Origin of the sequence: Catalinimonas alkaloidigena (genome assembly GCF_900100765.1) — a bacterium.
GTDB lineage: Bacteria > Bacteroidota > Bacteroidia > Cytophagales > Flexibacteraceae > Mooreia > Mooreia alkaloidigena.
The window spans coordinates 115,344-230,686 of the sequence record NZ_FNFO01000011.1 but is presented as its reverse complement, the minus strand read 5'-3'; the positions used below and the strand labels follow the sequence as shown (position 1 = coordinate 230,686).

General features: G+C 57.0%; 85 protein-coding genes and 1 tRNA gene (2 of these 86 cut by a window edge). 42 read left to right on the top strand and 44 right to left on the bottom strand.

What is annotated here, in order from left to right:
• A protein-coding gene (locus tag BLR44_RS23535) for a DNA topoisomerase IV subunit B (protein WP_089686792.1) crosses the window boundary here: on the bottom strand, positions 1 to 1,224 show its 5' portion. 666 nt of this gene lie to the left of the window's left edge; only the first 1,224 of its 1,890 coding nucleotides appear in the window; its start codon is at positions 1,222 to 1,224; the stop codon falls past the left edge of the window.
• 313 nt (positions 1,225 to 1,537) lie between these two features.
• Here BLR44_RS23535 and BLR44_RS23530 point away from each other — a divergent pair, with 313 nt between their 5' ends.
• Both BLR44_RS23530 and BLR44_RS23525 read left to right on the top strand, forming a co-directional pair.
• Positions 1,538 to 1,954: a hypothetical protein gene (locus tag BLR44_RS23530; protein WP_143017433.1), complete on the top strand. Its 417-nt coding sequence runs from the start codon at positions 1,538 to 1,540 to the stop codon at positions 1,952 to 1,954.
• A gap of 14 nt (positions 1,955 to 1,968) precedes the next feature.
• Positions 1,969 to 2,265 (top strand): hypothetical protein, encoded by a 297-nt coding sequence (locus BLR44_RS23525; RefSeq protein WP_143017432.1) that lies wholly within the window; start codon positions 1,969 to 1,971, stop codon positions 2,263 to 2,265.
• Here the strand turns inward: BLR44_RS23525 and BLR44_RS23520 are convergent.
• The 8 genes from BLR44_RS23520 to BLR44_RS23485 form a co-directional block, all read right to left on the bottom strand.
• Positions 2,246 to 2,746, bottom strand: coding sequence for a hypothetical protein (locus BLR44_RS23520; RefSeq protein ID WP_143017431.1), 501 nt, complete (start codon positions 2,744 to 2,746; stop codon positions 2,246 to 2,248). The genes BLR44_RS23525 and BLR44_RS23520 overlap by 20 nt on opposite strands.
• Positions 2,747 to 2,873: 127 nt before the next feature.
• The gene (locus tag BLR44_RS23515) at positions 2,874 to 3,914 is read right to left on the bottom strand and encodes an ABC transporter ATP-binding protein (protein WP_176956182.1); all 1,041 of its coding nucleotides are present in this window, start codon (positions 3,912 to 3,914) and stop codon (positions 2,874 to 2,876) included.
• A 60-nt stretch (positions 3,915 to 3,974) separates the two neighbouring features.
• Entirely contained in the window at positions 3,975 to 4,703 is a 729-nt protein-coding gene (locus BLR44_RS23510) for a DUF72 domain-containing protein (protein WP_089686780.1), read from the bottom strand.
• 74 nt (positions 4,704 to 4,777) lie between these two features.
• On the bottom strand, positions 4,778 to 5,644 hold the full coding sequence (locus BLR44_RS23505; protein ID WP_089686778.1) for a sigma-70 family RNA polymerase sigma factor: 867 nt from the start codon (positions 5,642 to 5,644) through the stop codon (positions 4,778 to 4,780).
• Positions 5,645 to 6,042: 398 nt separating this feature from the next.
• Positions 6,043 to 7,620, bottom strand: a complete 1,578-nt coding sequence (locus tag BLR44_RS23500) for a PorP/SprF family type IX secretion system membrane protein (protein WP_089686776.1) — start codon at positions 7,618 to 7,620, stop codon at positions 6,043 to 6,045.
• A complete protein-coding gene (locus BLR44_RS23495; protein WP_089686774.1) occupies positions 7,620 to 10,103 on the bottom strand; it encodes an FG-GAP-like repeat-containing protein in 2,484 nt (827 codons plus the stop codon). The genes BLR44_RS23500 and BLR44_RS23495 overlap by 1 nt, the downstream gene beginning before the upstream one ends.
• A gap of 9 nt (positions 10,104 to 10,112) precedes the next feature.
• Positions 10,113 to 10,949 carry an energy transducer TonB gene (locus tag BLR44_RS23490; protein WP_089686772.1) on the bottom strand — a complete coding sequence of 279 codons (837 nt, stop codon included), beginning with the start codon at positions 10,947 to 10,949 and terminating at the stop codon, positions 10,113 to 10,115.
• Positions 10,946 to 11,512, bottom strand: coding sequence for an RNA polymerase sigma factor (locus tag BLR44_RS23485; RefSeq protein WP_245706153.1), 567 nt, complete (start codon positions 11,510 to 11,512; stop codon positions 10,946 to 10,948). Before BLR44_RS23485 ends, BLR44_RS23490 begins: the two co-directional genes overlap by 4 nt.
• 236 nt (positions 11,513 to 11,748) lie before the next feature.
• Here BLR44_RS23485 and mdh point away from each other — a divergent pair, with 236 nt between their 5' ends.
• From mdh to BLR44_RS23465, 4 genes are all read left to right on the top strand, one after another.
• Entirely contained in the window at positions 11,749 to 12,687 is a 939-nt protein-coding gene (gene mdh / locus BLR44_RS23480; RefSeq protein ID WP_089686770.1) for a malate dehydrogenase, read from the top strand.
• 247 nt (positions 12,688 to 12,934) lie between these two features.
• The gene (locus tag BLR44_RS23475; RefSeq protein WP_089686768.1) at positions 12,935 to 13,462 is read left to right on the top strand and encodes a DUF2911 domain-containing protein; all 528 of its coding nucleotides are present in this window, start codon (positions 12,935 to 12,937) and stop codon (positions 13,460 to 13,462) included.
• A 164-nt stretch (positions 13,463 to 13,626) separates the two neighbouring features.
• Positions 13,627 to 14,061 (top strand): ATP-binding protein, encoded by a 435-nt coding sequence (locus BLR44_RS23470; RefSeq protein WP_089686766.1) that lies wholly within the window; start codon positions 13,627 to 13,629, stop codon positions 14,059 to 14,061.
• Positions 14,062 to 14,228: 167 nt separating this feature from the next.
• Positions 14,229 to 17,009, top strand: coding sequence for a PAS domain S-box protein (locus tag BLR44_RS23465; RefSeq protein WP_089686764.1), 2,781 nt, complete (start codon positions 14,229 to 14,231; stop codon positions 17,007 to 17,009).
• A gap of 251 nt (positions 17,010 to 17,260) precedes the next feature.
• Here the strand turns inward: BLR44_RS23465 and BLR44_RS23460 are convergent, their stop codons facing one another.
• Both BLR44_RS23460 and BLR44_RS23455 read right to left on the bottom strand, forming a co-directional pair.
• Positions 17,261 to 17,539 (bottom strand): hypothetical protein, encoded by a 279-nt coding sequence (locus BLR44_RS23460; RefSeq protein WP_089686762.1) that lies wholly within the window; start codon positions 17,537 to 17,539, stop codon positions 17,261 to 17,263.
• A 555-nt stretch (positions 17,540 to 18,094) separates the two neighbouring features.
• Positions 18,095 to 18,168 (bottom strand) — tRNA-Arg (locus tag BLR44_RS23455).
• Between the two features lie 179 nt (positions 18,169 to 18,347).
• Between BLR44_RS23455 and BLR44_RS23450 the strand changes: the two genes are divergently transcribed.
• Complete coding sequence (locus BLR44_RS23450; protein WP_089686760.1) at positions 18,348 to 19,634, top strand: citrate synthase; 1,287 nt, start codon at positions 18,348 to 18,350, stop codon at positions 19,632 to 19,634.
• 103 nt (positions 19,635 to 19,737) lie between these two features.
• Here the strand turns inward: BLR44_RS23450 and BLR44_RS23445 are convergent, their stop codons facing one another.
• The 4 genes from BLR44_RS23445 to BLR44_RS23430 all read right to left on the bottom strand — a co-directional run bounded on the left by BLR44_RS23445 (position 19,738) and on the right by BLR44_RS23430 (position 23,628).
• Positions 19,738 to 21,054: a NupC/NupG family nucleoside CNT transporter gene (locus tag BLR44_RS23445; protein ID WP_089686758.1), complete on the bottom strand. Its 1,317-nt coding sequence runs from the start codon at positions 21,052 to 21,054 to the stop codon at positions 19,738 to 19,740.
• Between the two features lie 11 nt (positions 21,055 to 21,065).
• Entirely contained in the window at positions 21,066 to 21,659 is a 594-nt protein-coding gene (locus tag BLR44_RS23440) for a bifunctional nuclease domain-containing protein (RefSeq protein WP_089686756.1), read from the bottom strand.
• 175 nt (positions 21,660 to 21,834) lie between these two features.
• On the bottom strand, positions 21,835 to 22,800 hold the full coding sequence (locus BLR44_RS23435; protein ID WP_089686753.1) for an electron transfer flavoprotein subunit alpha/FixB family protein: 966 nt from the start codon (positions 22,798 to 22,800) through the stop codon (positions 21,835 to 21,837).
• 90 nt (positions 22,801 to 22,890) lie between these two features.
• A complete protein-coding gene (locus BLR44_RS23430; RefSeq protein WP_089686751.1) occupies positions 22,891 to 23,628 on the bottom strand; it encodes an electron transfer flavoprotein subunit beta/FixA family protein in 738 nt (245 codons plus the stop codon).
• A 75-nt stretch (positions 23,629 to 23,703) separates the two neighbouring features.
• On the opposite strand from BLR44_RS23430, the gene BLR44_RS23425 reads away from it, so the two are divergent.
• Positions 23,704 to 24,033, top strand: a complete 330-nt coding sequence (locus tag BLR44_RS23425) for a hypothetical protein (RefSeq protein ID WP_089686749.1) — start codon at positions 23,704 to 23,706, stop codon at positions 24,031 to 24,033.
• Between the two features lie 111 nt (positions 24,034 to 24,144).
• Here the strand turns inward: BLR44_RS23425 and BLR44_RS23420 are convergent, their stop codons facing one another.
• Both BLR44_RS23420 and BLR44_RS23415 read right to left on the bottom strand, forming a co-directional pair.
• Positions 24,145 to 25,194, bottom strand: a complete 1,050-nt coding sequence (locus BLR44_RS23420; protein WP_089686747.1) for an oxidoreductase — start codon at positions 25,192 to 25,194, stop codon at positions 24,145 to 24,147.
• Between the two features lie 58 nt (positions 25,195 to 25,252).
• Complete coding sequence (locus BLR44_RS23415; RefSeq protein ID WP_089686745.1) at positions 25,253 to 25,858, bottom strand: aspartyl protease family protein; 606 nt, start codon at positions 25,856 to 25,858, stop codon at positions 25,253 to 25,255.
• A gap of 311 nt (positions 25,859 to 26,169) precedes the next feature.
• Here BLR44_RS23415 and BLR44_RS23410 point away from each other — a divergent pair, with 311 nt between their 5' ends.
• Entirely contained in the window at positions 26,170 to 29,772 is a 3,603-nt protein-coding gene (locus tag BLR44_RS23410; RefSeq protein ID WP_089686743.1) for a VCBS repeat-containing protein, read from the top strand.
• A gap of 199 nt (positions 29,773 to 29,971) precedes the next feature.
• Here the strand turns inward: BLR44_RS23410 and BLR44_RS23405 are convergent, their stop codons facing one another.
• The 5 genes from BLR44_RS23405 to ggt all read right to left on the bottom strand — a co-directional run bounded on the left by BLR44_RS23405 (position 29,972) and on the right by ggt (position 38,595).
• On the bottom strand, positions 29,972 to 31,495 hold the full coding sequence (locus BLR44_RS23405; RefSeq protein WP_089686740.1) for a RagB/SusD family nutrient uptake outer membrane protein: 1,524 nt from the start codon (positions 31,493 to 31,495) through the stop codon (positions 29,972 to 29,974).
• 18 nt (positions 31,496 to 31,513) lie between these two features.
• Complete coding sequence (locus tag BLR44_RS23400; protein ID WP_245706152.1) at positions 31,514 to 34,960, bottom strand: SusC/RagA family TonB-linked outer membrane protein; 3,447 nt, start codon at positions 34,958 to 34,960, stop codon at positions 31,514 to 31,516.
• Between the two features lie 28 nt (positions 34,961 to 34,988).
• Positions 34,989 to 35,945: a FecR family protein gene (locus BLR44_RS23395; protein ID WP_089686738.1), complete on the bottom strand. Its 957-nt coding sequence runs from the start codon at positions 35,943 to 35,945 to the stop codon at positions 34,989 to 34,991.
• Between the two features lie 136 nt (positions 35,946 to 36,081).
• Positions 36,082 to 36,687 (bottom strand): RNA polymerase sigma factor, encoded by a 606-nt coding sequence (locus BLR44_RS23390; protein WP_089686736.1) that lies wholly within the window; start codon positions 36,685 to 36,687, stop codon positions 36,082 to 36,084.
• Positions 36,688 to 36,870: 183 nt separating this feature from the next.
• Positions 36,871 to 38,595, bottom strand: coding sequence for a gamma-glutamyltransferase (ggt, locus tag BLR44_RS23385; protein WP_089686735.1), 1,725 nt, complete (start codon positions 38,593 to 38,595; stop codon positions 36,871 to 36,873).
• Positions 38,596 to 38,752: 157 nt separating this feature from the next.
• Here ggt and BLR44_RS23380 point away from each other — a divergent pair, with 157 nt between their 5' ends.
• Entirely contained in the window at positions 38,753 to 39,571 is an 819-nt protein-coding gene (locus BLR44_RS23380; RefSeq protein WP_176956181.1) for a GNAT family N-acetyltransferase, read from the top strand.
• On the opposite strand, the gene BLR44_RS23375 is transcribed toward BLR44_RS23380, so the two are convergent.
• The 3 genes from BLR44_RS23375 to BLR44_RS23365 form a co-directional block, all read right to left on the bottom strand.
• Positions 39,525 to 40,130, bottom strand: a complete 606-nt coding sequence (locus tag BLR44_RS23375) for a class I SAM-dependent methyltransferase (RefSeq protein ID WP_176956180.1) — start codon at positions 40,128 to 40,130, stop codon at positions 39,525 to 39,527. The two genes, BLR44_RS23380 and BLR44_RS23375, sit on opposite strands and share 47 nt — an antisense overlap.
• 80 nt (positions 40,131 to 40,210) lie before the next feature.
• Positions 40,211 to 40,963 (bottom strand): ankyrin repeat domain-containing protein, encoded by a 753-nt coding sequence (locus tag BLR44_RS23370; protein WP_089686729.1) that lies wholly within the window; start codon positions 40,961 to 40,963, stop codon positions 40,211 to 40,213.
• Positions 40,964 to 41,053: 90 nt separating this feature from the next.
• Positions 41,054 to 42,622 (bottom strand): hydroxymethylglutaryl-CoA reductase, encoded by a 1,569-nt coding sequence (locus tag BLR44_RS23365; RefSeq protein ID WP_089686727.1) that lies wholly within the window; start codon positions 42,620 to 42,622, stop codon positions 41,054 to 41,056.
• Positions 42,623 to 42,690: 68 nt separating this feature from the next.
• Between BLR44_RS23365 and BLR44_RS23360 the strand changes: the two genes are divergently transcribed.
• Both BLR44_RS23360 and BLR44_RS23355 read left to right on the top strand, forming a co-directional pair.
• Positions 42,691 to 43,440, top strand: a complete 750-nt coding sequence (locus tag BLR44_RS23360; protein ID WP_089686725.1) for a TIGR04283 family arsenosugar biosynthesis glycosyltransferase — start codon at positions 42,691 to 42,693, stop codon at positions 43,438 to 43,440.
• A gap of 67 nt (positions 43,441 to 43,507) precedes the next feature.
• Positions 43,508 to 44,071, top strand: a complete 564-nt coding sequence (locus BLR44_RS23355; RefSeq protein WP_089686723.1) for a histidine phosphatase family protein — start codon at positions 43,508 to 43,510, stop codon at positions 44,069 to 44,071.
• A 55-nt stretch (positions 44,072 to 44,126) separates the two neighbouring features.
• Here BLR44_RS23355 and BLR44_RS23350 read toward each other — a convergent pair whose 3' ends face one another.
• Positions 44,127 to 46,076 carry an amidophosphoribosyltransferase gene (locus BLR44_RS23350; RefSeq protein ID WP_089686721.1) on the bottom strand — a complete coding sequence of 650 codons (1,950 nt, stop codon included), beginning with the start codon at positions 46,074 to 46,076 and terminating at the stop codon, positions 44,127 to 44,129.
• Between the two features lie 483 nt (positions 46,077 to 46,559).
• Here BLR44_RS23350 and BLR44_RS23345 point away from each other — a divergent pair, with 483 nt between their 5' ends.
• From BLR44_RS23345 to BLR44_RS23315, 7 genes are all read left to right on the top strand, one after another.
• The gene (locus tag BLR44_RS23345; protein ID WP_089686719.1) at positions 46,560 to 49,469 is read left to right on the top strand and encodes a TonB-dependent receptor; all 2,910 of its coding nucleotides are present in this window, start codon (positions 46,560 to 46,562) and stop codon (positions 49,467 to 49,469) included.
• Between the two features lie 70 nt (positions 49,470 to 49,539).
• Entirely contained in the window at positions 49,540 to 49,893 is a 354-nt protein-coding gene (locus BLR44_RS23340) for a hypothetical protein (protein ID WP_089686717.1), read from the top strand.
• A gap of 233 nt (positions 49,894 to 50,126) precedes the next feature.
• A complete protein-coding gene (locus tag BLR44_RS23335; RefSeq protein ID WP_176956179.1) occupies positions 50,127 to 50,735 on the top strand; it encodes an RNA polymerase sigma factor in 609 nt (202 codons plus the stop codon).
• A 111-nt stretch (positions 50,736 to 50,846) separates the two neighbouring features.
• A complete protein-coding gene (locus BLR44_RS23330; RefSeq protein WP_089686713.1) occupies positions 50,847 to 51,875 on the top strand; it encodes a FecR family protein in 1,029 nt (342 codons plus the stop codon).
• 26 nt (positions 51,876 to 51,901) lie between these two features.
• Entirely contained in the window at positions 51,902 to 55,216 is a 3,315-nt protein-coding gene (locus tag BLR44_RS23325) for a SusC/RagA family TonB-linked outer membrane protein (RefSeq protein ID WP_089686710.1), read from the top strand.
• Positions 55,217 to 55,244: 28 nt separating this feature from the next.
• Positions 55,245 to 56,711 carry a RagB/SusD family nutrient uptake outer membrane protein gene (locus tag BLR44_RS23320; protein WP_089686707.1) on the top strand — a complete coding sequence of 489 codons (1,467 nt, stop codon included), beginning with the start codon at positions 55,245 to 55,247 and terminating at the stop codon, positions 56,709 to 56,711.
• A 163-nt stretch (positions 56,712 to 56,874) separates the two neighbouring features.
• The gene (locus BLR44_RS23315) at positions 56,875 to 58,908 is read left to right on the top strand and encodes an FAD-dependent oxidoreductase (RefSeq protein ID WP_089686705.1); all 2,034 of its coding nucleotides are present in this window, start codon (positions 56,875 to 56,877) and stop codon (positions 58,906 to 58,908) included.
• A gap of 79 nt (positions 58,909 to 58,987) precedes the next feature.
• Here BLR44_RS23315 and BLR44_RS23310 read toward each other — a convergent pair whose 3' ends face one another.
• From BLR44_RS23310 to BLR44_RS23300, 3 genes are all read right to left on the bottom strand, one after another.
• Positions 58,988 to 60,481, bottom strand: a complete 1,494-nt coding sequence (locus BLR44_RS23310) for a TolC family protein (RefSeq protein ID WP_089686703.1) — start codon at positions 60,479 to 60,481, stop codon at positions 58,988 to 58,990.
• A gap of 56 nt (positions 60,482 to 60,537) precedes the next feature.
• Positions 60,538 to 63,747: an efflux RND transporter permease subunit gene (locus BLR44_RS23305; protein ID WP_089686701.1), complete on the bottom strand. Its 3,210-nt coding sequence runs from the start codon at positions 63,745 to 63,747 to the stop codon at positions 60,538 to 60,540.
• A gap of 95 nt (positions 63,748 to 63,842) precedes the next feature.
• Positions 63,843 to 64,985 carry an efflux RND transporter periplasmic adaptor subunit gene (locus BLR44_RS23300; RefSeq protein ID WP_089686699.1) on the bottom strand — a complete coding sequence of 381 codons (1,143 nt, stop codon included), beginning with the start codon at positions 64,983 to 64,985 and terminating at the stop codon, positions 63,843 to 63,845.
• Positions 64,986 to 65,274: 289 nt separating this feature from the next.
• Here BLR44_RS23300 and BLR44_RS23295 point away from each other — a divergent pair, with 289 nt between their 5' ends.
• The 4 genes from BLR44_RS23295 to BLR44_RS23280 all read left to right on the top strand — a co-directional run bounded on the left by BLR44_RS23295 (position 65,275) and on the right by BLR44_RS23280 (position 69,936).
• Positions 65,275 to 66,654 carry a deoxyribodipyrimidine photo-lyase gene (locus BLR44_RS23295; protein WP_089686698.1) on the top strand — a complete coding sequence of 460 codons (1,380 nt, stop codon included), beginning with the start codon at positions 65,275 to 65,277 and terminating at the stop codon, positions 66,652 to 66,654.
• Positions 66,655 to 66,755: 101 nt separating this feature from the next.
• Positions 66,756 to 67,649, top strand: coding sequence for an NAD(P)-dependent oxidoreductase (locus BLR44_RS23290; RefSeq protein WP_089686696.1), 894 nt, complete (start codon positions 66,756 to 66,758; stop codon positions 67,647 to 67,649).
• 89 nt (positions 67,650 to 67,738) lie between these two features.
• Positions 67,739 to 68,836 (top strand): glycoside hydrolase family 3 protein, encoded by a 1,098-nt coding sequence (locus BLR44_RS23285; protein ID WP_089686694.1) that lies wholly within the window; start codon positions 67,739 to 67,741, stop codon positions 68,834 to 68,836.
• Between the two features lie 95 nt (positions 68,837 to 68,931).
• Positions 68,932 to 69,936 carry a Gfo/Idh/MocA family protein gene (locus tag BLR44_RS23280; protein ID WP_089686692.1) on the top strand — a complete coding sequence of 335 codons (1,005 nt, stop codon included), beginning with the start codon at positions 68,932 to 68,934 and terminating at the stop codon, positions 69,934 to 69,936.
• Here the strand turns inward: BLR44_RS23280 and BLR44_RS23275 are convergent.
• The gene (locus BLR44_RS23275) at positions 69,912 to 70,787 is read right to left on the bottom strand and encodes a helix-turn-helix domain-containing protein (protein ID WP_089686689.1); all 876 of its coding nucleotides are present in this window, start codon (positions 70,785 to 70,787) and stop codon (positions 69,912 to 69,914) included. The genes BLR44_RS23280 and BLR44_RS23275 overlap by 25 nt on opposite strands.
• A 613-nt stretch (positions 70,788 to 71,400) precedes the next feature.
• On the opposite strand from BLR44_RS23275, the gene BLR44_RS23270 reads away from it, so the two are divergent.
• From BLR44_RS23270 to dapA, 4 genes are all read left to right on the top strand, one after another.
• On the top strand, positions 71,401 to 72,198 hold the full coding sequence (locus BLR44_RS23270) for a DUF4197 domain-containing protein (RefSeq protein WP_089686951.1): 798 nt from the start codon (positions 71,401 to 71,403) through the stop codon (positions 72,196 to 72,198).
• Between the two features lie 179 nt (positions 72,199 to 72,377).
• The gene (gene ligA, locus BLR44_RS23265; protein WP_089686687.1) at positions 72,378 to 74,411 is read left to right on the top strand and encodes an NAD-dependent DNA ligase LigA; all 2,034 of its coding nucleotides are present in this window, start codon (positions 72,378 to 72,380) and stop codon (positions 74,409 to 74,411) included.
• A 67-nt stretch (positions 74,412 to 74,478) separates the two neighbouring features.
• The gene (locus tag BLR44_RS23260) at positions 74,479 to 75,015 is read left to right on the top strand and encodes a DUF6913 domain-containing protein (RefSeq protein WP_089686685.1); all 537 of its coding nucleotides are present in this window, start codon (positions 74,479 to 74,481) and stop codon (positions 75,013 to 75,015) included.
• A complete protein-coding gene (gene dapA, locus BLR44_RS23255) occupies positions 75,005 to 75,889 on the top strand; it encodes a 4-hydroxy-tetrahydrodipicolinate synthase (RefSeq protein WP_089686683.1) in 885 nt (294 codons plus the stop codon). Before BLR44_RS23260 ends, dapA begins: the two co-directional genes overlap by 11 nt.
• 178 nt (positions 75,890 to 76,067) lie before the next feature.
• On the opposite strand, the gene BLR44_RS23250 is transcribed toward dapA, so the two are convergent.
• Positions 76,068 to 76,247, bottom strand: a complete 180-nt coding sequence (locus BLR44_RS23250) for a histone H1 (RefSeq protein ID WP_089686681.1) — start codon at positions 76,245 to 76,247, stop codon at positions 76,068 to 76,070.
• Between the two features lie 128 nt (positions 76,248 to 76,375).
• Entirely contained in the window at positions 76,376 to 77,620 is a 1,245-nt protein-coding gene (locus tag BLR44_RS23245; RefSeq protein WP_089686679.1) for an aminotransferase class I/II-fold pyridoxal phosphate-dependent enzyme, read from the bottom strand.
• A 387-nt stretch (positions 77,621 to 78,007) separates the two neighbouring features.
• Here BLR44_RS23245 and BLR44_RS23240 point away from each other — a divergent pair, with 387 nt between their 5' ends.
• The 4 genes from BLR44_RS23240 to BLR44_RS23225 all read left to right on the top strand — a co-directional run bounded on the left by BLR44_RS23240 (position 78,008) and on the right by BLR44_RS23225 (position 82,410).
• Positions 78,008 to 79,438 (top strand): acetyl-CoA carboxylase biotin carboxylase subunit, encoded by a 1,431-nt coding sequence (locus BLR44_RS23240; protein WP_245706155.1) that lies wholly within the window; start codon positions 78,008 to 78,010, stop codon positions 79,436 to 79,438.
• Between the two features lie 90 nt (positions 79,439 to 79,528).
• Complete coding sequence (locus BLR44_RS23235) at positions 79,529 to 80,860, top strand: DUF1015 domain-containing protein (protein ID WP_089686675.1); 1,332 nt, start codon at positions 79,529 to 79,531, stop codon at positions 80,858 to 80,860.
• Entirely contained in the window at positions 80,796 to 81,365 is a 570-nt protein-coding gene (locus tag BLR44_RS23230) for a Maf family protein (RefSeq protein ID WP_089686673.1), read from the top strand. Before BLR44_RS23235 ends, BLR44_RS23230 begins: the two co-directional genes overlap by 65 nt.
• Positions 81,366 to 81,576: 211 nt before the next feature.
• Positions 81,577 to 82,410, top strand: coding sequence for a M48 family metallopeptidase (locus BLR44_RS23225; RefSeq protein ID WP_089686672.1), 834 nt, complete (start codon positions 81,577 to 81,579; stop codon positions 82,408 to 82,410).
• A gap of 77 nt (positions 82,411 to 82,487) precedes the next feature.
• On the opposite strand, the gene dnaB is transcribed toward BLR44_RS23225, so the two are convergent.
• Positions 82,488 to 84,059 (bottom strand): replicative DNA helicase, encoded by a 1,572-nt coding sequence (gene dnaB, locus BLR44_RS23220; protein ID WP_089686671.1) that lies wholly within the window; start codon positions 84,057 to 84,059, stop codon positions 82,488 to 82,490.
• A 123-nt stretch (positions 84,060 to 84,182) separates the two neighbouring features.
• On the opposite strand from dnaB, the gene BLR44_RS23215 reads away from it, so the two are divergent.
• The 4 genes from BLR44_RS23215 to BLR44_RS23200 all read left to right on the top strand — a co-directional run bounded on the left by BLR44_RS23215 (position 84,183) and on the right by BLR44_RS23200 (position 87,514).
• Complete coding sequence (locus BLR44_RS23215; RefSeq protein WP_089686669.1) at positions 84,183 to 85,568, top strand: UDP-N-acetylmuramate--L-alanine ligase; 1,386 nt, start codon at positions 84,183 to 84,185, stop codon at positions 85,566 to 85,568.
• A 43-nt stretch (positions 85,569 to 85,611) separates the two neighbouring features.
• Positions 85,612 to 86,454 (top strand): 3'-5' exonuclease, encoded by an 843-nt coding sequence (locus BLR44_RS23210; protein WP_089686667.1) that lies wholly within the window; start codon positions 85,612 to 85,614, stop codon positions 86,452 to 86,454.
• A 44-nt stretch (positions 86,455 to 86,498) separates the two neighbouring features.
• Positions 86,499 to 86,834: a hypothetical protein gene (locus BLR44_RS23205; protein ID WP_089686665.1), complete on the top strand. Its 336-nt coding sequence runs from the start codon at positions 86,499 to 86,501 to the stop codon at positions 86,832 to 86,834.
• A gap of 68 nt (positions 86,835 to 86,902) precedes the next feature.
• Complete coding sequence (locus BLR44_RS23200; RefSeq protein WP_089686663.1) at positions 86,903 to 87,514, top strand: PH domain-containing protein; 612 nt, start codon at positions 86,903 to 86,905, stop codon at positions 87,512 to 87,514.
• A 67-nt stretch (positions 87,515 to 87,581) separates the two neighbouring features.
• Here the strand turns inward: BLR44_RS23200 and BLR44_RS23195 are convergent, their stop codons facing one another.
• Positions 87,582 to 88,349, bottom strand: a complete 768-nt coding sequence (locus BLR44_RS23195; protein ID WP_089686661.1) for a type III pantothenate kinase — start codon at positions 88,347 to 88,349, stop codon at positions 87,582 to 87,584.
• A 113-nt stretch (positions 88,350 to 88,462) separates the two neighbouring features.
• Positions 88,463 to 90,244 (bottom strand): arginine--tRNA ligase, encoded by a 1,782-nt coding sequence (argS, locus tag BLR44_RS23190; RefSeq protein WP_089686659.1) that lies wholly within the window; start codon positions 90,242 to 90,244, stop codon positions 88,463 to 88,465.
• Positions 90,245 to 90,450: 206 nt separating this feature from the next.
• Here argS and BLR44_RS23185 point away from each other — a divergent pair, with 206 nt between their 5' ends.
• A complete protein-coding gene (locus BLR44_RS23185) occupies positions 90,451 to 90,741 on the top strand; it encodes a hypothetical protein (RefSeq protein ID WP_089686657.1) in 291 nt (96 codons plus the stop codon).
• A 53-nt stretch (positions 90,742 to 90,794) separates the two neighbouring features.
• On the opposite strand, the gene BLR44_RS23180 is transcribed toward BLR44_RS23185, so the two are convergent.
• The 4 genes from BLR44_RS23180 to BLR44_RS23165 all read right to left on the bottom strand — a co-directional run bounded on the left by BLR44_RS23180 (position 90,795) and on the right by BLR44_RS23165 (position 94,623).
• Positions 90,795 to 91,481 carry a hypothetical protein gene (locus tag BLR44_RS23180; RefSeq protein WP_089686655.1) on the bottom strand — a complete coding sequence of 229 codons (687 nt, stop codon included), beginning with the start codon at positions 91,479 to 91,481 and terminating at the stop codon, positions 90,795 to 90,797.
• Positions 91,482 to 91,511: 30 nt separating this feature from the next.
• Positions 91,512 to 92,438, bottom strand: a complete 927-nt coding sequence (gene ctlX, locus BLR44_RS23175) for a citrulline utilization hydrolase CtlX (protein ID WP_245706151.1) — start codon at positions 92,436 to 92,438, stop codon at positions 91,512 to 91,514.
• Positions 92,439 to 92,622: 184 nt separating this feature from the next.
• The gene (locus BLR44_RS23170) at positions 92,623 to 93,126 is read right to left on the bottom strand and encodes a hypothetical protein (protein WP_089686651.1); all 504 of its coding nucleotides are present in this window, start codon (positions 93,124 to 93,126) and stop codon (positions 92,623 to 92,625) included.
• 18 nt (positions 93,127 to 93,144) lie between these two features.
• Positions 93,145 to 94,623, bottom strand: coding sequence for an arginine deiminase family protein (locus BLR44_RS23165; protein ID WP_089686649.1), 1,479 nt, complete (start codon positions 94,621 to 94,623; stop codon positions 93,145 to 93,147).
• Positions 94,624 to 94,922: 299 nt separating this feature from the next.
• Between BLR44_RS23165 and BLR44_RS23160 the strand changes: the two genes are divergently transcribed.
• A complete protein-coding gene (locus tag BLR44_RS23160; protein WP_089686647.1) occupies positions 94,923 to 96,314 on the top strand; it encodes a type III PLP-dependent enzyme domain-containing protein in 1,392 nt (463 codons plus the stop codon).
• A gap of 95 nt (positions 96,315 to 96,409) precedes the next feature.
• Here the strand turns inward: BLR44_RS23160 and BLR44_RS23155 are convergent, their stop codons facing one another.
• The 3 genes from BLR44_RS23155 to BLR44_RS23145 all read right to left on the bottom strand — a co-directional run bounded on the left by BLR44_RS23155 (position 96,410) and on the right by BLR44_RS23145 (position 102,609).
• Positions 96,410 to 100,471, bottom strand: coding sequence for a T9SS type A sorting domain-containing protein (locus BLR44_RS23155; protein ID WP_143017429.1), 4,062 nt, complete (start codon positions 100,469 to 100,471; stop codon positions 96,410 to 96,412).
• A 161-nt stretch (positions 100,472 to 100,632) separates the two neighbouring features.
• A complete protein-coding gene (locus BLR44_RS23150) occupies positions 100,633 to 101,538 on the bottom strand; it encodes an NAD(P)/FAD-dependent oxidoreductase (protein WP_089686644.1) in 906 nt (301 codons plus the stop codon).
• A gap of 213 nt (positions 101,539 to 101,751) precedes the next feature.
• Positions 101,752 to 102,609 (bottom strand): SDR family oxidoreductase, encoded by an 858-nt coding sequence (locus tag BLR44_RS23145; protein ID WP_089686642.1) that lies wholly within the window; start codon positions 102,607 to 102,609, stop codon positions 101,752 to 101,754.
• Positions 102,610 to 102,753: 144 nt separating this feature from the next.
• Here BLR44_RS23145 and BLR44_RS23140 point away from each other — a divergent pair, with 144 nt between their 5' ends.
• The gene (locus BLR44_RS23140; protein ID WP_089686641.1) at positions 102,754 to 104,433 is read left to right on the top strand and encodes a VRR-NUC domain-containing protein; all 1,680 of its coding nucleotides are present in this window, start codon (positions 102,754 to 102,756) and stop codon (positions 104,431 to 104,433) included.
• Between the two features lie 25 nt (positions 104,434 to 104,458).
• Here the strand turns inward: BLR44_RS23140 and BLR44_RS23135 are convergent, their stop codons facing one another.
• Entirely contained in the window at positions 104,459 to 106,171 is a 1,713-nt protein-coding gene (locus BLR44_RS23135; RefSeq protein ID WP_089686638.1) for a c-type cytochrome, read from the bottom strand.
• 150 nt (positions 106,172 to 106,321) lie between these two features.
• Here BLR44_RS23135 and BLR44_RS23130 point away from each other — a divergent pair, with 150 nt between their 5' ends.
• Genes BLR44_RS23130 through BLR44_RS23120 form a run of 3 tightly spaced genes read left to right on the top strand, consistent with a single transcriptional unit; the run spans position 106,322 to position 108,248 of the window.
• Positions 106,322 to 106,849: an LVIVD repeat-containing protein gene (locus BLR44_RS23130; RefSeq protein ID WP_089686636.1), complete on the top strand. Its 528-nt coding sequence runs from the start codon at positions 106,322 to 106,324 to the stop codon at positions 106,847 to 106,849.
• 8 nt (positions 106,850 to 106,857) lie between these two features.
• Positions 106,858 to 107,595 (top strand): LVIVD repeat-containing protein, encoded by a 738-nt coding sequence (locus BLR44_RS23125; protein ID WP_089686634.1) that lies wholly within the window; start codon positions 106,858 to 106,860, stop codon positions 107,593 to 107,595.
• Positions 107,592 to 108,248 carry a hypothetical protein gene (locus BLR44_RS23120; protein ID WP_089686630.1) on the top strand — a complete coding sequence of 219 codons (657 nt, stop codon included), beginning with the start codon at positions 107,592 to 107,594 and terminating at the stop codon, positions 108,246 to 108,248. Before BLR44_RS23125 ends, BLR44_RS23120 begins: the two co-directional genes overlap by 4 nt.
• 119 nt (positions 108,249 to 108,367) lie before the next feature.
• Here BLR44_RS23120 and BLR44_RS23115 read toward each other — a convergent pair whose 3' ends face one another.
• Positions 108,368 to 114,100: a T9SS type A sorting domain-containing protein gene (locus tag BLR44_RS23115; RefSeq protein ID WP_176956178.1), complete on the bottom strand. Its 5,733-nt coding sequence runs from the start codon at positions 114,098 to 114,100 to the stop codon at positions 108,368 to 108,370.
• 506 nt (positions 114,101 to 114,606) lie between these two features.
• Between BLR44_RS23115 and BLR44_RS23110 the strand changes: the two genes are divergently transcribed.
• Positions 114,607 to 115,343, top strand: partial view of an acetoacetate--CoA ligase gene (locus BLR44_RS23110; protein ID WP_089686627.1) — the beginning only. The gene runs 1,231 nt beyond the window's last position; only the first 737 of its 1,968 coding nucleotides appear in the window; it begins with the start codon at positions 114,607 to 114,609; the stop codon falls past the right edge of the window.

The window sequence follows — 115,343 nt, the reverse complement described above, 5'->3', positions numbered from 1 at the left end:
ATCGTTCTTTTCGTCGGTGTAGTGAACGCGACAGTCGCGCAACTTCCGGTTGTGCAGGTTGGCCTTCTTAGCGCGCTCGTTTGCTAGTTTTTTGATCCCGGCAATCTCTTTGCGCTCCCGCTCCGACTGCTTGATGCGTGCTTCGAGGGCATCGGCCGTTTCCTTGTTTTTGTGCAAGAAATCGTCCAGCTCCTTCTTTAGAAAATCGCCCACGAAGCGGTTCATCGTAGGGCCCTTCGGTCCTACACTCTGCGAACCCAGCTTGGTTTTGGTCTGCGACTCAAACACAGGTTCCTGCACGCGCACCGCAATGGCCGCTACAATGGCCGAGCGAATGTCGGCCGCATCGTACGATTTGCTTTTGGTCGTATTGAAGAAGTCGCGCACCGTTTCTACCACCGCCGACCGGAAAGCCTGCAGATGCGTTCCGCCCTGCGTGGTATATTGTCCGTTGACAAACGAGTAGTATTCTTCGCCGTACTGGTTGCCGTGCGTCAAAGCCAGCTCAATATCATTCCCTTTGAGGTGAATGATCGGGTACCGAATTTCTTCCTCGTCTACTTTCCGTTTCAGGAGGTCGAGAAGTCCATCTTTTGAGTAGTACTTTTTACCATTAAAATGGATACTCAAACCGGCATTCAAAAACACATAATTCCAGATTTGCTCTTCCAGAAATCCAGGAATAAAATGATAGTTTTTGAAGATGGTCGGATCGGGCCGAAATTGAATCAACGTACCGTTCGGTTCGTTTGAGTCAACGGGCTTAGGGTCGTCTTTGAGAACCCCTTGCTCAAACTCGGCCCACTTTGTTTTTCCGTCGCGTACCGACTGCACTTTGAAGTACGTAGACAGGGCATTGACCGCTTTGGTCCCGACGCCGTTCAGCCCTACCGACTTCTGAAAAGCTCCGCTGTCGTACTTCCCACCGGTGTTGATTTTCGAAACGCAGTCTACCACTTTTCCGAGCGGAATGCCCCGCCCGTAATCGCGTACCTCAACGCTGTGTTCCGACACTTTTATGTCGATCACACGCCCGTGGCCCATCATGTGTTCATCGATGGAGTTGTCGAGAATCTCTTTGACCAAGACGTAGATCCCATCGTCGTAGGCCGTTCCGTCTCCGAGTTTCCCGATGTACATGCCCGGACGCAAGCGGATGTGCTCACGCCAGTCGAGCGACCGAATGCTATCTTCTGTATATTGAACCTGTGTGTTCTCTTCCATAAATTTTTACTAAAAAGGAGCCAAGTTTGAGTGTGAATAAACGCGGCAGCAAGGCCCTGCCCGCATAGTCGGCAGCTTTGCGAAGCTAAGCATTTTGCGCCAATTCCGCCACGATTCCGGGCGCATTCTTTAAGTGCTCACACCGCCTATTTCCGGCTTCAGGCGGCGCTTTTTTAGGTACATATTTTTGTGCTGTGTGGTTCCCCAAAGTACGCATGGAACTACCCTTGTTCGGATTAGGTTCGACCAAGTTACTTCCTTCCGCAAGCAAGTCTTTTTCCTGAATCTGACGCCTCACGCTTATCTTTATGCCATGAAAGCGACGTCTCTCTTCTCTGTTTGTTTCCTGGTACTTTGTGGTTTGCTGTGCCGCTGCACCTCCCCCGCCGGAGAAGACTGGCAGCGGCTGGAACAGGAGGGCTGGAAATCGGACCGGCTGGGTTGTGCCGGGAATCGCCAGAAACTCGAACCCCTTTTCGAGGACCTCCGTACAGAATTAATAGGAATGGCTGAAAGGGAAGTTCGCCAGCGCCTGGGCCCTCCTGATCGACAAGAGCTTGAAGCTCGCAGTCAGAAGTTCTACATCTATTACCTGACTTCGGGTAGCCAATGCGCTGGCCAAACCGGACGAGAAGGCAAGCTGGCCAGAATCCGCTTCAGTGCCTTGAATCAGGTAAGCGAGGTCAGCTACGACCACCTTGCTCCTTCTGCCGATCAGCCGCAGAAGTGAACTTTTTAGAAATCATGAAAACCCGAGAGTACAATCCCAGCCCGCTGGAAGTTACATTTATCAACATCATTCACGACCTACAAGACGAGATTCAGGAGCGCCTGCAAGGCGTTACCGTGGTAGAAGCGACCAAGAAGGATCACCTCGACAACCCGCAATTGGTGTTTACCCTGATGGATCAGGACGGGGATGAGCACGAACTGGTCATGGAGTTCATCCAACGCCCCGATGTGTCGTTAGGCAGCCTTAATGGCAGCCCGGCTCAGCAAGGGGTACCGATGAATTTATCGTTTAATCTGCATCCGCGTTAGCCAAGCTCTGGCGCTTCATGTTCAGGCGCACGGGCAACGCAACCATTACGAGTAGCAAGAGGGCCACTCCTATCCCCAAAAGCCAACCATACGACGTATGTTCTCCGGCAATGTGGTTGTTGCTCTCGATGATGAGTAGGCCTGCCATCACAAAAAAGTTGTAGACCGACGTCAACGCATAAAACCACGCCACAATTACGTTGTCGAGGGCGCGGCGATGCTCGAAACTGCTGCGCCAGTAAGCCCCCTGAGGCACCCAGTACCAGTTTTTGGGAAGCTGGGGCATCACGTACGTAAACGACAGAATCAGAGAATTTCCGATGGCAAACAGGGCAAGTGCTAAGTAAAAATAGGTGTTTCGCCCTACGATCAGATCATTGCTGAGCAGCACTTGATCGGTGATATCTTTATAGGTTCCGAACAGTACGATGATGAATCCCAATACTGAAATAAACCATGCAATTTTTACAACGGCCTTCATGGGCACAAAAATAGGGAATCAGTAGCCTGTGAACTTCACAATTGCTCTGATTCCCTCCTATTAAATATGGACCAGCGCATAAATATACCAAAATCCTTAGGTTGTTTTACATTTTGACCCGATTTATTTAAAAAAAGTCGTCTTTTCGTCTGATTTTTTGACTTATATGCACCTCCGTTAGGCGATGAACAGCCTTCGACTTCAGCGATACCAGAACGTCTTGCCCACTACGCCAAGTGTCGGCCGACACCAAAAGCGTAATTAGCTCTTCCCCCACTACGACCTCAATTTCCTGCTGTCCTCCCAGAAACCTAACTTGTCTGATTTGCGCATTGGCGCGCGGTGCATCGGCCGTGGTGAGTTCAAGCTGTTCGGGTCGCACGCAATACACGCCCGTCGGCTCCGCGTCAATGGAAAAGTGCTGCGTCAACGCCTTTCCTTCGATCAAATTGGCCAAACCAAAGAAGCGTGCCACGTAGGCGGTGCGGGGTTGCGTGTAGATTTCTTGTGGCGCTCCCGTCTGAATGACCTGACCTGCCTGCAAGATTGAAATGCGATCGGCCAGCGACAGCGCGTCTGCAGGATCATGTGTTACGACCAACGTAGTGATCTGCTCCTGATGCAGCATCTCAAACAGTTGGTGACGGAGCTCCCGGTGCAACAGCCGGTCCAGGTTGCTGAAGGGTTCGTCGAGCAACAGAAGTGTGGGCTCGTCGGCCAGTGCGCGCACCAACGCCAGCCGCTGTTGTTCGCCACCGGATAACTCGCGCGGATAGCGGTCGCGTTTCGCCCAGAGGTGAACAAATTGCAGAAGTTCAGTAATGCGCTCTTGCTGATAAGCTTGGGTATAGACCCGCATGCGTGCTTTGAGGTTATCGTAAACCGTCAGGTTGGGGTCGAGTTGATAATCTTGCGCCACCAGACGAATGTCCGCATGCCCCGGCACCAGCTGTTGCGATGGCGCCTTGATCCGTTCTTCTCCCAGCCAGATTTCTCCAGCGTCCGGATCTTCCAATCCGGCAATCAGACGCAGAAGGGTTGTTTTGCCGGAACCACTGGATCCAGTCAGGGCATGAATTTCGCCCGGTTCTAACTGCAATGAAACCTGCTGTACCGCGGCCGAGGTTTGTTCGGGGTAATGACGTGATAAGGACTGAACGCGTAGCAAAGGAAAAACTGGATTTATAGGGTTTACTGGATCATCATTCACTGCCTCGTGTACAGCACTCTACAGCCACAAAAACTCTTTCAGGCGCTGGGCGTTACGAACAGCGTTGCCACCGCCGTCATTGTTGAAATAAGCATAGACATCGCGGCCCTGTCTCTGCCACTCGCGTATCCGTTCGGCCCACCAGTATAAGTCCTGATCGCTGTACGATCCGCCATACAGATGCTGCGTGTCAGGACCGTGCAGCCGCACGTAGACAAACGAAGCCGTCGCACGCAGGATACACGGCAAATGGGCGCCACTCATAATGCAGTAAGCCGCGCCATGCCGCTCCAAGAGGGCAAACACCTCCTCCCGGTGCCAACTAGGGTGACGGAACTCTACCGTTACCCGCCACTCGTCCGGTACACACTGCAGAAACCACGCAAGCCGCTCGTAGTCGTACGCCAGCGTGGGCGGCAACTGCACCAACAGCACCGCATAGCGCAGCCCCAGTGCCCATAGATCGCGCCGCATGCGTGCTACCCACCCTTCAGGCGAATACAGCCGCCGTACATGGGTCAGCAAGCCGGGCGCTTTTACGCTCAGCCGAAAGTTCTCCGGCAGCCGCCGTCGCCAATGATAAAAGCTCGCGCGCCGAGGCCAGTGGTAGTAACTGCTGTTGAGTTCAGCCGTAGCAAACGCCCGCAGGTAGTAATCCAGTCGCTCGCGGGCCGGCAGCCCGTGCGGATACAGCACGCCGTGCCAGTGGTCGTAACTCCAGCCCGAAGTGCCTACGTAAATGGCCATTGGAAAGAGAAATCAGGGCAAAGAAAAACCCGAACCTTGTTGCAAGGTTCGGGTTCTTAAGAAGCGGTAATGCTTTATACCATGTACGGTTGCAACAGTTGCAGACCCGCATCGGAACGCAACTTGCGAAGCGCTTTTTCTTTGATCTGCCGTACACGCTCACGCGTCAGGCCCAGATCTTCGGCGATGTCCTGCAACGACTGGGTGTATTCGTACCCGATGCCGAAGAAACGGCGCAACACTTCACCTTCGCGCTCAGACAACGACGACATCAGGCGCTCCAGATCCACGCGCAGTGATGTATCGTTTTCCAGTTCCGTGTCGGCAGGAGTCGCTTCTGGGTTCTGAATTACGTCCAGCAGAGAGCCATCTTCTCCTTCTGCAAACGGAGCGTCAAGCGACGTCTGACGAATCGACGCGGTGTGCGCGTTCTGAATGTCTTCTACACGAACGCCCAGGAAGTCAGCCAGCTCTTCGGTAGTGGGCTCACGCTCGAACCCTTGTTCCATTTTGGAAACGGCCTGGCTGATTTTGGAAAGTTCACCGACTTTGTTGGCCGGAATCCGGACCAGACGAGAATGGTCGTTCAGCGCCTGCATGATCGACTGACGAATCCACCATACCGCGTACGAAATAAATTTAAACCCTTTTGTTTCATCGAATTTCTGGGCCGCTTTGATAAGCCCCAGATTCCCCTCATTGATCAGATCGTTCAGCGGAATTTTGCTGTGGTGATACTGCTTGGCCACAGAAACCACGAAGCGCAAGTTTGCTTTTACCAGCTTTTCCAGGGCTTGTTGATCGCCCCTGCGGATACGCTGCGCCAGCTCCACCTCCTCGTCAGGTGTCAGCAGTTCCACTTTGGAGATTTCCGTGAAGTACTTCTCCAAGGTAGCACTGTCGCGGTTGGTGATCTGATGCGTGATCTTCAGCTCTCTCATATTAGGATAATCGGGTTTCGGAAAGATTGACTGACATGGCTATTCAGCCCAGCCTTCCCGGTTGGATATTTAAATTAAAGACGTAAAATCTGGATAGTTAAAAACAGATGGCTGCACAGTTATCTATAACAGAAAGTCGAGGTGGTGAGTTCAATTTTGTTCGCATCCGTGCGAAAAAACAGTGATGTAAGTTGTTTAACTTCCACAAATACAATGATATAACGCAAAAAGTTTACGAAACCCTAAAAAATGCACAAGAAACATTTGAGGGCCTCTCAAATTGGGGCTGAAGATAAGAAAAGGATTAACTGAAGGAAAGATTTTTCTGAAAAAATTGAGTAAATACGTATAAATGACACAATAGCCATGTTTTCTTGCCTGATTGTCAAGGCAATACGTTACTCCACGAAACGGAACTCCACCCGCCGATTTCGGGAACGCAGCGCAGAATCTGTGTTCGGAAACTTCGGCGATCGCTCTCCTTCGCCCTCTACGGTCATTCGCTCGGCCGCCACTCCCCGCCGCACGAGGTACTGCTTCACGGACGCGGCGCGGGCTTCTGAAATCTGCTGATTGACCTCCGACGCGCCCAAATTGTCGGTATGACCTACCAGCGTGAGGCGTAACGACGGGTTGTCGTGCATCAATTGGGCCACTGCCTCTAGCGCTGGAGCTTGTTCATCGACCACCTCGGTCTGGTTAAAACCAAAAAGTACGCTCTCGGGCAAATGTCCCGCCTGCAGGAACCCGTGCCGGCGGTGGACATCGGCAGCGACCGCAACCGTATCGCCACGTTCTGACGGAGCGCCGGCCGCCAAAGCGGTACTATCGTTCGGCGCCACACTACGCGGTGGCGTTGAGGTCGGCTCCTGACCGGACGGTTGGGGTTGGGGGGCTCGACGGGCGGTGGTCCGGTTAGCAGACGATTTTGTACGTTTCTTTGCGGAGCGCTTTCTTCGCCGTTTCTTGTTTTTGGGCTCAACGGGTTTGCGGAATGCCAGCAGAAATTCGGCAGCGCCGCGCGAAGGGTTCGGCTGCATGCGTCCGGCCCCAAGCGGCACATCGTATGCGAAGCCAAAAACCAGTTGCGGTTGTACCCACTGGATTGAAAGGATCATGGATTGGCCGGTGGTGTAACGCGCGGCCATGTCCAGCGTCGTAGCGGGCGTGCGTCGGTTGCCGGGTTGCAGCTCATACTGTACCATCGATCCCGCACTCAGCCAGCTTCCGCCCCCCCGGTGGGTCACCAGCACTTCCGGGCGAACGGCCCACTGCTGCTGTCGGTAGATTTCCCAACCGGCCGTCATCACGACCGACATCGGCAGGGGGCTGGATTGCCCGGTAAACGATTCGTTGGGACGGTTCAGGTGGTACACTGCCAGTCCGGCATACGCCTGCTGCCGGTCGTCTTCGTCAAGTCGGTACCAGTAGGCTCCGGTGTGGATGGAGAAAAAATCGGCACTAAAATTTCCCAGGAACTCGCCCGTTGGTGCACCTGGGCTGAAACCACGTTCGGGCAGAAACTGACTGCCGGTGGTGAGGCCATCGGTCGAAAGTCGCTTGGCGCTGTAGTCGACTTGCAAGCCCAAACTCAGCCACTGCATCGGCCCCAGCTGGATCGGGTGTGCTACGTTGAGGTTGAGTTGTTGGAAGCTGTAGAACTCCGTGGTACGGTCGTCGAGCAGCGAGAGGCCGAACCCTGCGACCTGTTGTTTGGTGGCGCGGTTGAACAAGGGATAGCTACCCGACAGCAACGTGGTACGAAAGGCCATTCCACCCGCGTACTGCTGACGGCGAAAGTCGGTGATGGCCGTAGCATACGACGACGTGCCCACCAGGGCGGGATTTACCTGTAAAGGGGTATACTGATAATGAGAAAACTGGGGAGGCTGTGCCTCCCCAGGGCTGGTTGTTCCGAAAAGGAGCACCAGGCTCCCCGCCAGAAAATAAATCGTCTTCCGCAGTGTAGTCCACATCAGCGCGCCAGTCTGATTACGCCGGTACGTTCGCCGTTGAACGTTAGCTCCGACCCATCGCGAAACTGTCCGGAGATGCGCCACAGGTATACGCCGCCAGGCTGTGGTGTGCCGTTTACATCGCCCGCCCAGCCTTCGGAGGGATTGGTCGTTTCAAAAACTTTTACACCGGAACGGTCAAAAATCTGCAACGTAAATGCGTCGATGCCGTCGCCGTATACTTTGAACACTTCATTTCGGCCATCGCCATTCGGGCTAAAGTAATTGGGGATGAACAAACGGGTGGCGGTTACCTGTGGCTCAACGATTACGGTGATGCTGTCGACGAGCGCACACCCGTCGAGTGAGGTCGCCTTGACCACGTAGGTCGTCGTCACATCGGGCGTTGCCACCGGACTATCGCTATTTGGATCGCTCAATCCTTCCGCCGGGCTCCATTGGTACGTACGCGCCTGGGCGGTGCGCAACACGACAGAACCACCTTCCGGCATCCGCACCTCTTCTTCTGACAACAGCTCAATCGTTTCGAACAGGGAAATGGTGACGGTATCGCTCCACACCGTACAGCCTCCTGCCGTGTGCAGTTCAGCCCACACCTGATCGCGTTGCGAAGCGGTATAGTAAAGAGGCGTGTCGGTACCCAGATCGCCCTGCGCCGCCGACCTCCAGCGCACCTGCCCCAAGGCAGTATCTGCGGAAAACGAAAGTACTTCGCCTGGGCAAACCGTCGTGTCTGCCCCAAGGGTTAATTGCATGCTATCGGGGAAAGCCAGTTGTACGGTTAACGAGTAATTTTCCTGGCAGGCGGCATCTGGCGGCCCCACATAATAGAGCGTATCCGATTGCGTCGCGGTATACGTCGTCGTAGCCGATTCCGACAGAAATCCCAGAGCCGTCGAATACCAGGCTCCTCCGGTAGAAGTGGTTAAGGTCAAAGCCGTGCCCTCACAGAGCATAGTATCGGCCCGTGCAATGTCGGTACACACGCGGAACAGCCCCGTGCAAAATCCGCTTCCCCCTTGTCCCTCAGCACACCAGCATTCGCTACCGCGGAAAGCATTATCGACCGCCTGTACTCCCCAGTAATACACCCCGTCGGGCAGGTCGTAGAGGGTAAATGTCGTGCCCTGCCCCTGGCTACCGTGGGCTACGAGTTTGCGCAACCCGCCTTTATGGGCCGTAGCGGACGCAATGTCCATGCCTTCTTCGTATGTGCCGACGTAAACTTCGTAGGTCAGGGCCTCTTGGGCCGTTGTGTCATCAGTGGGGGCTTGCCAGGAAAGTAGTGTGCGGTTCGCAATGGTGACGGAACGCGGGTCGGTCGGCACGTGGGGGCCACGGTTCGGGGAGGCCAGGCTCTGCCAGAAATGTACCGTTGCGGTATCGTTTTGCGAACCGGTTTGTATCAGGTCCAGGTTCCCGTCGTTGGTCAGGTCGGCCACGCCCACAAGCGAAGTGGCCTGCGCCAGGGTATCGTAGTTCACAGCCTGTAGGCCTTCGGTCCGCTGGGCATAGAGACGCCACCCCGGGGTACCGGCCGCCTTCGTACCGGCCAACAACACATCGGTGGACCCATCGTGGTCCAGGTCGGCCAGCAGAGCCGTTTGTCCCACCATAGCCTCCAGTTCGAGGGCCGCCCGCTGGTAGCCGTCCCCCTGATGAAGGTAGAGGAGCGTCTGCGCTTGCCCGGTAGGGTCAGTTCCCGTCAGCAGCAGATCCATGTGACCATCGCTGTTGTAATCGCCGGCGGCCGTCGCTCCCCCCACGCTACTTGCCGGAAGCTGGGTTCCGGCCTGAAAGCGAAAGCTCCCCTGATTGGTATACACCTGCGCCACCGCCGTGCCGTCCGAGGCGCGACCGGTGATCAGCACATCGGTATCGCCATCGTTGTCCGCATCAAACGGCAGCATCGTCTGCTGAAGCCAGGCAGGCAAGCCGGAATTCTGCCGCTCCCAACCATCGGTAGTGTGTCGATAGGCATGCAGGGCCAGCACACCGTCGGCATCCGTGCCGTAGACCAAAAGATCTTTTCGACCGTCGCTATCCCAGTCTGCCCACAGGGTCTGGATCGCGGCCAGACTGTCGATCCAATCCGAAGGCTCAAACGTAGAGTTGCCCCGATTCAGGTAAAGCTGGCTGGCCGGTTCACCCGAGGGTGCTTTTTTCCCGGAAACCAATACGTCGACTTCGTTGTCCTGGTCGGCATCGACCAGCGTTACGGTGACAATCGACTGAAATCCCAGATCGAGCGTGGTATAGGCCGGAGCGCTGGTGTGCACGTTGCTGCCCAGGTACAGCAGACCCTTGCCCGCTGCGTCGCCGTACCAAATGGTTTCCAGTTGGGTATTGCTGTTCAGGTCGGCGAAGACCACGCCCCGGGGCTGCCACCCTTCGGCAGGGGCCGGACGCTCGTGCACCTCGAATTCCTGCGCCAGTACCGCGCTGCTGAGCAGCGCCAGTCCCCATGTTGTATACAGTTTCATAGCGGTCGTTCAGTCGAGTTGAAAGTTAAACGGAATTGTATGACGCGTCAGCATAGGCTTGCCGTTCAGCCGGGCCGGTTGCCAGGCGGGCATCAGCTTCACCAGCCGCACGGCTTCCTGGTCCAGTTCAGGGCTAATGCCTTTCAGGACATGGATCTGCTCGGCTTTGCCCGCGGCATTGATCTTAAATTCGACCAGTACCGACCCGGCGATACCGTCGCGACGCGCGCTTTCCGGATACTGCAACTGTGCCTCGAAAAACTGATACAGCGCGGGATATCCGCCGGTAGGAGCTGCTTCTACAAAAGTGCCTTCGGTGGCGTCCGGTTCGGACGCCGCGGGGAGTGCAGCGGAGGGTTGCGGTTGCGACGACGAAGTTTCGGACGGTACAGCCTGCGATTGCAGCTCCGACTCGGAGCGCGGTGCTTTTACTTGCGGTGTAGGTCGGTTTTCGCGCGGTGGCGGGGCGGTACGGGCAGTTGGTGCTTCCGTCCCCGGAAGCGAGTCGGGCGTGGCGGCAAGGGATGCCTCGGGCATTTCGGACGGCAGTTCCGGTTCATTTGCAGGGGACGTGACCGGCGGCTTTTCTTCGGTTGCGGTCGCGATGCGCGTGGACGCAACGGGCGACGGTGCCTCAGCCTCCAGAATCCACCACAGCCCCCCCGCCAGCAACGCCACCCCGCCCAGGCTGAGCAGACCGCGTATCCAACGCTGTCGCACCAACAGAAGACGTCGCCGACGCAGCAACTCGTCAAAATTGCGAAACGGCTCTATCTCCGCATCGGGCAGGGCCGCGTCGGGCCGGGCATCTTCTTCGAGCATGACTTTATAGCGTTGTGTTTTCATGACAGGCCAAGCATGTACTTCTTCATTTTTTCCAGCAGACGGTAGGTCCGCACTTTGGCGTTGTTTTCGGTGATGCGCAACGTGTAGCCGATGTCGCGAAACGACATCTGTTCGTAAAACCGGAGCTCGATCAACTGCACCTCCTGTTCCGAAAGCTTTTCCAACGTCAGGGCCAGCCGCTCCACCAACCGCTCTTTCTCCTCCCCTTCTTCGTGCAGTTCGCTGACCAGTTCTTCGCCAATCATGACCTGCCGTACCACCCCGACGCGGTTTTGCTTCCGGAAAAACTGAAGCACTTCGTTGGTCGCAATGCGGTACAGCCACGCCGAAAAAGGCACCGCACGGACTTCGTAACGCGGCAGGTGCATCAGGGCCTGTAGAAACACCTGCGACGTCAGGTCGGCGGTCAGTTCCTTGTCGTCAACACGGCGGTATACAAATCGGAAAATGGTCGAATAATACTTTTCGTACAGCGGACGAAACTGGGCCGGATCGCGCCGGGCCGCTTCAATCTGAAGGGCTTCTTCCATCATTTCGTCCGCAGAAATCGAAGCGTGGCTCAACGGGTGGTCGGGTTTCGGTGATTTGCCTGCATAATGCCGCAACGCGAAAAAGATACAGCTTAGCGGATATTTTTTTCAGAATAAAGAGTTTACCGCTCCGTCCGGAAGGTTTCGCCGACCTGGCGGGGTGTCATTTTGAAAGTCCGCTCCTGCGATGCTTTCCTAATCACCCCGCCGTGCCTACATTTGTCACCTACTAAATTTTAACCATTCATCACCCTAAATCACCATAGAATATGAAGGTAACCGTAGTGGGCGCTGGCAACGTAGGAGCCACCTGCGCCGACGTGCTGGCCTACCGCGAAATCGCGAACGAAGTAGTTCTGCTCGATATTAAAGAAGGCTTTGCGGAAGGTAAGGCACTCGACATCTGGCAGAAAGCTCCCATCAACCTGTACGACACCCGCACCGTCGGCGTCACCAACGACTACAGCCGCACGGCCGATTCTGACGTGGTGGTGATCACTTCCGGGCTGCCCCGCAAACCTGGCATGAGCCGCGACGACCTGATTTCGACCAACGCCGGGATTGTAAAGTCGGTGACTGAGAGCGTCGTCAAATACTCGCCCAATGCCATCATTATTGTGGTGTCTAACCCACTGGACGTGATGACCTACCAGGCGCACCTGACGTCGGGCTTCCCTAAAACGAAAGTGATAGGCATGGCGGGCATTCTGGATACCGCTCGCTACCGGGCGTTCCTGGCCGAAGCGCTGAACTGCTCTCCGAAAGACATTCAGGCGGTGCTGATGGGCGGCCACGGTGATACGATGGTGCCCCTGCCCCGCTACACTACCGTAGGCGGCATTCCGGTCACCGAACTGATCGACAGCGATAAGCTCGACGCCATTGTAGAGCGCACCAAATCGGGCGGCGGCGAACTGGTGAAACTGATGGGCACATCGGCCTGGTACGCACCGGGATCGGCGGCCGCTCAGATGGTAGAAGCCATCGTGAAAGATCAGCGCCGGGTGTTCCCCGTTTGCATTAAACTGGATGGCGAATACGGCATCTCCGATTGTTACCTGGGCGTGCCGGTCATCCTGGGCAAAAACGGCATCGAAAAAGTGATCGAACTGCAACTCAACGACGAAGAGAAAGCGCTTCTGGAAGTTTCACGCCAGAAAGTTCGTGAAGTGATGGACGTACTTGATAACATGCCTGCGAAGGCCTAGTTTTGCCGTACTGCTACAACTGCTTACTCAAAAAAAAGCCTCTTCTGCGATACGAAGGGGCTTTTTCTTTTGCCGATGCGCTACCTTTTGGTCGCCAGTACCAGTCCAGCCTTGCACTTGTGCGTTGGTCAGTAGTCCTGTGTCTTATAAGACAAATATAATTTTAGCGGCTAAGGATGTGATTCTTAACCTGTTTGCCCAGAAACCATTACATTTCCCCAAAAAATAACCTAATACACTTTTCGTCATGAAAAAGGTAGTTTCTTCGTTCTCCCTGCTGCTGTGCCTTACGTTTCTGACTACCTCCTGCTGGGGGCAAGATCGCCCCAGTCCGGCGAAAACTGCTTCCGGCAAAGTGGGCGATGCCACGATCACGATCGACTATAGTTCGCCTGCCGTGAAGGGCCGGACCGTTTGGGGAGACCTGGTGCCCTACAATGACGTGTGGCGTACCGGTGCCAACGAGGCGACCGTCATCAAATTTGACAAAGACGTAACGGTGGAAGGGAAAAAACTGAGTGCCGGCGAATATGCCCTGTTTACCATTCCGACCGCAGACCGGTGGACCGTTATTTTCAACGACGAAGCCAAACAGTGGGGCGCGTTTAACTATAATGCCGAAAAAGACGTATTGCGAGTAGAGGTATCCCCCAAGAAGGCCCGAGACTTCGCCGAACAAATGGAGTTTGTGATTGAAAGCGATGGTAATCAGGCCGGGACGATTTACCTGACCTGGGAGAATATGATGATTCCTATAAAAATTAAGGTTGGGTGATATTTTGTGTAGATTTCCGGATAACACCACATGGTCGCGGCCGGAGGGTGTTGCCCTGGGCTACTTCGCGAATTATAATTGTGAATCCTCCTGGACTTCACACCGGAAATTGTACATCCTTTTCTGAAAAACCGCGTAGGAGAAAAGATGAGGAGTAACTCTATATGATGAAAGCGTCTGTACGCATACCTTGTCAAACCAAAAACCTGAAAGAGGTGCGGGAAGCCACCCGTCGTTTCATGCAAGATCTTCCGATTAGTGCATACGAAGCCAATTTGATTTTGGTGGCGATCGATGAAATATGCGCGAATGCGATCATCCACGCCAACCACTCCGATCCGGACCGCTGGCTGGTCGTTCGGCTGGCCTATAAAAATCCATTTTTTCAGGTAGAGGTCGAGTACCAGGGCGCCGGGTTCGATTACAAGAATCATCAGTCGCGGCCGGTAGACGAAATCAAAGACTCGGGACGCAAAGGAGGCTTGGGCCTGCAGTTGGTCGAGAACATCATGGACAAGGTAGAGTTTAAATTTACACGAGGAAAAAATGTTTGTTTGATGAATAAAAATTTACTAAAACCCATCAATAACAACGCTTAATTCGCCTTAGTTAAAAATAAACCTGGCAAATCAGCTTTGAAAAGCCTTGTGAACTTTTATTCCTTTCCTATCTTTAGTACATCATTTCCAACGATTGTCTTTCTTCAGTTCATCACTCAACCAGTTCCCCGAATTTACCTCGAGGGTAACCGTAGAGAAGTTTATCTATGACCCATCGAGCGGCTCACTTATCACAAGTTGAATTACAGGAGCGCCTGGAGCAGTTGGAGCGTGCAAACGCCACGCTACGGCAGGAAGCTGCGTTGTCGCAACATCTGTTTGACTCGACGGTTATTGGGTTGGCACTGCTTGACGAAGAAGGGCGCATTGCCCGGGCCAATCGTACGTTTCAGGCCCTGACCGGATGCGGAGAAGGCGTTTTTTCTCCTGGCGATACCACCTGGACGTCCCTCCTGCCTCAGCTTTACCATTCGCACGACCGCGCTATGGTCGAGGCACTGGCACAACAAGGCGCCGCGCCGGCGTATGAAGTGGAGTTGTGCGCCACGTCTTCCACCCCGGCACGTTGGGTGCAGGTAGAATCGAGTCTGCTGCCTGAGGGGCCTTACGCCCGCCTCGTGTATCTCTACGACATCACCGAGCGCAAACGACGCGAACAGCACGTAGAAGCGCTTAAACAGCGCCTCGCACCGCTCTTCAGCACCGAACTGGTGGGCATCATCCGATGGGACGCTACAGGCGCTATTCTGGAGGCCAATGGTGCCTTCCTGACCATTACGGGATATAGTCAGGATGACCTGCGGCACGGCCTGAATCTGCTGGACATCACGCCACCGGCCCATCAGGACCTTTGTCGGCAGAAGATGGCCGAAGTGTGGCAAAAAGGTCAGATTACCCCGTTCGAAAAAGAGTACATTCGGAAAGACGGGAATCGGGTATCCGTACTGATCGGAGCCTCTTCTCTTGATACCCAAACCCAGGAAGCACTGGCGTTTGTGTTGGACATCACCGACCGGCTTCGCAAGGAGCAAGCCGCCCGCGAGAACGAAACCAAGTTCCGTGTCTTGTTCGACTCGGACATGCTCTGCAGTTTCTTCTGGGAAAAATCGGGACGTGTGGTCGAGGCCAACAACGCCTTTTTGCGCACGCTGGGTTTCGATCAGGAAGACTTGCAACGCGGTCGTATCAGTTGGTCGGCCATGACCCCGCCAGAGTACGAAGCGCTGGATCAGAACGCCCTGCGTCAACTGGATGCCACCGGCGTGTGCCAGCCCTTCGAGAAAGAATACATTCGGAAAGACGGCAGCCGCGTACCGGTGTTGATTGGAGCCGCCATGCTGCCGGACCAGTCCGAAAAAGGGCTGGCGTTTATGCTCGACATTTCCGATCGGGTTAGGCAAGAGCGGCAGGCCCGCGAAAACGATTCTAAATTCCGCGCGCTGTACGAGTCCGACATCATCGGCATCGTGTTCTGGAATATGGAGGGAACGATTGTGGATGCCAACTCGGCCTTCCTCAGTATGCTCGGCTACACCCACGAAGAGCTGGTGGGGCATTACAACCGCCGGCAGATTACCCCGCCGAGCTACCACCCCGCCGACGAAAAAGCGGCACAACTGATTCGCACACAGGGATTCTTCTCTCCTTACGAGAAACAACATTACCGCAAAGACGGCTCGTGCGTTCACGTGCTGGTGGGGGGCACGCGCCTCTCTGGTTACCAGGATCGTTGGGTTTCGTACCTCATCAACATCAATTCCCAGCGGACTGCGCAGGAAGAATTACGCCTCAGCGAGGAACGCTTCAATCTGGTGGCCAAGGCGACCAACGACGTGATCTGGGACTGGAACCTGTCGAACGATCTGGTTTGGTGGAACGACGGTATTCAGACGCGCTTCGGGTACCGTCCCGACGATCTGGAACCGGATTCGTCCTCGTGGCTCAACCGGATTCACCCGGACGATCGCAGCCTTATCGCCACCAGCATTCACCAGATCATCGACAGCCGCGAATCGACCTGGTACGACGAGTACCGCTTCCGGCGGGCCGACGGCTCATACGCCTATGTGTACGACCGGGGGTATGTTTTGCGAAGCCCCGACGGCGAAGCGATTCGTATGGTGAGCGCCATGCTCGATGTTACGGAACTGAAACTAGCGCAAGACGAACTCAGCACGCGCGCGGCCGAACTGGAGCGTGTCAACCGCGAACTGCGCCTCAGCGAGGAAGCAAAAGAAGAAGTGCTGCTGAGCATTCAGGCCGATAACCTTCGCAAAACGAAAGAGCTGGAAGAAGCCCGGAACATCCAGAAGGCCATGCTGCCGCAACAGCCGCCGCAGCTCGATGACCTGGAGATCGGTTTCTTTATGAAGACCAGTGCCGAAGTCGGGGGCGATTATTACGACTACCGCCAGTACGGTGATCATACGCTGTTTGCCATTGGCGACGCTACGGGCCACGGGATGCGGGCCGGAATTGTGGTTGCTACGGTGAAAAGTTATTTCCAGACGCTGGCAGGTCGCCTCGATCCGGTTTTGCTGCTGCAATCCGTCTCGTCGGGCATTCGCAACCTGCGCATCCGGGGCATGTACATGGGGCTTTCGCTGATGGAATGGTCGAAAGGCAAACTGATGGTCGCTTCGTCAGGCATGCCGCCCATTCTGGTCTACCGGGCGGAGACGCAATCGGTCGAAGTGATCACCCTTCGGGGACTGTTTCTAGGTTCTGATCTGCCCAATCAGTATCAGAAAGCCAACTTGCAGTTGCTTCCCGGCGACGTGGTACTCGCCATCTCTGACGGCCTGATCGAGTTGTTCAATCCCGACGGCGACATTTTGGGTCAGAAACAGGTCAATGAAGAGTTCCGCAAGGTAGGGCACTTATCTGCCGACGAGATCATCGCTCACCTCAAGGTCGTGGCAAGGGCGTGGTTGCAGGGGCGTGAGAACGACGACGACATGACCATGATCGTATTGAAAGCAAAGTAGCACACCGCCTTCACCCACGCAGTCACGATACTCTAGTAACGGTTAGTAAGGATTTACGTCGTCAGAAGAAATGTAGTCTTTGGGCAGACACTGGCACCGCTTTCCGCCGCACTCTACACAGACAGCATTGAGATAGCACAGGGCGATAAATACGTAAGAGGCCAGCACATAAAGTGCAATAGGAACCCAAAGCGGAAGCGTGAAATGGCTCAGCGTACCGAGGGTCAACACCAACACTAACACAAGCGTCTTCATAACTGACACTGACAGGTGGAACAATACTCATGTCCCTCCACATTCTCGGATCGGCAGGTTGAGCAGATGACGACCTGGGCTTTCTGTGGTGGAGGGGGAAGCAGATCATCAATACGTAAATTTAGCAAAGCGTTGTGGATGTCGCAATCCTGTTGAAGCTGCCTGAGGCCTTCTAAACGGCGTTCTTCCTTCTTTCCCGAAGCGCGTCCTGCCAGATACACCATGGCCAGTAAAGCCGCATCCGCCAGCACGAAAGTGATCATAAACTTCTTCATAGACTCAAGTTCTTCCTTTCGTTTATAACCACCAAATAGTACTATTCTTGCAGGGTGTACTTTTTGCGTCCGTTCTTTTATAGGAATCGACGCTCCGCCCCTCATCCAGCAGAACCAACACTAGATTTAGGTGAATACATGAACATGTGACCCTCGTCGGCACTGCGGCCAGAGGCACTCAAAACTGGGGCTTACTTCTCAAAAACAGCCTATTTTACCAGACTCATCTTAGTTTCTGTACACCACATCCGGCACAATTGGCCTGCGTTAGAAGCACGCGTGTGCGTGTCTTCTACATTTTGTACCTTTTTGAAACAATTTAAGCTGCTGGCGCAAGCCTAAATTTTTTTGGTAAAAAATTGATTTTCAATTGGTAACCTCGTCTCGCGAATTTTTACCGTCGGCCGAGCACCCCCGGTTTTGTTCCAAAAATTACATCGCTCCCCTTCCCTCCTGCGCGAAGTCAAAAACGGTGAAGGCCTGGCAGAGGCGGCAAGCCGCCCCAAAACGAAAAAGCACTTGCGCATATAATTGCACAAGTGCCTGATTATGAGGTGATCCCGCCGAGGTTCGAACTCGGAACCTACTGCTTAGAAGGCAGTTGCTCTATCCAGTTGAGCTACAGGACCTACTTTTTGAGGTGCAAAATTACCTTTTGTGGTATTGGAAAACAAATTCATGCCAAAGGAGTAGTAAGTTTAGGTCCTTAAAAAACCGCGCATTTACCGCCTGCATACGCCATGCTTGGCTCTTTTTGCCTAGTTTTGTTGGGAATTCACGCATATCCTTAACCGAAAATTTAACGTTCATGTCCGAACCTGCCAAAGTGATTTTAGATGGCCAGACGTACGAGTTGCCTGTGGTTGAAGGCACCGAAAACGAAAAGGCCATCGACATTAGCAGCTTGCGTTCGCAAAGTGGCTACATTACCCTTGATTACGGTTATAAAAATACAGGCGCCACCACGAGTGCCATTACTTTTCTAGACGGCGAAGAAGGCATTCTTCATTACCGCGGTTACCCGATCGAACAACTCGCCGAACAGTCTAGCTTCCTCGAAGTTGCTTACCTGTTGATCTACGGTGACCTTCCTACGAAAGATCAGCTCGCGCACTTTGAGCACGAGATCAAAATCCATACGCTTGTCAACGAAGACGTTCGCAAAATTTTTGACGGTTTCCCCGTCAACGCGCACCCCATGGGGGTCATCTCTTCGCTGGTATGTGCCTTGACGGCGTTCTACCCGGAGTCGACCAATCCTGACCGCAATCAGGAAATGATCGAACTGACCATCATCCGTCTGCTGGCCAAAATGCCGACGCTGGCCGCGTGGGCTTATAAAAACAGCCAGGGCCATCCGGTAAACTATCCCAAAAACAGCCTCGACTACTGTTCGAACTTCCTGTACATGATGTTCGCGCTGCCGGTTGAGGAATATGAGGTTGATCCTGTGATCGTCGACGCCATGAACAAGCTGCTGATCCTGCACGCCGACCACGAGCAGAACTGCTCTACTTCGACCGTACGGATCGTAGGCTCCTCGCAGGCCAGCCTTTATTCGGCCGTTTCGGCGGGCATCAACGCCCTGTGGGGACCTCTGCACGGCGGTGCCAACCAGGCGGTGATCGAAATGCTGGAAGCGATCAAAAACGACGGTGGAGACGCTACCAAGTACCTGAACAAAGCCAAAGACAAGAACGACCCGTTCCGCCTGATGGGCTTCGGACACCGCGTCTACAAAAACTTCGATCCGCGGGCGCGCATTATCAAAAAGTCGGCCGACCAGGTGCTCGGCAAACTGGGCATCAAAGACCCGGTTCTCGACATCGCAAAGCAACTGGAAGAAGCTGCGCTGAGCGATCCTTACTTCGTAGAACGGAAGTTGTATCCGAACGTCGACTTCTATTCCGGCATCATTTACCGCGCACTGGGCATTCCGACCGAGATGTTCACGGTGATGTTTGCGTTGGGTCGCCTGCCCGGCTGGATCGCGCAGTGGAAAGAGATGATCTCCAACAAAGAGCCGATCGGACGCCCGCGCCAGGTCTACGTAGGTTCCACCAAGCGTGACTACGTGCCGCTCGACAAGCGTTAATCCGTACCGTCCGTTTCTTCAAAATAAAAAAAGCGTTGCTTGAGAACAAGCAGCGCTTTTTTTATTATTTACCTAAGTGGAAGTCTTGGATTAACTCAAACGCCTACCCCAAAAGCATGCCCGCAACCGTCGCGGTCATCATACAGGCCAGCGTGGCGGCTGCCAAAGCCCATAAGCCGAGCTTAGAGAGCGTTCCTTGCTGGTTAGGAGCCATGCCGCCAATGCCGCCGATTTGAATGGCAATGGAACTGAAATTCGAAAAGCCACAGAGGGCAAACGTAGCGATCACAACCGAACGGGGGGCCAGTTGTCCAGCCGCTTTCAAGTCAGCCAGACTAGCGTACGCAATGAATTCGTTGATGGCGGTTTTCTGTCCCAGCAGGCTTCCTACGGTAAGCGTGTCTTTCCAGTCGACGCCCATGATGAACGCCAGTGGCCGGAACAGCAGCCCCAGCAAATATTCCAGCGAGAATTCCTGAAAAACGCCGCCGGTTGTGCGCGCTACCCAGGCATTCAGCCCCAGCCAGTTGCCCAGCATGTCGGACAGCATGTAGTTCAGCATGGCGATGATCGCGATGAAGGCCAGCAGCATCCCGCCGATGTTCAACGCCAGTTTCAACCCTTCGGCCGCGCCGTTCGACAAAGCATCGATCAGGTTGACGCCCAGCGTGTCCTTGTTGACTTTCAGTTCGTGGTCGATGCTCTCCGGGTGTTCTTCCGGCACAAAGATCTTGGCCATCACGATGCCCGCCGGCGCGTTCATAATGGAGGCGCTCAACAAGTAGGCCGCAAAGCGCGTCTGTTCTTCAATCGAGTTACCACCCAAAAAAGAGACGTAGGCAGCCAACACCCCGCCCGCAATAGTCGCCATGCCCCCGGTCATCAGGCACATCAGTTCCGAGCGCGTCATCCGCGGGACGAAAGGCCGTACCAGCAGTGGCGCTTCGGTCTGTCCCAAAAAGATATTTCCGGCCGCCGACAGGCTCTCTGCTCCCGAAAGGCGCATGGTTTTGGCCATGACCCACGCAATGCCGAACACGATTTTCTGAAGAATGCCCAGATAATACAGCCCCGCCGAAACGGTCGAAAAGAAAATGACGGTAGGCAGGACCTGAAAGGCAAAGATGACGCCCATGCTGTGGCCCGCCGACTCCGGATCGTTGTAACTGTTCACCGCCAGCCCCGAAAACAGAAAACGGGCTCCGTCGGCCGCAAAGCTAAGCAGCACCACGAACCCGCGACTCAGCACGTTAAAGGCGTCGGTAATCCACGATACCTGCGTAATCAGCACGCCGAAGACGATCTGCAACACCACCCCAATGCCTACCAGGCGCCAGTCGATCGAGCGACGGTGGCGCGACAGCAGCGTAGCAATCCCTAAAAGCAGTACAATTCCTAAGAGACCTCGAACAATATGCATACCGGCCCAGACTAGTTACGCCGGTTCAACTCGTCGCGGATTTTGGCGGCCCGCTCGTAATCTTCTTTTCCCAGGGCCTCGTCGAGCATGGTTTTCAACTGTTCGGACGAGGTATTTTTCAACCGTTCTTCTTCCGAACGCGACTTGTTGGCTTTACGAACGGTCGACTCCCGCTCTTTCTCTTCGTCGGAGTAGTCGCTCAGCACAATGCCGGCTTCCGACAGGATGTTTTCGTAGGTATAGATCGGTACACCAAAACGTAGTCCTATGGCGATGGCATCAGAAGGGCGCGCGTCGATCTCACGGGTTTTCACCCCGTCGGAGCAAACGATCTTAGCATAAAAAACGCCTTCGCGCAGGTCTGAAACCACAATTTCTTCAACCATGAACCCAAAGCTTTTTGCAAACGAACTGAACAGATCGTGCGTCATGGGCCGGTTTGGCGTGATCTTCTCAATTTCAATCGCAATGGCCTGGGCTTCAAACATGCCGATGATGATCGGCAGTCTCCGGTTACCTGCTTCTTCTCCCAATACCAACGCAAACGAACCTGACTGAGACTGGCTGGAAGACAACCCCAGGATCTCCAATTTTAGTTTATCCACAAGACTAAGTATTTCGGTGTAAGGTGCACGAAATTAAGAGATAATCTCAACAACGGCGTAATAAATCCCGCCCTAAAGTGTCCGTAGAACTTACGGGACTAATTTCGTCTGATGATATAATACGAATTTAATAAAAAGGGGATTGCGCTCTGCACAATCCCTCATTTTCAGATGGTTAGTCTAAGGCTTTAACGGCTTCGGTAATCTTGGGAACCACCTCGAACGCGTCGCCGACAATGCCGTAATCGGCAGCTTTGAAGAAGGGCGCTTCGGGGTCTTTGTTGATCACCACAATCACCTTTGAGGAGTTCACCCCGGCCAGGTGCTGAATGGCCCCCGAAATGCCGATGGCGATGTACAGGTTCGGGCTGATCTTGATGCCCGTCTGCCCGACGTGCTCGTGGTGCGGCCGCCAGTCAGCATCGGAAACAGGCTTGGAACAAGCCGTTGCGGCCCCGAGGGCTTTCGCCAGGTCTTCCACAAGGTTCCAGTTTTCCGGCCCTTTCAGGCCGCGCCCGCCGGACACCACACGCTCGGCTTCGGGCAACAGCACGTCGCCGGTAGCTTTCTCCACGCCTTTCACCCGCACGGCAAAATCTGCATCGCTCAGCGAGGGCGAGAACGCTTCGACCGCAGCCGAACCGCCGGTCTCTTCAATGGCGAAGGTGTTTTTCTTCAGGGAAAGGACTTTCTTCTCGGTAGTGATTTCTGAATTGGCAAAGGCCTTGCCCGTAAAGATGCTGCGCTTCACTACAAAACCGCCACTGGTTTCCGGCAGCGAAATTACGTTGGCGGCCATGCCGGCCTGCAAACGCGCCGCCACCCGCGAGGCCACCCCGTCGCTCAACGACGACTTCGAGAAGATCACCACCTGGCTCCCCTCCTGTTCGGCGGCCTGCGCAATGGCGCTGGCATACGCCTGAATGACGGGTTCGTTCAGTTTTTCGTCGGCAGCGTGCAGCACTTTAGCGGCACCGTAGTTTCCCAGCTTTTCCAGCTCTCCGCCGTTGACCGCTCCTAACGCCAGGGCGGTGGCCGAAGTGCCTAGCTGCTGTGCAACTTTGGCACCATAGTTTACTGCTTCGAAGGCCGATTTTTTCAGCGCACCTTCGTCGGTTTCTACAAATATTAAAACAGACATAGAGTTCAGTTATTCGGTGGATAGGTTAGTAAATCACGCGTCTAAAAAGCGCAGGTCGCAGGTCTTTTCTGTTGCGCGCTGCGCCCCGCACTAAATGACTTTCGCTTCTTCGCGGAGAAGGCGAACCAACTCGGCCGGGTTGTCGGCCGATACCATTTTGCAGTTGCCTTTGGCAGGCGGCATTTCGTAATTTTTGGTCGTAACGGCCGCGTCTACGCCGGTAGGTTCCACCACCTGAAGCGGCTTGGTCCGGGCCGTCATGATGCCCCGCATGTTCGGAATTTTCCATTCGGCGATGGGTTCCTGACAGCCGCACACCAGCGGCAGGCTTGCTTCCAGCATCTCTTTTCCACCTTCGATCTCGCGCGAAAGCTTGGCCGTGGTGCCGTCGAGTTCCAGCGTCATTACCGGCGAAATGGAAGGAATTCCCAGCAGTTCGCCGACCAGTCCGTGTACCTGTGCACCGTTGTAATCGATCGACTCACGGCCCATCAGAATGAGGTCGAAGTTTTCTTTCTTACACACGTCCGCGATTTGTGCCGCCACAAACGACGCATCTTTCGGGAAAGCATTGACACGGATGGCTTTGTCGGCCCCGATGGCCAGCGCCTTGCGGATGGTGGGTTCGGTCTCGGCTTCGCCTACGTTCAGGACCGTAACGGTAGCACCGTTCGACTCCTTCAGTTCGACGGCACGCGCCAGCGCGTAATCATCGTACGGCCCGATGATGAACTGCACCCCGGCTTTGTTGAGCTGGGTATCGCCGTCGGTAAACTGGATCTTGGTCGTCGTATCCGGCACGTGCGTGATGCAAACCAATATGTTCATGTAGATTAGGTTTAATTTGGTGATTGATGTAAAGGAGGCGAAATTAGGCCATTCTGACCGAAAAGAAAATCCATCATGAACCATAGCCGTATTGCGCAGCTCCGGCAGATGCAACAGGAAGATCCGGAAGATCCGTTTCTGCTCTATGCCCTGGCGCTCGAATACCAGCACGAAGAACCGCAACACGCCATCCGCCTGTTCCAGAACTTGATGACACAACATCCTGACTACGTGGGCACTTATTACCAGGTTGGCAAGACCTACGAACAGTTGGCACAACCACAGGACGCCATTGCTGCTTATGAAGCCGGGATCGTCATTAGCCAGCGGGTGGGCAATCACCATGCTCTGCGCGAACTGCGGGCCGCACTGCAACTGCTGCGCGACGAGGAAGAAGAGTGGTAACTTCGCATTTAGTTAACATAGCTTAATTGTTTATATAGCAAAAGCCAGAAAACAAAACCCGTACCTTATGCAGATACGGGTCGTACTTTCTAAGCAAGATGCCTGTTGCAGTCAAGGGGCCACTTGCCGGCCTTCTTCCGCGCTGCGAATGGCCGCTTCGATGACTTTTTGGGTCAGTAGGGCCTCCTCGGGTTTCACCGGCACCGGCGCGTCTTCGGTGAGGGCCGCGTAGACACCGTGGTAAAACTGGTTGTAATCGCCCGGCACGGTTTCGATGCGCCCGATGGTGTGCAGGTCTCCCCACTGCGTATTGAGTTTTCCCCAGAGGTTTTCCGGCTCGGTGCCCCAGCCCGCTTCGTTAGGCCAACGGCCGGCTTTCAGAGCGGCTTCCTGCGGATCGAGCCCCCATTTCAGGAACGAGCCGTTGACACCGTGCAAAATGAAGCGCGGTCCCAGTTCGCGCACCAGCATGTTCGACTGGATCAGCACCCGGGGGCGGTCGTAGTGCAGCGTCAGGTGGAAATTGTCGATGATGCGGCTGCCTTCCCGCTCAACACGCAAATCGCCCGTTACGGCCTTCGGTGCGCCGAACAGTTGCAGGGCTTGGTCGATCAGGTGCGCACCGAGGTCGTACAACACCCCGGTTGCGCCCTGCGTGTCTTCCTTCCACGTGTTGCCGGGCCGGATGTAGTTAACGTACCGATCGTAGTGCGACTCAAAATGAACCAGATCACCGAGCATTCCCTGCGCCAGGACCTTCTTCACCGTCTGAAAATCCGAATCCCAACGGCGGTTTTGGTAAACAATCAGGTGTCGATTTTGCCGCTTTGCCAGCGCAATCAGTTCTTCGGCCTGGGTAGTGTTTTCCACGAACGGTTTCTCCACCACCACGTGTTTGCCCGCTTCCAGTGCTTTTTTCGTGTCGGCATAGTGCAGGTGATTGGGCGTTGTGACGACCACCAGTTCGATGGAATCGTCGGCCAGCAGTTCGTCGAGGCTCCGGACCACGTTGACGTAGGGATACCGTTCTTTCGATTTTTCGGCATGACGCTCAACGACCGTTTTGAGCTGAAACCCCGGCAGGGTATGAAGAAAAGGCGCGTGAAAAACCTGGCCTGACATGCCGTAGGCTACCAGACCGACCGTGATGGTTTGTTGCATAGGAGAGAAAAATGAAGTGTGCCCCGAAAATGGGGCATCGCCTCGACTCCTCCAAAATTTATTGTAGAATGGACGGTGCCAGAGGCGTCGGCAACTGCTGCGGATCGAACGCAACCGTCGAAGCCGCCGGAACGTCGACCTGGTAATAAACGAGTTTCTGCGTATAGTCGATCACAAACCCGTAACGCCGCATGACGTCACTGCCAATGATGCCCAGAATCCGCACGTGCGCCCGCTGGTAAATCGATTCGATCACCGTGTTCAGGTCGATGGCGTAGAACTTCGTTTTGATGGGTTGCGGTCCCAGTTTCAGTTCCACGTCGGCCGCCCGGGCCAGCCCGTCGCTCACCACTTCGCTCATGGTGGCGATGCTGTACTTCCGGCTGAAGCTGACCACCCGGAAATCGAGGTTTCGGGCATTGCCGTCGTGCAGCACCGTAAAATCCGAGCCGGTATCCAGCAGAAAATAGCCGGTATAGCCGTTGATTTGCGCCTTGATCAACGGTTTGTGAAAGAATTTGGCCAGTTCCAGCACGGCCGTTTCCGGAGCTTGCGGTTTCCGTTTGTGCCGCGACGACTGTCCAAATGCCGCGGTTACACCGCACACCAATACCAGCACATACCATAGCCGGACCAGGTTGAGGGAAAAACGTAAGAGATTCATAGCGTAAGAGGTTTTTTGAAAGAGCACGTTTGTGTAGCTACTGCCACCAGCGCCGTGCCAATTCGCGTATTTCAGGATGAGCGGATCATAGGCTAGAGCAGAGGCAGAGGGCCGGGCGGCAACTGTTCGTGGACGCGCACCCGGGGTACATTTTCGAACAGTTTCCGTTTCGCTTATGCCCCTTTTATACGCCACACACCACCGGTTTTCCCATGCTCGGTTTCCTTCGTTCTCACCCGAAAAACCCGTACATTTAGGCGACCGGCTTCCCCGCTTCCGGCGCTCCACGTTCTCATCACACCACGCTGAAAATGAGGCTTTTCACCTACGCTTTTTCGTTTGCTGTCCTGCTTTGTCTGCTACCGGGTTGCTCCCCGACACCTCCATCCGATGCGCTCTTCAAACGCCTCTCCGCCGACCGGACGGGCATTGCGTTCGCCAATACCGTTACAGAAGACGATTCGTTGAACATTTTCAATTTTCCGTACCTCTACAACGGCGGGGGCGTGGCCGTCGCTGACTTTAACGGCGATAGTTTGCCCGACCTCTATTTTTCTGGAAATCAGGTAGAAAGTGCGCTTTACCTGAATCGGGGCGATCTGCGCTTCGAGGCCGTACCCCAGGCTACGCCGCGGGTGCCGCATCAGTGGACTACGGGCGTGGCGGCGGTTGACATCAACCAGGACGGCTGGATGGACCTGTACCTCTGCGTGGCCGATGCCCACAACCGTCCCGACCGCAGCCGCAACCAGCTCTGGGTGCATCAGGGGTTGGATGCCGACGGCCGCCCCACGTTCCGGGAAATGGCCGACGCTTATGGCATTGCCGACGAGGGCTTTTCTGTGCAGGGCGCGTTTTTCGATTACGACCGCGACGGCGACCTCGACCTGTATGTACTCACCAACCGGATGGAAGCAGGCTCGCAGAACGTGCCGCGCATGCGTCCCAACGACGGCAGTCACCCCAGCACCGACCGGCTCTACCGCAACGAAGGAACCGGTCCGCAGGGCCATCCGGTCTTTACGAACGTCTCCCGCGAGGCAGGCATTACGCAGGAAGGCTACGGGCTGGGCATTGCGGTCGGCGACATCAACCAGGACGGCTGGCCCGACCTGTACGTCGCCAACGATTTTCTGTCGAACGACTTGCTGTGGATCAACAACGGTCGCGTCGCCGAAGGGCAGCCCCAGTTCACCAACCGGGCCGCCACCGAGTTGAAACACCAGAGCATGAACGGCATGGGCACCGACCTGGCCGACCTCAACAACGACGGTTGGTCCGACATTGTGGTGGTCGATATGCTACCGGAAGACAACCTCCGCCAGAAAACCATGTTGCCTTCGCAGAACTATGACCGGTTTCAGCTTCAGTTGCGCTACGGATACGAACCCCAGTACGTCCGCAACACTCTGCAATTGAACCGCGGGCCGCAACCCGACGGGCAACTGGCGTTCAGCGAGATCGGGCAGTTCTCGGGCATTCAGCACACGGACTGGAGCTGGGCTCCCCTCCTGGCGGATTTCGACAACGACGGCTACCAGGATCTGTACATCACGAACGGCTACCGTCGCGACGTGACCGACCTGGATTTTATCGTCTACGAAAATGCGCAACGCCAATTCGGGACCGGCAACCTCAAAGCCGACGCCCGGCAGGACGTAGCCGACCGGATGGCCATGCTGCCGGTGGTCAAAACGTCCAATTATTTCTACCGGAATCAGGGCGACCTGACGTTTGCGGACGTCACGAAAGATTGGGGCACCCACGTCCCCTCCTTCTCGAACGGGGCCGCCTACGCCGACCTGGACCGCGACGGCGACCTCGATTTGGTGGTCAACAACCTGGACGAAGAGGCCTTTGTGTTTGAAAACACCGCTCGTACCGGACCGGACCGTCATTTTCTACGCCTCGCGTGCGAAGGCCCGTCCGGCAACCGGCAGGGGCTCGGCCTCAAAGCCACCCTCTATCAGCCTGCAACCACACAGTTTCGGGAGTTGTCTGTGAACCGCGGGTTTCAGTCGACCGTGGAACCGGTTCTGCATTTTGGCCTGGGCAACGACCCACGGGTAGACAGCGTGCGGATTACCTGGCCCGACGGACGCGTGCAGGTGCTGCGCAACGTACCGGCCGACCAGACCCTCTGGGTTCGTCATCGCGAAGCTCAGGCTTCCTCTCCGGCCTCACTATCCGACTCACAACCTCCTCTTTTCCAACAAGTTGCGGCAGTGACACACCGGCATCAAGAGAGCACGTTCAACGAATTCAAGGTGCAGCCGCTCCTGCCGCATTCCAATGCCCAGACCGGCCCGGCGCTGGCCGTGGGCGACCTGAATGGCGATGGGCGGGACGATGCGTTTGTGGGAGGGGCCAAAGACCAGCCCGCCCGCTTGTTTGTGCAACAGCCGGACGGAAGTTTTACGGCCCTCGCGTTTACGGCCGACCAACGCGCGGAAGACCAGGGTGCCCTCTTTTTCGATGCCGACGGCGACGGCGATCAGGATCTGTACGTGGTCAGCGGCGGGGTCGAATTTTATGCCGGGAATGCTTATTACCAGGATCGGTTGTACCGCAACGACGGGCGGGGTCGCCTGCAACGCGATACGCTGGCGCTCCCCCCCCTGCACAACAACGGCTCCTGCGTGGTGGCGGCCGACTGGGACCGCGATGGCGACCTGGACTTGTTTGTGGGAGGACGCACCATTCCCGGACAGTACCCGCTCCCCGACCAGAGCCATTTGCTGGAAAACGACGGCCGTGGACACTTTACCGACGTCACGGCGACCCAGGCACCGGAACTGGCGCACGTCGGCGTGGTCAACGACGCCCGCTGGACCGACACCGACCAGGACGGCTGGCCCGACTTGCTCCTGGCGGGAGAATGGATGCCCCTGACCTTGTTTCAGAACCAACAGGGGCAGTTCCGCAACGTGACCGCCGTGGTTGGCTTGCAAGGCACTTCCGGCTGGTGGAACAGCCTGGCCGCGGGCGACTTCGACCAGGACGGCGACCTGGATTACGTGGCGGGCAACCTCGGCCGCAACAACCCTTACCAGATCTCGGCCGACTATCCGCTGCGCGTGTATGCAAAAGACTTCGATGGCAACGGCAGCCTCGACCCGGTGCTGACCTGTTACCTGCCCGGGCCCGACGGAACCCGGCACGAGTACCCGGTCCACTCCCGCGACGCGATAGTCGACCAGATGGTCCGGATGAAGGGCCGTTTCCACCGTTACCGCGATTACGCACAAGCCGAATTCAGCCAGGTCTTTTCGGACGAAGAACGCCAGGACGCCTATGTAGGCACCTGCGAAATGGTCACGTCGATGTTTCTAGAAAACCGGGGTGTCGACTCGTCGGGCACAGTGCAGTTTCGCCTAACGCCCCTTCCGGACGCGGCGCAGCTGGCCCCGATCTACGGGATGCTCGCGGGCGATTTTAACGACGACGGGGCGCTCGATCTACTGGCCGTGGGCAACTCCTACGCCACGGAAACCATCTACGGCTGGTACGACGCTGGCATCGGGACGCTGCTGGCCGGGAGTACGGAGGGCGGCTTCACGGTCGTCCCGAACCGGGAGAGCGGCTTTTGGGTCGATACCGACGCCAAGGCAATGGCCGAACTCCGCAACCCCGATGGGCAGCGGATGATCTGGGTCACGAGCAATCAGGACAGCCTGCGGACATTCGCGCTGCACACGCCCCACCCCCTGCCGCTGGCCCTGCAACCCCTCGACGCTTACGCCGAAGTACGTCTGGCCGATGGCCGTCTTACGCGCGTGGAGTTTACGTACGGCAACACGTACCTGTCACAATCGTCCCGCACGTGGGAATGGCCTCGGGGCGCTCAGTCCGTTACGCTGGTCGATTCCCGCGGAAACCGTCGTACCTGGAAGCCTCAGTTCACTACTCAGTAACGCGGATGCGGCTATTTACGGCTGTATCATCCACCTGGTGATAAGCCTTCTGTACACAATCGGTGCCTTTTCACAAATGGCGGGTGGCTGCACATCCACCTTCTGGTACCCGGATCAATTCCGTTCTGCCTCCAAAAGAAAAGGCCTCTCTTTACAGAGAAGCCCTTTCGAACAACCTATTCTACTTGTAAGCTCTTGCTCAGTACCCGGGATTCTGGTCAGAGGGCTCCAGGGCGCTGTTGTTATCGATTTCTACGAACGGAATCGGTAGTAATTCATGTTTGTTTGCCTGGTAATTAGAACTGGGCCGAATGTCGATGATCTCCGCCTTCCGCCACCGCCGGATGTCACGGTTGCGAATCTGCTCACCCGCCAACTCCACACGACGTTCGTGGATCAGGGCCGTCATGGCTTCCTGCGGCGTAGAACAGGGATACTCGGCCGTTGGGTAGTGAGGCATCATCACGTCGGCGCGGTCGCGAACCTGGTTCATGTAGCCCAGTGCACCGGTCACATTTCCCTGTTGGATCATGCATTCGGCCATCATCAGCAACACATCCGCGTAACGAATGACCCGGAAGTTGATGCCCGACTGCAACTCTTCGTTGGCCCGCTTGTAAATCATCTGGTACTTTTTCCAGCTCGGCTTTTCGGTATTGCCCTGCACATCCGACGTTGTCAGCGTATCACTCTCGTTGTTGAACAAGTCACCAATGCGGTAGAACGAATAGACCGAGCGCGGATCGTTGGCTTCGAATTCAGCCACCAGCCCATCGGACGGAATTACGTTACGCCAGGCGTTGGGGCCGTACTCTTGCCCCCGAAACGTGATTTCTGCCACACCGCGTCCGTCGCCGTTCCAGGCGTCGTTCGTGCCAAAGGCTTCGGAAAACTGTACCTCGAAAATGGACTCCACGTTGTTTTCGTTCTCTTCCTGAAAGTTATCCAGGAAACGTGCCGTGAGGCCCAGTTGATCGGGATGGCTGTTGGCAAAGTCAATCACTTTCTGCAATTGCGCCTGCGCTGCGGCGTAGTCCTGGGTCTGGAAGAGTATGACGCGGGCCATAAGCGCCTGCGCCGCCTGTTTCACGGCCCGCCCTTTGTCGCTCTCGGCGTAGCCTCCCTTGTCGGGCAGGTGCTGCTCTGCAAAGGCCAGATCGGCCATAATCACCTCGTAAATCGCCGTCTCGCTGCTGGCCCGCGGTGTGCCTTCCGGTGTGGTGGCAATTTCGGTTAACAGCGGCACCGCCCCCCACAGGCTGACCAGGTCGAAGTAGGCCCAGGCCCGCAGGAATCGTGCTTCGCCCACAATCCGGTTTTTCAGATCGTCGGTGATGTTTTCCGATGCGTTGGGCACGTTGGCAATCACCAGGTTGGCCCGATGCACAATGCGGTAGAGGCCCTGCCAGACGTCGTTCACCAGTTTGTTAGAACCGTCGAAGACGTAGTTCAGTACCTGACCACGCGGCGCTTCAAGCTGCGCCCCGCCCCCCTGGCAGTCGTCCGACAGCAAATCGTGCAGGAAGAAGTACTCGCGGTTGTACAGGTTGTTGGCCTGCAAACCGGCGTAAACGGCATTGACCGCTTCGAGCGATTGGGCCGCATTGCGGTAAAAGGTCTCCAGGCTGTAATCGTTGGGGTTGACTTTATCCAGCAGGTCTTCGTTACAGGATGAAGTCACCCAGCATGCCGCGCCCAGAAAAACAAGAATTTTATATTTCATGTGTGGTGAGTTGTAGGGTTAGAAGCCAATTTGAATCCCTCCGAAGAAGGTGCGCGCCTGCGGAAACTGCCCGTAGTCTACACCGTAGTTCAGGTCTGTATTCCCCGAATCCTGATTGAATTTCCCGACTTCCGGATCGTATCCTGTGTATTTGGTGAAGGTGAGCAGGTTACTCGACGAAAGGTAGACGCGCAGGCTGGAGATGAACCCGTTGCCCAGCGACTGCAACGTAGCCGCCGGAATGGTGTACCCGATCGACAGGTTTTTGACCCGGAAGTAAGAGCCGTCTTCGATAAAGCGGGTGGATACCCGCGAGTTCCGGTTGGGATCTGTCGCGATGGCCCGAGGAATGTCCGTATCGGTGTTGGTGGGCGTCCAGCGATCCAGTACGGCCGTCCCGGCGTTGAACAGACGCGTCATCCCTTCCAGGTCGTAGCGGTTCGTGTTCAGGATTTCGTTGCCCGAAACGCCCTGCAGAAACAGCGTCAGGTCGAAACCTCTCCAGTTGAGCGTGGCGTTGAGTCCGTACGTAAAATCAGGCAGGTAGTGGCCAATGTTGGTCCGGTCTTCGGCATTGATCACCCCATCGCTGTTCAGGTCTTTGAAGCGAATGTCGCCGGGAGCCGTCACCGAATTCTGATACGGTGTGCTGGCGTCGCCGTCCAGGGCATTGTCGGCATTGATCTCTTCCTGCGACTGGTACAGGCGATCGACCACCCAGCCGTAGAAGTACTGAATGGGCTGTCCCTCTTCGGTGTAGGTCACGGCATCGTTCTCGAACCCAGGTCCGAAAATCGATTTCCCGATCCCCAGCGTCGTGAGTTCGTTGTTGATGAACGAGATGTTTCCGTTTACCGACCACGTCAGCCCACCGGTGGTGTTGTTATACCCAGCCGTGAGTTCTACCCCCCGGTTGCGCACGGAACCTACGTTGGCAATGGGCGCCACGTCGTAGCCCTGCGAAGGCGGAATGGGCACTTCCAGCAGCATGTTGTCGTTCACGTTCTGGAACCACTCGGCCGTCAGCGTGATGCGGTTGTCCAGCAAACCCAGGTCTAATCCGATGTTGGTCATTTTAGTGGTTTCCCACTGGATATCTTTGTTTGCCAGTGCCCGAACAGCCGATCCAGATTGCCCAACTCCATTGAAATTAACGAAGAAGTTCGGATCAAGCGTTGCCTGAAATCTGTAATCAGGAATGTTTTGGTTTCCAACCTCCCCGTAGCTTCCCCGCAATTTCAGGTCGCTCAGGAAGGGCACCCCATCCATGAATGCTTCTTCGGAGATGCGGTACCCGGCTGATACCGCAGGGAAGTAGCCGACTCGGTATTCAGGACTAAACCGGGAAGTAGCATCGCGCCGAATGGAGGCACTGAACAGGTACTTACCGGCGTAGTCGTAGTTGACACGACCTACGTACGACTGCAACACGGATTCGTACAGGCCTGTAGTGGCATTAGGATTAGTGGCACTATTAATTACCTGAAGATCATTGGAAGTAGAGTTGATCCCGCGGGCCTGCATATTTTGCGTCTTATACGTTTGCTGCTCGATTACTGCCAGGGCATCGATGGTATGCTGTCCGAACGACCGATTGTAGGTGAACTGGTTCGAAATCAAGGGCGAGAAGAAGATGTTGCGATCCTCCTGCAGAGTAGCCTGTGTGCTGACGCTGAAGTCGCCGGCGTTGAACGAAGGCGCGTACTGGTTACTGCTGAAGAGATTAAAGTCAAGCCCCAGCAAAAACTTGTACTTGAAGCCGTTGAAAATGTTGACTTCTACGAACGCCGTCCCGAGCATTTTGTAATTCATAGCGTTGTTTTTACGCAACATGGCGTTCAGCACGGGGTTTTCAGGATCGGAGCCGTCGATGCGGTCGGTCGCCCGGAAGCCGCCCAGCCGCGTCGGATCGTAGATTGGAATGTAGGGAACGCTCTTGATGATGTGCTCAATTTGCGAGCGCCCTCCCGAGAAAGGCTCTACCTGCCGGTCGGTATACGACAGGGTCAGCGTTTGCCCGGCGCTAAAGCGTTTGCTCAGCGTGTACGAGCTATTGGCGCGGAACGAATACCGCTTGAAGCCCGTCCCGAGCATGATGCCCTCCTGTTGAAAATACCCTCCCCCGACGTTGTACCGCGCGTTTTCTGTCCCGCCACTCACTGAAACGTTGTGGTCCTGGATCAGCGCATTGCGGAACATGGCGTCCTGCCAGTCGGTCTGGATGTTGGCAAAGGGGCTGTTGGCGAAGGCTGCATCGTCCGCGATACGCGCCGGAACGTCGCCGCTTTCGGCCTGCAGGTCGCGGGCATAGTCAATGTATTGCGGCACGTTGAGCAGGTCCAGTTGCCGCCACGCTTTCTGCGTGCCGATGTAGGAATCGACGTTGACGCGCGGTTTGCCGGAACTGCCTTTTTTGGTCGTAATCATGATGACCCCGTTGGCCGCGCGGTTACCATAAATCGCGGCAGTGGCGGCATCTTTCAGGACCGTAACCGATTCGATGTCGTTCGGGTTGATGTTGTTCAGCCCCCCGGCCGGCATTCCGTCGATCACGTAGAGCGGAGAGGTGTTGCCGACCGTCCCGATGCCCCGGATTCGCACCGCCGGACTTGTGCCGGGCGAACCCTGGTTGGTGACGATGACCCCGGCGGCGCGGCCCTGCAAGGCCGCATCGGGACTGGCAACCGGCAAGGCGTCTAACTCCTTGGCCGATACCGACGAGACGGCCCCGGTCACTTTGGCCCGGCTCTGCTCGCCGTATCCTACGACCACGACCTCTTCCAGCGCTTTCACGTCCTCTTCCATAGTCACATCCAGCACCGACCGGTTGCCTATTTCAATTTCCTGTTGCAGGTAGCCTACCGCGCTGAACACCAGCACGGCATTGTCTTCGACCGTGAGGGTAAAGCGGCCTTCCACGTCGGTGATGGTGCCGTTGGTGGTGCCTCGTTCTACGATGTTTACGCCCGGTACCCCATCGCCGCTGGCGTCCGTGACGCGGCCCGTTACTTGCCGGGCCTGAGGTTGTACGCTGGCCGTGACCATAGCCAGGAGGTGCGGAATGGGGCGCAGGGGCGTGGCCGTCTCACGAAAACCGGTGGGGCGTTTCAGTTCAATGGCTTCTCTCTCGACAATGGCGTAGTTGTTCTTGCTCAATTTGCGGTAACTCAGCTGGTGAGGCTTGAGCACTTTGTCCAACTGGGTCTCCAGATCCAGTTCGTGGTTCATGACAGCGCTGGTGTTTTTCTTGTGCAGTACCACATCCAGTCGGTACAGAAAATGCACATTGAACTGCTGTTCCAGCCGTTGGAGCACTTCGTTCAGAGGCATCAGGGTTTCTTTGGGTTGGTCGCCCTGGGAAGGCACCAGCACACGTGCCGAAGCAATCTGCTGTGCCCCGGCAGGCGTACTCAGCAGCCAGAATCCCATCGCCAACAGCGATAAGTAGCGTCGGAGTTGCATCATAGTGTAAGAGGTAGGGTTTGAGGTTGATTTAGTTGTTGCGGATCAGCAGCTGCTTTTCCTGCTTGACGATTTGCAGGTCGGCCGCAATGGCAAGCGCCTCCACCAGTTGGTCGAGGTTGTCGATGTCGAGCGTACCGCCCAGTTTGGTTTCCCGCAGGGTATCTTCCTGGAAAACCACGTGGTAGCCATAGATCTCTTCGATCGTCTGGGCCACTTCGCCCAGGGTACGGTTGTCCAGCACCAGCTTGTGCTGCACCCAGGCGCTGTACTGCTTCGCGTCGACCGAGGTGCGCACCAACTGCCGCGTAGGCTCGGAGTATTCGACCATGTCGCCGGGCTTCATGTAGATGGGCGCGGCCTGTGTACCCAGGTCCAGCTTTACTTTGCCGCTGTTCAACACGACTTTGGTGCCTGCGGAGCGCTGCCGCACGTTGAACTTGGTGCCCAGCACTTCGACGTGCAGGTCGGGGGTATGTACAATGAACTTTGCTTTTCCGTGGGCGGTCGGCTTTTCGGCCACTTCGAAAAAGGCTTCGCCTTCCAGCCATACTTCCCGCGCCCCCTCGGCGTCCCAGTGGCGGGGGACTTCCAGGTGCGAGCTGGCGTTAAGCACCACAACCGAGCCGTCGGGCAATGCGATGCGTTGCATTTCGCCGTAGCCCGTGGCGTACTGCAGCGGCCGTTGCTGGGCTACCCAGAACCACACGAGGTAAGAAAGGCCCAGCAGCAAAATAGCCGCAGCGGCCAGTTGCCAACGCCTTCCGAAGGGCGGGGCGCTCTGCGGTTGCAAGGCTTCTTCCTGGTCGATCAGTCGGGAGAGTTTCCGCAACTCCGCCTCTTTTTCCTCTGCCGACAGGCCCTTCCGTTCCTTAAATCGGAGTTGACTTAGTTCTTGGAGGGTGGAGGAGCGCCCGCGGGAGGCTTGTCCGGTCAACCAATCCCAGAAGAGCCTTTTTTTAGGAGAACGTGGGAGTTGTGGAGCCATATCCGTTAAACATGCCGTTTCATCAGATAGGATATAGCCATCGCCCTAACTTACTCAGTGCCCGCTAGAATTTTTTCCCAACAAAAAAGCGGAACCCCGTAAGGACTTCCGCTTTTGAAAGGCGTAATTGAGCAGCTCAACTGACCGACCACAACAGGGTCGCCAGCAACAACATTTCCACTGCTTTGTGGGTGTAAGGATCTTCTTTTAATTTTTTTAGCGCCCGCTGCATCAGGTTCGCAACCGATTGCATATTAATTCCCAGCGTCGCAGCAATTTCCTGATACGACAGGTCTTCGTAATAGCGGAGATAGACCATTTCGCGCTGCCGGGGCGTCAGGCGGTTGAGCAACGCCACCAGCACACGATGGCGGCACGTGTCGGCCTCCTGGTCGATGACGAACTCCTCCGGCGAAAAGGTCTGGAAGGGCTGATCGGCCTCGTAGGCCGTCTCGCGCTTGTGCAGGTTGCGTAGCTTGGTCTCTTCTGCCACGAGTTGCCGCTTCAGGCACCGGAACAGGTAACTCTTGATGGCGGCGATGTCGCTCAGCCGTTCGCGGGTGCGCCAGAGGTTCAGAAACATGTTCTGAATGGCGTCTTTGGCGGCTTCTTCTTCCTTCACCAGACTGAGCGCATAGCCGTACAGGCTGTCGTAATAGGTACGGTGCATCCAGGTCAGTGCGTCGCGCTCGCCGCGCTTAAAGGCCATCCAGATTTCAGATTCATCTACAAGAGGACTCATGGGTGTGGTGGATAAAAGTCCAGTAGTACAAAAAAGTACTTCAACTTAGCGAAAAATTACCCGCAAAGCAATCGGCCGACCGGCGCGCCCGCACGGATTACTTTGTTTACGCAATCGGTTGCGTAACCTCTAAATAGGTAATATTATTCCGAAACTGCAAAGGTTTTGGCAGAAATACCTCGGCTAATACCCACTCGCAAAATCGTCGCCCCCACGCGTATGGTCCGGTCCCCCCACCAGTGTTCCGTCCGGTTGCACCAGAATCGCCTCGATTTTGCCCAGTTTACTTACTTCTTCCAGGTCGTGTCCCAGGGCTTCGAGCTGCGTTTTGGCTTCGTCCGACAGCGCACCGGTTTCGTAGAGTACCTTGTCGGGTAGCCACTGGTGGTGCAACCGCTTGGCCGCGACGGCGTCGGGCAGAGTCATGTCGTGCTCCAGCACATTCAGCACCACCTGATAGACCGTCGTAATGATGGTCGAGCCACCGGGCGTCCCCACGACCAGATACAATTTACCTTTCCGCTCGACGATGGTGGGCGTCATCGAACTCAGCATCCGTTTACCCGGCTGGATGGCGTTGGCCTCTCCCCCTACCAACCCGAACATGTTGGGCACCCCGGGCTTGACGCTAAAGTCGTCCATCTCGTTGTTCAGGCAAAAGCCCGCACCGCCTACCACCACTTTGCAGCCGAAGTAGCCGTTGAGCGTGGTGGTAACCGAGACGGCATTCCGCGCGCTGTCCACAATCGAAAAGTGCGTGGTCTCCAGGCTTTCGATCTGGTTGACCTCCCCCTCCTTGATCTCTTCCGAAGGAGTTTTACGATCCGGCTGAATCGAGGCCCAACGTCCGTTCAGGTAGTCTTCACTGGTGATTCGGGCAACGGGAACCTGAAAAAAATCGGGATCGCCCAGGTACGTGGCCCGGTCGGCATACACCCGGCGTTCCAGTTCGGTCATGATGTGGACCGTTTTGGCGGTGTTGTGCCCCCACCGTTGCAACGGATACTGTTCACTGCCCTGCAACAGCTGCAGCAACGCCACCCCACCGCTGGAAGGGGGTGCCATGGCAATCACGCGGAAGTCGTGGAAGGTACCGGTCAGTGGTTCCCGCCACTTCGCTTCGTAGTTGCGCAAATCTTCGGCTGTGATCACACCGTGGCCCCGTTCCATCTCCTCTGCCAGCAATCGTGCTGTTTCGCCTTCGTAAAAACCGGCGCGCCCTTCGTCACGAATCCGCTCCAGCGTTGCTGCCAGTTCCGGCTGAAACAGCGTATCGCCGGGCACCCAGGTCGTGTCTTTGACGAACGCCGTCCCTTCCGGATTCAACGCCGTCAGCGCCTCGCGAAAGCGGTTCAGGTTGTCGGCTTCCGATTCGGTCAGCACCACGCCGTCGCGCGCCAGTTCGATGGCCGGTTGTACGACTTGTGCCCAGGGCAACTGCCCGTACCGCTCGTGCAAGCGGACCATGCCGTCGACCGAGCCGGGTACACCCGCCGCGCGGTGACCGCTGGTGCTCATCCCCTCAATTACGTTTCCGAGGCTGTCCAGGTAAAAATCCCGACCGGCCGCCGCAGGCGCTTTCTCCCGAAAATCGAGGCTACCGACCGTGCCGTCCGCCTGGCGGAATACGGCGAAACCTCCCCCACCGATGTTGCCCGCCCGCGGATAGACCACCGCCAGCGCAAACTGTACGGCCACCGTGGCATCGAACGCATTCCCGCCCGCTTTGAGTACCGCCAGCCCGGCCTGCGAAGCCAATGCATGGGCCGTTACCACCATGCCGTGTTCGGCCAGCGGCACGGCCTCCTTTTCAGGCGGAGAAAACGGTCGGCAGGTGGTCAGCAGCAACAGGACGGCCAGGCCCGCAGCCACGGAAAAGCGGCCGAAAACAGCGGAAAAGTTTTGCATGAGAATTGCGAGGAAATTGTTTGAAGATAAAGAAGATGTTATAAAATTGTCTCTAAACAATGCGTGACACTTTCTGGATTATAAAGGAGTACGTATTCTTGTCGTTAATTCTCGTATGATTTCGTTCCGATTACTTGAACCTAGTGACTTGCCCGCGTTGCGAAGAGCGTACAACGATGCCTTCGCAGACCACGTGCTGCGTATTCACATGGACGAGGAGCAGTTTGCCCAAAAAATCGCGAACGATGGTGTAGATCTGTCTTACTCGCCGGGCGCGTTTGAAGGCGAACGATTGGTGGGATTTATCATGCACGCCCCCGGCTTCTGGGCGAACCGCCTGACGGTGTACAACGCGGCAACGGGCGTAACCCCGGCCTGGCGCGGCAAAGGCCTGACTCAACAGATGTATGAGTTTGTGCAGCCCGCCCTGCGCACGATGGACGTGGAGCAATGCCTACTGGAGGTGATCCGCGAAAATTCGGCGGCCTGGCGAAGCTACGAAAAAGTAGGATTTGAAGAGACGCGTCGCTTCAATTGTTACCGCATTGATTTACCCGCCACGTGGCGCGACGCGCCCGATGTGCGCATTACGCACGGTCCCATCAAGGAGGCGCAGTTGCGTAGCCAGCGTGTCTGGCTGGACCGGATGCCGTCGTGGCAGAACAGCCTGGACGCCGTGTTGCGCAGCCCGCGCGATAAAATCTACCTGCAGGCCTGGGTCGACGAAGACAACGCCGCCGGTTACGCCATTGTGCAGAAAGGTACGGGGCGGATCGTGCAGTTTGCCGTTAACCCGGACTACCGCCGACACGGCGTCGCAACGGCCCTGTTCCGGCAGATGGGGCGCCTCTCCTACTCCGACAGCCTGAACGTACTCAACATCGACAGTGATAAAAACAGCATCCACGGCTTCCTGCTGTCGCTGGGGTTCAAGCCCGCTTACCGCCAGTACGAGATGCACCTGCTGCTGAACTAGCACTAGGCGCGGCCTTCAGCACAAACAGAGTTTGCCGGAACAGCCCCGCCAGCCGCCAGCTCCGTTCGTGCGTAAGCTGTAACCCTTCCTCCCGAAAAAGCTGCCGCCAGTACGCCTCGCGGTGGTTCTGGTGCGGGTGGCCCCGAAACTCCAGGTTCACCAGACTGTCGGTCCACCGGGTCAGGTAGTTTTGAATGGAATGGCGGTAGACGTCTTCAATCACCACGACAGCACGGCCCACCCGCCGCGCTTCGGCCACGATCCGCCGGGGGTGCGGCGTATGGTGCAACACGGTCAGGACCAGCACCACGTCGAACGATTGGTCGGGAAACGGCAACCGATGTCCGTCGTAGAGCACGGGCCGTAGGGCGGGATGGAAACTCAGGTCCTGCACGTCGACGGGGGTTACGTCGTAACCTTTTTCGCGCAGTACCTGCACCACGCTCCCCGGCCCCGAACCTAGTTCCAGCAACCGCGCTCCCGGTGGCAGAAAAGGCGCCACATACGCTACTTTATGACGGGCATCGGCCAGCCAGCCCCGGAAAATCCACCGTTGCAAATGCGGAAACCGACGAAACCAGGAGAGTGAAATAAGGTAACGAGCTTGGTACAGGGAAACTACGGCCTACGCGCGGCCGCTTATCGATTAACGATGGAGGCTTGGCGGCGTTTGGAGATGATGTCGGCGGGCGTTTGTCCGGCTTTGTTGCGAGCCGAAGCATCGCCACCGTGGCGCAGCAACAGGCGGGTAAAGGGCGACAACGCATCGGCCGAGGCCGAAAGGTGCAGCGGCATATTGCCTTCCAGGTCCTGAGCATTGGGGTTGGCGCCGCGCGTCAGCAGCAGCTCGGCCGCTTGCACGCGCTCACCCACCTCTGAGGTTTCGAACAGTGGACTGCCCAGAATGGCCGCCATCAGCGGCGTGCGGTGGTGCCGGTTGGTTTTTTCCAGGTCCAGGCCGCGTGCCAGCAGGAATTCTACCATGCGAAGACTGCCGGTACTGGCGGCGTAGTGCAAGGCCGAGTTGCCGTCTTTATCGGTCGCGCCCAACTTCGCGCCCTGGTCAAGCAGCAACAGGGCGGCCACCGTCTGATCGTGCGCCGCGGCAATCAAAAAAGGCGTACACCCCTGGGCATCGCGCGCGCCTACGTCGGCATGATGCCGCAACAACAGCATCACCATTTCGCGCCCCTCCGACTGCACGGCCAGAAACAAAGGCGTCTGCCCCTGATCGTCGCGCTCTTCGGGGCTGACCCCTTGTTGCAACAGTTCGTTTACGCGCTGCACGTCTCCCGATGCCACCGCCTGATGCAGGTGCGACGGCTCGGCGTGCAAACCCAGTACGGTCACACTTCCGAAGACCAGAAGCCACTTGATAAGATTTTGTAGCATAGGGAGTTATACAGTAATGGGGTGGGTATGGTTTCGGCCCATGCCTCGCCACCGGCAAAGTGCGAAACTTATAGGAAAAGAAAAAATTTATTACATGCCGGTGTGGCGGTTCCGGCCCAGGCTTTCGTGGCTTGCAACCCAGTCGAGCGAGGAGATGGCCGCGGCCAGCGACAGCTCACCTGCCGCAATCACACCAACGACGATTTCCGCAAATTTGTATACCTGATCTGGCCCGTAACACCCCATCAGTTCCAGGCATTCGCGCTGGGTGGGTAGGCCCGTTCCACCACCGACTGTGCCGACCACGAGCGAAGGCAACGTAATGGAGCCGTACAAATCACCCGCGGGTGTGATCTCCGAGTAGGTAATGGCCGCCGACGATTCGGCCAGACAGGCGACATCCTGTCCCGTGGCGATGAACAACGCGGCCAGTCCGTTCACCGAATGCAAGCCGTTGTTGTTCGCACCGGCCTGCCACGCCCCCACCTGCCCGATGCGACTATGCCGGTCGATCTGTTCCGGCTCTACCTGCAACACCTCCCGGAGCACCGCCCGCGGGATGGTCAGTTCGGCCGTGACGCGCTTGCCACGCGTCTGTAACGTGTTGAGCTGCGATGGCTTTTTGTCGGTTGCCATATTCGACTCCAGGTAAAAGTGTTCGATCCCATCATAATTGTAAATCAGCCAGTTACACGCCGCCAGTGTGGCTTTGGTCACCATGTTTTGTCCGGCCGCATCGCCGGTCGTGAAATTAAACCGTAGAAAAGCCAACCGCCCGACCAGATACGGCTCGATTGTATGCAGCCGGGCGTAGTGCGAGGTCGCTTCGGCCTCGGCTTTGAGCTCGGCCCCATGTGCCTGCACCCACTGCACAAACGCGCGTGCCGCCCGGGCGTCGGCCAGTTCGAACACCGGCGCGCGTTGCATGGCGTCGTCCATCACGGTACAGGTAACGCCACCACAGGCGTTGATCAGTTTCATGCCCCGGTTGTAGGACGCCACCAGACTGCCCTCGGTAGTGGCCAGGGGAATCAGAAATTCGCCCTGGGCGTGCTCGCCGTTGATCCGCAACGGGCCCGCTACACCCACCGGGACCTGCGCCACGCCGATCAGGTTTTCGCAATTGCCCCGCGCGGCTGCCCACGGGTACGCGGCGGGCGCAAGGTGTCGGGGCGCGTGGCCGGTTTTCTGCTCCAGGTAGCGCCACCGCTCGGTCAGCGCCGCGGTGGTATAGTCGTCGGTGGAATCGCGCGGAATGCCTTTCTTTTCCGAATGAATCGTAGCAACCGGCCGAACGTCATCTTCCACCCGCAGGGTAATTTTTCCGAAGGGTTCCGTTTGCAGCACGATTTCCAGGTGATGCCGCCCCGGCGACAGGGGGGCTCCTGTGGCCTGAATCTCCACCACCCGGCGCAACGGAAAGTCGAGCGGACAGGCCGGCGTCACGTCGGCGACTGAGCGCGGGGCGGCATCGGCACTGTGCAGGGTAAACGCCTCGGCTGCGTACGATTGCCCGTCGATGCGGGCGCTGTGCAACCCGGTGAACCGGGCATCCGTCAGGCGATTTTTCAGCGAAAAGCAAAAGCCTTCGGCGGTATTGCAGAGGCTGCCCCGCGTGTACAGTTGCTTCAGCAACGCGTTGGGAATCAGTGAGAACATAGGTACGCAAAGGTGCGCAAGTATTTTTCGCACACCACGCCTTTCGGCATTTTTTGCAATTTGATGGCATGTCTACCGTCTCCATGGTCATTCCGACCCTCAACGAAGCTCGCGCTCTGCCGCGTACGCTACGGATGCTACGCCTGCTCGACCCGGCCCCCCACGAGGTCATTCTGGTCGACGGGGGCAGTTCGGACGCTACGTTATCTCTGGTTGCGGAGGCAGAGGCCCAGTGGCCCCACGTGAAGGTGGTGTCTAGTCCGGTGGCGCACCGGGCAATCCAGATGAACCTGGGGGCCGAACGCGCCACCGGCGAGGTGTTGTGCTTTTTGCATGCCGACACGTCGCTGCCCGACGATGCGCTGGCCGTCATCCAGCGGACCCTGGCCGATCCGCACGTGGCTGCCGGGGGGTTCATTTCCCTCATGCGCGGCCCCGACACCACCCGTTGGCTCACCTCTTTCCACAACTTCGCCAAGACCTACTATGCTCCACTGCTGTTCCGACCCTACCGCTTTTTCGTTAAAGGAGCGCGCCTCCTGTTTGGCGATCAGGTAATTTTCTGCCGGCGCGTCCAGTTTCTGGAATGCGGTGGTTTCAACCCTCAACTTCCCATCATGGAAGAAGCCGATTTCCTTCTTAGAATCAATCAGTTAGGACGCATCAGGCAACTCAACCGCGTGGTGGAGTCGTCGGACCGGCGGGTGGCGAAGTGGGGCTTCTGGAAGGCCAACGCTATCTACCTCTACGTCGGGTTTCTGTGGGGAGTGGGGTATTCGCCGGAGAAACTGAAGCGGCTCTACGAAGACATCCGGTGAGGCCGGGGCAGAACTTGCGGCCGTGCCCCTCGTACTACAAAGAAATGTCCGGCCGCGCCCTACTGCTATGCGCATCACCCTCATCCGCCACGGTCAGCCGCTGATCGAACGCCCTGCCTGGGCTCCTTATGCCGAGGCGCATCGCTACCATTATGCCTACGACGAAGTAGCGGTCAAAAAACACGACGTGGCGCATTTCGCTTCCCTGGCCGAAGAAGCCGACCGAGTGTATTGCAGTGCCCTGCGCCGCAGCCGCGAAACAGCCAAGATGATTTTTGGAGATGCCTGTGAAATCATCGCCGATCCGACGTTCAACGAACTCAAAACCAGCCTGATGCCTCATATTCCACTGGTGCGGCTGCCGGTACGGGTCTGGCAAACGGGCGGACGCATTTTGTGGCTCCTCGGAAAACAGGCCAAAGACCACGAAGCGTTCCGCATGGCACGTTTGCGGGCACGCCGCGCCACCGGCCTTCTGATTCAGGAGGCCCAGACCCACGGCTTGGCGGTATTGGTCGGACACGGCATGATGAACCGCTTCATTGCGTGGCGGTTGCGGCGGCAGGGTTGGCGCAAGGTGCAGGACGAAGGCAGCGGTTACCTGAGCCGGATTATCCTGGAGAAAATGTAAAAAGGCTTCATCCGTATTCCAGATGAAGCCTTCCTAAAAAAGAGGTGTGATCGGACTATGCGCCGTCGCTAACGCCTACGCTCACTTTCAGCGGTACCGAACCCGGCTCGGCAGGCGCTTCGTAGGCGCGACCGGTCTTGCCTTCCATGAAGTTGACAAAAGCGCGGTTTACCACCTTGTAACCGCCCGGCGTAGGATAGTCGCCGGTAAAATACCAGTCGCCTTTGTGGTTCGGGCAGGCTTCGTGCAGGTGCTCTACCGTCTGGTAAATCACGTCGACTTTCGCCTTGGCGCCCTTCGGCGTCACGATTTCGGCAATCTTGTTCGAGACCTGCTCGTATGTAAACAGGTCGTATAGTTCCTTCACGAAGTTTTGCTCGTGTCCCCGACTCTGGTTCAGCGCGTTGACACATTTTTCGTACACTTCGTCCAATTTGTTTTCCTGCTTGGTTTCTTTCAGCAACGCCAGCATGGCCCGGAACGCCACAAACTCGCGCATGCGTGACATGTCGATGCCGTAACAGTCGGGGTAGCGAATCTGCGGGGCCGACGAGACGATGATGATGCGCTTGGGTTCCAGTTTTTCGAGCATCGTCAGCAGGCTGCGCTCCAGCGTGGTGCCCCGTACGATCGAATCGTCGATCACCACCAGCGTATCGGTGCCTTTCCGCACCACTTCGTAGGTCGCGTCGTAGATGTGTGTCACCAGATCGTCGCGATGGCTGTCGTCGGTGATGAACGTACGCAGTTTCGCATCTTTGACCACCACCTTCTCGAAGCGGGGTTTCAGCGACAGCGCCCGTTCAATTTCTTCTTCCGAACCTTCCTTAATCACCTGCCGGCGGAAATCGGTCAGGTAGTCGCGAATTCCCTCCGAAAGTCCCAGAAAAGCCGTTTCGGCCGTGTTGGGAATGTAGGCGAAGAGGGTATTTTCCAGATCGTAGTCGATTGTTTTCAGGATAGGCTTGCTTAGCAGATGGCCCAGCTTTTTGCGCTCCTGGTAAATTTCCGGGTCGTTGCCACGCGAAAAATAGATGCGCTCGAAGCTGCAGGGCGTCTTGGGCAAGGCGTCGGTGAACGGCACCATGTCGTACTCGCCGTCTTGTTTGATCAGCAGCGCATGGCCGGGTTCCACTTCCTTGATGTCTTCGTACCGTGCGTTGAAAGCCGTTTTGATGGCCGGCTTTTCCGACGCCACCACCACCACTTCGTCGTCGGCATAGTAGTAGGCCGGCCGGATGCCCGACGGGTCGCGCGCTACAAAAGCCGCGCCGTATCCGGTCATGCCCGCCATGGTATATCCACCGTCGAAATCGCGGCACGAACGCTGCAACACACGCGCCAGATCCATCTCACGCTCAATCACTTCCGAAAGCTGCGGATTTTCGTACAGGCCTTTCCAGTAATCGAACTGCCGCTGGTTTTCTTCGTCGAGGAAGTGGCCGATTTTTTCCATGACCGTCACGGTATCGGCAATTTCTTTCGGGTGCTGGCCGATGTTGACCAGCTTCGCGAACAGCTCGTCGACGTTGGTCATGTTGAAGTTTCCGGCAACTACCAGGTTGCGGCTGCGCCAGTTGTTTTGCCGAAGCATGGGGTGGCAGCTTTCGATGCTGTTGCGGCCGTGGGTGCCGTAGCGGAGGTGCCCCAGCCAGAGCTCTCCGGAAAAGGCCACATTGGTCTGCAGCCAGTTGGCGTCGCGGTACTTTTCAGGATACGCTTTGTAGGCCTTCCGAAACTTCTTCCCGATTTTCTTAAAGACTTTGGCGATCGGGCGGTCGTCGATGGAGCGATACCGGCTGATGTAGCGTTCGCCCGGCTTGACTTTCAGCTTGATGTTCGCAACCCCCACGCCGTCCTGGCCCCGGTTGTGCTGCTTTTCCATCAGCAGATACAATTTGTTAGCCCCGTACATAGGCGTACCGTACTTGTCGATGTAGTACTGGTACGGTTTCCTCAATCGAATCAGGGCAATGCCGCATTCATGCTTGATCGCTTCGCTCATTAAAGTGGAATTATGGCGTGAAGTAAACAGAAGTAACCCGCTGACAGAGAGCTTTTTCTACAAAAAGCCGTGCGATACCTTCTCGGTAAACCTTATGCAAGTTAGTGAAAAGACGCTTCCGTAACTCTATAAATCTGGTTTCGGTTCGACTCCGATTCGCTTTTTGCATCCCTGGCATCTGGGCGCTCTTGCCTTACCTATTCCGCTGTTGATGTATGTACATGATTTCTCCTTATTCCTGAATTCGGCGCCCCTCTTTCTCTTCAGTCAGCTCCCAGGTTGGCTCCCACCCGGCATTGGTGCAAAATCCCAATTACTGAAGGGAATTTACCTGATTGGGTTGTTGATAAAAGGGCCGGGAGCGTTGGTGTTCGGCCCTTTGTGATGCATTCGCGGCGGAAAGCGAAATTTTGCGTTTTTTTCTAAAGGAGAGGTTAAACCTTTGGTAGATGAGCGGCTCTAACCGGCTCACCTCCACTTTTCATGAAACAACTTTTCTACGTTTTGTTCCTGTTCGGTTCCCTCTCCAGTGCCGTGGCGCAAAACCTGACGATTCAGGGCACGCTGCTCGATTCTACCGACCAGTCGCCCCTGCCGAGTGCCAACGTCATCCTCCAAAGGCTGTCGGGCGATTCGACGGCCGTGGGGGTGGCCACCGACCTCAACGGTTTTTTTCAGTTTCAGCGCCTGGCGCCGGGTGCGTACCGGCTGCGGGTGTCGTTTCTTGGCTATCGTCCCTACGAACGGACGCTGCGCCTGCAGGACCAGTCGCTAGATATGGGGCAACTGCCGCTGTCGCCTTCGGCCACCGAGCTGAATGAGGTGCAGGTGACCGGCAAAATGCCCCCCAGTATTCAGAAAGGTGACACGACCGAGATGAACGCCGCTGCCTACAAAACCAACCCCGATGCCAGCGCCGGCGATCTGCTGCGAAAAATGCCGGGTATGGTGGTGCAGAACGGGCAGGTGCAGGCGCAGGGCGAACAGGTGCAGAAGGTGCTGGTAGACGGCAAAGAGTTTTTCGGGGACGATCCCAACGCCACGCTGAACAACCTCCCCGCCGAAGTGATCGACAAAATTCAGGTGTTCGATCAGAAGAGCGATCAGGCGCAGTTCAGCGGCTTCGACAACGGCGAAACGACCAAGACGATCAACATCGTGACGAAAGCTAACATGCGCAACGGGCAGTTCGGAAAGCTGTTTGCGGGCTATGGTCCCGACAACGTCTACCAGGCGGGCGGCATCGTCAACGTTTTCAAGGGCAGCCGGCGCCTGTCGGTCATTGCCCAGACCAACAACATCAACCAGCAGAACTTCTCGACGTCCGATCTGCTCGGCGTGGTCAGCAGCGGTTCCAGCGGCGGAGGCGGTTCGCGAGGGGGCGGCGGCCGTGGAGGCCGGGGGAGCGGGGGCGGTGGCTGGCGCGGCGGAGGGGGCAGCGACGTCCGCGACTTCATGGTCGGGCAACAGAGCGGCATCTCCAAAACCCACGCGGCGGGCCTGAACTACTCCGATTCGTGGGGGAAGAAACTGGACCTGACGGGCAGCTACTTTTTCAACCTGAGCGACAACAATGCCAATTCGTCCGTGTTCCGGCAGTACATCCTGCCGTCCGATTCGGCCCAGGCTTACGACGAAGACAGCTACACGTCGAGCCGGAACATCAACCACCGCGCCACGCTGCGGCTGAACTACAAGATCGACGACAACAATTCGCTGCTGATCCGGCCGCGCTTCACGCTGCAACAGAACCGGGGCTCGTCGCTGACCGAAGGCGTTACGCAACAGCAGGATGCGCTGCTCAACAGCCTGTACAGCAACTACACGTCGGACCTGAGCGGCTACGATTTCTCGACCGACATTCTGTTCCGACACAGCTTTGCGAAAAAGGGACGCACGCTTTCGTTCAGCGTGGAGCCTTCGGCAGAGGGCAACCAGGGCAACTATCTGCTCCGGTCGCGGAACAATTACTTCGCGGACGATGTGGAATCTGACACGCTCAACCAGACGTCCGACCTCAACAAACGCACCTGGGGCGTCGAGACCGACCTCACCTACACCGAACCGATCAGCCAAAAATCGCAGGTGATGGTGAGTTACGAAACGGAATACGAACGCAACCGCTCCGACAAACGCACCTACGACCTGGGGACGGGCGGGCAGGAATACCGCCTGCTGGACACGCTGCTGTCCAATACCTACAGCAACCATTACATGACGCAAAACCTGGGGGGCGGCTATTCGGTACGCGGCGAAAAATTGTTCCTGATGGTGCGCGGCTCGTACCAATGGGCACAACTAACCGGCGATCAGCGCTTTCCGTACGAAACGGACGTGGACCGCAGCTTCCGGAATTTTATGCCGAGCGCCATGCTTCGCTACAACATCACACGTGAAAAGAATCTGCGGCTGTTTTACCGGACCCGGACCAGTCCGCCGTCGGTCGACCAGTTGCAGGCCGTGGTCAACAACACCAATCCGCTGCAGCTGACCACCGGCAATCCGAACCTGCAACAAGACTACCAGCACAGCCTGTTTGCGCGCTATTCGGCCTCGAACGTCGAGAAATCGCACACGTTTTTTGTGATGCTGGGCGGCTCGCTTACCGACCACTACATCGGAAGAAGTACCATTATCGCCGAGCGCGATCTGGTGGTGGACGGCATTGAACTCCCGCGCGGCTCGCAACTGAGCCGTCCGGTCAACCTCGACGGCAATTGGGACCTGCGCTCGTTCGTCTCGTATGGCCTGCCGGTCGGCTTCATCAAGTCGAACCTCAACCTGAACCTGAACGGCAACCTGAGCCGCACGCCGGGGCTGATCAACGACGCGGTGAACTACGCCAACTCGTCAACGGCGGGGCTGGGCGTGGTGCTAAGCAGCAACGTCAGCGAAAAGCTGGACTTCACCCTTTCGTCCAACTCTAACTTCAGTGTGGTGGAGAATACGCTGCAGACCCAACTGAATCAGACTTACTTCAACCAACAGTCGAGCGTACGGCTGAACTGGATTACCTGGAAAAACTTTGTCTTTCAGACCGACCTGAACCACCAGTACTACTCCGGTTTGTCGAGCGGCTACAACCAGAATTATCTATTGTGGAACGCCTCGGTCGGGAAAAAAATCCTGAAGGGCAAAGGCGACCTGCGGCTGCTCGTGTTCGACCTGTTGAAGCAGAACAACAGCATCCAGCGGAACGTCACCGACGTGTACATCGAGGATACGCGCAGTAACGTGCTGCAGCGGTACTTCATGCTGACCTTTACCTACACGCTGCGGAATTTCGGTTCGGCACAAAACGAAACGCCCGACGAACGCCGCCGTTTCGATGGTCCCGGCGGGCCGGGTCCCGGCGGCCGACCGCCCTTCGGAGGCCCGCCCCGCGGCGAATAATTCTCCCGACGCGGTTAAACCTTTCTTGCAACGCACCGTCCAACGGCCCAAACACCAAACTCTTTCAAACATGACCCCATGGAAAACCCTGGGACTGGCCCTCGTGCTGTCCCTCTGCAGCCTGACGACGTTCGCCCAGCGCGGCGGCGGCAACCGTAATCTGGTTACCGAACTGAAGGCGGAACTGAACCTGTCGGACGAACAGGTTACTCAGTTAAAAGAAGTGCATCAGAAATTTCAGCCGCAGTTTCAGGCCCTTCGGCAGGACGCGTCGATGAGCCGGCAGGCCAAAATGGAAAAGATGAAGGTGCTGCGCGACCAGGAAGAAGCGCAGATCAAAGCGCTGCTGACCGACGAGCAGTACGCCACCTATACCGAAAAAATGGCGGAGCGACGCGCCGAACGCCGCGAGCGCAGGCAATAATTTTCTTTCAGTCAGTACCCCGAGCCCGGTTAACCCCGGGCTTTTTTTATGCATTTTCGAATCTCAAGCCCAATCCATAACCCTATCATTATCAACTAATTAACCTAACCTTCCTCAAGTTAATTATACCTCACCTCAGCAGTTCTGCAATGGAGGGCCGACTTTTTTATTCGGTGGAAGTTTCCTATGTTGACCCCGGCACCGTCCTTTCCCCTGCGGTGTCTGCTCCCACCATGAAAGCCCACCCTTATCCTCAACCGGACGATGATCTGGAACTTTGGAACGACTTCCGCGCGGGCGACGAAACGGCCTTCGCGACCCTCTATCGTTCCTACTTCCGCCTGCTTTTCAGCTACGGCACGAAGCTCTGCGCCGAACCCGAATTTGTGAAAGATCAGATTCAGGACCTGTTCTTTTCACTGTGGCAAACGCGGCAACGGATCGGCGAAACCGGCTCGGTGAAATTTTACCTGATGAAATCGCTGCGCCGCAAGATTTTCCGGGCGGTGCAGCAACGGAAGGAACGCCTCGTGTCGGACGATCAGCAACTGGTGTTCGGGGTGGAGTTTTCGCACGAGCGTACGCTCATTCTGGAACAAAGCCAGCGCGAACGCCAGACGCGCCTCATCGAAGCGCTGAACCAACTGCCGGAACGCCAGCGGGAAGTCCTTTACCTGCGGTTTTTCAGCAACCTGAGCTACGCCGAAATTGCCGACCTGCTGTCGATCAACGTGCAGTCGGTTCGCAACCACATCCACCGTTCGGTTACGGCCCTCCGCGTCTCCCTGCCCTACTTCATTGAGTCGTGCCTCGTGATGCTCAGCGTGCGCCTTCTTTTCTAGACGCCCTAAATTTTTTTCAGGATTTTTCTTTTTTCCTGAGTACGCCGCGTAAAAGGCTGCCTATGGGACAGTAACGGCACCGCTGAAAGCCGTTGCTCACCCCTGGCACACATGGATTTCGACCACTACACCCGCGAAGATTTTATCGCCGACGAATCGTTTCAGAACTGGGTCTGGCAGGCGCAGCCCCACAACGTGGCGTTTTGGGACGCCTGGGTAGCGGCCCATCCGGAAAAACAGGCGACAGTTGAAGCCGCCCGGCAGTGGATTCTGGGCCTGCAACTCCGCGAAACCATGCCCTCCGAGGCCGAGATCGACGACTCGCTGACCGCGCTGCGCGCCCGCCTTGCCGCGGCACCGCTCTCGACCACGCCCATGCTGCCGACGCCCCGCCCCTTCTGGCGACAACACGCGTTGAAAATCGCGGCCAGCCTGCTGCTGTTGCTGGGGGCACTGGCGGTGGTCTGGTTCTACGGCGCGCAATGGCAACGCGAAACCCTGGCCACGCGCTTCGGCGAAACGCGCAAAATCCTGCTGCCCGACCGTTCCGTCGTGGTGCTGAACGCCAACTCGCGGCTTTCGTACGCCTCCGACTGGTCGGACGAAGGCAACCGGGAAGTGTGGCTGGAAGGCGAAGCGTATTTCACCGTGAAGCAAGAACCCCGCCCGGACGGGTTCCGCAAGTTCGTTGTCCACACGTCGGACCTCGATGTCGAAGTAATCGGCACGCAGTTCAACGTCACCAACCGCCGGGCCCGCACGCAAGTCGTGTTGCAGGAAGGGAAAGTGCGTCTGGATCTGAAAACCGAGCAAACCGCGCCGGTCGAGATGCGGCCCGGCGATCTGGTCGAATACTCCCTCGTCAGCAAGCAACTGCGCCAGCGCCGGGTCGAACCCGAGTTGTACACGTCCTGGAAAGACGACCGGCTGATCGTCAAGGACAAGTCGATTCGCGAAATCGCGTCCCTGATCGAAGAAACCTACGGCCTGTCGGTCGTGATCCAAGACTCCGCGCTGGCGCGCCTGGAGATCCGGGGCACCTTTTCGCTGGCAGACCTGGACCAACTGACCCGCGAACTAGCCATCGCCGCCGAAATCCGCATCACCCGCGAAGGCGACCGCCTTGTGTTCCAACCTTAAACGTTCATTACAACCTACCCTACCTTATGAAAACGTTTTTACCGCTCGTGTGCCTGACGGCGCTGTGGGCTCCCGCACTCTCCGCGCAACACCTGGCGTTGCACCGTGACAAGCCGCTGCACCAGACCCAGGAAACGTACCAGTTGCTGCCGGAAGTGCTCTCCGAAATCGAGAAGAAATACGGCGTCGAGTTCGTTTACCGCCGCGACCGGGTCGACGACCTACGCGTGCGCAAACCGGACGTCAGCCACCTGACCTTACAGGAAAGTTTACAAGAACTTCTGACACCCAACAACCTGGAGTTCAAACAGTTGGACGATCACCGCTACGCCATCATCAGCAAAACCCTGGAATCGAAATCGCCACCCCGCCTGCCTTCGCTCGTGCCCGTCGTCCCGCCGCAACCGTCGCTCCAGCTTACGCCGGTACAGCGCGCCAGCGAAATTTCCGGCCAGGTGCTCGATGCGTCAGGAGAAGGCATTCCGGGCGTAAACGTGCTGGAAAAAGGGACGCAAAACGGGACGATCACCGACGTCGCCGGGCGCTATACCCTGAAGGTGAGCGATAACCCGACGCTGGTGTTTTCGGCGGTCGGGTATCTGTCGCAGGAGGTTGCGGTCGGGGCCCGGTTGCAGATCGACATTACGCTGGAAGAGGACGTAAAGGCACTGGAAGAGATTGTGGTGGTGGGCTACGGCACGCAGAAGAAGTCGGACCTGACGGGCTCGGTGGCAGCGGTGAAAACGAAAGACATCAACGCTTTTCCGGTGACCAACGCCGTGCAGGGGCTGAACGGACGCGCCACGGGCGTGCAGGTCGTGCAAAATTCCGGGGCGCCGGGCAGCACGCTCAGCGTAAAGATTCGCGGGGGCAACTCGCTGCAAGGCAGCAACGAACCGCTCTACGTGGTGGATGGCTTTCCGCTGACGGGCGGCATCGGGGCGCTGAACCCCGCCGACATCGAATCGATGGAAATTTTGAAAGATGCCTCCGCCACGGCCATTTACGGCTCGCGGGGGGCCAACGGGGTGGTGATCATCACGACCAAACGCGGCAAAAGCGGCCGGGGAAACGTCAGCCTTGACTCGTACTACGGTTTTCAGTCGGTCATCAAAAAACTGGACCTCTTGAACGCCACCGAATTTGCGACGCTGATGAACGAGCGCGCCAGCAACGACGGCGCAGCGCCGTACTTCACCGACGCCGAAATTGCCGGTTTTGGGGCAGGCACCGACTGGCAGGAGGTGGTGTTCCGGACGGCGCCCGTGCAAAACCACGTGCTGACCCTGTCGGGCGGCAACGACCGTACGCAGTATTCCGTCTCGGGAAGTTTGTTCGACCAGCAAGGCATCATCGTCAACTCGGCGTACCAGCGGGCGTCGCTGCGGGCCAACCTGAACCAGACCATTACTGACAAGCTGAGTCTGTCGTACAGCAGCATCCTGAGCCGCGTGGTGCGCAACCAGATCGGCAGCGACAACAGCGCACGCGGCAACGGCGTTCTGTCGGCCGCCATGGTTTCGCCGCCCACCCTCGCTCCTTACCGGGCCGATGGTACCTACAACGCGGTCGACACCTACCCCTTCAGCCCGAACGTGTTACAGAATCCGCTCGTGCTGGCCTACGAACGCTACAACCGGTACACCGGCAACGAAATGTTGCTCAACACGGCCCTGACGTTTACGCCGTTCAACGGCCTCAGCCTGCGCGTATCGGCCGGGCTGGAAAATACCGACAGCCGCAGCGATTACTACGCCTCGCGACTGCTGCGCGGCTCCACGGGATCGGCGTCTACCTCGTACGGACAGGAGATCAGCTTTTTGAACGAGAACATCCTGACCTACTCAAAAACGTTCGCCGAACGCCACGCCCTGACGTTTACCGGGGGATTCACGTTTCAGAACAACCAGTACCGGGGCACGTCGGCCAGTTCGTCGGGGTACTCGACCGATGCGCTGCTCAACTACAACCTGCAAGCCGGCAGCACGCCCGGCGTTCCGAGTTCTTCTTATTCCGACTGGACCATCCTCTCCTACCTGGCGCGGGTCAACTATTCCTTCCACGACCGTTTGCTGATTACGCTGAGCGGCCGGGCCGACGGCTCGTCCCGCTTCGGCCAAAGCAACAAATGGGGCTTGTTTCCCTCCGGGGCCATTGCCTACCGGCTGATCGAAGAAGATTTTCTGAAGAACCTGCCGCAACTCACCGACCTGAAGGTACGCGCCAGTTGGGGACAAACGGGCAGTACTGCCGTCAGTCCGTACCAGACACTCAACCTGCTCAGCTCCCGCCAGGTGGTGTTCGGCGACGATATTTTTGTCGGCTACGTACCGGGCAGCGGCAAGCCCAATCCGGACCTGCAGTGGGAAACTACCCAACAGACCGACCTGGGGCTGGACGTAGGGCTGTTTAACCAACGGCTGCAACTCACCTTCGACGTGTACAACAAGCTGACGACCGATCTGCTGGCGACGGTTCCCCTGCCCAACTCGTCGGGGTATACCAGCACGGTGCGTAACATCGGCTCCATCCGCAACCGTGGGTTCGAAGCATCCGCAACAGCAATTTTGGTCGACAAAGCCTTCAAGTGGAACGCAACGGCCAACTTTTCGCTGAACCGCAACCGGGTGCGGCAACTGGCCGGCGGCAGCGACGTGTTCGGGGGTGCGCTCGACATCCCCTTCAACGTGTCGGTCAACCTGATCCGCGAAGGCCTGCCGGTGGGTGTCTTCTACGGTTTCCGGGAGGACGGGCTGGACGAAGCGGGACAGATCAAGTACGTGGACGTGAACGACGACGGGCTGATCAACGACGCCGACAAAACAGTAATCGGCGATCCAAATCCAGACTTCATTTATGGGTTCAGCACCGACGTTTCGTTCAAGAATTTCGAATTGTCTGTCTTTCTGCAAGGCATCCAAGGTGCTGACTTGTTCAACTTTAACACGTCGGGGTTGGCCAACAGCTTTAACTTCGGAGAGAACCAGATTCGCGACATTCTGAATCGCTGGTCGCCGCAAAATCCCGACCCGAACGCCCCCTACCCGGCCCTGAGTGTCAACACCAAATTCCGCGAGTCGGACCGCTACGTGGAAGACGGCTCGTTTCTGCGGGTGAAGAACATCCAACTGGCCTACAACCTGCCCACGCGTCAGTGGAACCTGTCGTGGCTGCAAAGTGCGCAGCTCTACATCAGCGGTCAGAACCTGCTGACGTTCACGGACTATTCGTGGTACGACCCGGAAGTAAGTACCCGCGGCTCGTCACTGACCATGGGCATCGACCAGGCCGGTTACCCGAACGCCCGGACCATTACCCTCGGTGCCCGCATTGGCCTTTAATCCACCACCTCCCTACCGATACATCCTCATGAAAAAATACTGCCTCCTCCTGTCTGTAGCGCTGCTGTCCGGTTGCAGCGACCTGCTGGAAGAAGAGCCACGCGACCAACTCGCGCAGGAAACCTTCTTCAGAACCGCCGACGATGCCCGCGCCGCCGTCTTCGGCATTTATTCCCCGCTGCGCAGTGCCGATACGTACGGCTCGTGGTACCCGGCCATCATGGCCAACCTCGACGATTACACCCTCGGGCGCGGTTCGCAGGTCGCCATCAGCGAGTACCAGGGTTTCGACGGGACCAACATCGCACGCGCCGAACGCATCTGGCGCGACCTCTACCAAAGCATCAACTTCGCCAACATCGCTCTGCAAGGCATCCCGGACATTCCGATGGACGAAGCCGAAAAAGCGGCCTTGCTGGCCGAGGCGCGGTTCATGCGGGCCTTTAACTACTTCACGCTCGTGCGCAACTACGGGGCCGTCCCCATCCGGCAGGAACCCGTCGTTACCGACGATCAGATCGGTGCGCCCCGCCGCCCGGTCAGCGACGTGTATGCTTTTATCGAAGCGGATCTGTACGTGGCCGAACAAGCTTTACCCGACGAGCCGGCCCAGCCGGGGCGTCCTACAAAATGGGCTGCCAAAACGATGCTGGCCGACGTATACCTGACCACCGAACAGTGGGAGAAGGCCCGCGACAAGGCCGAAGAAGTGATTGCGTCCGACAAGTTTGCCCTGGTGCCGGTCTCCTCTTCCGACGATTTTGAACAGATCTATGGACCGACAGAAGTCACCAACTCGGAGGAAATCTTTGCCTTCAAGTTCACGCGGGTGGCGGGTCTGGGCTGGAGTTTCGTCATCTTCCCCTATGCCTCGGACACGCCCTACTCGCCCGGCGGGTACCGTGCTTTTTTCGCCAAGCCTACGTTTCCGCTCATCGCCAACTGGGACGACGCCGACCTCCGGAAAGACTTCAACCTGTACACGACCTACGTCAGCACCAGTTCAGGTCAAGCGACGTCACTGCCTGAAAATGAGTCCATTGGCTTTCGGAAGTACCGCGACGGACAAGCACCTTCGACCAGCGCATACGGCAATGACTATTACTTTTACCGCTACCCCGATGCGTTGTTGATTTACGCCGAAGCGGCTTCTATGGCCAATAACGGCCCGACCGCGGAGGCCGTGGAAAGATTAAACATGGTGAAGCGCCGCGCCTATGGGTTCGCACCGACCGCTCCTTCGGCAGTAGACGTAGCGCTGGCCGGACAAACGGCCACCTCGTTCCGGACGGCGGTACTGACGGAACGGGCCTACGAATTTATGCTGGAATCGAAACGGTGGCTGGACCTGAAACGGGCGGGCATCGTGAAGGAAACCATTCGTGAAGCCCTGGGCAAGGAAGTAGCCGACGCGCACCTGCTCTGGCCGATTCCCCGTTCCGAAATCGACAACAATCCCGACATTGGACCGGAAGACCAAAACCCGGGGTATTAAGCGTTAAACGTTGAAAGCTTAAAGTGTCGTCAATAGGTTGCGACCGCAACCACGTTGACGTTTTGAGTTCAATGTTCTAATGCTCACCACTGTCCCCGTTATCTACCTTAAATTCCGTCGTTTTTGACCTCTAGTGGCAACCTGACTTTTGTAATTTCTTCTTATGCGAAAAATTCTCCCATCACTCCTCTTGCTTGCATTCTGGCTCGTCGCGCCCCCGTCGGCACTTCTGGCGCAATCGCCCACCCGCGAAGTCGACGTTTGCATTTATGGCGGCACGTCGGCGGGCGTTATGGCGGCCTACACGGCCAAACAACTCGGCAAATCCGTACTGTTGATTGAACCGGGCCGCCACGTGGGCGGGCTCTCGGCAGGCGGACTCGGCTACACCGACATCGGCAACAAGTCGGCCATTTCGGGGCTAGCCCTCGACTTTTACCGACGCATCGGCCAGCACTACGGTACGTTCGAGCAATGGATCTTTGAGCCCAGCGTGGCCGAAGCGACGTTCAACGGCTACCTGGAACGGGCCGGGGTCGAGGTCCTCTACGAACACCACTTGCGCAATACCGTGATGCGGGGCAAGCGCATCGAGTCGATTACGTTGCAACATTCGGGCGATGACCCGTGGACGCATCCCATGCCTTCGGTCAAAGCCAAGGTGTTTCTCGACTGCACCTACGAAGGCGATATGCTGGCGCAGGCGGGGGTGCCGTTCACCATCGGGCGGGAAAGCAACGACCTGTACGGCGAAACCTACAACGGGGTGCAGATGCTGAACAAGCACCAGTTTCCCGACGGCATCGATCCCTACTGCGTGCCGGGCGATCCGTCCAGCGGTCTGGTCTGGGGCATTTCGCCGGCCACGCTGGCTCCGCAAGGCACCGGCAACCGGCAGGTGCAGACTTACAACTACCGCATCTGCCTGACCGACGACCCCGCCAACCTCATTCCGATTACGCGCCCGGAAGGCTACGATTCCACCCATTACGAGCTGTTGCTGCGGTACCTCGCCGCCAAACCCACCGAAAGCCTGTGGGGCTTCCTGAAATTCGACCTGATGCCCAACCGCAAGACGGACATCAACAACAACGGACCGTTTTCGACCGACATGATCGGCACCAACTACCATTATCCGGAAGCCGATTACGCAGGGCGGATGGCGTACAAAAAGGAACTGGAAACCTATACGAAAGGGCTGCTCTACTTCATCGGGCACGACGAACGCATGGCTCCGAAGCTGCGTGAAGAAATGCTGAAATGGGGCTACCCGAAAGACGAGTACACGGACAACGGCAACTGGACGTGGCAACCCTACGTGCGCGAAGGCCGCCGGATGATCGGCGCGTACGTGATGACCCAGGCCAACTGCGTCGGCGACGAAACGGTGGAAGATGGTGTGGGCATGGCGGCCTACACGATGGATTCGCACAATTGCCAGCGCGTGGTGATCGAGAAAGACGGGAAAAAGATGGTGAAGAACGAAGGCGACGTCCAGATCGGCGGGTTCGGTCCCTACCCCATCGCGTATCGGTCGATCATCCCGCAAGCTGAGCATTGCGAAAATCTGCTGGTGCCCGTGGCACTTTCGGCTTCGCACATTGCCTACGGGTCGATCCGCATGGAACCGGTGTTTATGGTGCTGGGCCAATCGGCGGCCACCGCTGCCACCCTGGCCATTGACCGGAACACGACCGTACAACGCGTGGATGTTGCCACGTTGCAGAACCTGCTGCGCGAAAACCCGCTGGCCGACGGCAGCACGCCCGAAATTCTGCTCGACAACGAAAGTGCCGCCGGCATCACGACCAGCGGTGACTGGACTCAGGACGACAAAGCCGGCGGGCGGTTCGGACGTTCGCTGCTGCGCGACGACAACCAAGGCGGTGCCCGCAAATCCGTGCGCTTTACGCCGGAAGTAAAACACGCGGGTCTGTACGACGTTTACGCGTATTTTCCGCGCATCAAAGACGGCTCCTCGCAAACGCGACTGGTGGTGGCCGACAGCAAACGAAAGAAGAAAATCAACCTGAAGGCCGACGACATCCGCGTAGAGGGCCAAACCTCCGGGGCTTGGGTTCCGTTAGGTGAATTCAAGCTGGCGGCAGGGAAAACGAATTACGTAGAGATTTCGAACCAGGGCGCCGACGGCGTGGTCGTCGCCGATGCCGTGTTGTTTGTTCCGAAACAGCCCTGAAGTCTCCCTCACGACTCCAGACAAAAGGCCTGCGTTTCCGATAGAAGCGCAGGCCTTTTGCAAAACGGTAAGTTCGTCTTTACTCCGCTGCCGGTGTTGCCAGTTCGGTGGCCGGTGGCGTCCACCCGCCACCCAGAGCACGGTACAGGTTTACCACCGACATGAAAATGTCGCGACGATACCCGATCAACGTCAACTCGGCTTCCAGCACGTTGCGCTGCGCCGTCACCACTTCCAGGTACGACGCGTAGCCCGCCAGAAAGAGGTCGTTGGCCGTGGTCACCGCCCGCCCCAGGACGTCTACCTCCTGCTGCTTTAAGGCGTAGGCCGACCGGAGCTGGTCGATGTTGTTCAACTCCGTCATCACTTCTTCATAGCCCGTTAGAATACGTTTTTGGTACGTGTAAAGGGCTTCTTTCCCCGCCGCGACCGACCGCCTGTAATTCGCGCGGTTCTGGTACTTGTTGAAAAGCGGCGCCGTCAGCCCCCCCAGAATGCCGGCGGCCAGCGAAGCCGGGTCGAGCAGTACCGAAGCCCGAAACGCTTCCACCCCGACGTAGGGCGTCAGGGTCAGCGACGGCAGAAACGCCGCACGGGCCGCGTCAATGTCGGCGCGGGCGGCAGTCAGGTCCAGTTCGGCCTGTTGAATGTCAGGACGGCGCAGCAGCATACGCGACGGCACCCCGGCCTGAATCTGGTCGGGCAACGGCTGCCCCTGGATGGAACTGTCGCGTTCAATGGCCTGCGGATACCGTCCCAGGAGGCGATTCAGGCGGTTTTCGACCTGTGTGATGGCGCGTTGGCGTTCTACCGCCAGGCTGCGGGTACGCAAAAGCTGAGCTTCGAACTGCTGCACGGCCAGCTCGGTGGCGCGTCCTCCCAACTTTTGAATTTCGACGATTTCCAGCGCTACTTCCTGCAATTCGATGTTGTCGCGGATGATTTTCAGTTCGCTGTCCAGCGCCAGCAGATCATAATAATTGGAAGCTACCTGCGACACCAGCGAGGTCGTCACCAGTTGGCGTCCCTTTTCGGTCGCCAGCAGGCGGGCATAAGCAGCTTCCCGGCGGCTGCGTAATTTCCCCCACAGGTCAATCTCCCACGAGCTTTGCAACCCCAGAAAGTAATAGGGTGTTGGGTTCGGGATCTGCTGCTTGCCCTCTACGTTGTCCGACAGGTTGGTGTCGAAGTTCCCTACGCCGTTCATGGTATACTGGCCGTACCGGTCCACACTGGCCGTGGCCTGTCCGTTGAGCGAAGGCAACAGGGCACCGCGCGCCACCATCACATCGGCCTGAGCCCGTTCTACCCGCTGGAGGGCAACCAGCACGTCGGGGTTGTTACGCAGAGCGACGTCGATCAGATCGACTAAGTAGGCATCGGCAAAAAAATCGTCCCACCGCTGGTCTCCGATGCCCAGCGAATCCGGGTTCTGGTTAGTGGCAAACGTGGCCGGAGGCTGCTGAAAGGTCGGCATGCTGACCGGCTTCGCTACTTTACAGCTTTGCAGCACCGCCAGAAGGCCCAGAAAAAGAAAGAAAGGATAAAAAGGTGTGTTGTTACTGAAACGCATAAACTAGTTAGTGATCAAAAAACCATCCGTCCGTTGTACGTGCGGTGCCGAGGTCGTTACCGAACCGTTGTGTGTTGTTCCTGAGGAGCTGTTTTTTCGTTGATGGACTGCGAAGAAGTCACCTCGACCGGCACCATTTCGTGTTTCTCGCGCTTGCTGACGAACCGTTCGGCCAGGGAAGCAAACAGCACGTACAGGCCGGGAATCAGAAACAATCCGAAGATGGTACCAATCAGCATCCCCCCGGCGGCGGCGGTGCCGATCGAGCGGTTGCCCATCGCGCCGGCTCCGGTCGCAATGCAAAGCGGAATCAGCCCGGCGATGAACGCCAGAGAGGTCATCAGGATGGGACGCAGACGCGACGAAGCACCTTCGACCGCCGCGGTGAGCACCGAAACACCTTCGCTCCGGCGCTGAATAGCAAACTCGATGATCAGAATCGCGTTTTTGCCCAGTAGACCGATCAGCATCACGAGGGCGACCTGTGCGTAAATGTTATTCTGCAAGCCCAGCAGATAGAGCGAAGCAAACGCCCCGAACACGCCCGTCGGCAGCGACAGCAGGACCGGCAGCGGCAGCAGGAAGCTTTCGTACTGCGCTGCCAGCAATAGGTAAACAAAGAGCAGACAGACGCCAAAAATGTAGATGGCCTGATTGCCCGACAAGATCTCTTCGCGCGTCATCCCCGACCACTCGAAGGTGTAGCCGCGGGGCAGGGTTTCGGCCGCAACCCGTTCGATGGCCTTGATGGCATCGCCGGTGCTGTAACCCGGCGCCGGGGTTCCGTTGATCATCGCCGAGGTGTACATGTTGTAGCGGGTCAACTGCTCGGGACCGTACACCCGCTCCAGCGTGATAAAGGTCGAATACGGCACCATTTCGCCCTGGTTGTTCTTCACATAAAGCTCCAGAATGTCTTCCGGCTTGGTACGGTAGCGCGGGGCGGCCTGCACCATTACCTTGTACATCTGCCCGAAACGGATGAAGTTGGAGGCGTAGTAGCTCCCCAGCATCGTCTGCAGGGTGCTCATGGCGTCCTCGATGGTGACGCCTTTTTTGGCCGCCATTTCCTGATCGACGTGAATCATGTATTGCGGGAACGAGGCGTCGAAGTTGGTGAAGGCACTGCTGATCTCCGGCGCTTTCTGCAACGCTTCGGTAAAGGCTTTGGCCACATCGGCGGTTTGTTGCAGTTCTCCACCCCGGTTGCGGTCCAGCAGGCGCAGCTCAAAGCCGCTGGAGTTCCCGAAGCCCGGCACCGTCGGCGGCGGAAAATATTCGATGGTAGCGTCGGTGATGTACTGCGTTTTTTCTTCCAGTTCGTCGATCAGGTCTTCGACCGTGCCTTCGCGCTCTTCCCAGGGTTTCAGGTTGATCATGCCCATGCCGTACGAAGCACCGGCGGCGTCGGTCAGCAGGCTGAAGCCCGCCAGCGTCGATACGGTTTCGACCGCGTCGATCCGCTCGGCCGTCTGCTGAATTTGGTTCAGCACATCTTCCGTCCGTTCCACAGTCGCGCCGGCCGGTGTGGTTACGTTGACGTAGACCATGCCCTGGTCTTCCGAAGGAATAAATCCTGTGGGCAGGATGGTCGCGATGCCCCAGGTAGCGACAAAGAAAAAGGCGAGCATCAGCAGCGTGGCGACTTGGCGACCGGCCAGAAACGCAATGGAGCGGCGGTATTTGTTTTCGACGGCCTGGTACCCGCGGTTAAACCGGTTGAAAAAGCCGCCCAACAGTCCTTTGTGTGGTTCGTCGTGTGTATGTTTCAGTAGGAGCGCACACAGCGCAGGCGTCAGCGAAACGGCGTTGATGCCCGAGATCACGATGGCGATGGCCAAGGTCAGCGAAAACTGACGGTAAAACACGCCCACCGGCCCCGACATGAACGCCACCGGGATGAACACCGCCGACATGACCAGCGTAATGGCGATGATCGCGCCGCTGATCTCGTGCATGGCTGCAAACGTGGCCGCCTTGGGCGACAGGTGCTCTTCCGACATCTTTACGTGGACCGCTTCCACCACCACAATGGCGTTGTCCACCACAATCCCGATGGCCAGCACCAGGGCGAACAGCGTCAGCAGGTTGATCGAAAAGCCCAGCATCTGCATAAAGAAGAACGTACCGACCAGCGCCACCGGCACCGCCAGGGCGGCAATGAGCGTCGAACGGAAATCCTGCAGGAAGATGAATACGACCAGGAACACGAGGATGAACGCTTCGATCAGCGTATGAATCACCTCGTTGATGGAGGCATCCAGAAAGCGCGAAACGTCATATGAAATGGTGTACTCCATGCCCGGCGGAAACGCCTCTTCTTTCAGCTCGGCCATGCGAATTTTTACGTTTTCGATGACCTCGCTGGCGTTGGAACCCGGCCGCTGCTTGATCATGATCGAAGCCGATGGCCGACCGTCCGTTTTGGAGGTCATGCTGTAATCCATCGAACCGAATTCCACGTCGGCGACGTCCTTGAGTTTCAGCACCGACCCGTTGTCGTACGCCCGAATCACAATGTCTTTGTACTGATTGGGCTCGAAAAATTTCCCCGTGTAGCGCAGTACGTACTGCAACATCTGCGGCGTACGCTCCGAGCTTTCGCCGGTTTTGCCGGGTGCGGCCTCGACGTTCTGCTTGCGGATGGCGTCGATCACCTCGCCGGTCGATACTTCGTAGGCGGCCATCCGGTCGGGCTTCAGCCAGACCCGCATGGAATACTCGCGCGACCCCATGATTTCGCAGAAACCCACGCCGTCGATCCGTTTCAGTTCCTGCAAGACGTTGATGTCGGCGAAGTTGTACACGAACTTCTCTCCGATGGTAGGATCTTCGCTCATCACGTTGAGGTACAGCAGCATGCTGTTCACCTCCTTTTCGGTCGTGACCCCGGCCTTGATCACCTCTTCGGGCAGTTCGTCAATGATGGTTGTTACGCGGTTCTGCACGTTGACCGCGGCCAGATCGGGATCGGTCCCGACTTCGAAAAAGACCGTGATGAGCGTGGTACCGTTGTTACTCGTCACGGTCGTCATGTAAGTCATGCCAGGCACCCCGTTGATGGCACGTTCCAGCGGCGTTGCCACGGCTTTGGTGCTCACTTCGGCGTTGGCGCCGGTGTACTTGGCCGTTACGGTAACCGAGGGCGGTACAATTTCGGGAAATTGCGTTACCGGCAACCCAAACAGGGCCAGTAACCCCAACAACACGATGAACAGGGAGATAACGAGTGAAAGAACGGGCCGACGTATAAAAATGTCAAACATGCAGCGAAGCTGAAGTTGGTTATGGAGTGATAAAAATCAGTACGTGAGGTAGGTTGAAATCCGGCGGGCAGTCCGGGGGCTTCGCCCCGGCCGCGCTAGAAAGCCGTTCGGGGGGCGCTGGCCAGCAGGCTGTCCATCACCACAAACTCCGGCTTGATCACCGCACCGTCGCGGATGCTCTGCACACCTTCGTACACTACCCTGTCACCCGGCTTAAGACCGGAGTTCACAATATAAAAGTAGGAGAACCGGCTCGCGGGACTGAAACTTTGCATGCGCACTGTATTCGTGGAATCGACCACAAACACGTAGTTCTTGTCCTGGATTTCGAAAACCGCTTTTTGCGGTACAATCAAAGCGTCTTTGATCTTGTTGGTCAGGCGTACTTTCCCGGTCGCCCCGTGTTTCAGCATCTGTTCCGGATTGGGAAAATGCGCCCGGAAGGCGATGGAGCCCGTGCTGGCCTCGAATTCCCCTTCCATGGTTTCTACTTTTCCTTCGTACGGGTAGCGCGTTCCGTCGGCCAGCACCAGATTGACCACGTTGCTGCTGTTGACGCGGTCTTCCAGACGCGATTTGGTGTATTCCAGATACTCCCGTTCCGATACGTTGAAATACGCATAGATGGAACTGATGTCGGATACGGTGGTCAGCAGCGTGCCTTCTTCGATCAGGCTACCGACCTTCAGTGGAATGCGGTCGATCAGCCCGTCGAACGGGGCGCGGATGTACGTGTACGAAAGGCGAATGGCGGCGTTGGAAGCGGCCGAGCGGGCCTCTTCGATCCGGGCGCGGGCGGCCTGGTTTTTAGCCTTCGCGACTTCCAGTTCCGATTGTGAGATAATGTCTTTGTCGACCAGAATGCGCACGCGATCTACTTCGAGTTCGGTCGCTTTGGCCTCAGCAATGGCGCTTTCCAGGTTGGCGTTGGCTTTGGCTTCCTGCGCTTTGTACTCCTCGGCGTTGATGCGGAACAGCGGCTGGCCCTTCTTGACCTGCTGCCCTTCGTCGACGTAAATGTCTTCCAGAAAGCCGGGGACCCGTGCCCGGATCTCTACGTTCTGCACGGCCTGAATGTCCGTGACGTATTCGTGATGTAGTGTGGTATCTTTTAAGATTAATTCAGTGACGGGAAGCGACTGATCTGACGTTTCTTCGGTGGTGACATGGCTGTTGGCGTTGCAAGCAGCAAGGAAGGTGGTAACAATGAGCGTCTCGATCCACGCGACTCGTTTCATAAAAGTGGAATAAAGCAATGATGAAGGTTTAGTTAGCAACTACAATAATAACAGACAATCGGTGTATAAATATACCCACTTTCTCCGTAAAAGTTACTTCTGTATTCGTATAATACAACGTAATGTTACGAGGGCTTTTAATCTTCTTGAAAATCCACAAGTCCTAAAAATAGGCATTTGTAGCCCTTTTGCGCCGATGCCGATAACTTTTTTGTAGTAAGACGGTTATTCCGGTGATTTATTCTGCAAAAAGTTAATCTTCCCTTTAAAATCTCACCCTGCACTGCCGATGTCAGATCTCCACCCCGACCGGATAAAATGCCTTAACGACCGCCCTGAGCGCGAAAATGCCTATGTACTTTACTGGATGCAGCAATCGATGCGCGTGGACGAAAACCACGCCCTGCACTATGCCATTGAACGAGCGCAGGCCTTGGATCAGCCGGTGATTGTCGGCTTTGGTCTGATGGACGACTACCCCGAGGCCAACCTCCGCCATTATGTCTTTATGCTCGAGGGCTTACATGATGTTGCCGAATCGCTCAAGTCGCTGGATATCAAGTTTGTATTACAAAAAGGCGCCCCGGCCGACATTGCCGTGAAACTGGGCAGGGACGCTTCGCTCATCGTGTGCGACCGAGGGTACCTGCGGCATCAGCGGCAGTGGCGCGACCAGGTAGCCGATCAGGCCGACTGCCAGGTGGTGCAGGTCGAGAGCGATCTGGTCGTGCCGATCGAAGTGGCCTCACAAAAGCGCGAATACGCCGCCCGCACCATCCGCAAGAAGATCATGACGCAGTTTGAGGACTACCTCGACGTACCCGAATTGCGCAAACCTCCGAAAAGTTCGCTGCGGCTTTCGGTGACCGGCGAAGACCTGAGCGACCCGCTGGCGCTGGCCAGAAGCCTGAAACTGGAGCCGGTACCGCCGGTCGATCAACTCTTTACGGGAGGCACCACGGCCGCCAAAGCGGTGTTCCGGCGGTTTCTGGACAAGCTTTTTTCGAACTACAGCGACCACCGCAACCAGCCGCAGACCAGCGACGTGTCGCACATGAGCAAGTACCTGCACTTCGGGATGATCTCGCCGGTGTGGCTGGTAAACGAAGTGCGGCAGAAGCGCAGCAAAGAAAACGTAGACTCGTTTGTCGAAGAGGTGCTGGTGCGGCGCGAGCTTGCGGCTAACTTCTGTTATTACACCGAAAATTACGACCATTACTCCTGCCTGCCCGACTGGGCACAGAAGACGCTGAAGAAACACAAGCACGACGACCGCGAGCATGTGTATACCCGCGACCAACTGGAAAATGCCGAGACGCACGATCCCTACTGGAACGCCGCCATGCGCGAGATGAAGCACACGGGCTACATGCACAATTACATGCGCATGTACTGGGGCAAGAAAATCGTGTCCTGGACCAACACGCCCGAGTATGCCTACGAGACGTTGCTCTACCTCAATAACAAGTATTTTCTCGACGGTCGCGATTTCAACTCCTTCGCCAACGTGGCCTGGGTGTTCGGCAACCACGACCGTCCGTGGCAGGAAAGCCCGGTTTACGGGACTACGCGCCGCCTGTCCACCCAGGGACTGGAACGCAAGACCAAACCGACAGAGTACGTTAAAAAGGTGGATCAGCTGGTCGATCAGGTACAGGCCGACAACTGAAACGGTAGGGCTGCGTTGTAACACTGGGCAGCACTTCCGGAAGCCGGTACGTCGCGCTTCGGCGAGGGCTGCACGTCCACTTTTTACGTTACTCCTTTTCTATGAAAATCGGATTTATCGGGTTGGGCAGCATGGGGTTGCCCATGGCCCAAAACCTCCTGAACGCCGGCTACCCGTTGCGGGTCTACAACCGCACCCGTGCCAAGGCCGAAACCCTAGCGACCGACCAGGTGACCGTGGCCGATTCGCCGGCCGACGTGGCCGCGCAGGTCGACGTTCTGATCACCATGCTTTCGCGCGACGAAGCGCTGGAAGAGGTTTTGTTTGCGGAATCTCAGGGCGCTTACGACGCGTTGCCTCAGGGCGCAGTCCATCTGTCGATGAGTACCATCAGTCCCGATCTGTCGCGGCGGCTGGCCGAAAAACACGCCGCCAAAGGGCAGCAATACGTAGCCGCGCCGGTGTTTGGCCGTCCGGATGTAGCCGAAAAGGCGGCCCTCAAGCTGGCCGTAGCCGGTCCGAAAGCAGTAGCCGAGCGCCTCTCTCCCATTTTCGACGCCGTAGGCGCTGCTTGGGACTACGTGGGCGAAGAAGCCTGGCAAGCGAATCTGGTCAAGATTGCGGGCAATTTTGTGATCGCGTCTATGATGGAAACCCTGGGCGAAGCCTTCGCGCTGGTGGGAAAAGCGGGCGTCGATCCGAAGCAATTTCTGGAAATCGTGAACGGAAGAGTTATGCAATCGCCTGTGTATCAGACTTACGGGAACCAGATGCTGGAAGAGCGGTTTCAACCGGCCGGGTTCGCTACCGACCTGGGACTGAAAGACATGACGTTGGTACAGCGGGCCGCACAACAGTGGCAGGTGCCGATGCCCTTCGGGTCCGTGCTGCGCGACCAGATGGCAACGCTGGTCAACCGCTACGGCAAAGGCTACGATTGGTCGGCGCTCGCCAAACTGGCGCACGACCAGGCACAACCCCACCATGAATCCTGACGGAGAGTCCTTAACATCACGTCGTCGCACCTTGCATCGGTTCTTAGTCCATACCCGTTATCTTCCCGACATTTTCTAACTTGCCGAAGATGAAGAATCTGTTGTTATGGGCCCTGAGCCTGAGTCTGTTCGCGGCTACGGCCACGGCCCAATCTTCCTATTCGCTCGAAACGTTTTACCAGTATCAGCCCGCGCTGGAACACCGGGTCGATCAGATTTTCCAGACGCTGTCGGATACGCAGCGCGTGGGGCAGATGATCATTCCATCGGTCGGTAAACTCGGCAAACCCGAAGCGTACGTAGCCAATCTGGTGCGCAAAGGCCAGGCGGGCGGCATTTTGCTGCTGGGCGGCTCGAAAGAAGGCTTCACCGAACAGGTCCGGCGGCTGAACAAAATCGCGCAGGACAACCGGCAGTTGCCGATTATGTTCAGCACCGATGCTGAACCGACGCTGCTGCCCAAGAAAATTTCCGGCGCCACGCCCGTACCGAAAACCAGCGCCCTCCGCAATCAGGAAGAAGCCGGCATGGTGGCCTCCACCATCAGCCAGGACCTGCTCGACATCGGGGTGCGTCACAACTTCGCTCCGGTGGCCGACCTGAGTAAAAATCAGGAGATTATCGGGGCCCGCAGCTTCGGGGCCAATCCCGATACCGTCGCGGCCATGAACTGGGCCTTTATGCGGGCGTCTCAACGCGCCGGGGTGGTGGCCACCGCCAAACACTTTCCCGGCCACGGCCTCGTGCAGGGCGACAGCCACCACAAGTTGGTGTTCATCAACGGCCCGATGCAGGAGGTGGACGTTTACCGCCCGCTCATCGATTCGGGAGTCGTCAGTGTCATGGTCGGTCACATTGCCGTGGAGAACAACCCCGATTACAACACGAATGGCGAGGCCGCCAGCACGTCGCACCGCATCGTAACGGAGCTGCTGAAAAACGAACTCGGGTTTCGTGGCCTGGTGGTGACGGATGCGATGAACATGGGGGCGGTCAGCCAGGACCCACAGGCGACGGTGAAGGCCGTAAAAGCGGGGTGCGACATGATTCTGATGCCGCCGAACGAGCCGCTTCTGTTGAACGGCGTTTTGGCCGCAATGCAGAAAGATCCCGCGTTCCGCGATCAGGTCTATGCTTCGGTGAAAAAAATCATCCGCCTGAAACTTTGTTTGGGGCTGATCCAGTAAACCTGAGTGGCGGGGCGAGGTGCCGAAGGCGTTTGTAAAACACGCGCTGAACGAGCGGTACCGGGCTCACGTCCAACCTGAAACCTACTTTCCTTATGAATTTTTCTACCGTACGCTGGGGCATGATCGGCGCTGGCGATGTCACTGAGGTCAAAAGCGGCCCGGCGCTCTACAAAACACCCCATTCCGAACTGGTGGCCGTGATGCGCCGCAACGGGGCAAAAGCCGCCGACTACGCCAAACGCCACGGTGTGCCGCGGTGGTACGACGATGCTGAGGCGCTGTTACACGACCCGGACGTGAATGCCATCTACGTAGCAACCCCCCCCAATACCCACGCTGAATACGCCATCCGGGCTATGGAAGCCGGCAAGCCGGTCTACGTGGAAAAACCCATGGCGATGAATTATGCAGAATGTCGGCGCATGGTCGAAGTTTCGGAAGCTACCGGACAGCCGCTGTTCGTCGCGTACTACCGTCGGCGTTTGCCTACGTTCCTGAAAGTCAAGGAGTTGTTAGAAGCTGGCGCCATTGGCGACCTCCGTTTTGTCAATCTGAGCTTGTATCAGGCCCCCAAGCCGCACGATGTAGACGGGAGCGGTGCCTGGCGGACCAATCCGGCCGTTGCGGGGGGCGGGTATTTTTTTGACCTGGGATCGCACCAGCTCGATCTGCTCGACTACTTTCTGGGCGAAATCCGGGAGGTACACAGCGTCGTGGCCAATCAGGGCGCTTATTACACGTCGGAAGATGTGCTGAGTGCGAGTTTTCGGTTTGCGTCGGGCGTAGTAGGAAGCGCCACGTGGTGTTTTACGACGGGACAAGCCGCCGAAACCGACCGTACGGAACTAGTGGGAAGCCTGGGGCGGATAACCTACGAGACGTTTAAACCTTCGCCGGTGGTGCTGGAAACGTCGGTAGGCATTGAAAAGCTGCCGTTTGAGTATCCTCCGCACGTGCATCAGCCGCTGGTCGAAACCGTGGTGCAGGCCCTTCGGGGAGAAGGCACATGCCCGAGCACCGGGATCAGCGCCGCGCGCACGTCGCGGGTCATGGACGAGCTTGTGCAGCCTTACTACGCCCGCACGGCACGTTCCTGAAACGCACTCCGCAAGAACGAACGACGCGAGAAATAGGTGGTGGGGGTTTCGCCGGTCAGGGCTTTGAAGTCGCGGGTAAAGTGCGCCTGATCAAAGTAGTTGCAGCGATAAATCACGTCCAGCCAGTCGTAATTAGGCTTCTGTTTCAGGAGTTTGAACACCTGCGTGATGCGTACATTCCGGATAAACTTCTTGGGACTCAGCCCAATGCGTTCCATAAACTTGCGTTCCATCTGCCGTTCGCTCACCGCGGCGGCGTCGGCCAGTTCGGTGACCGTAACGTTGCCGCCGGTTTCCATCACTTTCCGAATGGCCCGTTGCAGGTACGGCAGGTGTTCGGGACGCGGGCGTGATGCCAGTTCGTCCAACAGAAACAATTCGATGGCTTCCAATTGACGGTAGGGCGACGACGTGTTCAAGAGCTGCTCCGTAATGTCCTGCGACTTTTCGCCGATCAGCTTACGCAGCGACACCACCCGGTTGGCCAGGGTCGACATCTGGATCTGCATCAACTGGTAAAACCCTTCCGGACGGAATTTGACGCCCAGTGCGGAGAACGATCCCTGCACGCGTACATTCAACGACTGTTGCTGCAATCCGAAAACCCCGCTGGCTGGCAAGGCTTCGAAACGATCTTCTTCGTGGACCAGGTACGCACCGCCTTTGTTGATGAATACCATTTCTACATAAGGACTCGGCAGGAATTTGTCGCGTACGGGACGTGAGTTTTCACTTTCCATAATCCAGTAGCATTCTACGTAAGGTTGTAATGCCTCGCAGGGCGCGAATTCAAGGTAGGTGGGAGACGCTAAGGTAGGTTCGGGTGCGGAAGTAATTTGTAAGTGTGTCATGGCCTTGTTGTTTTGCTTGGTGACACAAACATAGGGGGCTACCCACCCCACCCGTTAGAAGAGATGTATCGTAGAATGACAGGTTTTTTGCACTGCAAAATATGTGTTAAAGAATGCAACAAATGTGTTAAAAATGCCGAAACAGCGATTCTACGCAGGTTTTCCTGTCCTAGTGCTTTTCATCCCTTGGGGCATCCGCTCGTCGCTGAAACACACCTTTCGCCCCACGGTACCGGCGAGATCCACTCGGTTTCAGCCCGGCCTTGTCAGCTAAATTCGTTGTGTGCGGCGGGAAGTTTGGGCTAATTTTTTTCGCACGCGACGTCATCAACTTGGATTTCCCTTGGTACAGAACGCCTGTAGTCTGTAGCGTCTTCTATATATACGATGATGTGCTACCTGCCACTTCTCATCAGTTCTGCCCGGAGGCAATTGTATAACCCGTTGGAAGAGTTGGTCCAGACCAACTCTTCCAGAGAATCTCAAAAGCACCGGGAAGCGGCCTGCCGGCGTTTTTTTAATCCATTTCGCCGGTTCTGTCGTATTGACGGGGTAACTTGCTGCCTCATGTTGGTACGGTCTTTGGCCAGACGAACTACTTAACTTTATGATTATGAAAAGACTACGATACTTCACCCTTACCCTGGCGCTGCTTTCGCTGTTCTCGCTCAACTCGTGTAAAGAAGTGCTTCAGGTCGTTTCACAAAACTTACCCTTATCGGAAGAGGAGATCATTTCGGGGCTGAAATCGGCCCTGCAGGTCGGTACCGATACGGCGGTCGCCAACTTGACCCGGGTCGATGGCTTTTACAAAGACGCCGCCGTGAAAATTCTGCTTCCGCCTCAGGCTCAGGGCGTTATCGACAAGCTGAACAGTTCGGCGGCAGGACGTACGCTTTACAAAGCGGCACTCCAGCCCCTGGTCGACGACATGGTCATGAGCCTGAACCGCTCGGCCGAGGATGCCGCCCAGAAAGCCACCCCCATTTTTGTGGATGCGATCCGCAACATTACCATCCGCGATGGCCTTAACATTTTGTACGGCCCCGATACGGCCGCGACGAATTACCTGCGGTCCAACACCTTCAGCCGCTTGTCCGACGCATTCGAACCCAGCATCAACCAGTCGCTGAGCAAGCCGCTTCTGGCCGGGCGTAGTGCCAACGACCTCTACAACAACTTTGTGAATACGTATAACAAAGTCGCCAACAACCCGCTGAACTCGTTTCTGGGACTGCAGAAAATCGACGATTCGAACTTGTCGACGTACGTGACCAACAAAGCTCTGGACGGCGTTTTTCTAAAGATCGCGCGCGAAGAAAAAATGATCCGCGAAAATCCCGGCCACCGCGTTAACGACATTCTGAAACGCGTCTTCGGCAAACTCGACTCGCCGAACGCGCAGTATTGATCCGTTCTGCCGCGAGCGCCCGCTCCCTTGGGGTAAAGGCGCTCTTTTTATAGGGCCTGGCTACCCTCCGGAACGTGTACGCCGAAAAGTTAGCCCCCGCGCTACGCCTGCACCGCCCGGATGTTGTGCATCCTCCTTAAACCTAGTTACTTACGTTTTCTAAAAGCCTCTTCTCCCCCATGACCCTGGAAGCTGCCGCCCACCGCATACAAGAGCTTACTGATCAACTGAACTATTACAATTACCAGTATTACCAGAACGCCGTCTCGGAAATAGACGACCAGACGTTCGATCGGCTGTTGCGCGAACTGCAGGACCTGGAACAGCAGCACCCTTCGCTGATGCTGCCCGATTCGCCAACCCAACGGGTCGGGGGTACCATTTCGAAGGAGTTTCCGACCGTGCGCCATCGCTATCCGATGCTTTCCCTGGGCAATACCTATTCGGAAGAAGAGCTGCGCGAGTTCGACGAACGGGTGCGCAAGGCCATCGGCGATGATTTCAAGTACGTGTGCGAACTGAAATTCGACGGTGTGGCCATCAGCCTGACCTACGAAAACGGCATCCTGACGCAGGCCGCTACCCGGGGCGATGGTGTGCGCGGCGACGACATCACGCCAAATGCCCGGACCATCCGCAGCATTCCTCTGCGGGCCAACTCGAAAGAGCTTCCTGCCCTGTTCGAAGTGCGGGGGGAGGTGTACATGCCCCTGGAAGTCTTTGAGGACATCAACCGCGAACGCGAGGAAAACGGCGAAACGCCACTGGCCAACCCGCGCAACGCGGCCGCCGGTACGCTGAAGCAGCAGGATTCGTCCATCGTGGCGCAACGCCGTCTCAGTTGCTTTACCTACGGACTGCTGGGCGAAGGCATTGCCTACAAAGGCCATTACGAGTCGATGCTGGCGTTGCAGCAAAGTGGCTTTGCCGTCTCGCCTACGTTTTGTCTCTGCCCCACCCTCGACGACGTGCTGGCGTACATCCATCAGTGGGAGCAGAAGCGGTTTGAGTTACCCGTCGCCATCGACGGCATTGTGATCAAAGTGAACGATTATGCCCAACAGGAAGAGCTGGGCTACACGGCCAAAAATCCCCGCTGGGCCATCGCCTACAAGTACTCGGCCGAATCGGCCGTCACGTTGCTGAAAGGTATCACCTACCAGGTCGGGCGGACGGGCGCCATTACCCCCGTAGCGGAACTGGCACCCGTCCAGCTGGCCGGAACACGGGTAAAACGCGCCTCGCTGCACAACGCCAACGAAATTGCCCGCCTCGGGCTGCACGTCGGCGATTCGGTATTCGTCGAAAAGGGCGGTGAGATCATTCCGAAAGTCACGGGCGTCGACCTGACCCAACGCGCCGACACCAGCGAACCGGTGACCTACATTACGCATTGCCCCGAGTGCCAGACGCTTCTGGTCCGCGAAGAGGGCGAAGGAGCGGCCCCACGCGCGCAGCATTTCTGTCCGAATCAGGACGGCTGCCCGCCGCAAATCCGGGGGCGGCTGGAGCATTTCATCCAGCGCCGCGCCATGAACGTGGAGGAACTTGGCCCGCAAACCATCCGTCAGTTGTACGAGAAGGGGCTGGTGAACAACGTGGCCGACCTGTACGACCTCACCTACGACCAACTGATTGCGCTGGAACGATTCGCCGACAAATCGGCGCGCAACCTGTTGGAAGGTTTAGCGCGCACCCGTCAGGTGCCTTTTGCCCGAGTGCTCTTTGCGCTGGGCATTCGCTACGTCGGCGAAACCGTGGCGCGTAAACTGGCCGAACATTTTGGCAGCATCGAACGCATTTCGCAGGCCACGTACGAAGAACTGCTCGAAGCCCCCGAAGTCGGTGAGCGCATTGCTCAAAGCCTGCAATCGTGGCTGGCTGAGCCGGAACATCAGGCGTTGATCGAACGGCTGCGCCAGGCCGGGCTGCAACTGGCGCAAGAAGAAAAAACTTCGGCTCCGAGCAGCACCACGCTGGCGGGCAAAACGTTCGTGATTTCCGGCGTCTTTGAGCAGTTCAGCCGCGATGGCCTCAAAGCACTGATCGAAGACCACGGCGGAAAGATTTTGAGCAGCGTCTCCGGCAAGCTCGACTACCTGGTAGCGGGCGAAAACATGGGACCAGCCAAGCGCGAAAAGGCCCTGAAACACGGCGTGACGATTCTATCGGAAGCTGAATTTCTTCAACTTTTAGAAGAAACAGGAAATTAATTGCGGAATTAACCAAAGATCATAATCTTCGCGGTTCCTTTTTAAGTTTTCTATTTTCCAGACTCTCATGGAACTGGGCCTTCAAATGCTGTCCCTGCGCAACCGCCTGCGCCGTCCGCCTGCCACCCCGACCGCCCGGAGGTCGGTCAGCTTTGCCAAGGCACGTCGCATCGGCTTGTTCGTCGCATCCGACAGCGAAGCTACCTGGCAACAGTTTGGAAAAATTCGCGATCAGCTGCTTAAAATGGGAAAAGAGGTCACCTCACTGGCCTACTTGTCGGAGATTCCGAACGATCCGGCACTCTACAAAACCAAATTCTTTACCAACAAAGACATTTCGCTTCTGGGGCAAATCAAATCCGAAGAGGTGACGCACTTCATGGCGGCCGACTTCGATTACCTCTATTGCCTCACCACCGACGTTTCTCCCCTGTACGAAAGCATTTTAGGCCAGAGCCAGGCGCGCTGCCGGGTGGGGCGATTCTCCCCCGAACTGGAACACAACCTGGAACTGATGGTGGACCTGAAAGACGGGGAAAGTTTAGCGACCCTGTGGGAAAAGATGCTTCGTCTGACGCAAGCTATTCAAAACAATGACGCATAAATTAGCCGGAACCGGCGTAGCGCTGGTGACACCTTTTCGCCAGGACCTCTCCATTGATTTCGAATCATTGGGCACTATTCTGCGGTTTACTGCCGAACACGGCGTAAACTACTACGTGGTGATGGGCACCACGGGCGAAGCCGCCACCCTGGCGCTCGACGAAAAGCGGGCGGTTTTGCGCTACGTGCAGGAGCACAACACCCACCAGCTCCCCCTTGTCTACGGCGTGGGAGGCAACGACACGCAAGCGGTGATACGGCGCATCAAAAACACCGACCTCACCAAGGTGGATGCGCTGTTGTGCGTAAGTCCGTACTACAACAAACCTACGCAGGAAGGGATCTACCGCCATTACATGACCATCGCCGACGCCTCGCCGATACCGGTGATCATCTACAACGTGCCCAGCCGTACGGCTTCGAACGTAGAGGCCGCAACGACCCTGCGGCTGGCAGCGCACCCGCAGATTCTGGGCATTAAAGAGTCGTGTGCGGACCTGTCGCAGATCTATCGCGTGCTGGCCGAAAAACCAGACGATTTTTTATTCCTGTCGGGCGACGACATGACGAGCGTTCCGGTGATCTGCGCCGGAGGCAGCGGGGTCATTTCTGTACTGGCCAACGCCTTCCCCGAAAAGTATTGCCGCATGGTGGCAGCGGCCCTACGCCAAGAGTTGTCGGTATGTCGTGAAATTCTGTACGAACTGGTGCAGATCAACGACCTGATGTACCGGGAAAGCAATCCTGTGGGCGTGAAGGCCGCACTGGCCCTACGCGGCCTCTGCAGCCCCTACGTGCGCCTTCCTCTGGTAGAAGCCAGCGATGCGCTCATGCATGCCCTGCGCACCAACATCGATAAATTTGCTTTAGTCTAGCAAAGAATGGGGCAAATTTTAGTGAATTCTCTCCACCAAATCGCTAAAAAATTCGACTGACTTAACCTATATCCTTACTACCCACGTAAATCAGTCACTAAAAAATCACACTAAAAAAACAAAAAAGGCCATCTGATTGATGGCCTTTTTTGTTAGAACTTGAGTGTCGGTCGGTGTACTACTTCTCGGTGTTTTTCATGTTCTGAACTTCCACACGGATGTCCTGAGCAAGGTTCTTCAGATCTTGCATTCCCTTGCGTACACGCGTTCCAGCGGCCTGGTTATTCTTGTCGTAGAATTTTTCAAAGTCACCTTCGAGTGACATTACCAGATCACGGACCTGTTCAAATTTGTTCATTAGAATGGCAGTTTTAAGGTTGGTATTCGATGATTTGAGGGCCAATTTAGCAATTAAACGTGTGGCTCCAAACTTTTTGCGTGCTAAAATCGATTTTTTTTAACCCGTAAAACGGCCTCCTACGCTATTTAAACCGTGATTTTCAGATCAGATTTATGGTAACTTCCGTCTTTCAGCTTCGCGGCAATCGCCTCAAAAGCGGCGATGGTTTCGTTCACATCTTCCATCGTGTGGACCGCCGTCGGGATTAACCTCAAGATAATCAGGCCTTTAGGAATCACAGGATAGATCACAACCGAGCAGAAGATGTGGAAGTTTTCTCTCAAATCGATCACCAGTTGGGCCGCTTCGCTCTCTTCACCGCTCAGGATGACGGGGGTCACCGGCGCCTCGGTCGTGCCGATGTTGAAACCCTTGTCGCGCAGTCCTTTTTGCAGCCCGTGTACCACTTTCCAGAGGTTTTCGCGCAATTCGGGGTGATTCCTCAGCAGCTCCAGGCGCTTCAGGGCACCCACCACCAACGGCATCGGCACCGATTTGGCAAAGATCTGCGACCGGGTGTTGTAACGCAGGTACTCAATGACCTGCTCGTCGCTCGACACAAACGCGCCGATGCTGGCCATCGACTTGGCAAACGTCGAGAAATAAATATCAATCTGGTCCTGTACACCCAGGTGCTCGCCGGCGCCGGCGCCCGTTGGGCCCATGGTTCCGAAGCCGTGTGCGTCGTCGACCAGCAGGCGGAACTGGAACTTCTTCTTCAATTCTACGATTTCGCGCAGCTTGCCCAGGTTGCCCGACATGCCGAACACCCCTTCGGTAATGACCAGAATGGCCCCTCCGGTTTCGTTGACCAGACGCGTGGCGCGTACCAGCTGTTTTTCCAGTCCCTCAATATCGTTGTGCGCGTAGACAAAGCGCTTGCCCTGGTGCAGACGAACGCCATCGATGATGCACGCGTGCGATTCGGCGTCGTAAACGATTACGTCATGGCGGTCGGTCAGCGCGTCGATAACGGACATAATGCCCTGATACCCATAGTTCAACAGCATGGTATCCTGCTTGCTGACGAAGGCCGACAGTTCGTTTTCGAGCTGCTCGTGCAGATCAGAGTTACCCGACATCATCCGGGCTCCCATGGGCGTGGCCAGTCCGTATTTTTGAGCCGCTTCCCCATCTACTTTTCGAACTTCTGGGTGGTTCGCCAGTCCGATGTAGTTGTTCAAGCTCCAAGTCAACACTTCTTTGCCACGGAACTGCATCCGTGGTTTAATCTCTCCTTCCAGTTTCGGAAAAGCAAAATAGCCATGAGCAATGCGGGAATGTTTGCCGATAGGCCCCCGGTCAGTCAGAAGTTTTTCAAATAGATCCACGCGTATGAGTATTTAATTTTGAATTGCTTTTGTACCAAATAAGGCAGCGTAAAATCGCGCAAAGATAACATATAATTAAACATCCGGAAACCTGAACCTTCCTGGCGTTCCGGGGTGCGTTTCGCTCAGAATCAGTCGTTTTCTCCGAAATCAGGCCGCGGAAATAACCGATCCGTGGGGCTTTCTTCCCCCGTCTAAGTTGCTAAATTTGCTTCGTAGCCCCGTTGTGGTTTTCGAGGCAAGGCCGATGTCGGCCCTCCCTCACCCTGAAACCTACGGCCTGCGTATTCAATTTGCAATATTTTTCTACCTCACCACCCTTAATTCCATCCTGTGTCTATTCGTAAAATTCTGGTAGCCAACCGTGGCGAAATTGCTCTGCGAGTGATGCGTTCGGCCCGCGAAATGGGCATTTCTACCGTAGCCGTGTTCAGTGAAGCCGACCGGAAAGCGTTGCACGTGCGCTACGCCGACGAAGCCGTCTGCATCGGCCCGCCGCCCTCGGGCGAGTCGTATTTGCGTGGTGACCGTATCATCGATGTAGCCAGGCAACTGGGCGTTGATGCCATCCATCCGGGGTACGGTTTTTTGTCGGAAAACGCGGAGTTTGCCCAACAGGTACAGGACGCAGGCCTGATTTTCATTGGTCCGTCGCCCGAATCGATCCGGCTGATGGGCAGCAAGCTGGCCGCCAAAGCCGCCGTGGCCAAGTTCAACATTCCGATGGTGCCCGGCACGCCCGACGCCATCGCCGACGTAGCGGCTGCCAAACAAACAGCCGCCGAAATCGGCTATCCGATCCTGATCAAAGCCAGCGCCGGGGGCGGCGGCAAAGGGATGCGCGTGGTCGACAGCGAAGCCGATTTTGAGGCGCAAATGGAGCGGGCGGTCAGCGAAGCCAAGTCGGCCTTCGGCGATGGTTCGGTGTTCATCGAAAAGTACATTACCTCTCCCAAACACATCGAAATTCAGGTGCTGGGCGATCAGCACGGCAACCTCGTGCACTTGTTTGAGCGCGAATGTTCCATTCAGCGTCGCCACCAGAAAGTGGTCGAAGAGGCGCCCTCGGGCATCCTGACGCCCGAAATCCGCGACGCCATGGGACGCAGTGCGGTCGACGTGGCGCGTTCCTGCGGCTATTACGGCGCGGGCACGGTCGAATTCATCGTCGACGAGCACCTGAACTACTATTTCCTGGAGATGAATACCCGCTTGCAGGTGGAGCATCCGGTCACCGAACTGATTACCGGCATCGACCTGGTGAAAGAGCAGATTCGCGTTGCCGAAAACCAACCGCTTTCGTTCCGGCAGGAAGACCTCACGTTCCGGGGCCACGCCATCGAGCTGCGCGTCTACGCCGAAGATCCGGCCAACGGCTTTCTGCCCGACGTGGGTACCCTCCAGACTTACCGCCGCCCACAGGGGCCCGGCATCCGCGTCGACGATGGCTTTGAAGAAGGCATGGACGTACCGATTTATTACGATCCGATGATCGCCAAACTGGTGGCTTACGGGGCAGACCGGCAGGCGGCCATCGAACGGATGGTCCGCGCCATCGACGAATACCAGATCTCCGGCGTAGCCACCACCCTCGCGTTTGGCCGGCTGGTGATGCAGCACGAAGCGTTTTTAACCAACCGTTTCGATACCAATTTCGTAAACCGGTATTTCCAGCCGGAGATGCTCCAGGAAGCGCACGACGACGAGGCCCTGATTGCGGCGATGGTGGCGGTAAGCGAGTTGCAGCAAGAGGCGACTCATCCCACTACTTCGTCCCATGCTCCGGCCGTTAGTCGCTGGAAGCAAAATCGGAAGTAAGCCGGAACCTGGATACCGGGCAAAACGTGTACTGCGTTCAGGCATTTGACATGATAGAATCGACCATTCGCAATTTTCCCCTACCCCAATTTGGCTAAAATCCTTCCGCTGCGCGCCTGGCGCTACCGTTCTGAGTTGATTCCCCGACTCGAGTCCCTCACCTCGCCCCTGTTCGATGTGGTGTCGGAAAAGCAGCGGCAGCGGCTCTACCAGGAGCCTTACAACAGCATTCACCTGTCGGTGCCGCGGGGCGAGCATCCGCATCAGCAAGCGGCCCAAACGCTGGCAACCTGGCAACAGGAAGGCGTGCTGCAGCTCGATCCGCTGCCGGCGCTTTACGTCTATTACCAACATTTCAGCCTGCCGGGCAGCGACCAGCAATACGTTCGCAAAGGATTTATCGGCAACCTGCGCCTGTACGACTGGGACGAAAACGTGGTGCTTCGTCACGAAAACACCATTCCCGGGGCGGTCGACGACCGGGTGGCGCTGCTGGAGCACCTGCAGATGCACGTCAGTCCTACGCACGGCCTCTACACCGACCCGACGTTCGAGCTGGAGCGCTACATGGACGAAAGCATGGCGGCACCGTTGCTGGACACGGAAGATTACCAGGGAGTCCGCGACGTGCTGTCGGTGATCCATGACCTGCGGATCATCCGGCGTTTTCAGGAGGTGCTGCGCGACAAGCCGGTGATTCTGGCCGACGGCCACCATCGCTACGAAGGATCGCTTGCGTACCGCCACCACCAGCGGCACGTGCTGGGGCACGACGACCCCGAAGCGCCGTGGAACTACCACCTGATGTACCTGACCAATACGGAAAACGGCGGGCTGCGCATACTGCCGGCCCATCGCCTGCTGGTCGACCTGCCCGACTTTGCGCCGGAAGCGTTGCTGGCGCGGCTTCAGCCTTATTTTACAATGCGCGAAGTCGCCAATCCCTACGATCTGAACGAAATCATCGTCGGGAAGCCCTGGACGTTCGGGCTGATTTTACGCGATCAGGCGTACAAAATTCAGTTAAAGCCCGATCAGCTCGACCGGCTGGCCTGGAAATTTCCGGAGGAAATCCGACGACTCGACCTGACCGTGCTGCACTACTTCGCCATCGAAAAGGGCCTGGGCATTCCGGGAAAAGAGCAACGCCGGTCACCGCACATCCGTTTTGAGCGTAACTTCGCCGAATGCGTGTCGCAGGTCGCGCAGGGAACAGCCCAGTTGGCGCTGATTACCAACGAAGTACCGATGCAGGACATCAAACGGGTGACGGGCAGTGGCTACACGTTGCCGCAAAAGTCGACCTACTTCTACCCGAAAGTTATCTGCGGTTTTGTTTTTAGTTCGCTGAAAAAAAATGAATTCACAACAGAAGATCATTCTTGCTTCCCGGTCGCCGCGCCGCCAACAACTGCTCGCTGATGCCGGTTTTCGGTTCGAGATTGTGGTAAAAGACACGGACGAGTCATTTCCCGCCACGCTCCCCCCTGCCGAAGTCGCCGAGTTTCTGGCCCGCCAGAAAGCCGATGCTTTTACAGAGGCCGAAATTGCCGAAGCCATTCTGATCACCGCCGATACCGTCGTGGTGCTGGACACGCAGGTGCTGAACAAGCCCGCCGATCCGCACGTTGCGTTTCAGATGCTTTCGCAGCTTTCGGGGCGCGTGCACGAGGTATACACCGGGGTCTGCCTGCGGAAAAACGGAAAGATCGTCTCGTTTACCGACCGCACGCGGGTCCACTTCAAAACCTTCGAGCCGACGGAAATCAACTTCTACATCGAGCATTATATGCCCTTCGACAAAGCCGGGGCGTACGGCGCACAGGACTGGCTGGGGCTGGTGGGGATCGAGCGCATCGAGGGCTCGTATTTCAACGTCATGGGGCTTCCGACCCATCGCTTGTACACCGCTCTGAAAGAATTTTGAGGTGAGCCGGCGTGCCCGCAACCGGGGCTGGCAAGTGCAGGTGGTTGGTAAAGTATAGTTCTTGATAATCAACCGCTTACGCTACAGGAGCGGCTATGCCCTGGCGACTTCTTTAACTTCTCTCGCTTTTTTGCGTTCAATCCAATACGAAATTGGCCCAGGTTTTGCCATGTCGTACACCAGTCACCCTAGTTTGTAAATACATGACCCTATGAAAACATTACGCAGTACATTTCTCTACATAATTCTGCTGGCCGTCATGATCAGCTGCTCCAAAGTGCCGATCACGGGCCGCAGCCAGTTGAACCTGTTGCCGGAATCGCAGATGCTGGCACTTAGCAACACGCAGTACAACGAGTTTCTGTCGCAAAACCAAGTGGTTAGCACCAACAACAGCCAGACCGAGATGGTGAAGCGGGTCGGCAACAACATCCGCGTTGCGGTGGAGCGCTTCCTGAAAGAACAGGGCCACGAAGAGTTAATTGCGGACTACGCCTGGGAATTTAACCTGGTGCAGGACAACACGGTAAACGCCTGGTGTATGCCCGGCGGCAAAGTGGTGGTATACACCGGCATTATGCCCATTGCGCAGACCGACGACGGACTGGCGACCGTGATGGGCCACGAAATTGCCCACGCCGTGGCGCGGCACGGGAACGAGCGCATGAGTCAGGGATTGGTCGCTGAGCTGGGCGGAACGGCCCTGCAAGTGGCAATCGCCGACAAGCCGGCTCAGACCCAGCAACTTTTCAACACGGCGTATGGCCTGGGCGCACAGTATGGCGTGCTGCTGCCGTTCGGCCGTACGCAGGAAACCGAAGCCGACCGGCTGGGTACCATCTTTATGGCGCTGGCCGGTTACGATCCTGCGGCCTCGATCAGCTTCTGGCAGCGGATGGCGCAGAACGCCGGCGGCAGTGCACCGCCCGAATTCTTGTCGACGCACCCCTCGAACGAGACGCGCATCAACAACCTGAAAAACAAGTTTGTGCCCGAAGCGCAGAAATACACACAGAAGCACGAAGAGATGGTGGTGCAGAAGTAAAAGAAGTTTGTCTAAAAAGTAAAGCCGCTTTTTCGAACGAAGAAGCGGCTTTTTTAATGTCGTGTGAGAAAGGCTGGTTAGAAAGGCGACTCAGAATTGCCAGGATTGGAGAAGAAATCGTTTTTGCTCCCCTCAGGCAGGGGCCCGCTGTTGATTTTGCTGCTGCGGGTAATTTCGAACCCGCCCCCCGCCGGTCCCCCCTGACCGAGGCTGGCATCGTTGAATCCCGCCATTTCGGGGTCCATAAATTTGGTGTATTTCCCGATGAAGCGGAGGTAGACGTTTTCGAGCGAACCGTTCCGGTGCTTGGCGATGATCACCTCTCCCAGGCCGTTCAGCGGACGCCCTTCTTCGTCTTCAGTAATGCCATAATATTCCGGCCGGTATAGGAACAGCACCATGTCGGCGTCCTGCTCGATACTCCCCGATTCCCGAAGGTCGGATAGTTGAGGCCGCTTGTCGCCACCACGCGTCTCTACGGCCCGACTCAACTGCGACAGCGCAATCACCGGCACGTTCAGTTCCTTCGCCAGGTTTTTCAGTGCCCGCGAAATCGACGCAATCTCCTGTTCGCGGTTGCCGCGGCTGGAGGTGTCGCCCGTCATGAGCTGCAGGTAGTCAATGATCACCATCTGGATGTCGTGCTGTGCCTTCAGGCGGCGACACTTGGCGCGCAGTTCGAGGACTGATAACGCGGGCGTATCGTCGATGAAAATGGGCGCTTCGCTGAGGCGTCCGATGCGCGAGTGCAACTGCTGCCACTCGTATTCGGCCAGGTTGCCCTTTTTGATCTTTTCACTTTCCAGTTCGGCCTCGGCCGAAATCAGACGGTTGACGAGCTGAATCGACGACATCTCCAGCGAGAAGATGGCCACGCCATGTCCGAACTCGACGGCGGCGTTTCGGGCCGCCGAAATCACGAAGGCCGTTTTTCCCATGGCGGGACGTGCCGCCAGAATTACTAAATCGGAGCGCTGCCACCCCGACGTCACGCGGTCCAGCCCCGAGAAGCCACTGGCCACGCCCGTAAGTCCGTCTTTGTGGTTTTTCTTAGCGTTCAGTTCCTCGATCGCCTCCCGCATCAGGTCGGTCATCCGCGAGAAGTTCTTCCGGATGTTCGATTCTGATACTTTAAAGAGCGATTGTTCGGCCCGGTCCAGCAGCGCAAACACGTCGGTCGTGTCCTCGTAGGCCTCCTTATGAATTTCCGTGGCCACGCGGATCATCTCCCGCTTGATGGCCTGTTGCGCGATGATCCGCGCGTGGTATTCGATGTTGGCCGCCGAGTTGATCCGCGAGGTTAGTTGCGTCAGTTGGTACGAGCCGCCGACAAATTCCAGCTGGCCGGTGGCGCGCAATTCGTTCGAAACCGTCAGGATGTCGATCGGCTCCGACTTCTGAAACAGCGACAAAATGGCGCTGTAAATGCGCTGATGCGATTCTTTGTAGAAGCTTTCCGGACGGAGAATCTCAATGACGTTGGTCAGGGCCTCTTTTTCCAGCATCAAGGCCCCCAAAACAGCTTCTTCCATCTCCACCTCCTGCGGTGGTTTTTTCCCCAAATCATTAAAAAGTTCCTGGCCCGTGAGGCGCGAACGAAGGGTCCCTTTGATCGGATTCTTTCTCTGTTTAGGGTTGCTGTTTTCCATTCCAACAAATGTAAGGAAGAGACCCTAAAGTTGTTCCGCTCGCCACCGGATTAATTTGCAAAGGTTTGTCGGCTTGGTTACCAACCGGTTTTTGCCTTATTTTGCCAGTCAATTCTAATCCGAATGACGCAACTTCCTCGTAAAATCCACCTGATCGCTATCGGAGGGAGCGTGATGCACAACCTCGCCATTGCGCTACACGAAAAGGGATTCCAGGTTACTGGTTCCGATGACCACATTCGCAACCCGGCGAAAGACCGACTGGCCCGCCTCGGCCTGTTGCCCGACGAGGAAGGGTGGTTTCCCGAGCGCATCACGGCCGATCTCGACGCGGTGATTCTGGGCATGCACGCCCGTAAGGATAACCCCGAACTGGCCAAAGCGCAGGAACTGAACCTGCCGATTTACTCTTTCCCCGAGTACGTCTACCAGCAGTGTCGGGACAAGCAGCGCGTGGTGGTGGCCGGAAGCCACGGCAAAACGTCGATCACATCGATGTTGATGCACGTGCTGAACTACTACAACCGCAAGTTCGACTACCTGGTCGGGGCGCAGGTAGAAGGGTTTGAAAATCAGGTAAAACTGACGGACGATGCGCCGGTCGTGATCATCGAAGGCGACGAGTACCTTGCTTCTCCCCTCGACCCGACGCCGAAGTTTCTGCATTACCACCACCACATCGGGCTGGTGAGCGGCATTGCGTGGGACCACATCAACGTCTATCCCGATTTTGAAGACTACGTGCGGCAGTTCGACCTGTTTGCCGACGCCACGCCCAAAGGCGGCACGCTGGTGTATTGCGAGGAGGACGATCTGGTGACGGTGATCTGCAAAAAAGAGCGGGCCGACGTGACGGCCCTGCCCTACGAAGCGCTCCCCGCCAAAGTAATCGACGGCCAAACCTCCCTGGTGCTCGACGACCAGAAGTATCCGCTGCAGGTGTTCGGGCACCACAACCTCCTGAACATGAGCGGCGCCAAGACCATCCTCATGCGGCTGGGCATTACGGAACCGATGTTCTACGAAGCCATTCAGTCGTTCCGGGGGGCGGCCAACCGGCTGGAGCTGCTGGCGCAAAACGGCACGACCAACGTCTACAAAGATTTTGCTCACGCCCCCTCCAAGCTGAAAGCGACCTGCCAGGCCGTGCGGGATCAGTTTCCGGACCGGCGCCTCATTGCCTGCCTGGAGCTCCACACGTTCAGTAGCATCAACCCGGAATTTCTGAAGCAGTACGCCTTTACGTACACCGCGGCCGATGTTCCGGTGGTCTTTTACAACCCGGAAACTTCGCGCCGGAAGCAGATGCACGTGCTGACCGAAAGCGACATCAAAGCGGCGTTTGAGGAACCGGACCTGAAAATTTTCACCGACAGTGCGGCGTTGCAAACCTGGCTCGAACAGCAGGACTGGACCGAAACCAACCTCCTTCTGATGAGCTCGGGGGGCTTTGAAGGGCTCAACATGCAGGCCCTGGCCGACCAATTGACCAAGCCCCTCGCCCGCTAGCAACACACCTGTACACTGACTTACCAACGACTTAGACGACGACATGACTGATACACCCCACCGCCTGAAACTCAAGCGTCCACTGGCATTCTTCGACCTGGAGACGACCGGCGTTGACACGGTTAAGGATCGGATCGTCGAAATTTCCATCCTCCGCGCCTATCCGAACGGAACGCACGATCAGAAGACCTGGCGCATCAATCCGGGCTGCCCGATTCCGACGGAAACGAGCATGATTCACGGCATCTACGACGAAGACGTGCAGGATGCACCCACCTTCAAGCAGGTGGCGAAAAACATTGCGAAGTACCTGGAGGGCTGCGATCTGGGTGGTTTTAACAGCATCAAGTTCGACATCCCGATGCTGGTGGAGGAGTTTCTGCGGGCCGATGTGGAGTTCGACATCAGCAAGCGTCGTCTGGTCGATGCACAGCGCATTTTCCGGCTGATGGAGCCTCGCACCCTGACGGCCGCTTACAAGTTTTACTGCAACGCCGACATCAACGACCTGGGCAAAGGTGCGCACAGTGCCGACGTCGATACGTTCGCGACGTTCAAAGTGCTGGAAGCGCAGGTGGAGCGCTACCCGGGCGTGACGGTGCGCGACGTTTTCGGAAACGAAAGCCAGCCCATTGCCAACGACATGGACGTGTTGCACGACCTATGTACCGACAAAATGGTGGACCTGGCCGGACGGATGTGTTTCAACAACGACGGCATCGAGGTGTTTAACTTCGGAAAGCATAAAAACAAACCGGTCGAAGAAGTACTGGACAAAGAACCCGCGTTCTACGACTGGATTATGCGCGGCGACTTTCCGCTCGATACCAAACGCAAGCTCACCGAAATCAAGCTGCGCAAGCTCAAGCAGAGCTTCGGCAAATAGCCCGTGACGGGCGGCCCCGTACCTTGTTGTCTCTCCATGTTATTGTGAAACAACGCCCCGTTCTCTTTGCGGCCATTTTTCTGACGCTGGCGGTCGAGCTGGTTTTGATCGTCGGTGCTCTGGTGCAGGTCGGGGGCGAACGGCTGGCATATCAACTCCCGCGCCTCGGATTGCAGTTGATCTTGATTGCCTTCGTGGTGCAGAAAGACACTTCCCGGCGGGTGTTCTGGCTGGCGGCCTATCACATTGTGCTGGGCATCCTCACGTTCAATGCCGGCAACGCGTCCCATTGGCTGGCGCAGGCCCTCCCCTATTTTCACCTCGTGATGGGGCTGCTCATGTACGTTCATCGGGAACTTGAGGCCCGACTCAAAAAGTAAACCTCGTACCTGATCTGCGTTTGGTTTTTATTACCTTTCCGACTCTGTAATCCTAAAACTGACAAGCCATGTTTGGAAAAGTTGCTTCGGATATGCTGGGTCTCAGCGACATCGGCACCATCATCAAACCCGAGAATTACGACAAAGTCGACGCCGACGATTATTTGATGCACGAGGACGGAGAGAAGATTTTCTTCCTCATCAAATCAAAAGCCGACGAATACTGCTTCACGAATCACGCCCTGATTCACCTCGACGGCACCTCGGCCGTCAGTAAAAAACGCATGCTGAAACGCTATACCTACAAAAGCTACCGCGTGGAAGACGTGCGGCTGGAAACGGCCGGAACTGTGGATCGGGACGTGGAGATCAAGTTCAGCATCGGGGGACAATCGTTCTCGATCGATGTGGACAAGCGGCAAATCGAGTCGCTCAAAGACCTGTACAAGGCGCTGGTGCAGATCAGCTCCATTCAGCACAACAATGCCGAGTATTACGCCTACGCGTCGAACAGCCTCGGCACGGCCGCCGAAAGCGTACGGCGCTCAAGCGGCGAAGCCTCGCTGGAAACGCAATTCAAGGCCATCAACGAGTATGCGTTTGAGTGGATGAAGAAAGCCCATGCTACCTACGTACGCAAAGATTTTAGTGAAGTATTCGAGAAATACATCAACAATTGAGCGAAGTGCTAGCGGAAGTTACGGACCGCTTTGAGAGGAAGCTTTTCCCTCAAAGCGGTCTTTTCTTTTAGCGATGTGCGTAGTAGTCGACCCAACGCAGGCCGTCGAGCGTCAGGTTAGGGTCGACCTCGTCGAACTGATCGTGCAGCGTCGTCAGAATCGACGACAAGCCCCCGGTGGCCATCACCCGGCACTTCTGATCCAGTTCGGTGTTGATGCGCCGGATCATCCCTTCTACCATGCCCGTGTACCCGTAGAGAATGCCCGCCTGGATGGCGTGCACCGTGCTCCGCCCGATGGCAGAGTGCGGTAACTCCAGCGGCACTTCCGGCAGTTGGGCGGTGTTGCCGGCCAGAGCACGAATGGCCGTTTTCAATCCCGGTGCAATGGTCACGCCCAGAATATCGCCCCGGTCGGAAACGATGGTAAAGGTGAGGGCGGTGCCGAAATCGACCACCATGCAATACTCGTGGAACCGTTCGTAGGCCGCTAACGCATTGGCTACCAGATCGGACCCGATCTCGTATGGGCGCTCCGTCCGCACCGGAAGTTGGGGATACACCTCCGCCCGCAACCAGAGTGCTTCGCGTTTTAACAGGGCTTTGATCGCCTGCTGCAACGGCTCCACCGCCGCGGGCACCACCGAACTCAGCACCGTCCGTTGTACGTCGTCGAGGCGCAGACCGGCTTCGAGCAGGTGCATCCTCAGAAACATGCCGTAGTCGGCGAAGGGCCGCAACGGATGCGTTTCCAGACGCCACACATGCCGCCACGTTTCGCCGTCGTAAAGTCCAAAAACGATGTTGGTATTGCCTGCGTCAATGGCTAGCAGCATGCGGAAGAAGAAGGGTTATCGGGTAATCAGTTATGTAGTGCGTGCGGGGTCCGTCCGTTTATGATCGGGCTTGCCGCCGAAAAGCTTGTGGCAGGCTGACACATTTTTGTCCTTTACATGCGTTCCGGCGCTTCGATGCCCAACAGGCCCAGTGCTTTTTTCAGGACCGACGCCACCTGTTGCGACAGCACCAGTCGGAAGGAAACGGCCGCCGCGTTTTCGTCATTCAGAATGGAAAGCTCGGAGTAGAAACGGTTGTATTCTTTGGCCAGGTCGTACGCATACTGCGCAATCACCGACGGATCGTACAATTCGCCAGCCAGCTTCACTTTCTGCGGAAAATCGTTCAGCAGCACAATCACGGCCTGTTCTTCGGGCAAAAGGGCATACTGGTCCGACACCTCGGCGGCAATGCCCTCCTGAGTGGCTTTCTGCAACACCGACGAAATCCGCGCGTGTGTGTACTGAATGAACGGCCCCGTGTTGCCATGAAAATCCACGGATTCGGCCGGGTTGAAGAGCATCCGTTTTTTAGGATCAACCCGCAACAGGAAGTACTTGAGCGCACCCAGCGCAATGGCGTGGTACAGCTCCCGCGCCTCGTCAGTACTGAAGCCTTCGATCTTGCCCGACTCCGAGGTGTAATTCTCAGCGGTTTGCTCCATCTCGGTAATCAGGTCGTCGGCATCGACCACGGTTCCCTCGCGCGACTTCATCTTGCCGCTGGGCAGATCGACCATGCCGTACGACAGGTGATACAACCCCTCGGCGTACGGACGTCCCAGTTTCTGGAGGATCGCGAACAGCACTTTGAAGTGGTGATCCTGTTCGTTGCCCACCACGTACACAGACTTGCTGACCGCGTGGTCTTTGTACTTCAGGTCGGCAGTGCCCAGATCCTGCGTCATGTAAACCGACGTGCCGTCTTTCCGCAGGAGCAGCTTTTCGTTCAGCCCTTCGGCGGTCAGGTCAATCCACACAGAGCCGTCGTCTTTCCGGAAAAAGACGCCTTTCTCCAGCCCTTCCTGGATGATGTCTTTGCCCAACAGGTACGTATCCGACTCTTTGTAATACTGGTCAAACGTGACGCCCATGCGCCGGTAGGTTTCAGCAAAGCCTTCGTAGACCCAGCCGTTCATCTTTTCCCACAACTGCCGCACGTCCGGGTCGCCTTCTTCCCACTTTTGCAGCATCGCCTGCGCGTCCTGCATCAGCGGTGCTTTCTTTTTCGCCTCTTCTTCCGGCATGCCGCCCGCGACCAGTTCCTGCACTTGTTTGCGGTACTCCTGATCGAACCGCACGTAGTAGTTCCCGATGAGGTGATCGCCTTTGAGGCCGCTCGATTCCGGCGTTTCGCCGTGCCCGAAGCGCTGATACGCCAGCATCGACTTGCAGATGTGTACGCCTCGGTCGTTCACCAGATTGGCCCGCACGACCTGATAGCCGTTCGCCCGCAGAATTTCGGCGACCGCATACCCCAGAAAGTTGTTGCGCAGGTGCCCCAGGTGCAGGGGCTTGTTGGTGTTGGGCGACGAATACTCGACCATGACGCGCTGTCCGTTGTCCGGAAAAAATCCGAATGCGGGTTCGGCGACCATGTCGCAAAGGGCCTTCTGCCAGAAGGAAGCGTCGATGCTCAGGTTCAGAAACCCTTTCACGACGTTGAAGTCGGCCACGGTCACCACGTGGTTTTTCAGGTACTCGCCCAGCAGCTTCCCGGTCTCTTCCGGGTTCTTTTTGGTGAGGCGACCGAAGGGAAACGTAACGAAGGTATAGGTACCCTCAAACTCTTTGCGCGTGGGCTGAAGCGCCAGTTGATCTTCGGCCACGTCGGCGTTAAAAATATCTTTGAAGCCGTGTTGCAGGCCTTTTTTCAGGGATAGTTCCAAATCCATGCGCCAAAGGTAGAAAGTTTCCCCGCAATGTGCCACCAACGCGCGGAAGCGGTGCCCCAGTCAGGCGGAGCGATGCTTGTGACCCAAGGCCACAGACGAACGAATTATTTTTCAACCAATTGTTTGAAGAACCGTATTTTTTAACATACTTTGTAATTCAAAGTACTTTATAATTTATCAAATCGTACTTCAAAACATCTATCGCTATGGTAGCACAACACAAACGCCTGATCGGGATTTTACTTGCCGCCGCCTGTCTGCTGCTGATCCCCCTGATCGCCATGCAGTTCACCCCGGAAGTCGACTGGTCCGCGTTCGACTTTCTGGTCATGGGAATTCTGTTGCTTGGGACGGGCCTGTCGTTGGAAGCGGTGCTCCGAAAGGTGCCAAAAATGTCCCACCGCGTCATGCTTTTCGCGGTCGTTCTCCTGGCCTTCTTCCTGATTTGGGCAGAACTGGCCGTCGGCGTCTTTGGCACCCCCTTCGCGGGCAGTTGATTGAAACGTGCATAGAACGGCTTACTGCAAAGTGAGTCGTTCTAGGACGCACGTTAAAGCGCAAGTACTTCCTTGTAGAAAGCCGCTAGCTTTCGGTACTCTTCTTCCGTATCTGCTTCAAACTCTTCTAGAACAGCCACCAACCGAGGCAAAAGGATGTTATAATCCTGAGATGTTTCAAAGGAGCGCACCGGTTCGGCCCTCCACGGCGAATTGTCAAGCAGAGCAATCAAGCAATGCTTTTTAAGCTTTTTATCTGAGCTAGCGAGTCCGATCAACCACGCCTCATACACCTCATTTTCGAACGCAGGTGAATGACTGATGTGCCCGTTTTTACTCAACCAAGCTAGATAGAGCGCTTTGTTATCAGGTGACTCGCGCTGGGCACGGTTGAACAACGCGATGGCCCCTTGTCTTCCGAAACCCTGCAACAGCCAGTTGGCCGAATCGGCGACTGAGCCGGAAGGATATAGGAGAAGTGCCAGGCACCTGTCAATCCATGCCTCGCGATGTGCCATTAAAAAGTCATGGGACGAATGGATCAGTACGCGTAAGCTAAAAAATAGTACCCCCTCGAAAGCCTGGCTTGTATCTCCGATGGCTTCCTGAAGATTCTGAACGATGATGTCTTTTAGTGGTTCTGGGAGTTGAAGGCGATCACCTGAAATCCACCTTTTATGAGCAAAAGCATCTAATGCACGAAGGGCGTCAAAGCGCTGTTGTACAGTCCACCTTTCCACTCTCGTTCCATCTCTTCGATAATTCCAGCATTATCCTTTCTTCGGCAGGTAGATTTCGGCAATCATACAGCGGGCGCTGCCGCCCCCGTAGTGCTGAATGGTCGGCAACGGAATCGGGACCAGTTCGCCGTGCCGGGAGAGGCGCTGACGCTGGTCGGCGGGCAAGCCTTCGTAGGCGCTGCGCGACAAAACGATGAGTTTATCGCCCGCTTCGCTCTGCAACTGGATCATGTTGCCGGCAAACTGGTAGACCTGCTCCAGGGTAATTTCGATCACCTCGTGCGTGCGCGACAGCGACTTGTAGACCATGGCCCGCTCGGCCGCATCGCGGATGGATTGCAGACAAACGGTGGCGAAGCCCTCCCCGATCGCCATCATCACGTTGGCGTGGTAGATGGGCTGGTCGCGCAGGTCGGTCGCGTGAAACCCGATCACGTCGTAACGGGTGCGGCGGCTGAAATCGGCCAGTACTTCCTCGTGCGTGCGGGGCGCAAAACAGGCGTAGGCCACGCGGTTCACCCGGTCCAGCACCATACTGCCCGTCCCTTCCAGAAATTTTTCCTGCTCCTCCCAGGCCGTAAAATCCACGATGTCTACCACGTTGTAGTCTCCTTCGGCGATCACCTGGTCGATCACCTCCCGCCGCCGCTCGGCGCGCCGGTTGCGGGCCAGCATCGGAAACAGGCAGATGGTGCCGTCGGCATGGAACGAAATCCAGTTGTTCGGAAACAGGGCGTCGGGTTTGCGCGGCTCCGGTGTATCCTCCACGACTGTGACTTTCACGCCCTTGCCCCGCAGAATCTCGACCATCTGGTCAAATTCTTTCAGCGCCTGCTGGCGGATAAACTCGGCTTGCTCGGGGGCCTGACCGTTCTGAAACAGGTTGCTGGCGGCCGTCTCTTCGTTGAACCCGAAACAGGTGGGTCGCACGACCAGAATGTGGGAGGTGGTTTGCAAGGGAAGAAGGAATTGAGGAATTGGCAAATTGGCAAATGGCAGATTGCAGATGGGAAGGTCGCCGGTCGCAAGGCGCATGTCCTCTTACTACGTTCTTAGCTTCTATCGACTTGGGTGAGAAGCGCAGGGAATTTCACTGTTTCAGGCTGTACTACACTCTGATTTTTCTAATCCATGATTAGAGTCAATCTTCTCTTTTTGATTTTACATTTAACATTCTTTCAATTCTTTCGATGATAAGGCTGTCAAATCTGTTTTCGATTCTTTGCTTTTCAGTGTTGCTAGTATGCTTTTGAAGAGTCCATCCTTCCTGATTTCCGACTGCACGAATCGCAATTTCGGCATAATTAGTCATTGCCCATTCTGTAGAATCACCTATGAATGAAATGTAAAACATCTCTTCAGGAGGGCTGGAAAAATAGAAAATTCTAGTATCTAAAAAATCATACCCGCGTTTTTTCCAATCATCAAGTTCTGCCCATTTTTCAGGAAGTGCAAATGTCGTATCGGAATCAAGTAAGCTGTCTACAGCATTTTCAAGGGTGTACTTATCCACTGGGAATCTTCTGATATCAAATCCTCCTAATGTGCCTGCTCCAAAATTTCTAAATTCAAAAACTAAATACCCTACAAACCATACCATCAGAATCCCTACGATTCCTACACTGGTGAGTATAGTTTTCTTCATGGCCAACAACTTGTCCCCCTACTCCGGAGCTTCGCGCCAGAGGGGCATGCTCATGCAGCGGGAACCGCCCCGGGCGCGCGAAAGTTCGGCGGAAGGGAGCATGATCAGGGTGTTGGTGACGGCGTCGGGCGTAAGCATGCCGATCTCGAAGTGGTGCAGCAGTTCGGCCGCGTCGATCACGTCGAAGCCCACGTTGCGGAATGCTTCGGCCGTTTTGTCGTTGCGGTCGTAGCCGACCACCACGCCCTCGCGGAGGGCCAGCAGGTTGCAGGAGTCAGTCCACTGTTCACGGTCGCCGAACGGGTATTCGTTGTTCCCGGAATAGACGAAAGCCACCTCGCCTTCCACGCCCAGGTCGTTTTGGCTGATGTCGGTCAGCAGGTCTTCCAGGTAAGCGAACTCTTTGGTTTTGCCCTCTTTTTCGCGTTCAAACTGCCAGATTTTCAGTTCGTGGTTGGGCAGTGCTTCTTCGGCCAGCGTGCGGTAAAATTCGCGCGTTTCCAGCTCGACCCCGCGTTTCGAAAGCGACCCCAGCAGCACCCAGCAATCGCGACGCACCTGCGTGAATACGGTGTCGATGTGCATGTAATCGCGCTTCTTCGGAATTCTGATCACCGACACTTTGTCGACCAGCTCGCGGTCGAAGACGGCTTTGATCACCTGATTGACGGCGTAGGCGGTGGTCCGCTCGCTGATGCCGACCACGAGGTGGTTCGGCGCGACCATCATAAAATCGCCGCCTTCCAGCGTCACGTGCTTGTAATCCACGTCTTTGTCGTGGTGCAGAAAATGGTGCTTGCTGTCGGCCAGTTCGATCACGCGGCGGCGGCACGACTCAAAGTACGGGTGGTTGAAGAAGATGTACTTCATGATGAGCGCTTCGCGCATCCGGGCCTGCCGTGCGGGCTTGTTCAGCAAAATGTGGTCGTTGATCACAATGCCCACGTCGCGCGCAAAGATCAGATTCGGAATGGGCGCAAATATCATCCGCTTGTCGTCCGGCGTGGTGCCCGAAATCAGCGTCCGGCCCAGCAACGTGGCGTCCATCATCAGCAGCGCTTCCTGTACGCTGTACGACACGTTTTCGACGGCACAGATCGACGCAACCAGCTTGGTGCGCACCACCTCGTCCTGCAACAGTTCCGTCAGCAGTTGCTGGATTTCGACCACCCGGTCGGAACCGTGAAACTGCGGATGCCCCGGCTTGTAGAAGTTCCGGCGGTTGATCGGGTCGTCGATCGCGGCCAGCTTTCCCGCCACCCGATCGGGGTCCAGAAAGTAGAGCAGTAGCTTGGTGAAATAGTCGTACTCGTCGCGGCGCATCGTATCGAGGTGCACGATGTCTTCGAACAGCCAGTCCTGCGCTTTGGAGGGCGTCACTTTGCCCAGGCCGCTGTCGGGGCTGTGTACCAGCAGCCGACGTAACCGGCCGACTTCGTGGCTGACCATCACTTTGTTGCAAATAGCGGTTTCCTGTTCTTGATCGTAAGCGGGCATACCTGACGGGTTATCGGTTCGTTTCGGTGAATTCAAAAATTTGGATAGCAAACATACAGGTTTCCCGGCTTTTGCCGCAATTTCGCGCCCGTGGTCGCGGGTGGCGGAAGTCGGTAAAACGAACGTAGTATACAGACCGGTCGCCTGAGCCGGTCGACGGATGCCCCGTTCGCTGACGAAACGCCCTCGATTGCGCGGCCTGTTAACGTACGCTTAACCGACCACGGATAACCTGCCACCGCCAGACACGTAACCTAAGAACCGAAAACCCCTAAGTTTTACTTCATTTCCGCCCCTGAATGCAATACATTGATCTGATCGAGCAGACGTTCGATTTCCCCAACGATGAGTTCAAAGTCGACAACAACCAGCTTTCGTTCAACGACGTCCCGATGATGGATCTGGTGAAAGAATACGGCACTCCGCTCAAGTTCAATTACCTTCCCAAGATTTCGCAGCACATTCAGCGCGCCAAGCAGCTTTTTCAGAAGGCGTTCGACAAACACCAGTACCAGGGAAAATACACCTACGCGTACTGCACCAAGTCGTCGCACTTCCGGTTTGTGATGGAAGAGGCGCTGAAAAACGACATTCACCTCGAAACGTCGTCGTCGTACGACATTCCGATCATCCGGGAACTGAACCGCCGGGGGTTGCTGGAGAAAGATCGCTACATCATCTGCAACGGCTTTAAGCGCGAGCTGTACACCCGCTACATCTGCGACCTGGTGCACGACGGCTTCACGAACGTGCTGCCGATTCTGGACAACCTGAACGAGATCAACTACTACCAGGAGCACATGAACGCGCCCTGCCAGGTGGGCATCCGCGTGGCGGCCAACGAAGAGCCGAAATTCGCGTTTTATACCTCGCGCCTGGGCATCCGCTACGGCGACATTGTGCCGCTTTACCGCGAAAAGATTAAAAACAACCCGAAGTTTTCGCTCAAGATGCTCCACTTCTTCATCAACACGGGCATCCGCGACTCGTCGTATTACTGGAGCGAACTGAGCCGGTTTATCGACATGTACTGCGACCTGAAAGAGGAATGTCCCGAGCTGGATTCGGTCGACATCGGCGGCGGGCTTCCGGTCCGTAACTCGCTGTATTTCGACTACAGCTACGAATACATGATCGACCAGATCGTCGAGAATATCAAGTACACCTGCGACGAACGGGGGATTCCGGTGCCGAACATCTACACAGAATTCGGAATCTACACCGTAGGCGAAAGCGGCGCGTCGATCTACTCCGTGCTCGACCAGAAGATGCAGAACGACGTGGAGCTCTGGTACATGATCGACTCGTCGTTCATCACGACCCTGCCCGACGTCTGGGGCCTGAACCAGAAGTACATCATGATGGCGCTGAACCACTGGGACAAGCCCATCCAGCGCGTAAACCTGGGCGGCCTTACCTGCGACAGCCAGGACTATTATAACTCGGAGGCGCACATCGGTGAGGTGTTTCTGCCCCGCATTCCGAAGGATGACAAGCTGTACGTCGGCTTTTTTCACACCGGGGCCTATCAGGAAACGCTCGGCGGATACGGCGGCCTCCAACACTGCCTGATTCCGGCACCGCAGCACATTCTGGTAAACCGCGACGCCAACGGAAACCTGATCACCGAGCGGTTTGCACCCGAACAGGACTCGGAATCGATGATGAAAATCCTGGGCTACCGCGACTAACCGAAAAGCCCGCGCTGCCCCAAAACCCTTTGCCCTGAACACAAAAAAGCCCGGAACGTGACGTCCCGGGCTTTTTTGCTGTATGCTTTTTGAGATTACTGCTTCACGAAGCGCAGGTTTTGTACGCCTTCGGCGGTTTGGACCTGCATGAAGTAAATGCCTGACGGCAAGTTAGAAAGCTGCTCCTGGTACTCGACCTGACCGGCCTCCACCGTACGTTCGGCATAGAGGCGTCCCAGGGCATCGACGACGCGCAGGGTCGCGTTGCTCTGAAGCGATTCGGCAAACTGTACCGTAATCGACTGGCGTGCCGGGTTCGGATACAGGTGCGTTTGGGCCGTTTGTACCGGTACAGAAGCAATCACACGAGTCGGCACTTCCTCCGATGCATCGCAGCCGGTGAGCAGGTAACGTCCGTCGGTCCACTCCATCGCCAGGTCGTCGCAGTCGACGGTGCCTAACAGGATGAAGACCCGGCCCAGCAACGGCCCCCCGATGCGGAACTTCACGGGCAGCGTTGCGCCGGGCGCCACGCCACGCCAGCGTCCAATGGTGTAGCCGTCGGTGTTGATCGCATTGGCCAGGATGTACTCGCCGTCGTCGCTGATGGCGTACGGCTCGTAGTGCCAGCCATCTTTCCGCTTCGCACCGAGTACGTCGGGCAGCAGCGACGTGTTCTGCTTGCTGCCACTTTTCCGCAGCGGTTTGATCGAGCAGTCGTTATGAATTTCCCAGGCTCCGGCCTGCCCGTCGGTGCGGACTCCGGTCGCAACGCCCACGGTGTAGGAACCCCGGCGTTGGAAGAAGTCCCAATACGTGACGGAATCGAGGGCGGTGATCGTAGCTGCACCCGGGAAATCTTCCACGGTATAGACACAGCTTCCCAGCGTCAGGGCAGGCGCTTTTTCGAGCACCAATCGCACCGATACCGGCATGTGGTCGGACGTGGTGCTGGCGTAGTTCGGAATGACCGAGTTGCCCGCAAACACTTCGTAGTGCACAGTAGCTGAGTTCGCGATGTAGTTATCGGTCAGCTCGTCGGTCACGGTGATGTGGTCGATCACGTTCTCGTACGACACGTAGGTCCGGAAACCGGCGTCGCTGAGGCTGCTCGTCAGCACGGCGTAATAGTTGCCATCGGCACCCGGATTCAGTGAATCGTCCTGCACGTAGGCTGCATACGAAGTGACGGTAGAAGAGATATTGGCTACCGTTTCGTCCACGTCGTCGTTGTAGTCGCCCAGCAGCATGACGTTGGCGGTGCCGCCACCCAACGTATCGAGCACGGCTTTCAGACGCTCCACGTCGTATTTCCGCATGTCGTAGGTTAGTTGCGCGTCGCTGCCGTTGGCACGGGCGTGGAGCCCCACGAAGTAGATCCGCTCGGTGCTCCCGTCGATGGTCACGTCCGCCACCATCAGGAACGGCAGGCGTCCGCTGGCAAAGAAGCGGGTCCGGTCGTCGGCGGGATAATCGGTCAGGTAGCTGTCGTCTCCACCGTTGTAGTACGGATGCTGCCAGTCGAGTAGCGGCTGAGTCCGAACGGGCGAAACGGTTTCGGTTTTGTAGATGAACGCCAGTTTCTGCGACTCACGCGGCTCGTTCGGCGGATACGATACGTAACCGGTCTGGATCGCCAGCGCATAGCCCGGCAACTGATCGACCACCTGCTGCAACAGGGCGCTGTCGGAGATTTCTTCCAACGCATACACGTCGGCGTCGAGGCTGTCGAGAACGCGCTTCACGTTGTCTGCCTGCAAAGTTTCGTTGGTCGGCCCTTGGCTCGGACTGCCGAACCATTCGACGTTCCAGGTCACCACATCGAGGGTCTGCGCCAGCGGCAGGTCGGTATCGCCCGTCGGCGGTACAAAGTCTTCGGCGCAAGGCAGATCGCCCGCCAAACGGGGCAGCAGTTGCGGGGTGCCGTTGAATTGCCCGATTACGCCCGTTACTTCGCAGGTCTCCGGCTGGGCTTTCCCAGCAATGCCTTCTACGTCGGCATCGATCCGCAACTCGCCCGAACCGGTAGCGTCGGTAATCACAAAGTTGGAATTGGGCCAAAACAGGTCGCCGGGGTTGGGGAAGCTTACGTTTTGCAGCGTTACCAGTTGTCCTTCGTAAGCGGCCAATTGCGCCACGGTGATGGCAGCAGGCGTTACGCTGTTGCCGGTGCTCACCAGCGAATCGTGCGTTACACTTACCACTTCGCGCAGGCCGTTGTAGGTATCGAGTGCGCCAGTGAGTTTTACTTCGTCGCCGATCTGATACGTTCCGCCGTGCAGGGCAGCATCGAACACGGCAATTCCACCGGTACTGTCCTGGATGTAGGCCGGTCCACCGAATTCGTCGGCAACGGTCAGTATCCCCTGGATGGTCACCACGGCATCGTCGGCGGCGTTACGCGCCTCGGCAATCGTAATCAGGCCGGGTTGCGGTTCCACCGGTCCGCCGTCGCCACCGTTTTCAGTGCCGGGGGTGGGTGCAGCCGCGCCGAAGGTATCGGTATTGCGCTGGCCTCCGCTGCCGTTGGGCAGACGCTGCAACGATTCGCTGATGGCTTGTCCGTTGGCGTTTTCGTCGGCTTGGGGCTGGCCGGCATTCAACAGCGCCAGAAGCCCTTCGTCGTCGGCGTCGCTGGTGCCGTAGACCACCGCGTCGATCAGCCCGTCGGTCGTAACCGTAGTGATGGCCGCCGCGTCGCCCTGGTAGAGCGCCACCGCATCGGCACCGTTTTGCAGGCCGTTGGTCGTGAATGCAACCAAGTCGACATTAGCCACGTTGGCGCTTCCTACCACAAAGTAGCCTTCCGCATCGGTGGTGTAGCCATCCAGAGCAATGGCACCGTAGGCTTCGTCGCCGTTGCCGTTGAACAGCACCAGCACCAGGCCATTCAGCGCGGTATTCCCTACCCCACCGTCGTACAGTTCGATGAACTCAGCGGCATCGGTTCCATCCTGATCCACATCCAGTTCGTTGATCACAATGGCAGGCAGCGGAGCGGCCACGGCTTGGTTCGGTGCTCCCGGCGTGTTGTACGCTTCGCCCGGTACCGGTGACCCTTCGTAACCGTCGATGCCGGCCAAATCAAAGTCGTTCCGTGTCCAGTCGCTGGTCTGATCAGTATCGGTTCCGTTCGGCAGGCGGGACGCCCCTCCGGGTGCAAACGACAGTCCGTCGTAGCCCACGTTTAACGTTACCGCGTAGGTCTGGTCGCCTGCCCCGCCGTCGTTCACGGCAATGCCGTCGACCAGGTCTGTCCAGGGTGTTACGTCCAGTACTCCGTCGTTGTCCGCGTCCAGGTCGGCGCCCAGCGTGTCGGCGAAGTTGCGCACCAACAGCAGGGTCAGCGTGCCGTTTTCCAGTTCGTTCGCAGGCAGATTCAGGAGAAAATAGCCGTTCGCGTCGGTGGTACCCAACGGGAAGATGCCGTCGATGGTCCCTTGTGCGGGAGTATCGCCTTCGATTTCCAGCACCGTGAGGTCCGAGTAGTCGGCGTTGGGATCGCCCAGGATTTCGATGTATTCCACATCGGTCCCCGTCGTACTGGCCGAAAATTCGTTGATGACCGGATCGGCCGGCCCTACAGGCCCACCACCGAACGTCTGCCCGGCATTGACTGCCCCGAACGTGTTGGCTTGCGCGTCGGCCCAGGTGAAGTCCTCGTAGCTACTTCCGGAACCGGTCAGTTGCAGCGAAAAACCGGTAGTCGTCGCGTTCGACTCTCCTACCCCGATGTCGATGCTGGTCAGGCCCTGGGCCGGACCTGTGGCGGCCGTCATGGTGCCGTCGTAGCTCAAAAACTGGATGACCGCTCCGGCGCTGTTCACCAGCGCAACGCCATCGGGGTCGCCATTCTGAATACCGTTTGAGGGATAAGTGACCACCGCAAAGCCATAGCCGCTTCCGGCATCCGCCAAGGTACCGCTCAGGGCCGAGGTGGTGTACGGCTGGTTGTTGCTCCCGTTGTAGAGCACCAGACTCCAACCCGTCAGATCGGTGCCAGCCGGGCCGGCAATTTCGATGGCCTCGCCGGTATCGGTACCAACGTTGTCGTAGTGTATTTCGTTGATAAACACCGGCGTTTGTGCCAACGAGACAGAAGAAAGGCCAGCCAGGACCAGGAAGGCTCCTAGCCTACTTCGTACTTGTGTAAGCATAAAAGATGATGAGGTAAATGGGAAATTAACTTCCACAAGTTTACCCATAATCGTGCTGAACCGATGTTAAAATACGGTTATAGATTTGTGATAAATTATTAATGGCAACCGCGACATAGTTTATAAGGAAAATAGGTTTTTTGCCCGCATATCGTTCTGCTTTATTGCCATTTTTCATGAATCAACTCGTGGTTGATGAACGCGCCCGCCAGGTTGCCGGAAGCACCCGCCATCGCCACCGAACGAAACGGAGTGGTAACATCGCCAGCGGCATAGAGGCCTGGCACAGAGGTGCCTCCCCCCGGCCCCGTCTGGATTAAGCCCAGGTCCGTTAAGGTACACCCCAACCCATCCGTCAGGTGCGTCGGCAGCGAGAAGGGGACCTGCGCATAAAGCGCTGTCAGCGCGAAGGTGGTACCGTCGTGCAGGCGGATCTGTTGCAGGTACCCGTTGCGGTGGTCGAGTGCGACCAGTGGCGTCTCCACCAGGTCTACGCCCCACTGACGCAGTTGCGCCTGTTGCTCGGCCGTTAAGGTGGCCGGACCGTTGGTAAACAAGGTTAGGGCGGGATTCCAGTGCTGAATCAGGCGTGCCATGTCGAACCCGCGATCGCCATTCGCCAGGAGGCCGATCCTGCGGCCGTGGACTTCGTATCCGTGACAGTACGGGCAGTGGATGACGGAGATGCCCCAGCATTCGGCAAAGCCCGGCAGGGGCAGTATCTGATCCTTAATTCCCGTAGCCAGCACTACCTTTTGCGCGGTGATGCGTTCGCCCTGCTGGGTAGTTATTTCGAAGCCCGCTTCCGCTTTCGAAGCGGCTACGACCCGATCGTGGCGGAACGAGACGGACGGATAGGCGGTGGCCTGCTGGCGGGCGGCGGTGGCCAGTTCGGCGGGAGTAGCGCCGTCGCGGGTCAGAAAATTGTGGGAATGGGGCGTCTGGCGGTTGCAGGGCTCGCCCGCATCGATCACCAACGTGCGGCGCAACGCCCGTCCTAGCGTCATGGCGGCACTCAGTCCGGCATAACTACCGCCAATGATCACGACTTCCAAATCTTGTTTCATAAAGGAAAAGTTTCCAGATATAGTAGTTCACGCAGCGTCGGGACTCGCTTGACAGGCAGCGCTGTACGTGCCTGTGGCGGCGCTGTGCCCTCTCTGAATTTTGAGGCCCAAACCGCGCAGCCCGCCTCCGCAGGGATGCAAGGTAAAAAAGGTATATTCTATTTGCAACATTGTTGCAAATAGAATATACCTTCCTTCTTTTCCGTGGTATGTCTACTTCCGCAAAGGGTCCAGCAAGTGCGGATGTGCGTTGAAGTAGCTTTCCAGGTGGGCCGGTGGCTGTTTGGTCCAGTTCAATACTGTATCGGTCACGTGCGCCAGTTCGCCCGCGGCGAGGGCTTCATAAGAGCCGGTCCAGACGTCTACTTCCCAGAGTTCGGAGGCCAGATTCCGCCGCCAGGCTTGGGCCTGTTCGAGCGATTCGTCTTCGTACCGCAGCTCGCGCCCCACCAGCACGGACAAACGCCCCGCGGCTTCCTGCAAGGTGACGGGTTCCGGCCCAGTGACGTCGTACGTAGCGCTGCTCAGAGGCGGATCCAGCAACACGGCCGCCGCCACCCGACTCACGTCTTCGCGCGAGACAAAGGCCGCGGCACCGTCGCCCGCCGGGGCACGCAACACCCCCTCTTCGTTGAACAGTTCGGGCAACATGTCGAGGTACATGCTGTCGCGCAGGATGGTATGCGGCACGCCGGTGGCTTTCAGGTAGGCTTCCGACTCGGCATGGTCGCGCCCGAGGGGAAATTTAGACGTGGGCGAAGCGCCCTGGAACGATAGGTAAATCACGTGTTTTACCCCGGCCTGGGCCGCCGCCTCAAACGCGTTGCGGTGGAGTTTAGCCCGCTCGCCGGGCGCGGCATGGCCTGACACCACAAACGCGCGTTCGATGCCGGCAAACGCCATGGTCAGGCTGGTGGGGTCCTGGTAATCGCCCTGTATAATTTCGCCTTGCACGTGGGTAGAAAGGTGGTGGGGATGCCGCGTCATCAGGCGCAACGGCTGCTTCTGTTCCGATAACAATTCGGCAAGCCGGCTACTGACGCGTCCGGAGGCTCCTGTGATGAGAATCATAAGGCATGAAGGTTGGATGAGGCAGAGGCGAAGCGCTTGCGGGCGCGGCTTCTGCAAAAAGTTTGTTTCATTTTCCTTACGCCGCTGCCCTAAAATCGTTAAGCCGGGGCACGCATAATTGCCTCGGGCTGTTTACTTTAGTGTATGGCCCGACCTACGGAAATCGAACTTCCGCCCCGTTATTACCTCGAGTATTTTGAGTACGTGCTGCGCTTTGTGCAGGAGCAGTACCAGTCTACGCTTTCGACCGACGAATTTCTGTTTCTGGAGCGGTTCGCCGCCCTTTCGGAAGACGCGCGTTGTCTGTTTGTGCGGATGGCCAACCGCCGCGGCCTCTTTTTCCGGCCCGATCGCTTCGAATACGCCGAGATCGACCACTTGCCCGACGCGCTGGCTGCGCTACTGGACGCCGGCTTTGCCGAACGCCTGCACCCGGACCACGCCCCCGATGCCACCGAATTGCTCTGCATTTTTACCCGCGGCGAACTGGTCGACCTGATTCGCTGTCTGCTGCCCGAAGCCGCTGGGCTCAGCAAGCTGAAGAAGCCGGAACTGGTGGCGTTTATGGTGGAGGAAATCTCCTTCGAGGAGATTGTCGCCTGCCTGAACGAACAGGAGACGCTGGTGCGGCAGGGCTACGTGGAGACGGTCGAGATGGTCAAGTTCTGCTTTTTCGGGACGCTCGACGCCGACATGTCGCAGTTTGTGGTGCGCGACATCGGTCACGCCAAGCTGGAAAACATGGAGGGCAAAAAGTTTACGCCCTTTTTCCGGTCGCGCCGCGACATGGAAGACAAACTGGCCATTTCGCGGGCATACCAGCATTTCCGCTACATCCGCGATACCGATCCGCCCGAACTGGTATTCGACTGGCTGATGCGCTGGAGCAGCCACCACCGGGAGTTGAGCGCCGCCGCCCAGCCGCTGTTCGACCGCATGGCACTGAAAACCGCTGCCCTGCTGGAGCGTGCCCCCCTGCCCGAGCTGGCGTTGCAAACCTATCGCCTAACGGAGAAGGCGCCGTCGCGCGAGCGGCAGGCCCGCCTGCTGCACAAACTGGACCGGACCGAAGAAGCACAGCACCTGTGTGATGCGATCAAGGCACAACCGCAAAACGCGGAAGAACGCTTTTTTGCGATCGATTTCTGCAACCGGCTCGCCAAAAAGAAAGGGGCCGTCAAGGCCACCACCGATACCCTCCGGCAGGCCGAAGCGGTCGAAATTTCGCCCGCGTTCCGTTACCAGGTGGAACAGGGCGTGATCGAACACTTCCGGGCGCAGGGAAAACAGGCCGCTCATTCGGAAAATTACCTCTGGCGGGGCTTCTTCGGGCTGGCGCTGTGGGACGTGCTGTTCGACGATGAGGCCGACGCCCTGCACAATCCGCTGCAACGCGCCCCCTCCGATCTGTTCAAACCCGATTTCCTGGAAAACCGCCGCGCCCGCATCGAAGCAGAATTGCAGTTCCTGGACCGCAAACGCCATGCAAAAAAGCTCCTCTCCGAACGCTACGCCGAAAAAGAGGGTATGCTGGTGCCGCTTGTCGGCTGGCACGAGACGCTGCTGCCGCTGGTGCTGGCCTGCCTGCAAAAGCTGAAGCCGAAACAACTGAAAGCAATCTTCCTGGAGATGGCCCGCGACCTGAAGGAAAACGGACGCGGCTTTCCCGATCTGTTCGTCTGGGACGGAAAAGGCTACGAGTTCATCGAAGTGAAATCGCCTACCGATCAGCTATCGGCGCAGCAACTGCACTGGCTCCACTTTTTCGAAGAAATCGGCGTGAAGGCGCGCGTCCTGCGGGTGGTGTGGGGCGAAGAAGCATAATCATGCGTTGTTAGCGTTCTTTCCCTTACTTTTCGACGTACGCCAAAATGGCTCGGATCTGACTGCGGGTGAGGTACGACGCATTGGGCATGTACTGTCTGTACCGCTCGTAGAGCGCGACCGCTTCCGGATCACCGCCTTCGATGGTGGCCTGCGGATGCCGGATAAACTTCATCAGCCATTCCGGAGAACGGCGTTGCGTGACACCTGCCAAGGCAGGGCCTACCGGCGATTGTCCGGTAACGCTGTGGCACCCACGGCACTCAGAAGTAAACAACGCCTCACCAAAGTCTTGGTCGCAAATCTCCTGGTTGGCGACTGTATCTCCCCGAAAGGCTTCTTGTTCGATAAGAATTGACACGCGACAGGGGTAGGCAATGGTGTGAAGTTCGTGCAGCCACCGCCGTTCCGCACATCGGACCTGTTGCCGTTGCTCGATCTCGTCCAGTTTTTTCATCCAACGCAGGTCTTCCTGAATCGAATTTTCGGGAAGGTAGTTTGCGTAGGGAGCCAGGTCGTCCGCCAGAGAACGGGGATGGGTAGGGTCCAGCACCACGGAAAGCTCCGTTTCCTCCAGCGTTCGGAAGCGCGTGAGGGTGTGCGTCGAGTCGCCGTTCCGGTACCCGATTGTCACGACCAGCGCCGGGGCCCGACGCGGCATCAGCATTTCGTGCGTTGTGGCGTCTCCTACGTAGAAACGCTCTTTACTTTCCGGATTCAACCGGAAGAGGCTGCGGATGGAGGGATAGACGACGTAGGCATACACCCGCTCGAAATCCGCGGCATTTGCCACCCGAACTTCCAGTGTACCGGAAGTCCAGTCTTTCTCCAGCGTTCCTCGGTCTATGTTCACCCAGCCCGCTTCCGTCATTGTAAAGCCGTAGGTTTCCATTCGGTACGTCTCCCGTTTGAACAGCAACGCTTTGTACTGATCGACGATCTGCTGATCGGCCTTGTGTTGTGCCGCCCGCTGGGTCTGCACCTTCTCCCAGGCGGCTTCCAATTCAGCTTTTACAGCTTTCAATCGCTTTTCGTAAAACCCTTGCAGGGCCTGCGCGTACTGCGCACCGTCTTTCACATTGGTAAGGCGCTGTTCGGCAAAGGCTTCAAACCGCTCTTTTAACCTACCTGACACCAACTGGCTGGCTTCCCGGTCCGCTTTCCACAGAGGCTCGTCCAGGTGGTGGACATAGTAATCGAAGGCTTGGGACGAACACGCCTGAAACAACCACTGCAGCCGCGCCTCAAACTCGCGGGTAGCGAGGAAGGTGCGTTGAAATTCGGACGAACGGATGGCTTTGATCCGCGCCGGATCGATGCCACAGTACGGGTTGTAAGTAGCCGCTAAAACGAGCGTATCCATTGACATCGGATCGCCATCGTAGGGTTCGTTTACACGGGTATCGACCCGCGGGTCGGCCTTCACCGATTCGTGCACCGACAGGCTGTAGTACAAACTGTCGATCAGGTCGGAGGTCGCGACCGTGTGCCCCCGAAAAGGCAAACCGTTCTGCACCTCTTCGGCAAACCCTTCGGGCAGGAAATCGAGAAGGGCCAGATCGACCGTTACGAGGTAATTCTCCAGCGGCTGCGGATCGACCCACTCCATGTTGCCTTCGGCATCGCGCAGCTCCCGGTAGCGTTGCATGCCTGGCTTCCGGTTGGGGGATGGGTGGTGCCGGAAGCGTTGCAACGCACGCCCACGTTTCCGGCGTTTCCTTTTGAAGATAAGTCGCATAGCCCGGTTTCGTCACCGCTGTGCGCTGGAGCCTAGCAAGGCTTTTCCCTTAAGCCCGTCGGGTTCAAGAATTTAAGCGTCTACATTTTTTTCAGGTACGCCCCACGTCGGGCTTCTTTTTTACGTCGTGATCATAAGTCACTACATCGCATGAAACCTCTCTCCTCTTTTCTGGCCGCCGGCGCCCTGTTGTGGTCGCTGTCCGCCTGCGACTCCTGGATCTCGGTGGAGCCGCCCCCCGACGGATCGTTCGAAACGAATTACAAACCGGTGTATTTGCGCCGCAGCCAACTGGAGTCATCCATTCGGCTGGAAGAACCCCGCGACCTGAAAAACCTCGCCAAGATTTACTACAAAGAAGGGTTTCTGTTCATCACAGAGCAGTACGAGGGGGTCCATCTCATCGACAACCGCAACCCAGCACAGCCCCAGAAGCTGGCGTTTCTGCGGGTGTACGGCAGCGTGGACCTGGCAATGAAGGGCCACACCCTCTACGTGGACAACGCCGTCGACCTGGTCGCCATCGACCTTTCGGAAGTGGAGCAGCCGCGCATCGTCTCGCGGGTGCGCCATGCGTTTCCGGGTCTGTTGCCACCCGATGGCGGCACCATTCCGGACCGCTACAAGCTGGATTCGGAAGACGACGAACGCATCATTGTGGACTGGATTGAAGACTAACCCCTACCATGCAAAAGTTTACCCTCTTTCTACTGGCACTCCTGGTGCTGGCCGGTTGTGATAATTTTTCGAGCGGCGATGCCGATTTCGGTACGACCGATGGCGTGGGCGGCTCGACGGCCCGATTTGCCATCAGCGGCAATTACCTGTACACGGTCGACGACCAGACGTTGCGGCTGTTCAACATTCAGGACCCCAACAACCCGCTGTTCGAGAAGGTTGTGCCCATCGGTACCAACATCGAAACGATTTTTCCGAAGGGCAACCAACTGTTTATCGGGTCGAGTGTGGGAATGCACATCTACGACATCAGCCAGCCGGCCGATCCGCGGTGGCTTTCTACGTACGAGCACGTGTTCAGCTGCGATCCGGTGGTGGCCGACGAACGCTACGCGTACGTGACGCTCAGCTCAGACCGCACCATGTGTGGCTGGGGACTGAATCAGCTGGACATCATTGACATCGAAAATCCGGCGATGCCGACGCTGGTGCAGTCGTACGACATGACGGCTCCGAAAGGCTTGGGCGTGACCGACAGTCTTTTGTTCGTGTGCGACGACGGACTGAAAGTATTCGGCAAAAAAGACGTGACGCGCTTGCACCAGCTCCAGCACTTCCGGATCGAGGCGCACGACCTGATTCCGCTGGACGGCACACTGATGGTGATCGGGTCCGACGCGCTGTACCAGTACCGTTATGAGGGCGATTCGCTGCAACTACTCAGCAAGCTCGACATCGCCATATGAAGTACTTGTTCGGACTGCTCCTGGGGCTGGCGGCGCACGCGGCATGGGCGCAGCCGCTCAGCACGCGCCACTTCAGTCTCTCGCTGGTGCCACAGCTCATGGTGATCAAAGGCCTGCGCGTCGATGCAGAATACCGCCCGCCGCTGTCGCGGCACGCGGTTGTCCTTTCGCCGCGCTACTACCTGGGCGAACGCCACAAGCGGGAGTTCAACGTGGGCCTGAACCCCGATACGCAGGTGCAGGGAGCGGGCTTCGAAATCATGCATAAGATTCACAACCAGGCCGCTGACTACAACACCAGCAACTATTATTTTGCCTATGGGCTGGGATACCACCGGTACCACCTGACGTACGAAGATTACGTGCTGGTACCGTACGCCGAGGAAGACGGACTGGAGTTTGAGCAGCTGGTGCCCGGCGTACGCACGTCGACGATGCGGAGCTGGCAGGGAACCGCCTTAGTAGGCGCGACCTATTTTCTGTTCGATGGTTTTATTCTGATGGATTTTTACTTAGGTGCTTCCCTGAAGATGCCACGCCTGGCAGGCGCTCCTCCCCGGTCTGCCACGCTGTTCGATCAGTTCGGATGGGACTACGGTTACCGAGGCCCGACGCTTGTGTGCGGGTTCAAAATCGGTGCGCTGTTGTTCTGATCTACATAGCCAAGCAACGTCGAGCGGCTTACCCCTTGTCCGATGCATGCACTACGGCAAACGTTATAAAAAAGGCCGACACAGTAGTGTCGGCCTTTTCTTTCCAAACCCTCCGATTCCTAGTAGGTAATCAGCTTGAGGCTCTGGGTACTACGATGGGTTTTGATGCGCAGCAGGTAGACGCCCGGCTGCGGGAAGAGGTTTTCTTCCAACGTCCATTGATTCATGCCTCCCTGCAGGTCGCGGGTCTGATGCCAGAGTCGCACACCAGCCAGGCTGATCAGTTCGATTTCCACCTGCTGGGGCCGATCTACCCGCACTTCCAGGGTAACGGCTCCGTACGTCGGATTCGGATAAGCCGTCCATTGCAGCGCAGGATCGATCTGGACGGCAACCGGACCGTAGTACGTCGCGTTTCCGTCATAGTCCACCTGACGCAGGCGGTAGTAGTTGATTCCGGCATGCGGGTTACGATCTGCAAAGGCGTAGGCGGTCGTTTGCAGCGAGGTGCCTTGTCCTTTTACCTGCCCGATCTTTTCGAAGACCACGCCGTCCAGGCTACGCTCCACGTCGAAGTGACTGTTGGTCGTTTCGCTCATCGTGGTCCAGCGGACCATCACCGCTTCGTCTTCCTGGGCCGCCGTCAGCGAGACCAGCTCCACCGGCAAGGTGGTCGTGGTTTCTTCTTCCTGCCAATCGGGAATCCCGTCACCGTCGGCATCCGGGGCATTGTTAAAGTTGTTCTCAATCCCGCCGAAGGCTGCATCGTACAGGTTGATCAGTCCGTTGCCATCTGTGTCGTAGTACGCCGCATGGGTCGGGTCCTGGAAGTTGGCAATGCCATCACCATTGTCGTCTTCGAGCCAGTCGGGCACGCCGTCGCCGTCGGCATCGTTGGCGGCATCGGTTGGGTAATAATCGTCGCCGCTGTAGGCTGCGTAATTATCGGCTGCCTGAATGTAATCGTCCAGGGCGCTTCCGTTGCCGTTCAGGTCAAAGGCCTCGATCCAGTCGTACAGCCCATCACCATCGCTGTCCCGGTCAATGTAGTCCGGTGTGCCGTCGCTATCGGTATCCGGCACCGGCAACGGACTGGCGGCCGTCGCATCATTGTAGCCATCGGCCAGGCCATTCGGGCTGTTGTCCGCAAAGCTGTCGATACGACCGTCACTGTTGGTATCGTTGCCCCCCGCTTCGATGGCGTCGGTGAGGCCATCGTTGTCGGAATCGACGTCGCGGTAGTCCAGAATGCCGTCGCCGTCGGTATCGGGCATGGCCAGCGTCAACCCGTCTTTACGACCGTCGCCGTTGGCATCCACAAAGCCTGCGACGCGTCCGTCGGCGCCATTGGTTTCGCCCGCTTCACGTGCGTCGGGAATGCCGTCGTTGTCGGTATCCAGATCCATGTAGTCAGGCACGCTGTCGCCGTCTGAATCCAGCATAGTTACGGCGTTGTAGAGGAAGGCATCGTGCCAGCCATCGCCGTTGGCATCGGTAAAGCCATCCACACGGCCGTTGTTATCGGCATCGGCCAGGTTATTTTCCACACCATCGGTGATGCCATCGTTATCGGAATCAACATCACGGTAATTGGCGAGGCCATCGCCGTCATGATCCGGAAGAGTCAGCGGCGTCGATTCGACTACGTCGTTCAAGCCATCGGTATCGGCATCGACAAAGCCATCCATTTGTCCATCCTGGTCGTCGTCGGTACCACCGGCTTCCAGCACATCGGCAATGCCGTCGTTATCCGAGTCCAGATCGAGGTGATCCGGGTTGCCGTCGCCGTCCGAATCGATCAGCGTCAGCGCGGTCCCCCCTTCGGAAGGATCGACACGATCGGCCAGGCCGTCTTCATCATAATCGAAGTAACCGTCGATGACCCCATCACCATTGGCATCGTTCCCGCCGCTCTCGCGGGTGTCGGTGATGCCATCGCCATCGCTATCGCGGTCGAGGTGGCTCGACAGGCCATCGCCATCCAGATCGGTGGCACCTTCCTGGCTGTCCGCCAGTCCATCGTTATCGGAATCCAGGTCGAGTTGGTTCGGGATGCCGTCGCCGTCGGCGTCGAAGCGATCGTCTACGCCATCGCCGTTGGCATCGGTAAAGCCGGCGAAGCTGGTATCCTGGTAGTTGGGTATGCCATCCCCGTCAGCATCGGCCGAGGGGTCGGTGCCCTGTCCTTCGTCGGTATCCAGAATGCCGTCGTTGTCGTCGTCGTTGTCGACGATATCGTTCAGACCATCGCCATCCGAATCGGGCAAGGTGCGCAGGCTCACGTCACAGATCGACTGCGTAGCACCTCCCCCGCTTGTCGACGAGGTAAAGCCCCAATACTGATCGCCGGTGATGATGGTGTTGAGCGCCCCCCCGGTAAGGATCTGGACCCCGTCCAGGAAGATGTGAATCTCGTTCAGGCCCGTGTAGTTGACCACTTTGAAGTTATGATCTGCACCATCTTCCAGGTTATAGCCAAGGTTTACCGTTAAAGCATGGTTCTGCTCATCGCCGTTCAACATCACCCCGACGTGGTCTTCGGCAGGGTCATTGAATCCGTTATCGCGAATGTCAAATTCGATGATCAAGGAAGGCAGAATGCTGTTACCCGCACCCGCATTATTCTCGCCGTAGCCCATGCTACGCCCGTTATCGCCCAGGGCACTGAGGCTCTGTTGCTGGAAGACAAACGCAATTCCCTCATTTTGAGCATCATTTCCAAAGTTCAGGTTCGCTTCCAAGACAAAAGAGGTACTGGCGTTGACCTGATCGGCCGCCCATACGGCTGAACGCTGGTTTCCACCGTTGGTCATCTGGTAACAGGCCCGGCCGGTTTGAATGGCCGCACTGCCGGGAGCGATTACAAACTGGTTGACCCCCGGGTTGTTCAGGTAAAGTGGAATGGGGCTACCACCGCCACCTTCGGCCAGCGAGCTGGTGCCGTCGCCATCGTCGTCGGTATCCTGGTAGTTGGGCAGACCGTCGCCGTCCAGATCAGGTTGGGTAGAGGCAACGCCTCCGTTGTCGGTATCGAACGCGTCGTCCAGGCCATCGCCGTCGGTGTCGCTGCCGCTGGGCGTGCGATCGGGCGTTCCGTCGAAGTTGTTGTCGAACCCTTCGGTGCTGTCGGCAAAGCCGTCGCCGTCGCTGTCCGTATCGCGGTAGTCGGCGTCGCCGGTTCCGTCGGTATTCGGCAGGGGCAGCGCACGTCCGCCCACCGTCGGATCGACGGCATCGGCCAGTCCGTTGGCGTTGATGGTCCCGTCGATTTGCCCGTCGCCGTTGGCATCCCGGCCACCGGCTTCCAGCACGTCGGCAATGCCGTCGCCGTCACTGTCCGCATCCAGAAAATCGGGGTTGCCGACGCCATCGGTGTTGTACAGGGGCAGCGGCGTTCCTGCAACGGTATCGTCCTGACCATCGCCATTGCCGTCGGTAAAGCCGCTCAGACGTGCGTCAGGGCCTGCCGTGCCACCGGCTTCGGTCACGTCCCAGATGCCGTCGTTGTCAGAATCCAGGTCGATGAAGTTGGCAATGCCGTCGCCATCCAGATCGGTAGCGCCTTCGGTGCCATCGGGAATGCCGTCGTTGTCCGAATCCAGATCCAGGAAGTTAACTTGCCCGTCGCCATCGCTGTCCGACGGTTCCAGGGTAGTTCCACCCATCAGGCTTTCCCATTCGTCCGCCAAGCCGTTGTTGTTGAGGTCCGTAAAGGTATCGACCACGCCGTTGTTATCAGCATCGGTCCCACCCGCTTCGGCCAGGTCGTAGAGGCCATCGCCGTCGGCGTCGGTGTCACGGTAGTTCCGTCCGCCGGACCCGTCCATGTTCGCACGACCTTCGTACAGATCGGCAATGCCGTCGTTGTCAGAATCCACGTCCAGAAAATCGGGCAGGCCATCGCTATCCGAGTTGGTCAGCGGGAAAATGGTGGTACCCGATCCGACAGCCGTTTCGGTAACGTCGATCATCCCGTTGCCGTCGGCATCGGTTCCTGAGAACGTACCGGTAGCGTTGTCGTATCCGCCTACGCTGGGGTTACGCCCCCGGTCGGCCTCCTGGGCATCGAAAATGCCATCGCCGTCGGCATCCGGATCGTTGATGCTCAGAATTCCGTCGCCATCGGTATCGTACCGGTCGTCGATGCCGTTGGCATCATAGTCAATAAAGCCAGGCAGCGAATAATCCAGGTACCGCGGGTAGCCCGTGGTGGAGGCGCCGTCGAAGCCGTACGGATCGGCCAGCCCGACCAGCTCGTCGCTGTCCGGAATGCCGTCGTTGTCGTCGTCCAGGTCGACATCGTTGGTGTAGCCATCGCCGTCGTAGTCGGGATTACAGTCGTATTCGTGCACCTTGGTGATGATCTGCGTAACGATCGAACCATAAGTAAAGGTGTTCATGATGCGCCCATCGCCGTCGCCGGTTCCGCTGTTGTCGGAATCGGTCCAGAGGTGCGCCCCCGACACGCTGTTGTTCCCCTCCAATTGAGTCTGAGGAGTCACCATGCCCGCCGGCAGGTTGCTGTCGTCGTAATACAGGTATTCGTATTCGCCGTTGACGCCCGGACGCACTTTCTGCACCGTGATGCCATTGTCGTTGGTTTCAGCATCCCAGATCGGAAAATGCACAGCCGTTACGTTGCTGCGAAACTCAAACTGAATCTCCGTGCCGGAAGGCACCGGGTTGCCCAGACCGTCTTGCCCATCCCAGAAGAAATAATTGTTCCCTGCGCTGATGGGTTGTTCCAACAGGCGGTCTTCCGGATCAAGTTCTCCGTCCTGGTCCAGGTCGATGAAAATGATGCCGATCCCGGCCTGGCTGCTGTTCAGGTTGAGCGACATGCTCCCTTCGCCCAGGGCATTACAAAAGCTGTTGGTGGCTACGGTCGAAACGGCCTGCGTGCTGGCCGTGGGGTACAGCGTAGCGTCGGGGTTGCTGACAAACAGCGGATACTCCGGGTAGATGTCGGTGGAAGTGAAGCCGTCCGTTCCGTTTTTACTTTTACGGTCTTCTGTATAGTCGGCGGTAGGAGTAGTTCCCGTGCCGTTGGCCACGAAAATGGCTTCGTAGGGCTTCATGCCCGCGTAGTTCACTTTTTTGACGTAGTAACCGCCCGCATCGGCCGGCATGGTGGCATACAACGAAAAATTGACCGAAAGTCGGTCGTCGAAGTTGCCGGTCGAAAAGGCCCATTGCGAAGAATAGAGTCGCCCTGTTTTCTCAACGCCATTGTTGTCGATTACCGTGAAGTCCCACAGGTTGTAGTAGCTCAGGTTGTTGGTGTAGTCGTTGTCGGAGTTGACGCCGCCGCTAATCGGAGTGGTAAACTCGACCCACACCTGACGAGTCGCCCCGGTATTGTTGGTCCAGCTCAGCGGATCGTATCCGTTGGTCACTCCTGTCCGGTTGGGCCCTACCGCCGCTTTGGCGTAGGAAGGAATGACGCCCGCCTGCGTAGAATCCAGTAGCAAAGGGTTGGTTCCGTCGTCGTTCAAGATCACGGAATAGGGCACCACGGTTCCCCCGTTATCGTACTTCAGGCGTACTCGCAAACGGTTTTCGAACGTGCTGCCCGAACTGTTGTAAAATCCTGTTAGGGAATAGGCCCGCTGCACACCGAAATAAAGCGTCTCGCCCGGCTTTACCGTAACGTACAAGCGTTCGTTGGTAGGGGCCCCTGGCGACAGGAAGTCGTTGGAGTTGGCCCCTGCATCGTGCAATAAGTAACCAACCTGCTTGTTGGTTCCGGTAGTTGCACCGCTGGTGTTCGTGGGAGTTAAGTTTTTAGAACCTTCTGCCCACGTGTGGCCACTAAGCAAAAGTCCTACGGCCCAAAATAGATACTTCTTCATACCGATGAGTTCGTTACAATTACAAAGGTATGGCTGCAATTGTCCGACGAACGCCCAATAATTGTCGTTATATTGCCCTTGTAAAAGAGATAGGGTGATGTGCATACTTTTCTACCTTTTGGGGGCAACTCGTTTCCTGGAAAAAGTGCTACCCTTTGTCGTTGTAGGTTTGCCAAAGGGTTATTTTGATGGACATAAGCCAATTGCGCAAACGATTGCACCCACAATATGCATGAACAGTTTTTAATGTAATATCAAGTAGGCTACTTGTTGTTTTAATATCGCTTACCCTCTCACTTTCTGGCAGATACGAAACCCCTATCGGGAAGTGATCTACTTCTTTTCCCGGCGATGATGAAGATCATTTTTTTTCTCCCGCGGCCCCGTGCCGCCTCTCTAATCATCGGTCGCACCTAAGAAAAAAGCCTGCCCAGTGGACGCATGGCCCAGGTTTCCTGCAAATGGAGACAAATCCGTAAGTTCGCTTTCCACCTACTCCTTCACTCATGGCGACCACTTCTCCCCGTGTTCTCTGGCAACCGACCGCCACAGCGGTGCAACAGTCACGGCTTCAGCATTATCTCACATGGCTGCGCGCCCATCGGCAACTGGACTTTTCTACTTACGAAGAGGTTTGGTACTGGTCGGTCGATCAGCCCGCGGCATTCTGGGCATCGCTCTGGGACTACTTTGAAGTAGCCTCGCCTACGCCCTACCAGCGCGTACTGGAGGGAGCCATGCCCGGCGCCAACTGGTTTCCGGGCAGTCAATTGAATTACGCCGAACACATTTTCCGGCAGGCAACCGACGCCCGACCCGCGCTGCTGTTCCGGTCCGAGCGCCACCCGCTGCGGGCGGTTTCCTGGCAGGAGCTGACCCAACAGGTCGCTTCGCTGAGTCATTACCTCCGCCAACAGGGCATCGGGGCGGGCGATCGCGTCGCAGCCTACCTGCCCACCATTCCCGAAGCGACGGTGGCCTTTCTGGCGACCTGCGCCCTCGGGGCGGTCTGGTCGAGTTGTTCGCCCGATTTCGGGACAGGCAGCGTGACCGATCGGTTCCAACAGATCGAACCCAAAGTGCTGATTGCGGTGGATGGCTATACGTACAACGGCAAACCCCACGACCGCACCCACGCAGTACGCGAACTGCAAGCGGCGCTGCCGAGCGTCGAGCGGGTCCTTCTGATTCCGTACCTGCAGGCCGACGCCACGCTGGCGGGCACGGTCCCCTGGGCCGAGGC

What these genes read in the sequence shown, in the direction of transcription:
- BLR44_RS23400 (WP_245706152.1), bottom strand. Translation starts at nt 34,960, where the DNA reads ATGATGCAACTCCGACGCTACTTATCGCTGTTGGCGATGGGATTCTGG.
- BLR44_RS23270 (WP_089686951.1), top strand. Translation starts at nt 71,401, where the DNA reads ATGAAAAGACTACGATACTTCACCCTTACCCTGGCGCTGCTTTCGCTG.
- BLR44_RS23450 (WP_089686760.1), top strand. Translation starts at nt 18,348, where the DNA reads ATGTCCGAACCTGCCAAAGTGATTTTAGATGGCCAGACGTACGAGTTG.
- dnaB (WP_089686671.1), bottom strand. Translation starts at nt 84,059, where the DNA reads ATGGAAAACAGCAACCCTAAACAGAGAAAGAATCCGATCAAAGGGACC.
- BLR44_RS23230 (WP_089686673.1), top strand. Translation starts at nt 80,796, where the DNA reads ATGAATTCACAACAGAAGATCATTCTTGCTTCCCGGTCGCCGCGCCGC.
- BLR44_RS23360 (WP_089686725.1), top strand. Translation starts at nt 42,691, where the DNA reads ATGTCTACCGTCTCCATGGTCATTCCGACCCTCAACGAAGCTCGCGCT.
- BLR44_RS23500 (WP_089686776.1), bottom strand. Translation starts at nt 7,620, where the DNA reads ATGTGGACTACACTGCGGAAGACGATTTATTTTCTGGCGGGGAGCCTG.
- BLR44_RS23215 (WP_089686669.1), top strand. Translation starts at nt 84,183, where the DNA reads ATGACGCAACTTCCTCGTAAAATCCACCTGATCGCTATCGGAGGGAGC.
- BLR44_RS23525 (WP_143017432.1), top strand. Translation starts at nt 1,969, where the DNA reads ATGAAAACCCGAGAGTACAATCCCAGCCCGCTGGAAGTTACATTTATC.
- BLR44_RS23120 (WP_089686630.1), top strand. Translation starts at nt 107,592, where the DNA reads ATGAAGTACTTGTTCGGACTGCTCCTGGGGCTGGCGGCGCACGCGGCA.
- BLR44_RS23340 (WP_089686717.1), top strand. Translation starts at nt 49,540, where the DNA reads ATGACCCCATGGAAAACCCTGGGACTGGCCCTCGTGCTGTCCCTCTGC.
- dapA (WP_089686683.1), top strand. Translation starts at nt 75,005, where the DNA reads ATGACGCATAAATTAGCCGGAACCGGCGTAGCGCTGGTGACACCTTTT.
- BLR44_RS23430 (WP_089686751.1), bottom strand. Translation starts at nt 23,628, where the DNA reads ATGAACATATTGGTTTGCATCACGCACGTGCCGGATACGACGACCAAG.
- BLR44_RS23520 (WP_143017431.1), bottom strand. Translation starts at nt 2,746, where the DNA reads ATGAAGGCCGTTGTAAAAATTGCATGGTTTATTTCAGTATTGGGATTC.
- BLR44_RS23275 (WP_089686689.1), bottom strand. Translation starts at nt 70,787, where the DNA reads ATGACACACTTACAAATTACTTCCGCACCCGAACCTACCTTAGCGTCT.
- BLR44_RS23425 (WP_089686749.1), top strand. Translation starts at nt 23,704, where the DNA reads ATGAACCATAGCCGTATTGCGCAGCTCCGGCAGATGCAACAGGAAGAT.
- BLR44_RS23390 (WP_089686736.1), bottom strand. Translation starts at nt 36,687, where the DNA reads ATGAGTCCTCTTGTAGATGAATCTGAAATCTGGATGGCCTTTAAGCGC.
- BLR44_RS23125 (WP_089686634.1), top strand. Translation starts at nt 106,858, where the DNA reads ATGCAAAAGTTTACCCTCTTTCTACTGGCACTCCTGGTGCTGGCCGGT.
- argS (WP_089686659.1), bottom strand. Translation starts at nt 90,244, where the DNA reads ATGGATTTGGAACTATCCCTGAAAAAAGGCCTGCAACACGGCTTCAAA.
- BLR44_RS23475 (WP_089686768.1), top strand. Translation starts at nt 12,935, where the DNA reads ATGAAAAAGGTAGTTTCTTCGTTCTCCCTGCTGCTGTGCCTTACGTTT.
- BLR44_RS23210 (WP_089686667.1), top strand. Translation starts at nt 85,612, where the DNA reads ATGACTGATACACCCCACCGCCTGAAACTCAAGCGTCCACTGGCATTC.
- BLR44_RS23295 (WP_089686698.1), top strand. Translation starts at nt 65,275, where the DNA reads ATGTCAGATCTCCACCCCGACCGGATAAAATGCCTTAACGACCGCCCT.
- BLR44_RS23140 (WP_089686641.1), top strand. Translation starts at nt 102,754, where the DNA reads ATGGCCCGACCTACGGAAATCGAACTTCCGCCCCGTTATTACCTCGAG.
- BLR44_RS23310 (WP_089686703.1), bottom strand. Translation starts at nt 60,481, where the DNA reads ATGCGTTTCAGTAACAACACACCTTTTTATCCTTTCTTTCTTTTTCTG.
- BLR44_RS23355 (WP_089686723.1), top strand. Translation starts at nt 43,508, where the DNA reads ATGCGCATCACCCTCATCCGCCACGGTCAGCCGCTGATCGAACGCCCT.
- BLR44_RS23365 (WP_089686727.1), bottom strand. Translation starts at nt 42,622, where the DNA reads ATGTTCTCACTGATTCCCAACGCGTTGCTGAAGCAACTGTACACGCGG.
- BLR44_RS23490 (WP_089686772.1), bottom strand. Translation starts at nt 10,949, where the DNA reads ATGAAAACACAACGCTATAAAGTCATGCTCGAAGAAGATGCCCGGCCC.
- BLR44_RS23145 (WP_089686642.1), bottom strand. Translation starts at nt 102,609, where the DNA reads ATGATTCTCATCACAGGAGCCTCCGGACGCGTCAGTAGCCGGCTTGCC.
- BLR44_RS23225 (WP_089686672.1), top strand. Translation starts at nt 81,577, where the DNA reads ATGAAAACATTACGCAGTACATTTCTCTACATAATTCTGCTGGCCGTC.
- BLR44_RS23200 (WP_089686663.1), top strand. Translation starts at nt 86,903, where the DNA reads ATGTTTGGAAAAGTTGCTTCGGATATGCTGGGTCTCAGCGACATCGGC.
- BLR44_RS23240 (WP_245706155.1), top strand. Translation starts at nt 78,008, where the DNA reads ATGCGTTCGGCCCGCGAAATGGGCATTTCTACCGTAGCCGTGTTCAGT.
- BLR44_RS23495 (WP_089686774.1), bottom strand. Translation starts at nt 10,103, where the DNA reads ATGAAACTGTATACAACATGGGGACTGGCGCTGCTCAGCAGCGCGGTA.
- BLR44_RS23315 (WP_089686705.1), top strand. Translation starts at nt 56,875, where the DNA reads ATGCGAAAAATTCTCCCATCACTCCTCTTGCTTGCATTCTGGCTCGTC.
- BLR44_RS23345 (WP_089686719.1), top strand. Translation starts at nt 46,560, where the DNA reads ATGAAACAACTTTTCTACGTTTTGTTCCTGTTCGGTTCCCTCTCCAGT.
- BLR44_RS23300 (WP_089686699.1), bottom strand. Translation starts at nt 64,985, where the DNA reads ATGAAACGAGTCGCGTGGATCGAGACGCTCATTGTTACCACCTTCCTT.
- ggt (WP_089686735.1), bottom strand. Translation starts at nt 38,595, where the DNA reads ATGCAAAACTTTTCCGCTGTTTTCGGCCGCTTTTCCGTGGCTGCGGGC.
- BLR44_RS23460 (WP_089686762.1), bottom strand. Translation starts at nt 17,539, where the DNA reads ATGAAGAAGTTTATGATCACTTTCGTGCTGGCGGATGCGGCTTTACTG.
- BLR44_RS23115 (WP_176956178.1), bottom strand. Translation starts at nt 114,100, where the DNA reads ATGAAGAAGTATCTATTTTGGGCCGTAGGACTTTTGCTTAGTGGCCAC.
- BLR44_RS23165 (WP_089686649.1), bottom strand. Translation starts at nt 94,623, where the DNA reads ATGCCCGCTTACGATCAAGAACAGGAAACCGCTATTTGCAACAAAGTG.
- BLR44_RS23445 (WP_089686758.1), bottom strand. Translation starts at nt 21,054, where the DNA reads ATGCATATTGTTCGAGGTCTCTTAGGAATTGTACTGCTTTTAGGGATT.
- BLR44_RS23290 (WP_089686696.1), top strand. Translation starts at nt 66,756, where the DNA reads ATGAAAATCGGATTTATCGGGTTGGGCAGCATGGGGTTGCCCATGGCC.
- BLR44_RS23320 (WP_089686707.1), top strand. Translation starts at nt 55,245, where the DNA reads ATGAAAAAATACTGCCTCCTCCTGTCTGTAGCGCTGCTGTCCGGTTGC.
- BLR44_RS23465 (WP_089686764.1), top strand. Translation starts at nt 14,229, where the DNA reads ATGACCCATCGAGCGGCTCACTTATCACAAGTTGAATTACAGGAGCGC.
- BLR44_RS23405 (WP_089686740.1), bottom strand. Translation starts at nt 31,495, where the DNA reads ATGAAATATAAAATTCTTGTTTTTCTGGGCGCGGCATGCTGGGTGACT.
- BLR44_RS23510 (WP_089686780.1), bottom strand. Translation starts at nt 4,703, where the DNA reads ATGGCCATTTACGTAGGCACTTCGGGCTGGAGTTACGACCACTGGCAC.
- ligA (WP_089686687.1), top strand. Translation starts at nt 72,378, where the DNA reads ATGACCCTGGAAGCTGCCGCCCACCGCATACAAGAGCTTACTGATCAA.
- BLR44_RS23410 (WP_089686743.1), top strand. Translation starts at nt 26,170, where the DNA reads ATGAGGCTTTTCACCTACGCTTTTTCGTTTGCTGTCCTGCTTTGTCTG.
- BLR44_RS23170 (WP_089686651.1), bottom strand. Translation starts at nt 93,126, where the DNA reads ATGAAGAAAACTATACTCACCAGTGTAGGAATCGTAGGGATTCTGATG.
- BLR44_RS23530 (WP_143017433.1), top strand. Translation starts at nt 1,538, where the DNA reads ATGAAAGCGACGTCTCTCTTCTCTGTTTGTTTCCTGGTACTTTGTGGT.
- BLR44_RS23435 (WP_089686753.1), bottom strand. Translation starts at nt 22,800, where the DNA reads ATGTCTGTTTTAATATTTGTAGAAACCGACGAAGGTGCGCTGAAAAAA.
- BLR44_RS23185 (WP_089686657.1), top strand. Translation starts at nt 90,451, where the DNA reads ATGGTAGCACAACACAAACGCCTGATCGGGATTTTACTTGCCGCCGCC.
- mdh (WP_089686770.1), top strand. Translation starts at nt 11,749, where the DNA reads ATGAAGGTAACCGTAGTGGGCGCTGGCAACGTAGGAGCCACCTGCGCC.
- BLR44_RS23415 (WP_089686745.1), bottom strand. Translation starts at nt 25,858, where the DNA reads ATGAATCTCTTACGTTTTTCCCTCAACCTGGTCCGGCTATGGTATGTG.
- BLR44_RS23505 (WP_089686778.1), bottom strand. Translation starts at nt 5,644, where the DNA reads ATGAGAGAGCTGAAGATCACGCATCAGATCACCAACCGCGACAGTGCT.
- BLR44_RS23420 (WP_089686747.1), bottom strand. Translation starts at nt 25,194, where the DNA reads ATGCAACAAACCATCACGGTCGGTCTGGTAGCCTACGGCATGTCAGGC.
- BLR44_RS23250 (WP_089686681.1), bottom strand. Translation starts at nt 76,247, where the DNA reads ATGAACAAATTTGAACAGGTCCGTGATCTGGTAATGTCACTCGAAGGT.
- BLR44_RS23350 (WP_089686721.1), bottom strand. Translation starts at nt 46,076, where the DNA reads ATGAGCGAAGCGATCAAGCATGAATGCGGCATTGCCCTGATTCGATTG.
- BLR44_RS23470 (WP_089686766.1), top strand. Translation starts at nt 13,627, where the DNA reads ATGATGAAAGCGTCTGTACGCATACCTTGTCAAACCAAAAACCTGAAA.
- BLR44_RS23285 (WP_089686694.1), top strand. Translation starts at nt 67,739, where the DNA reads ATGAAGAATCTGTTGTTATGGGCCCTGAGCCTGAGTCTGTTCGCGGCT.
- BLR44_RS23305 (WP_089686701.1), bottom strand. Translation starts at nt 63,747, where the DNA reads ATGTTTGACATTTTTATACGTCGGCCCGTTCTTTCACTCGTTATCTCC.
- BLR44_RS23335 (WP_176956179.1), top strand. Translation starts at nt 50,127, where the DNA reads ATGAAAGCCCACCCTTATCCTCAACCGGACGATGATCTGGAACTTTGG.
- BLR44_RS23130 (WP_089686636.1), top strand. Translation starts at nt 106,322, where the DNA reads ATGAAACCTCTCTCCTCTTTTCTGGCCGCCGGCGCCCTGTTGTGGTCG.
- BLR44_RS23155 (WP_143017429.1), bottom strand. Translation starts at nt 100,471, where the DNA reads ATGCTTACACAAGTACGAAGTAGGCTAGGAGCCTTCCTGGTCCTGGCT.
- BLR44_RS23135 (WP_089686638.1), bottom strand. Translation starts at nt 106,171, where the DNA reads ATGCGACTTATCTTCAAAAGGAAACGCCGGAAACGTGGGCGTGCGTTG.
- BLR44_RS23325 (WP_089686710.1), top strand. Translation starts at nt 51,902, where the DNA reads ATGAAAACGTTTTTACCGCTCGTGTGCCTGACGGCGCTGTGGGCTCCC.
- BLR44_RS23150 (WP_089686644.1), bottom strand. Translation starts at nt 101,538, where the DNA reads ATGAAACAAGATTTGGAAGTCGTGATCATTGGCGGTAGTTATGCCGGA.
- BLR44_RS23195 (WP_089686661.1), bottom strand. Translation starts at nt 88,349, where the DNA reads ATGCTGCTAGCCATTGACGCAGGCAATACCAACATCGTTTTTGGACTT.
- BLR44_RS23160 (WP_089686647.1), top strand. Translation starts at nt 94,923, where the DNA reads ATGCAATACATTGATCTGATCGAGCAGACGTTCGATTTCCCCAACGAT.
- BLR44_RS23280 (WP_089686692.1), top strand. Translation starts at nt 68,932, where the DNA reads ATGAATTTTTCTACCGTACGCTGGGGCATGATCGGCGCTGGCGATGTC.
- BLR44_RS23330 (WP_089686713.1), top strand. Translation starts at nt 50,847, where the DNA reads ATGGATTTCGACCACTACACCCGCGAAGATTTTATCGCCGACGAATCG.
- BLR44_RS23395 (WP_089686738.1), bottom strand. Translation starts at nt 35,945, where the DNA reads ATGGCTCCACAACTCCCACGTTCTCCTAAAAAAAGGCTCTTCTGGGAT.
- BLR44_RS23370 (WP_089686729.1), bottom strand. Translation starts at nt 40,963, where the DNA reads ATGCTACAAAATCTTATCAAGTGGCTTCTGGTCTTCGGAAGTGTGACC.
- BLR44_RS23260 (WP_089686685.1), top strand. Translation starts at nt 74,479, where the DNA reads ATGGAACTGGGCCTTCAAATGCTGTCCCTGCGCAACCGCCTGCGCCGT.